Source organism: Trinickia dinghuensis (assembly GCF_003367175.1).
GTDB lineage: Bacteria > Pseudomonadota > Gammaproteobacteria > Burkholderiales > Burkholderiaceae > Trinickia > Trinickia dinghuensis.
Window position 1 is genome coordinate 56938 of sequence record NZ_QRGA01000010.1, and the last position, 115343, is coordinate 172280.

At 61.9% G+C, this 115343-nt stretch carries 96 protein-coding genes and 7 pseudogenes (2 of these 103 only partly in view); 44 read left to right on the plus strand and 59 right to left on the minus strand.

The annotated features are described in order from the left end of the window. Positions 1-1179, minus strand: the 5' portion of a protein-coding gene (locus tag DWV00_RS18400) for an MFS transporter (protein ID WP_220274715.1). Its footprint begins 213 nt before the window's first position; only the first 1179 of its 1392 coding nucleotides appear in the window; its start codon is at positions 1177-1179; its stop codon lies off the left edge, out of view. A gap of 304 nt (positions 1180-1483) precedes the next feature. Between DWV00_RS18400 and DWV00_RS18405 the strand changes: the two genes are divergently transcribed. Beyond that, on the plus strand, positions 1484-2449 hold the full coding sequence (locus DWV00_RS18405; RefSeq protein WP_115535268.1) for a LysR substrate-binding domain-containing protein: 966 nt from the start codon (positions 1484-1486) through the stop codon (positions 2447-2449). A gap of 62 nt (positions 2450-2511) precedes the next feature. On the opposite strand, the pseudogene DWV00_RS18410 reads toward DWV00_RS18405, so the two are convergent. Continuing rightward, positions 2512-3148, minus strand: a pseudogene (locus tag DWV00_RS18410) (electron transfer flavoprotein subunit alpha/FixB family protein); the annotation flags it as partial. A 112-nt stretch (positions 3149-3260) separates the two neighbouring features. On the opposite strand from DWV00_RS18410, the gene DWV00_RS18415 reads away from it, so the two are divergent. Continuing rightward, a complete protein-coding gene (locus tag DWV00_RS18415) occupies positions 3261-3446 on the plus strand; it encodes a LuxR C-terminal-related transcriptional regulator (RefSeq protein ID WP_245964928.1) in 186 nt (61 codons plus the stop codon). Positions 3447-3768: 322 nt separating this feature from the next. Here DWV00_RS18415 and DWV00_RS18420 read toward each other — a convergent pair whose 3' ends face one another. Both DWV00_RS18420 and DWV00_RS18425 read right to left on the minus strand, forming a co-directional pair. Beyond that, positions 3769-5022, minus strand: coding sequence for an MFS transporter (locus tag DWV00_RS18420; RefSeq protein ID WP_220274716.1), 1254 nt, complete (start codon positions 5020-5022; stop codon positions 3769-3771). Positions 5023-5227: 205 nt separating this feature from the next. Next, positions 5228-5757 (minus strand): annotated as a pseudogene (locus tag DWV00_RS18425) (GntR family transcriptional regulator). A gap of 306 nt (positions 5758-6063) precedes the next feature. Between DWV00_RS18425 and glcD the strand changes: the two are divergent. From glcD to DWV00_RS18465, 8 genes and pseudogenes are all read left to right on the plus strand, one after another. Then, positions 6064-7560: a glycolate oxidase subunit GlcD gene (gene glcD, locus DWV00_RS18430; RefSeq protein ID WP_115535044.1), complete on the plus strand. Its 1497-nt coding sequence runs from the start codon at positions 6064-6066 to the stop codon at positions 7558-7560. Then, positions 7560-8651 (plus strand): glycolate oxidase subunit GlcE, encoded by a 1092-nt coding sequence (gene glcE / locus DWV00_RS18435; protein WP_115535045.1) that lies wholly within the window; start codon positions 7560-7562, stop codon positions 8649-8651. The genes glcD and glcE overlap by 1 nt, the downstream gene beginning before the upstream one ends. Before the next feature lie 12 nt (positions 8652-8663). Next, positions 8664-9880, plus strand: a pseudogene (gene glcF, locus DWV00_RS18440) (glycolate oxidase subunit GlcF). 14 nt (positions 9881-9894) lie between these two features. Further along, positions 9895-10296, plus strand: a complete 402-nt coding sequence (locus DWV00_RS18445) for a heme-binding protein (protein WP_115535046.1) — start codon at positions 9895-9897, stop codon at positions 10294-10296. An 87-nt stretch (positions 10297-10383) separates the two neighbouring features. Then, positions 10384-12564 carry a malate synthase G gene (locus DWV00_RS18450; protein ID WP_115535047.1) on the plus strand — a complete coding sequence of 727 codons (2181 nt, stop codon included), beginning with the start codon at positions 10384-10386 and terminating at the stop codon, positions 12562-12564. A 325-nt stretch (positions 12565-12889) separates the two neighbouring features. Then, positions 12890-14125, plus strand: a complete 1236-nt coding sequence (locus tag DWV00_RS18455) for an aconitase X (RefSeq protein WP_115535048.1) — start codon at positions 12890-12892, stop codon at positions 14123-14125. Further along, positions 14122-14613, plus strand: a complete 492-nt coding sequence (locus DWV00_RS18460) for an aconitase X swivel domain-containing protein (protein WP_115535049.1) — start codon at positions 14122-14124, stop codon at positions 14611-14613. Before DWV00_RS18455 ends, DWV00_RS18460 begins: the two co-directional genes overlap by 4 nt. A gap of 153 nt (positions 14614-14766) precedes the next feature. Further along, positions 14767-16500 (plus strand): ClcB-like voltage-gated chloride channel protein, encoded by a 1734-nt coding sequence (locus tag DWV00_RS18465; protein ID WP_115535050.1) that lies wholly within the window; start codon positions 14767-14769, stop codon positions 16498-16500. A 43-nt stretch (positions 16501-16543) separates the two neighbouring features. Here the strand turns inward: DWV00_RS18465 and DWV00_RS18470 are convergent, their stop codons facing one another. Beyond that, entirely contained in the window at positions 16544-17416 is an 873-nt protein-coding gene (locus DWV00_RS18470; protein WP_245964929.1) for an IclR family transcriptional regulator, read from the minus strand. Positions 17417-17705: 289 nt separating this feature from the next. Between DWV00_RS18470 and DWV00_RS18475 the strand changes: the two genes are divergently transcribed. After that, a complete protein-coding gene (locus tag DWV00_RS18475; protein ID WP_115535052.1) occupies positions 17706-18278 on the plus strand; it encodes a thiamine pyrophosphate-binding protein in 573 nt (190 codons plus the stop codon). Positions 18279-18289: 11 nt separating this feature from the next. Then, a complete protein-coding gene (locus tag DWV00_RS18480) occupies positions 18290-18883 on the plus strand; it encodes a thiamine pyrophosphate-dependent enzyme (RefSeq protein WP_115535270.1) in 594 nt (197 codons plus the stop codon). A 56-nt stretch (positions 18884-18939) separates the two neighbouring features. Here the strand turns inward: DWV00_RS18480 and DWV00_RS18485 are convergent, their stop codons facing one another. Next, positions 18940-19842, minus strand: a complete 903-nt coding sequence (locus DWV00_RS18485; protein WP_115535053.1) for a GntR family transcriptional regulator — start codon at positions 19840-19842, stop codon at positions 18940-18942. 199 nt (positions 19843-20041) lie between these two features. Here DWV00_RS18485 and DWV00_RS18490 point away from each other — a divergent pair, with 199 nt between their 5' ends. The 3 genes from DWV00_RS18490 to DWV00_RS18500 all read left to right on the plus strand — a co-directional run bounded on the left by DWV00_RS18490 (position 20042) and on the right by DWV00_RS18500 (position 24741). Further along, on the plus strand, positions 20042-21721 hold the full coding sequence (locus tag DWV00_RS18490) for a GMC family oxidoreductase (protein WP_115535054.1): 1680 nt from the start codon (positions 20042-20044) through the stop codon (positions 21719-21721). Positions 21722-21820: 99 nt separating this feature from the next. Next, on the plus strand, positions 21821-23158 hold the full coding sequence (locus DWV00_RS18495) for an MFS transporter (RefSeq protein ID WP_181885529.1): 1338 nt from the start codon (positions 21821-21823) through the stop codon (positions 23156-23158). 152 nt (positions 23159-23310) lie between these two features. Continuing rightward, positions 23311-24741: an NAD-dependent succinate-semialdehyde dehydrogenase gene (locus DWV00_RS18500; RefSeq protein WP_115535056.1), complete on the plus strand. Its 1431-nt coding sequence runs from the start codon at positions 23311-23313 to the stop codon at positions 24739-24741. 452 nt (positions 24742-25193) lie between these two features. On the opposite strand, the pseudogene DWV00_RS18510 reads toward DWV00_RS18500, so the two are convergent. After that, positions 25194-25535, minus strand: a pseudogene (locus DWV00_RS18510) (helix-turn-helix domain-containing protein); the annotation flags it as partial. A gap of 155 nt (positions 25536-25690) precedes the next feature. Then, positions 25691-26299, minus strand: a pseudogene (locus DWV00_RS18515) (alpha/beta fold hydrolase); the annotation flags it as partial. Between the two features lie 419 nt (positions 26300-26718). On the opposite strand from DWV00_RS18515, the gene DWV00_RS18520 reads away from it, so the two are divergent. Beyond that, entirely contained in the window at positions 26719-27288 is a 570-nt protein-coding gene (locus DWV00_RS18520; protein WP_115535058.1) for an NADPH-dependent FMN reductase, read from the plus strand. A 166-nt stretch (positions 27289-27454) separates the two neighbouring features. Next, positions 27455-27880 carry a hypothetical protein gene (locus DWV00_RS18525; protein ID WP_115535059.1) on the plus strand — a complete coding sequence of 142 codons (426 nt, stop codon included), beginning with the start codon at positions 27455-27457 and terminating at the stop codon, positions 27878-27880. Positions 27881-28006: 126 nt separating this feature from the next. Here DWV00_RS18525 and DWV00_RS18530 read toward each other — a convergent pair whose 3' ends face one another. Then, positions 28007-28489: a thioesterase family protein gene (locus DWV00_RS18530; RefSeq protein WP_115535060.1), complete on the minus strand. Its 483-nt coding sequence runs from the start codon at positions 28487-28489 to the stop codon at positions 28007-28009. Positions 28490-28528: 39 nt separating this feature from the next. After that, entirely contained in the window at positions 28529-29473 is a 945-nt protein-coding gene (locus DWV00_RS18535; protein WP_115535061.1) for a LysR family transcriptional regulator, read from the minus strand. Positions 29474-29588: 115 nt separating this feature from the next. Here DWV00_RS18535 and DWV00_RS18540 point away from each other — a divergent pair, with 115 nt between their 5' ends. After that, entirely contained in the window at positions 29589-31100 is a 1512-nt protein-coding gene (locus DWV00_RS18540; RefSeq protein ID WP_115535062.1) for a CoA-acylating methylmalonate-semialdehyde dehydrogenase, read from the plus strand. 146 nt (positions 31101-31246) lie between these two features. Here DWV00_RS18540 and DWV00_RS18545 read toward each other — a convergent pair whose 3' ends face one another. The 5 genes from DWV00_RS18545 to DWV00_RS18565 form a co-directional block, all read right to left on the minus strand. Continuing rightward, a complete protein-coding gene (locus tag DWV00_RS18545) occupies positions 31247-32149 on the minus strand; it encodes a sterol desaturase family protein (RefSeq protein ID WP_115535063.1) in 903 nt (300 codons plus the stop codon). A 167-nt stretch (positions 32150-32316) separates the two neighbouring features. Beyond that, the gene (locus DWV00_RS18550; protein WP_181885512.1) at positions 32317-33066 is read right to left on the minus strand and encodes a DUF4410 domain-containing protein; all 750 of its coding nucleotides are present in this window, start codon (positions 33064-33066) and stop codon (positions 32317-32319) included. Between the two features lie 236 nt (positions 33067-33302). Further along, positions 33303-34634, minus strand: a complete 1332-nt coding sequence (locus DWV00_RS18555) for an ATP-binding protein (RefSeq protein ID WP_115535065.1) — start codon at positions 34632-34634, stop codon at positions 33303-33305. Further along, positions 34631-35344, minus strand: a complete 714-nt coding sequence (locus DWV00_RS18560) for a response regulator (RefSeq protein WP_115535066.1) — start codon at positions 35342-35344, stop codon at positions 34631-34633. The genes DWV00_RS18555 and DWV00_RS18560 overlap by 4 nt, the downstream gene beginning before the upstream one ends. A gap of 111 nt (positions 35345-35455) precedes the next feature. Continuing rightward, the gene (locus tag DWV00_RS18565; RefSeq protein ID WP_115535067.1) at positions 35456-35758 is read right to left on the minus strand and encodes an EF-hand domain-containing protein; all 303 of its coding nucleotides are present in this window, start codon (positions 35756-35758) and stop codon (positions 35456-35458) included. Positions 35759-36027: 269 nt separating this feature from the next. Between DWV00_RS18565 and DWV00_RS18570 the strand changes: the two genes are divergently transcribed. Continuing rightward, the gene (locus DWV00_RS18570; protein ID WP_115535068.1) at positions 36028-36537 is read left to right on the plus strand and encodes a DUF1269 domain-containing protein; all 510 of its coding nucleotides are present in this window, start codon (positions 36028-36030) and stop codon (positions 36535-36537) included. Positions 36538-36605: 68 nt separating this feature from the next. Here DWV00_RS18570 and DWV00_RS18575 read toward each other — a convergent pair whose 3' ends face one another. From DWV00_RS18575 to DWV00_RS18595, 5 genes are all read right to left on the minus strand, one after another. Next, positions 36606-37406: an amino acid ABC transporter ATP-binding protein gene (locus DWV00_RS18575; RefSeq protein WP_115535069.1), complete on the minus strand. Its 801-nt coding sequence runs from the start codon at positions 37404-37406 to the stop codon at positions 36606-36608. 43 nt (positions 37407-37449) lie between these two features. After that, positions 37450-38238: an amino acid ABC transporter permease gene (locus tag DWV00_RS18580; protein WP_115535070.1), complete on the minus strand. Its 789-nt coding sequence runs from the start codon at positions 38236-38238 to the stop codon at positions 37450-37452. Then, a complete protein-coding gene (locus tag DWV00_RS18585) occupies positions 38235-38975 on the minus strand; it encodes an amino acid ABC transporter permease (protein ID WP_115535071.1) in 741 nt (246 codons plus the stop codon). The genes DWV00_RS18580 and DWV00_RS18585 overlap by 4 nt, the downstream gene beginning before the upstream one ends. Before the next feature lie 94 nt (positions 38976-39069). Further along, a complete protein-coding gene (locus tag DWV00_RS18590) occupies positions 39070-40476 on the minus strand; it encodes an aspartate ammonia-lyase (RefSeq protein ID WP_115535072.1) in 1407 nt (468 codons plus the stop codon). Further along, the gene (locus tag DWV00_RS18595) at positions 40466-41428 is read right to left on the minus strand and encodes a LysR family transcriptional regulator (protein WP_115535073.1); all 963 of its coding nucleotides are present in this window, start codon (positions 41426-41428) and stop codon (positions 40466-40468) included. The genes DWV00_RS18590 and DWV00_RS18595 overlap by 11 nt, the downstream gene beginning before the upstream one ends. A gap of 254 nt (positions 41429-41682) precedes the next feature. Here DWV00_RS18595 and DWV00_RS18600 point away from each other — a divergent pair, with 254 nt between their 5' ends. Continuing rightward, positions 41683-42492 (plus strand): transporter substrate-binding domain-containing protein, encoded by an 810-nt coding sequence (locus DWV00_RS18600; RefSeq protein WP_147297924.1) that lies wholly within the window; start codon positions 41683-41685, stop codon positions 42490-42492. Positions 42493-42608: 116 nt separating this feature from the next. Here DWV00_RS18600 and DWV00_RS18605 read toward each other — a convergent pair whose 3' ends face one another. Next, positions 42609-43034, minus strand: a complete 426-nt coding sequence (locus DWV00_RS18605) for a DUF3830 family protein (RefSeq protein ID WP_115535272.1) — start codon at positions 43032-43034, stop codon at positions 42609-42611. Positions 43035-43565: 531 nt separating this feature from the next. Between DWV00_RS18605 and DWV00_RS34910 the strand changes: the two genes are divergently transcribed. Beyond that, positions 43566-43691: a hypothetical protein gene (locus DWV00_RS34910; protein ID WP_281272655.1), complete on the plus strand. Its 126-nt coding sequence runs from the start codon at positions 43566-43568 to the stop codon at positions 43689-43691. A gap of 40 nt (positions 43692-43731) precedes the next feature. On the opposite strand, the gene rhaS is transcribed toward DWV00_RS34910, so the two are convergent. The 6 genes from rhaS to DWV00_RS18635 form a co-directional block, all read right to left on the minus strand. Continuing rightward, positions 43732-44739, minus strand: a complete 1008-nt coding sequence (gene rhaS / locus DWV00_RS18610) for a rhamnose ABC transporter substrate-binding protein (protein ID WP_115535273.1) — start codon at positions 44737-44739, stop codon at positions 43732-43734. 83 nt (positions 44740-44822) lie between these two features. After that, on the minus strand, positions 44823-45842 hold the full coding sequence (locus tag DWV00_RS18615; RefSeq protein WP_115535075.1) for an ABC transporter permease: 1020 nt from the start codon (positions 45840-45842) through the stop codon (positions 44823-44825). Further along, entirely contained in the window at positions 45835-46857 is a 1023-nt protein-coding gene (locus tag DWV00_RS18620) for an ABC transporter permease (protein WP_245964952.1), read from the minus strand. The genes DWV00_RS18615 and DWV00_RS18620 overlap by 8 nt, the downstream gene beginning before the upstream one ends. Positions 46858-46874: 17 nt before the next feature. After that, complete coding sequence (locus DWV00_RS18625) at positions 46875-48422, minus strand: sugar ABC transporter ATP-binding protein (protein WP_115535077.1); 1548 nt, start codon at positions 48420-48422, stop codon at positions 46875-46877. A 72-nt stretch (positions 48423-48494) separates the two neighbouring features. Beyond that, positions 48495-49394, minus strand: a complete 900-nt coding sequence (locus DWV00_RS18630; protein ID WP_115535274.1) for an amidohydrolase family protein — start codon at positions 49392-49394, stop codon at positions 48495-48497. Positions 49395-49412: 18 nt separating this feature from the next. Further along, positions 49413-49727 carry an L-rhamnose mutarotase gene (locus DWV00_RS18635; RefSeq protein WP_115535078.1) on the minus strand — a complete coding sequence of 105 codons (315 nt, stop codon included), beginning with the start codon at positions 49725-49727 and terminating at the stop codon, positions 49413-49415. Positions 49728-49858: 131 nt separating this feature from the next. On the opposite strand from DWV00_RS18635, the gene DWV00_RS18640 reads away from it, so the two are divergent. Further along, a complete protein-coding gene (locus DWV00_RS18640; protein ID WP_115535079.1) occupies positions 49859-50839 on the plus strand; it encodes a LysR family transcriptional regulator in 981 nt (326 codons plus the stop codon). Here DWV00_RS18640 and lra1 read toward each other — a convergent pair. The 4 genes from lra1 to DWV00_RS18660 all read right to left on the minus strand — a co-directional run bounded on the left by lra1 (position 50819) and on the right by DWV00_RS18660 (position 54496). Next, complete coding sequence (gene lra1, locus DWV00_RS18645; protein WP_115535080.1) at positions 50819-51601, minus strand: L-rhamnose 1-dehydrogenase Lra1; 783 nt, start codon at positions 51599-51601, stop codon at positions 50819-50821. The genes DWV00_RS18640 and lra1 overlap by 21 nt on opposite strands. Before the next feature lie 80 nt (positions 51602-51681). Next, positions 51682-52860 carry an L-rhamnonate dehydratase gene (rhmD, locus tag DWV00_RS18650; protein ID WP_115535081.1) on the minus strand — a complete coding sequence of 393 codons (1179 nt, stop codon included), beginning with the start codon at positions 52858-52860 and terminating at the stop codon, positions 51682-51684. 20 nt (positions 52861-52880) lie between these two features. After that, on the minus strand, positions 52881-53633 hold the full coding sequence (locus DWV00_RS18655; RefSeq protein ID WP_115535082.1) for an SDR family NAD(P)-dependent oxidoreductase: 753 nt from the start codon (positions 53631-53633) through the stop codon (positions 52881-52883). After that, positions 53630-54496 carry a fumarylacetoacetate hydrolase family protein gene (locus DWV00_RS18660; protein WP_115535083.1) on the minus strand — a complete coding sequence of 289 codons (867 nt, stop codon included), beginning with the start codon at positions 54494-54496 and terminating at the stop codon, positions 53630-53632. The genes DWV00_RS18655 and DWV00_RS18660 overlap by 4 nt, the downstream gene beginning before the upstream one ends. 271 nt (positions 54497-54767) lie before the next feature. Between DWV00_RS18660 and DWV00_RS18665 the strand changes: the two genes are divergently transcribed. The 3 genes from DWV00_RS18665 to DWV00_RS18675 all read left to right on the plus strand — a co-directional run bounded on the left by DWV00_RS18665 (position 54768) and on the right by DWV00_RS18675 (position 57299). Beyond that, complete coding sequence (locus DWV00_RS18665) at positions 54768-55472, plus strand: hypothetical protein (RefSeq protein ID WP_115535084.1); 705 nt, start codon at positions 54768-54770, stop codon at positions 55470-55472. Positions 55473-55596: 124 nt separating this feature from the next. Further along, entirely contained in the window at positions 55597-56790 is a 1194-nt protein-coding gene (locus DWV00_RS18670; RefSeq protein ID WP_115535085.1) for an AAA family ATPase, read from the plus strand. Next, positions 56790-57299: an RloB domain-containing protein gene (locus DWV00_RS18675; protein ID WP_115535086.1), complete on the plus strand. Its 510-nt coding sequence runs from the start codon at positions 56790-56792 to the stop codon at positions 57297-57299. The genes DWV00_RS18670 and DWV00_RS18675 overlap by 1 nt, the downstream gene beginning before the upstream one ends. Before the next feature lie 86 nt (positions 57300-57385). Here DWV00_RS18675 and DWV00_RS18680 read toward each other — a convergent pair. The 3 genes and pseudogenes from DWV00_RS18680 to DWV00_RS18690 form a co-directional block, all read right to left on the minus strand. After that, positions 57386-58567, minus strand: a pseudogene (locus DWV00_RS18680) (MFS transporter); the annotation flags it as partial. Positions 58568-58993: 426 nt separating this feature from the next. Further along, on the minus strand, positions 58994-59293 hold the full coding sequence (locus DWV00_RS18685) for a hypothetical protein (RefSeq protein WP_115535275.1): 300 nt from the start codon (positions 59291-59293) through the stop codon (positions 58994-58996). A gap of 309 nt (positions 59294-59602) precedes the next feature. Then, complete coding sequence (locus tag DWV00_RS18690; protein WP_115535276.1) at positions 59603-60271, minus strand: FadR/GntR family transcriptional regulator; 669 nt, start codon at positions 60269-60271, stop codon at positions 59603-59605. Positions 60272-60449: 178 nt separating this feature from the next. Between DWV00_RS18690 and DWV00_RS18695 the strand changes: the two genes are divergently transcribed. Genes DWV00_RS18695 through DWV00_RS18705 form a run of 3 tightly spaced genes read left to right on the plus strand, consistent with a single transcriptional unit; the run spans position 60450 to position 63429 of the window. Continuing rightward, positions 60450-61247, plus strand: a complete 798-nt coding sequence (locus DWV00_RS18695) for a (Fe-S)-binding protein (RefSeq protein ID WP_115535087.1) — start codon at positions 60450-60452, stop codon at positions 61245-61247. Further along, positions 61247-61987 carry a LutC/YkgG family protein gene (locus DWV00_RS18700; RefSeq protein ID WP_115535088.1) on the plus strand — a complete coding sequence of 247 codons (741 nt, stop codon included), beginning with the start codon at positions 61247-61249 and terminating at the stop codon, positions 61985-61987. The genes DWV00_RS18695 and DWV00_RS18700 overlap by 1 nt, the downstream gene beginning before the upstream one ends. Beyond that, positions 61984-63429: a LutB/LldF family L-lactate oxidation iron-sulfur protein gene (locus DWV00_RS18705; protein WP_115535089.1), complete on the plus strand. Its 1446-nt coding sequence runs from the start codon at positions 61984-61986 to the stop codon at positions 63427-63429. The genes DWV00_RS18700 and DWV00_RS18705 overlap by 4 nt, the downstream gene beginning before the upstream one ends. Positions 63430-63469: 40 nt before the next feature. Here the strand turns inward: DWV00_RS18705 and DWV00_RS18710 are convergent, their stop codons facing one another. Together DWV00_RS18710 and DWV00_RS18715 are read right to left on the minus strand one after the other, a co-directional pair. Beyond that, on the minus strand, positions 63470-65035 hold the full coding sequence (locus DWV00_RS18710; RefSeq protein WP_115535090.1) for a sulfatase-like hydrolase/transferase: 1566 nt from the start codon (positions 65033-65035) through the stop codon (positions 63470-63472). 104 nt (positions 65036-65139) lie between these two features. Further along, positions 65140-66459 (minus strand): MFS transporter, encoded by a 1320-nt coding sequence (locus DWV00_RS18715; protein WP_115535091.1) that lies wholly within the window; start codon positions 66457-66459, stop codon positions 65140-65142. A 251-nt stretch (positions 66460-66710) separates the two neighbouring features. Here DWV00_RS18715 and DWV00_RS18720 point away from each other — a divergent pair, with 251 nt between their 5' ends. From DWV00_RS18720 to DWV00_RS18730, 3 genes are all read left to right on the plus strand, one after another. After that, a complete protein-coding gene (locus DWV00_RS18720; RefSeq protein ID WP_115535092.1) occupies positions 66711-67691 on the plus strand; it encodes a LysR substrate-binding domain-containing protein in 981 nt (326 codons plus the stop codon). 96 nt (positions 67692-67787) lie between these two features. After that, positions 67788-69320 carry a MocR-like pyridoxine biosynthesis transcription factor PdxR gene (pdxR, locus tag DWV00_RS18725; protein ID WP_115535093.1) on the plus strand — a complete coding sequence of 511 codons (1533 nt, stop codon included), beginning with the start codon at positions 67788-67790 and terminating at the stop codon, positions 69318-69320. 144 nt (positions 69321-69464) lie between these two features. After that, positions 69465-70217 (plus strand): IclR family transcriptional regulator, encoded by a 753-nt coding sequence (locus tag DWV00_RS18730; RefSeq protein ID WP_115535277.1) that lies wholly within the window; start codon positions 69465-69467, stop codon positions 70215-70217. Between the two features lie 58 nt (positions 70218-70275). Here DWV00_RS18730 and DWV00_RS18735 read toward each other — a convergent pair whose 3' ends face one another. The 4 genes from DWV00_RS18735 to DWV00_RS18750 all read right to left on the minus strand — a co-directional run bounded on the left by DWV00_RS18735 (position 70276) and on the right by DWV00_RS18750 (position 76611). Next, positions 70276-71223 carry a dimethyl sulfoxide reductase anchor subunit family protein gene (locus DWV00_RS18735; protein WP_115535094.1) on the minus strand — a complete coding sequence of 316 codons (948 nt, stop codon included), beginning with the start codon at positions 71221-71223 and terminating at the stop codon, positions 70276-70278. A gap of 85 nt (positions 71224-71308) precedes the next feature. Further along, on the minus strand, positions 71309-72049 hold the full coding sequence (locus tag DWV00_RS18740; RefSeq protein WP_115535095.1) for a 4Fe-4S dicluster domain-containing protein: 741 nt from the start codon (positions 72047-72049) through the stop codon (positions 71309-71311). After that, positions 72046-75006 (minus strand): molybdopterin oxidoreductase family protein, encoded by a 2961-nt coding sequence (locus tag DWV00_RS18745; protein ID WP_115535096.1) that lies wholly within the window; start codon positions 75004-75006, stop codon positions 72046-72048. Before DWV00_RS18745 ends, DWV00_RS18740 begins: the two co-directional genes overlap by 4 nt. 189 nt (positions 75007-75195) lie before the next feature. Beyond that, positions 75196-76611, minus strand: coding sequence for an NAD(P)/FAD-dependent oxidoreductase (locus DWV00_RS18750; RefSeq protein ID WP_115535097.1), 1416 nt, complete (start codon positions 76609-76611; stop codon positions 75196-75198). Between the two features lie 380 nt (positions 76612-76991). On the opposite strand from DWV00_RS18750, the gene DWV00_RS18755 reads away from it, so the two are divergent. Then, positions 76992-77810, plus strand: coding sequence for an IclR family transcriptional regulator (locus DWV00_RS18755; RefSeq protein WP_115535098.1), 819 nt, complete (start codon positions 76992-76994; stop codon positions 77808-77810). 79 nt (positions 77811-77889) lie between these two features. Here the strand turns inward: DWV00_RS18755 and DWV00_RS18760 are convergent, their stop codons facing one another. The 3 genes from DWV00_RS18760 to DWV00_RS18770 are packed head-to-tail and all read right to left on the minus strand — an operon-like array spanning position 77890 to position 80580. Beyond that, positions 77890-78627 carry an ABC transporter ATP-binding protein gene (locus tag DWV00_RS18760; RefSeq protein WP_115535099.1) on the minus strand — a complete coding sequence of 246 codons (738 nt, stop codon included), beginning with the start codon at positions 78625-78627 and terminating at the stop codon, positions 77890-77892. Positions 78628-78671: 44 nt separating this feature from the next. Next, positions 78672-79697 carry a taurine ABC transporter substrate-binding protein gene (locus DWV00_RS18765; protein WP_245964931.1) on the minus strand — a complete coding sequence of 342 codons (1026 nt, stop codon included), beginning with the start codon at positions 79695-79697 and terminating at the stop codon, positions 78672-78674. 25 nt (positions 79698-79722) lie between these two features. Beyond that, a complete protein-coding gene (locus DWV00_RS18770; protein ID WP_245964932.1) occupies positions 79723-80580 on the minus strand; it encodes an ABC transporter permease in 858 nt (285 codons plus the stop codon). A 348-nt stretch (positions 80581-80928) separates the two neighbouring features. On the opposite strand from DWV00_RS18770, the gene DWV00_RS18775 reads away from it, so the two are divergent. The 3 genes from DWV00_RS18775 (at position 80929) to pta (ending at position 84368) form a co-directional block, all read left to right on the plus strand. After that, positions 80929-81336, plus strand: coding sequence for a nuclear transport factor 2 family protein (locus DWV00_RS18775; RefSeq protein ID WP_115535101.1), 408 nt, complete (start codon positions 80929-80931; stop codon positions 81334-81336). Positions 81337-81494: 158 nt separating this feature from the next. Next, a complete protein-coding gene (gene xsc, locus DWV00_RS18780; protein ID WP_181885513.1) occupies positions 81495-83312 on the plus strand; it encodes a sulfoacetaldehyde acetyltransferase in 1818 nt (605 codons plus the stop codon). A gap of 12 nt (positions 83313-83324) precedes the next feature. Then, complete coding sequence (gene pta, locus DWV00_RS18785; protein WP_115535102.1) at positions 83325-84368, plus strand: phosphate acetyltransferase; 1044 nt, start codon at positions 83325-83327, stop codon at positions 84366-84368. Positions 84369-84463: 95 nt separating this feature from the next. On the opposite strand, the gene DWV00_RS18790 is transcribed toward pta, so the two are convergent. Then, positions 84464-86215 carry a cobaltochelatase CobT-related protein gene (locus tag DWV00_RS18790; protein WP_115535103.1) on the minus strand — a complete coding sequence of 584 codons (1752 nt, stop codon included), beginning with the start codon at positions 86213-86215 and terminating at the stop codon, positions 84464-84466. Continuing rightward, positions 86212-87216 carry an AAA family ATPase gene (locus DWV00_RS18795; RefSeq protein WP_115535104.1) on the minus strand — a complete coding sequence of 335 codons (1005 nt, stop codon included), beginning with the start codon at positions 87214-87216 and terminating at the stop codon, positions 86212-86214. Before DWV00_RS18795 ends, DWV00_RS18790 begins: the two co-directional genes overlap by 4 nt. Positions 87217-87532: 316 nt before the next feature. Between DWV00_RS18795 and DWV00_RS18800 the strand changes: the two genes are divergently transcribed. Continuing rightward, entirely contained in the window at positions 87533-89170 is a 1638-nt protein-coding gene (locus DWV00_RS18800) for a GMC family oxidoreductase (RefSeq protein ID WP_115535280.1), read from the plus strand. 121 nt (positions 89171-89291) lie between these two features. Here the strand turns inward: DWV00_RS18800 and DWV00_RS18805 are convergent, their stop codons facing one another. The 3 genes from DWV00_RS18805 to sauS form a co-directional block, all read right to left on the minus strand. Then, positions 89292-90683 carry an MFS transporter gene (locus DWV00_RS18805; RefSeq protein ID WP_115535105.1) on the minus strand — a complete coding sequence of 464 codons (1392 nt, stop codon included), beginning with the start codon at positions 90681-90683 and terminating at the stop codon, positions 89292-89294. Positions 90684-90764: 81 nt separating this feature from the next. Further along, complete coding sequence (locus DWV00_RS18810; protein ID WP_115535106.1) at positions 90765-92393, minus strand: AMP-binding protein; 1629 nt, start codon at positions 92391-92393, stop codon at positions 90765-90767. After that, entirely contained in the window at positions 92390-93832 is a 1443-nt protein-coding gene (sauS, locus tag DWV00_RS18815) for an acylating sulfoacetaldehyde dehydrogenase (RefSeq protein WP_115535107.1), read from the minus strand. The genes DWV00_RS18810 and sauS overlap by 4 nt, the downstream gene beginning before the upstream one ends. Positions 93833-94044: 212 nt before the next feature. Between sauS and DWV00_RS18820 the strand changes: the two genes are divergently transcribed. Then, positions 94045-94809, plus strand: a complete 765-nt coding sequence (locus tag DWV00_RS18820) for an IclR family transcriptional regulator (RefSeq protein WP_115535108.1) — start codon at positions 94045-94047, stop codon at positions 94807-94809. A 113-nt stretch (positions 94810-94922) separates the two neighbouring features. Here the strand turns inward: DWV00_RS18820 and DWV00_RS18825 are convergent, their stop codons facing one another. The 6 genes from DWV00_RS18825 to DWV00_RS18850 all read right to left on the minus strand — a co-directional run bounded on the left by DWV00_RS18825 (position 94923) and on the right by DWV00_RS18850 (position 103283). Then, positions 94923-96254 carry an MFS transporter gene (locus tag DWV00_RS18825; RefSeq protein WP_115535281.1) on the minus strand — a complete coding sequence of 444 codons (1332 nt, stop codon included), beginning with the start codon at positions 96252-96254 and terminating at the stop codon, positions 94923-94925. Positions 96255-96623: 369 nt separating this feature from the next. Then, positions 96624-98564, minus strand: a complete 1941-nt coding sequence (locus tag DWV00_RS18830) for a PD40 domain-containing protein (protein WP_115535109.1) — start codon at positions 98562-98564, stop codon at positions 96624-96626. Between the two features lie 111 nt (positions 98565-98675). Continuing rightward, on the minus strand, positions 98676-99662 hold the full coding sequence (locus DWV00_RS18835; RefSeq protein ID WP_115535110.1) for a DODA-type extradiol aromatic ring-opening family dioxygenase: 987 nt from the start codon (positions 99660-99662) through the stop codon (positions 98676-98678). Positions 99663-99750: 88 nt separating this feature from the next. Continuing rightward, on the minus strand, positions 99751-101046 hold the full coding sequence (locus tag DWV00_RS18840; protein ID WP_115535111.1) for an MFS transporter: 1296 nt from the start codon (positions 101044-101046) through the stop codon (positions 99751-99753). 9 nt (positions 101047-101055) lie between these two features. Continuing rightward, positions 101056-102198, minus strand: coding sequence for a lactonase family protein (locus tag DWV00_RS18845; protein WP_245964933.1), 1143 nt, complete (start codon positions 102196-102198; stop codon positions 101056-101058). A 188-nt stretch (positions 102199-102386) separates the two neighbouring features. Beyond that, complete coding sequence (locus DWV00_RS18850) at positions 102387-103283, minus strand: helix-turn-helix domain-containing protein (RefSeq protein ID WP_115535113.1); 897 nt, start codon at positions 103281-103283, stop codon at positions 102387-102389. Between the two features lie 249 nt (positions 103284-103532). On the opposite strand from DWV00_RS18850, the gene DWV00_RS18855 reads away from it, so the two are divergent. Together DWV00_RS18855 and DWV00_RS18860 are read left to right on the plus strand one after the other, a co-directional pair. Beyond that, positions 103533-104627 carry a hypothetical protein gene (locus DWV00_RS18855; protein WP_245964934.1) on the plus strand — a complete coding sequence of 365 codons (1095 nt, stop codon included), beginning with the start codon at positions 103533-103535 and terminating at the stop codon, positions 104625-104627. Between the two features lie 126 nt (positions 104628-104753). Further along, the gene (locus tag DWV00_RS18860) at positions 104754-105731 is read left to right on the plus strand and encodes a porin (protein WP_245964935.1); all 978 of its coding nucleotides are present in this window, start codon (positions 104754-104756) and stop codon (positions 105729-105731) included. 192 nt (positions 105732-105923) lie between these two features. On the opposite strand, the gene DWV00_RS18865 is transcribed toward DWV00_RS18860, so the two are convergent. Continuing rightward, positions 105924-107309 (minus strand): NCS2 family permease, encoded by a 1386-nt coding sequence (locus tag DWV00_RS18865; protein ID WP_115535115.1) that lies wholly within the window; start codon positions 107307-107309, stop codon positions 105924-105926. Positions 107310-107761: 452 nt separating this feature from the next. On the opposite strand from DWV00_RS18865, the gene DWV00_RS18870 reads away from it, so the two are divergent. Next, complete coding sequence (locus DWV00_RS18870) at positions 107762-108457, plus strand: cytochrome b/b6 domain-containing protein (RefSeq protein ID WP_115535116.1); 696 nt, start codon at positions 107762-107764, stop codon at positions 108455-108457. Between the two features lie 117 nt (positions 108458-108574). On the opposite strand, the pseudogene DWV00_RS18875 reads toward DWV00_RS18870, so the two are convergent. Further along, positions 108575-108844 (minus strand): annotated as a pseudogene (locus tag DWV00_RS18875) (aldo/keto reductase); the annotation flags it as partial. A 62-nt stretch (positions 108845-108906) separates the two neighbouring features. After that, a complete protein-coding gene (locus DWV00_RS18880) occupies positions 108907-109800 on the minus strand; it encodes a flagellar brake protein (protein ID WP_115535117.1) in 894 nt (297 codons plus the stop codon). 457 nt (positions 109801-110257) lie between these two features. Between DWV00_RS18880 and DWV00_RS18885 the strand changes: the two genes are divergently transcribed. Both DWV00_RS18885 and DWV00_RS18890 read left to right on the plus strand, forming a co-directional pair. Then, complete coding sequence (locus tag DWV00_RS18885; RefSeq protein ID WP_245964936.1) at positions 110258-111583, plus strand: trypsin-like peptidase domain-containing protein; 1326 nt, start codon at positions 110258-110260, stop codon at positions 111581-111583. Positions 111584-111796: 213 nt separating this feature from the next. Beyond that, complete coding sequence (locus DWV00_RS18890) at positions 111797-112006, plus strand: hypothetical protein (RefSeq protein ID WP_115535118.1); 210 nt, start codon at positions 111797-111799, stop codon at positions 112004-112006. Between the two features lie 72 nt (positions 112007-112078). On the opposite strand, the gene DWV00_RS18895 is transcribed toward DWV00_RS18890, so the two are convergent. Then, positions 112079-113665, minus strand: a complete 1587-nt coding sequence (locus tag DWV00_RS18895; protein WP_115535119.1) for a methyl-accepting chemotaxis protein — start codon at positions 113663-113665, stop codon at positions 112079-112081. 35 nt (positions 113666-113700) lie between these two features. Here DWV00_RS18895 and DWV00_RS18900 point away from each other — a divergent pair, with 35 nt between their 5' ends. Beyond that, positions 113701-114576: an ABC transporter substrate-binding protein gene (locus DWV00_RS18900; protein ID WP_425452804.1), complete on the plus strand. Its 876-nt coding sequence runs from the start codon at positions 113701-113703 to the stop codon at positions 114574-114576. 164 nt (positions 114577-114740) lie between these two features. Beyond that, positions 114741-115052 (plus strand): hypothetical protein, encoded by a 312-nt coding sequence (locus DWV00_RS18905; RefSeq protein ID WP_115535121.1) that lies wholly within the window; start codon positions 114741-114743, stop codon positions 115050-115052. Positions 115053-115117: 65 nt separating this feature from the next. On the opposite strand, the gene DWV00_RS18910 is transcribed toward DWV00_RS18905, so the two are convergent. Then, positions 115118-115343, minus strand: the end of a protein-coding gene (locus tag DWV00_RS18910; RefSeq protein ID WP_245964938.1) for a YncE family protein. Its footprint extends 851 nt past the window's final position; only the last 226 of its 1077 coding nucleotides appear in the window; its start codon lies beyond the right edge, outside the window; the stop codon is at positions 115118-115120.

Genomic DNA, 115343 nt, shown 5'->3' on the forward strand with positions numbered 1-115343 from the left:
CGGCAAGAGAAAGGTTGCAATCGCTGATCCGAGCCGGCTGCAAGCGATGACGAAGCCGGTTCCAGTGGCGCGGAGCTCGGTTGGGAAAAGTTCAGCGGTGTAGAGCGGTTCCGCATTGGTTGAACCCGAGAGCACGCATGCAAACAGGCCAAACAAAACGATCGTCACCATGGGGCTAATGCTTGTGCTTGCAAGCAAGGCAAGCAGGACAGCGCCGCCGTAGAAGGTCCAGATAAGAAATGAACGCCGCGGAACCCGGTCGATGAGCGCCAAGCCCATGAAGAGGCCGAGAATCAGAAGTGCGTTGTAGACCATCGCCCCGACTAAACTGTTCTCGACGTGCAGGGCTTGGAGAACCCTCGGAGAGAATGTGCCAAGTGCGAAGTAAGGGATGACCTGGCAGGTGAAAAATACACACCCGACCAGCGTGTTGCGCCGCATTTTCCTGGTGAACAGCGCCGACCAGTTAGCACTTCTCTTCCCGGTTCCGTCCGAACGCCGCATATCGAGCGTCACATGTGATCCGAACGTTCGCTGCACGATACGCAAGGCGTCGCTGACGCGGTCCTTTTTAATCAGCCAAAGCGGAGACTCCGGGATGCTCAGACGAGCCGGAATGATCAAGAGAGCAGGCACGCCACTGATTGCCAGCATCATTCGCCACGAGTGGGGATCAATTTCCTTGATGGCGTAACCTACGAAATAGGCGGCGACATACCCGATGCCCCACGCCACGGCGAGAAAGCTGACAAGGCGGCCTCGAGACCGTCTCGGAAGGTACTCGATCACGAGCGACTTTGCGACGGCGTAGTCTGCACCCAATACGAGACCGAGCAATACGCGGAAGATCAACAGTTGCAGCGGTGAAGTGACGAAATACTGACCCGCCGACAGGAGGGCGAATATGATCATGTCGTAGGCGAAGATGCTCCTTCGGCCGAATCGATCGGCCAAAGGTCCCACGAAAAAACTGCCCAGAAACAGACCAGCAAGCGACGCCGCTCCGATCAAGCCAATCCAGGTCGCGTCCAGATGCAGAGGAGTCGCCGCAACGCTCAAAGCGATGCCGACGATCCCTAGAATAAAGCCATCATTGAACTGCCCACCCGAACCCGCGAGCACCACACGCAGGTGAAATCTCTGAAGTGGTAGGTCTTCCATCAGCGTTGCACTTGACATCTCGTTCTCTCTCCTTGAGTTACCGCGTGCTCGAATAACTCCCCTGACTGATCAGCGTGGGCCCGTTTCGCGATGTCTCAACGACGACCTCTTTCGTTCGAATCGGATCGACGCATGCCCGACTAATCGAGTCGAGAGGCGCAACAACACGACCGGGCGCTGCATCGTTAACCTAGGGTTGATCCTTACTTCATGTTAACCTTGGAAATCCCGCTGCGAAGACTTACCATGCCTGTAAACGTAGGCATTCCAATTTCCCGGGTCAATTTACATCTGCAACCCGGACCCATACATGGTGTTTGGTATGAGCGTTCGGCTCCCATCGCTTCAGGCACTTTTCGTCTTCGAAACCTGTGCTCGCGCATTGAATTTCACTCGAGCGGCGGGTGAGCTGAACGTCACGCCGGTCGCCGTGAGCAGAATGGTGTCGAGGCTTGAGGACTCGCTCGAGATCAAGCTGTTCGCACGAGGAAAGGCCGGTCTCGCTCTGACGGATCAGGGCGCATTCCTTCTTCGTGCTGTGAGCTCGGGATTCGGACAGATCACTGCCGCAATTGAAGAGTTGAAAAGGCAACAGGCCGGGAAGGAAGTGATCACCCTGTCGCTCTACAGCGGTTTCGCCTCTCTGTGGCTGATACCACGGTTCTCCGAGTTCCTGGAAGCTTTTCCTACAGTCAACCTTCGCCTCGAAGTGACGTCTGCACGCCAATATGGCCCGTTGGAGGGGGCTGACTTGGGTGTTCGGCTAAGGGATAGGGCGTCGGACAGATTCCTGAAATGTCTTTGCCCTGAGATCATCCTGCCTGTGTGCAGCCCCGCGTACCTCGCGGAGTTCGGGCCAATCGATTCCCCGTCCAAAACGAACCATCACACCCTCCTCCATGTTGACCCTACGACGTACACCTGGGCCGATTTCTACGAAGGAATCGGGCGCACCTATCCAGCCCATTACCGAGCGGTCCAACATACGGATCCAGGCCTCGCGGTTCAAGCTGCGATGCTTGGGCAAGGCGTGGCGTTGGGGAAACTGCTCGCGATCACGTCGGTGTTGAATACCGAACAGATCGTTCCGGCGAGCAGTCATTATGTCGCGACGGGACTCGACTTCGTCATCGAATTCAGGACGCAGAACCCGTCCAGACGAGCACAGGAAGTTTCAGATTGGCTTATCGATGCTATGCATGTCGAACTAAATAAAGCTAGTCCAATCTTCGATTCGTTGACTCGCGTTGAGCATGTCGAGGCTCGGGCACGCCATGCCGTGCCCTAAGGTTGTTGCCTTTTCGACGCCCAGCGGGGCTCGTTTGTCGTTGACAGACTCGCAAGCCGGCGCTAACCAAGCGATACGCACAGCTCCGGAATGACCTTGAACAGATCGGCCTCGATTCCGTAATCAGCGACGCTGAAGATCGGCGCTTCAGGGTCGGTATTGATCGCGACGATGACCTTCGAGTCTTGCATCCCGGCGAGATGCTGGATCGCAGCGGATATGCCCGCCGCGATTTACAGCTGCGATGCGACCGACCTTGCCAGTCTGCCCCACTTGCAGATCGTTCGACTGGCGCCAGTGGCGGCGCGCAGCTTATCCGTAAGCGGCGTGACGATGTGGCGGAACTGTTCGGCCGAGCCGAGTGCGCGTCCGCCGGACACAACAATTTTCGCATCCGCGAGTTCCGGGCAGTCTTGCATTGCTATCTGGTTGCGTTCGAACCTGCCTTTCCCGCTATCGCTCACGGCATCGATCGTTTCGACCGGCGCCGTTCCGCCCGTAGTGGGTGCAGGATCGAACCCTGTTGTTCTCACCGTGATGACCCTCTTCTGATCGAGACTCCGCACGATGGCAATCGCGTTGCCTGCATAGATGTGCCGCTCGAAGGTATCCGCCGATCGGCCCCGGACCATCGCTGATCTGCCCCACGTTGAGCCGCGCTGCCACGCGAGGCGCGATATTCTTACCGCTCGACGTGGCCAGGCGCTTGAAGTTGATCGAACTAGCCACCGTTCGTCAGCCGACCGACGATCGATAACGACCGCTGTAAGGGGCGGAGGAGACGTTCGAGCGTAGCGCAACGCAGACGGATGTGGCCAGCACGTTGACGGATCGCGAGCGCGATATCGCGGCGCTTCTCGTGCATGGACTAACGAGCAAGGAGATCGGCAAGGAGTTGAACATCAGCCCGAGGACGGTCGATATTCATCGCGCGAGCCTGCTGAGGAAGTATGAAGTGCGGGCGACATCCGATCTCATTGTACGGCTGCTTGCTTGAATCGCGATTTGGAAGGACGCCGGCGGATTTCTGAACATCCCATGCTCGGGAACGATACTGGGTCCGACGCCGAGATTCGCCTCGTCGCGGAATGCGCACCCGCATATACGTTACAGGTAGATGGGTCGATAGTCACAACTAGCTCGTGCCGACGGCTGATGCCCACTCCACAGCCTGCGTTCATCCGACTGCCTGAACGTGAACGTTGCCGTAAGTGAGGCATTTCAATCACCTCACTGCGACACTCAACCTACTCTTCGAAAACTCAACTGGCGCGGAAAAATGACCTCCTGCCAGAGCCCAGCCGATAGGGTGCGTAGAACTACGCAATCGTCGTTGCCGGCTTCAATTCTTGCTCGTCATCGGACGGTAGCGGCTTTTCAGGGTGCATCCAGAAGGAGAACAGGATGCCGACGATTAACATGGCAATCGAGAGAAGGAAAGGCAGTGCCCAATTTCCGGTCCTGTCGATGATAAATCCAAAGGTAAGTGGTGATAGGACCCCAGCGACGCCGAAGCCGATGTTCATAAAGCTGCTCGCAGTACCGGCGAATCGTGGCGCGATGTCCATTGGCACCGACCAGAGAGGGGCAATGACCAACTCCATGCAAAAGAACGCGCAGCACAAACTTCCAGCGACGATCGTGAGGTCCTTGACGAGAAGAACGGGAATGAGGAAAACCAGCGCTCCAGCCATACCACAGATAATTACGTTTCGCCGGGCCTTTTTCAAATCTCCGCGGCTCTTAAATACACGGTCACTGAACACCCCTCCTAGCGTGTCCCCCAAAATGCCAGCAACGAAGACGCCAGAAGTGAAGAAAGCCGAACTCTTCAGGTTCAGGTTGTAGCTATGCAAGAAAAAAGACGGCAACCAGGTTAAAAATACCCAGAGTGTCCAGGCATAGCAGAAATCGACCACAGTTACAGGCAGCATACGAACAAGGAGCCTTCGGACAGGCACCTTCACCTTTTCTGTCTTGTCTCTTGCTACCGACAAGGTTGCGAGCTCCGCCTTCGTCACCCCCTTGTGCGCAGCGGGCTCATCGCGAAAATACCAGAACCAACAGGCGACCCACAACATTCCTGCGACGCCGGCGAGCACAAAGGCAACTCGCCAATCCCAAAGCGTCATCAAAAGCGCGATGATAGGTGGCGTCATCGCGCTACCGACACGAGAGCATGCGTGAGTGATTCCCTGAGCAAAGCCACGACGCTCGACCGGCAGCCATCGTGACATTGCAGACGTAGCAGTCGAAAGAGAAGGCGCCTCGCCTACACCGAGCAAGAATCGACACGCTGCCAACGACCAAAGCCCCCCTGAAAATGCTGTAAGGACCGACGCCAGCGCTACGGTCAATCCGAACCAGGTGAGGATGCGACGTGGACCCACCTTGTCACCAAGCCAGCCGCCGAAAAGTTGCACAACCGCATATGGATAGGCGAACGCGGAGAAGGCGAACCCCAGTTCGACATTCGATAGATGTAAATCGTGACTGATTGCGCTGGCAGCAGTCGCGATATTAACGCGGTCCGAATATTGAATCAGATAAAGCAGACAGATAAGCAGCAACACTAGGTCCGCCGCAGCGGGTCTCCACCGACGAGATGCCATGCTCTGAGTCTCCGAAGTAGCCCATATTGTATCTACTTGTATCAAGACATTCGAAGTCATGCTATAGTTTTGTCTTATGTTGTGTCAATCGGGTTTACGAGCACTTTCCCACCATTCCGGAATGGCGGAGTTCGTATGTCTCGATACTCGTGTGACGGAGAAGCCCTTAATTCCAGCCTTCAAGGCGCAGGGTTGCTCGAACCAGGCGCTGCTCTTCCTGTTCGATTTCGCGCAGTGCCGCGCACACGCCGTTGATGTGGTCTGAGGCCGCTTTGCGGGCCTGGTCTGGAAGTCGACCGATGACCGCGTTGTAGAGCCGGGCATGTTGCCGGTCGATGCCGCGTTTATGCGCTTCGCGATGGTAAAGATTATTCACCGATGCGAACACGGAACTGAGAAGGAGGTCGTTCAGCGAACTGAGCGTGTGGACTAGCACTGGGTTACGAGATGCCTCGCATATAGGGTGCGGGGTTGTGAGCCAAGCAGATACATGAGGGGGGAGGTTTCGGTGCGCCCCGTCAGACTCGCGACATAAGAGCCCCGACCATGCGATGTCTCAATGATGCCCCGAGCTCGCAAATGCTTCAGCCCCTCTCGCAAAGCGGTCCGCGATACCCCGAGCTTTTCCACCAGACGTCGCTCCGACGGCAGTGGTTGGCCTGGTTTGAGCACGCCATCGACTATCAATTGCTCGATTCACTCAGCAACTACGTCCGCTAGCTGGCGGTGAGGCGTGCTCTCTGCTCCTGAGTTCATATTCATCCGACGGCGCAATCAACTGGTAATACCACTGTTATTATTAAAAAAGAGGCAGCGGAAAAAAATACTCAATGATGGGCATATCAAATGGATTCTTGCAAGGCCGTTCGAGTATAGACGTGAATAAACTGGTATTACCACTGGTCCAGCCTGTCGACAAGACGCACGATGAGCAGCAACAATGCATCACGCAACGCCATCGGATGGGTCAAGTTGGCTCTCTGACCAAGGCGAGGAGACTTCATGAGTTACGAATACAACGAAGCGATCGATGGCCCGCTCGTCACCCATGACAGGGCCACGGTTGTGGCTCAGCTCAAAGCCCGCGCACCCGACTTGACCATTCTTCACGAACCTGAAGATTTGCGGCCGTTCGAGTGTGACGGGCTGTCAGCTTACAGAACCACACCGCTCCTCGTCGCGCTCCCCGAGACCGAGGAACAAGTGGAATCGGTGCTTCGTTATGCAAATGAAAAACTGGTTCCGGTAGTCGCTCGCGGTGCGGGCACTGGCCTCTCGGGCGGTGCACTTCCCCTTGAAAAGGGAATCCTGCTTGTCATGGCTCGGTTCAATCGAATCATCGAGATTGACCCGATTGCCAGCATCGCACGCGTGCAGCCAGGGGTTCGCAATCTCGCCATTTCGCAGGCAGCAGCCCCTCACGGCCTTTATTACGCGCCCGACCCTTCGTCACAAATCGCATGCTCTATCGGCGGTAATGTCGCGGAGAACGCTGGTGGCGTGCATTGTCTGAAGTACGGCCTCACCGTGCATAACGTTCTCAAGCTCGAAATCCTGACTATCGAAGGTGAGCGCGTTACGCTGGGTTCGGAAGCGCTTGACGCGCCTGGCTTTGACCTGCTGGCGCTTTTCACCGGCTCGGAGGGTATGCTCGGCATCGTGACTGAGGTCACGGTGAAGTTGCTCACGAAACCCCAGAGTGCCCGAGTCCTGTTAGCAAGCTTCGATGATGTCGAACGCGCGGGTGCGGCCGTTGCCGAAATCATTGGCGCGGGAATTATTCCAGGCGGGCTCGAGATGATGGACAACCTCGCGATTCGGGCCGCTGAAGATTTCATTCATGCCGGATATCCGGTCGATGCGGCGGCCATCCTTCTGTGCGAAGTCGATGGTGCCGAAAGCGATGTGCGAGAGGACTGCGAAAAGGTCGAAGCGGTGCTGCGTGCTGCTGGTGCGACGGATGTACGACTTGCCCGAGACGAAGCCGAACGCCAGAAGTTCTGGGCCGGACGCAAGAACGCATTCCCTGCGGTTGGTCGAATCTCTCCCGACTATTACTGCATGGACGGCACCATACCGCGTCGCGAATTGCCTGGTGTTCTTGCGGGCATCGAGCGTCTCTCGGTTGAATATGGTTTGCGAGTGGCGAACGTGTTTCATGCCGGAGACGGCAATCTTCATCCTCTGATTCTCTTCGATGCAAACGCAGGCGACACTGAACGCGCGGAAGCACTCGGCGGCGCCATCCTCGAATTGTGCGTGAAAGTCGGGGGGAGCATCACTGGCGAACACGGAGTTGGGCGCGAAAAAATCAATCAGATGTGTGCTCAATTCAACTCTGACGAGTTGACTCTGTTCCATGCCCTGAAAGCAGCGTTCGACCCGAAGGGTCTGTTGAACCCTGGAAAGAATATTCCGACGCTGCATCGCTGCGCGGAGTTCGGTTCGATGCACGTCCACCACGGCGCTCTGCCGTTCCCGGAACTGGAGCGCTTTTGATGTCGAACAACATGATTCCCATGGACGACAGCAGCCGCCTCGTCGACGAAGTCGCGCGCGCAATATCGACGCACATCCCGTTGCGTATCCGCGGCGGGAACACCAAATCGTTTCTCGGGCGGCAGACGTCAGCCGAGGCTGTCGAACTAGATGTTAGAAGCCACAGCGGCATCGTCCAGTACGAACCAACAGAATTGATCATTACGGCGCGAGCTGGAACACCCGTCGCCGAACTGACGTCGGCATTGGATGCAGCCGGACAAATGCTTCCATGCGAGCCACCCGAATTCGATGGCAAGGCAACGCTCGGAGGCGCCGTGGCAGCGGGACTGTCCGGACCGCGTCGGCCGTGGGCTGGGTCGGTACGCGATTTCGTTCTGGGCGTGCGCCTTATCACGGGTGAGGCCAAGCATCTCCGTTTCGGCGGAGAGGTCATGAAGAACGTCGCGGGCTACGACATGTCGCGTCTTGCTGCAGGCAGTTTCGGCAGTCTCGGTGTCATCACCGAGGTGTCCATGAAGGTGCTCCCCAAATCGCGAGCCCGACGAAGTCTGGTGCTCGAAATCGAAGCGACGGAAGCAATGACGGAGTTGTCCGCGTGGCGACGAGGAGCGTTGCCCGTCACTGGAGCGTGCTATGCAGACGGGCAACTGCATGTTCGGCTCGAAGGCGGGGAAGGCTCAGTTGCCTCGGCCGTGGACCGAATCGGCGGTGAAGAACTCGACATGCAGTTCTGGACGCGCCTTCGCGAGCAGAAATTGCCATTCTTCGACAACCTCCGACCGCTCTGGCGCGTTTCGTTGCCCTCCGCCGCGCCGCTTATGTCCCTGCCCGGGGATGTCTTGCTGGACTGGGGTGGCGCGCAGCGATGGCTCAAGACTGCTGCAGCCTCCACTGAAGTTCGCGCCGTTGCTCAGGCGGCGGGGGGGCATGCGACCCGATTCTCACGGCGCGCCACGCCAGACCTGCCAGATGCCGAAAGCCCATTCGCGCCGCTTGCCGCGCCATTGGCGCGCTTGCATCGCGAACTCAAGTGCAGATTGGACCCGCATGGCATTTTCAACCCCGGCCGTCTCTACGCCGAAATCTAACGGGAGCGACGCATGCAAACCAATCTTAGCGAGCACGCGAAAGGCCTCGCACGGGCTGACGAAGCAGAGTCGATATTGCGCAGTTGTGTACATTGTGGTTTTTGCAATGCAACGTGCCCCACCTATCAGGTACTTGGAAATGAGCTCGACGGTCCGCGCGGCCGGATTTACCTCATCAAGCAATTGCTGGAAGGTCAAGATGTCACCGAAAAAACACAACTGCATCTCGACCGGTGCCTGACTTGCCGGAACTGCGAGACGACGTGTCCTTCGGGCGTGACTTATCACGCGCTGCTCGACATCGGCCGAGCGGAGTTGGAACGGCGTGTGTCGCGACCCGCCGGCGAACGGATTCTGCGTGAAGGACTGCGTCAGGTCATTCCGCGACCTGCGGTCTTCGACGCGCTGCTGAAAACCGGCCGGCTCGCGCGTCCGTTTTTGCCCCGAGCGTTGAAGCAGAAAATTCCGTCTCCAGCTGTACCCGCAAAAGCGCGTCCGCCGGTGCGTCATTTGCGTCGCATGCTGATGCTCGAGGGTTGCGTGCAACCGTCGCTATCGCCGAATACCAATGCGGCCACTGCAAGAGTGCTTGACCGGCTAGGTATCAGCATTGTCAATGCACCGCAGGCAGGTTGTTGCGGGGCAACAGACTATCACCTGAATGCGCAGGAGGCCGGCCTCATGCGTGCCCGCAGAAATATCGACGCATGGTGGCCCGCAATTGAAGCGGGCGCAGAGGCCATCATTCAGACCGCGAGCGGATGCGGCGCCTTTGTAAAGGAATACGGACACCTGTTGAGCCGCGACCCCAAATACGCGGAGAAGGCGTCGCGAGTGAGCAAGATGACGCTCGACCTGGTCGAAGTTCTCGGAGCTGAATCCCTGGAGAACCTTAACCTGGGCGAGCGAAAGCGCGTGGCTTTCCATTGCCCTTGCACGCTGCAACACGCTCAGAAATTGGGAGGAGCCGTTGAGGCAATCCTCAAGAGGCTTGGTTACGACTTGACTGATGTTCCTGACGCTCATCTGTGTTGTGGTTCCGCAGGAACGTATTCGATTACTCAGCCCGAGTTATCGACCAAGCTGCGCGATCGCAAGCTCGACGCGTTGGAAAGCGGCAATCCCGAGCTTATCGTGACAGCCAACATCGGTTGCCAGACCCATCTCGGGGCGCGAATCGCACCGGCGTAAGGCATTGGATTGAACTTGTCGAAGATGCACTTCAATAATCTCCAGGAAGACTATGCAGACGAAGCCTGTACTTACCATCAACGAAATTACGCAAATCCTCGATGCTGCGCGTAGCGAGGCGGAAAAAAACAAGTGGCCGGTGGCCATTGCAGTAGTGGATGACGGCGGCCATCTTCTTGGTTTGCTTCGGCTGGACGGGAGCGCACCAATCAGTTCCGATATGGCAATTGGGAAAGCAAAAACATCCGCTCTCGGTCGTCGTGAATCGCGGCTGTACGAAGAGATGGTTAACAACGGTCGGACCGCCTTTGTCAGTGCTCCGCTCGTCGCAGCCCTGGAAGGCGGCATTCCCGTGGTTGTCGATGGTCATGTCGTCGGTGCCGTGGGCGTATCCGGCGTCAAGCCGGGTGAAGACGCGCAGGTCGCGCGCGTTGGCGCGCAGGCGCTGGCTTGAAGCGCACTCGGCGCGAGTCTCGATTTCCCCTCTCTAGTCACTCACAGGCTGAACACCCCATCAGCCCGTTCCTCGTTGGAGTAGCAAATGGTTGAAATGTCCGAGCGTCACGGCCTCAAAGTGGCGCAGTCGCTTGAACGCTTTGTCGAAACCGAGGCTCTGCCCGGCACCGGTATCGACAAGGAAGCATTCTGGTCGGGATTCTCCGCAATCGTTCACGACCTCGCACCGCTCAACCGAGCGCTGCTTGAGGAGCGTGAACGCATGCAAGCGGAACTCAACCGCTGGCATCGCGAACACCCTGGCCCGGTGACTGATTTGAAAGCATATCGGTTGTTTCTTGAGGGCATCGGCTACATCGTGGCGTCACCCGCGCGCGTTCAGGCAACAACCGAGAATGTCGACTCTGAAATCGCGGACCAGGCCGGACCTCAACTTGTCGTTCCGCTTTCCAATCCGCGATACGTGCTGAACGCAGCGAACGCTCGATGGGGCAGCCTGTATGACGCGCTCTACGGGACCGATGCCATCTCCGAAACTAATGGCGCTGAGCGTGGTTCAAGTTTTAACCCGAAGCGCGGCGAACTCGTCATCGCCTTTGCACGCCGTCTCCTGGACGAAGCTGTACCGCTGGCATTGGCTTCTCACGCCGATGTGACGCACTATGCGGTCGAAGGCGACGCACTAGTTGCGACGTTAAAAGATGGACACGCTCGACTGAAGCACCCGGCGCAGTTCGTCGGCTATCGTGGAACTGCGCTATCCCCGTCGGCGATTCTGCTCAAACACAACGGTCTGCATCTCGAAATCCAGATCGATGCGGACGACCACATCGGTAGGACGGATAGAGCTCACGTCAGCGACGTCGTCCTGGAGGCAGCAGTATCGACAATTATCGACTGCGAGGATTCAGTTGCAGCAGTCGACGCGGCAGATAAGGTTCAGCTGTATCGGAACTGGCTCGGGTTAATGAGGGGCGTTCTTGCCGAAGAGGTGACGAAGGGCGGCAAGACGTTCACGCGTAAGCTGAATTCCGACCGTGAATTCACCGGCACGAACGGAGAGCCGGTCAAGCTGCACGGCCGTTCATTGCTGGTCATTCGCAACGTTGGGCACCTCATGACGAACCCTGCGGTCACGGACCGGGAGGGAAAAGAAATTCCGGAGGGGATTCTCGACGCAGTAGTGACAACCTTGTGCGCACTGCATGACCGGAAAGTGAAGCTCAATTCCCGTCGAGACTCGATCTATATCGTGAAACCCAAAATGCACGGTCCGGCGGAAGTAGCCTTTGCAAGCCAGCTGTTTGGCCGAGTTGAAGATTTGCTTGAGCTTCCGCGCAACACGATCAAGATGGGCATCATGGACGAGGAGCGCCGCACGAGCGTGAACCTTGGTGCATGTATCGCGGCAGCCGCGCCACGCGTCGCATTCATCAATACCGGCTTCCTCGATAGGACCGGCGATGAAATGCACACGGCCATGGTAGCGGGCCCCATGATGCGCAAGGGCGATATGAAGTCGAGTTCATGGATTTCTTCGTATGAGCGTAATAACGTCCTTGTCGGACTCTCGGCCAATCTGCGCGGTCGTGCGCAGATTGGCAAAGGCATGTGGGCCATGCCGGACCTGATGCAGGCGATGCTCGAACAGAAGATTGGCCACCCAAAGTCAGGAGCAAATACGGCATGGGTGCCGTCGCCAACAGCCGCCACTCTGCACGCACTGCACTACCACCAGGTAGACGTCAAAGCCGTGCAGCAGGACCTCGAGAAGGTTGACACCAACTCACTTCGTAATGAATTGCTAGAAGGGCTTCTGACTATCCCCGTGGTCGAGAGCGCTCGCTGGACCCCGGACGAAATTAAAGCGGAAGTTGAAAACAACGCCCAAGGCATTCTTGGGTATGTAGTCCGCTGGGTAGACCAGGGAGTCGGATGTTCCAAGGTCCCTGATATTCACGACGTCGGATTGATGGAGGACCGCGCCACCCTGCGTATTTCCAGTCAGCACATCGCCAACTGGCTCAGGCATGGCGTTGTGACGCGAGAGTTCGTTGAGGAAACGCTACAGCGAATGGCTAAAGTCGTGGACCAGCAGAACGCTGGCGACCTGGGCTACAAACCGATGGCGGGCAACTTCGAGGCTTCACTTGCGTTTCAAGCCGCTCGCGCGCTCATCTATCAGGGATGCGAGCAGCCGAGTGGCTACACCGAACCACTACTCCACAAGTTCCGGCTGCATTTGAAAGCACAGACCGCACACTAGCTCTTTCTGGTTTACCAGAATATTGGAGGCGCACGGGCAGTTCGGCCGTGCGCCATTTTTTTGCCCTGGGGATGGCGAACCCGAGTCCGGTTGGGTTCCGAGGTTCCGCGTCGGGCATTTGTCTATGTCGTGACTGCTGCGCATCCATTCAAATCGATGTTGACAGTACTGGGATGTCTGGCTACTATCCTTCTATGTTGTCTTAATACAGGCTAAGACAAGCAAATGTTTCCAGATAGACATTGCCTTACATTTCGCAGGCTAACGTCATCTGATTGGCTCAACACGTTGCCCCCACTTTACGAGTTTAAACAGGAGACGGCGAATGCTTCTCAACGATGAAGAAACCGCAATGCTCAATGGTGAGCGCGGAAAGGTCCTGCAGATGGCCATGCGCCATCAGGTTCAAGTCGGCGACTTCTTCGGAGCACGCGATTTCGTCCCGGTGACCCAAGCACACGTTATGGCCGATACGGAAAGCCTGGGCCAAGCCGGCGTAATGTGGCTCGAAAGCCTTTCCGAGGCGAATGACGGCCGTCACACTGTTTGCATCCCGACCATTACCGACCCGCGCGGTACGGATTTCAGCAAAGCGAACGACCTTGGTCAGCGCGACTGGATGGTCGAGTTGGAACGTCGAGCCATTCACGCGTTCGAGCGCCTAGGTGTCAGCATGACTGACACCTGTATCAACTACCAGACGGTTCTGGCCGCAACGCGTGGTGAACACGTCGCGTTCGGAGATACCGGCGTTGTCATCTACTCGAATTCGGTGAATGGTGCGCGTTCGAACTTTGAAGGCGGTCCGTCGGCATTGTCCGCGGGGCTGACCGGGCGCACGCCGCGTTATGGGTATCACCTCGACGAACAGCGTCAGGCCACGATGCGTTTCCGAGTTGACTTCACGCCGCGTACGCTCAACGAATGGGGAGCGCTCGGCGGCGTCATCGGCCGTCTGGCGGGCAACTACTGGCAGGTGCCCGTCATTGAGGGCATCGAAGGTGCACCGACGTCCGACGACCTGAAGCACTTCGGCGCCGCCATGGCGAGCTTCGGTTCCATCGCCCTCTTCCATCTCGTCGGCATCACACCGGAAGCTCAGCGTATTGAAGACGTGGGCGGCGACAAGCTGCCAGTTCATCACCGTATCGACCGCGCACAAATCGAAGCGCTCGCGGCTAGCTACGCAGTCACGAAAGCAATCGATGTCGTCGTCTTCTCCGCACCGCAACTGAGTCTCTATGAGCTGCGCTCGCTTGCCGAGCTCTGTGACGGTCGCAAGTTCAAGGTCCCGCTCCTTGCGGTGACTAGCCCGCAGGTGTCGCCGGATTCCGAGCGTTTTGGCTATACGCGTCGTATCGAAAGCGCGGGAGGCACCGTGTTGTCCGGCATGTGCTTCTACCAGTCGTACGCACGCGAAATGTCTGAAGCGAAGGGCTGGAAGAAGCTTGCGACAAACAGCGCAAAGCTTGTGAATATTCTGGGCGGCTATGGCTACACGCCCATGCTGGCATCGATGGAAGAATGCGTCGCTGCCGCGGAAAAGGGAGAACTGGCATGAGCGAACTCGTGTTGACCGCGCGTCACGCGCTTGGAAAGAAGGTGTCGGCAGAGGCACTGGTTGCGAAGGATGGATTCTCCGCGCGCTACGACCTGAATCGTCTGGAAGGCGTTTTTTCGCGTCCGGCGCACAAGCTGGTCGGACAGTCGTACGTCGGCCGCATTCTCGTGCTGGATACGGCAAAAGGTGGCGTCGCGAGCGCGTGGATGCTCCACGAAATGCAATCGCGCAACATGGCTCCGGTGGCCATCATCTTCAATACGGTGAATACGATTTTGGCGCAAGGCGCAGCGCTGGGCGGCATTTCGATGTTGGCTGGGTTTGACCAGGACGTGACCGAGGTTATTCCGCACGGCTCGCTAGTTGAAGTCGACCCGGAAACGAAGACGCTTCGTCTGTTGCGTGCCGGCTCCGGCAACACTGCGTCCGCGACTTTCTCCCACGGGCAATCGGCAACGTCGCCGGTCCACATCAAACCGCGACACTGAGCTCCGGCGGTAACTCGCTAGACCGCAACGCCGCCTTCAAGGGCGGCGTTGTTCTCTGTATCTCATCGTGAAGGCAATTTCCTCGCCTCAGAAGCTTCGAAGCGTCTGACGCGTAAGGTTGTCAGCAGCGGTGACCGTACTGTTGCAGCCACCATGAAAACGAATCCTCGCCTGCTCCGAGCCTTCCTGTGGAAGGCAGTGCGCCAACCCGATACCCATACCATGCTTCTTTGGGCCGTTGTTGTCGGTGTGGCCGGCGCCTACGCGACCGCCGCATTTCGTGAAGGTATCGATGTCTTGCAGCGAGCGATTGGTGGGAAGCCGGGGAATTTCGTAGAGTTGGCAAAAGCGCTGCCTTGGCCTGCGCGGATTGCCGTGCCAACCGTAGGTGGCCTGATAGCAGGCGTATGTCTGCTTCTTGCCCGCCGCGGTTCTTCGAAATCAGGTGCTGACTACATGGATGCCGTCACCGTCGGCAGTGGTGTCGTACCTGTCCGGCAAAGTCTCTGGCGAACCATTTCGTCGCTGTTCTCCATCGCCAGCGGTGGTTCAATCGGTCGAGAAGGCTCGATGGTTCAACTCGCGGCTCTTTGCTCTTCGATTCTTGGCCGTGTCTTTCGATTCGACCCGGCACGGTTACGAATGCTCGTCGCCTGCGGCGCCGCGGCCGGCATCACCTCGGCATACAACGCACCCATCGCCGGCGCATTCTTCGTTACCGAGTTGGTCCTTGGTTCAATGGCTATGGAGTGGTTCGGGCCCATCCTCGTTTCGTCTGTGGTAGCGAATATCACGATGCGTGAGTTCGCAGGTTACCGACCTCCGTACGAAATGCCGGCATTCCCAACAGTCACCGGTGTCCAGGTGCTTCCGTTTGTGGTCCTCGGTTTGTTGTGCGGCATACTCGCCCCTCGATTCCTTCAGCTTCTCGCAATCTCCAAAAAGGGATTTGGGAAGCTGCCGGTTCCTCTTCCGGTGAAGCTCGCCTTGGGGGGCACAATCGTCGGCACCGTGTCGGTCTGGGCGCCCGAAGTATGGGGGAATGGCTACGAGGTTGTGAATTCTCTTTTACATCAGCCATGGACGTGGACTGCGCTGCTCGTTGTCCTCGTGCTCAAGATTGTCGCCACGCTGGCCACTGCTGGAACGGGCGCCGTCGGAGGCGTTTTCACGCCGACGCTTTTCGTCGGAGCCGTACTCGGATGTATCTTCGGAATTGGCGTACACGGCATTTGGCCACAAACGAGCGCTGAACCATTCGCCTACGCAATCGTCGGCATGGGCGCCTTCCTGACGGCCGCCACCAACGCGCCGCTGATGGCCATCCTCATGATTTTTGAGATGACCTTATCCTATCAAGTGGTGTTGCCACTGATGCTTTCCTGCGTCATTGCGTATTTCGTAGCTCGCAACGCAGAGCACAGTTCGATGTATGAAGTCACGGTGCGTCGAAATCGTGAATTGAAGGACCGTTCGCGCCTTGCCGCGTTGAAAATGAGCGAGTTGCTGAAGCCTGCCGACACCATCGTTCCGCTCGACGCATCGGTCAATGAACTGACTCGCATGTTCGCCGAGCATCCGGTCAAGTATCTCTACGTTGTCGACGACAGCCAGCATTTTTGTGGTGTCGTGGCGCTAGAAGATGTCGCATCGGACCTTGCGTATCCGCGCACTCCGCCACGCAGGGCGGCTCGAGACTATCTCCTACCTGAATTTCATGTCCTGACACCTGATATGAACCTGGGCCAAGCGCTCAAGTTATTTCTAACATTTCGCGGCGAGCGCCTGCCTGTCATAGACTCGGCTTCCAGAAACGCGTCGATTCTCGGCGTGGTGTACAAAACGTCGCTGTTGGACGCATATGGCCGCATGAACCCCTCTCGTTGATGACGGGCGCAGATAGGACGCTGTTCCCCCCCGCGCTCGTATATCAATTTGTCGACTGTGAGTCGAACAACACTTCAAACTGCTCGGCTGCGTCTCGCAGAACGGGAAGCTTCAACAGTAACGCCTCCAAGCTGCTTCTGGGCGACGCCGCGTGGCAAACAAGCGCAATTGCGTTTCGGGAGCTACCCGTCGGCACGGGCACCGCAACTCCAACCATTCCTGTGACGAACTCCTCACGATCAGTGGAAATCCCTTTTTCCGCGAGACGCGCGAGCTCTTCCTCCAGCTTCGCCCGGTTGGTGATGGTGTGTGGAGTGCGTGCTGTGAGTGTGAGCTTGTCGAGCAGCGCCGTGCGTTCCAACGGCGGTAGCTGGGACAAGAACAATTTCCCGCCAGCCGTGCAATGAAGAGGATGCCTGGAGCCGAGTTCCAGATGCATCCTCAGCGGCTCCGCCGTTTCGACACGCTCGAGATAAAGCACACAGTCGCCGTCGAAAGCTGACAGGTTGCAAGTCTCGCCAAGGCGAGACACAAGTCCGCGAAGAACCGCGCGGCATTCTCGTCGAAACGAGCTGTTGCTGAGTGTGGCCGCGGAAAGTTGCGCGGTACGGGGGCCGGGAATCAGCCCGCGCGCGTCGGGCATACGGCCCAAGTACCGACTCGAAATGAGCAAATCCACCAGTCGGGCCGCACTTGCTTTAGGGATGTCAAGACGCATCGCTATCTGGGCAATCGTTACGGGCTCGTTCGAGGCCGAGACGCGCTCGAGAAGACTCAGGAGTCGAAGCATTTTGTGCTCTTGGAGCGAATCGGAAGTACTCATTCTTCTCCCTTGGGAACGGTCTGCTTTCTTGTTCAAAGAAGCATTTTTAGTCTCAATTTCCGACGAACCGCAGCATTTTGCTTGCAGCCACATGTCTCATGTTGTATCAACATAGTAAGACATTTAAATACAAGACGCAACCCGATTTTCTTTGGCTCGGGTACCGACTGACGAACGGAGACACTGTCATGCATGCCTTCTTGCCCATCAACGAGATGGGGCGCTCTCGTAGCTTGGCTACCCATTCAGCGGTGCTTTCTGACGCTGCAACGGTAGCCCCTAGGGGCCGCTTCAAGTCGTTCCCAGCCCCCTCCCGCAAACCGGATTCGCTCGCCCTTCTGCAAGGGCCCATGTAACGCGCGTCAGCGCAATGAGGTCAGTGATGGACAACGATTTCACTCAACACTCCGTAGGCGCAGCCGAAGTGATTACCGAATTCCAGAAATGCGGAATTGACTTCGTCACGACAGTACCAGACATGCTGCAGATTGCTCTGCATCAGGCGCTCGAAAACGAGGGCAACGGCATTCGCGTCGTGCCCACTACTACCGAAGACCAAGCGGTCGAAGTAGCCGCCGGCCTGTATGCAGGCGGTCGCAACGTCGCAATTTTGGTACAGAACCAAGGCTTCTATGCCGCGATAAACAGCGTCCGCGCGCTGGGCCTCGACTCGAAGATTCCCATGCTCTTCGTGGTCGGCCAGTTCGGACGTGAGTTTTCGAATCTAGGCAAGGATCCTCGTGAATCACGTCGCCTGATGGTTCGCATGCTCGAACCGCTGCTCGAAACGCTCGATATCCCCTACTGGCGACTGGAGGCTCCTGGGGACGAAAAGCACGTTACCGCTGCTTGGGAAGCGTCTCGTGAGCGCAAAGGTCCGGCCGTACTTATCGCGGGTCACTTCATGGGTTTCTCGCAAACGAACGACGCAATTAAAACGCAGCAATCTGCGTGAAGGAGCCAATCATGACCATGTCAGCTGCAGAAGCTTGTGAAATCATTCAGAACTCGCGAGGCGATGCCATCGTCGTGAGTACGATGGGTGCGATGAACGCCCTGGACAAGATTTCGTCCGACCCTCTCAATGTTGCTTGTGTGCCCCTGATGGGTGGTGCCGCATCGTTGGGACTGGGTCTGGCCCTGGCACAACCCGGGCGACCTGTGTTCGTGCTCGATGGAGATGCAAGCTTGCTGATGGAATTGGGCGGCCTGGTCACTGTTGCACAGGCGGCGCCAGGCAAGTACGTGCACTTCCTGCTCAACAACAGCACCCAGTTTTCCGGGCTCGGCAATCTCGATACACCTGGTGCACAGACGGTGGATTTCGTAGGCCTTGCGCGTTCAGCCGGCTACCGGGCTTCGCATCGCATCAACAGCCGAGACGATTTCGAAAGTCGAATCGGTTCCATCTTGAGTGGCCCATCGCCGGTATTTGTTGAACTCATCGTAGCCAAAGAGGCGCCCACCTTGGGTCCAGCGAAACCTTCTGTGGAAATGACGGACGCGCGCTTCACGCGCATGGGGGACGAGTTACGGCGAATTCGCAGTTGCCTCGTTTGATGGCCATCAAAGCCGGTTGTCACTGTCGAGTGGCAACCGGAGGTAGTCAACAACGTCTATTTGGTCGCTGTGCGCGCAATGCTGCCATTCACGTTCTTGATGGAAGAGCCCACCGGCAACGGCCCCTGAACACTTAGCGAGAATTCATAGTTCTCTGGCCGGATAAAGAACGATGTGCGTTCACGTAGCGCGCCATCGTTTCCGAAGGACTCACGCTCCATCACAAGGACCGCGGCCTTCGCTGAGAGCCCCAGAAGCTGTCCAACAGAAGCACCAGCCGAGCGGGCGCGTATCCGGACTTCTGCCTTCGTCACAGGCAACTTCAGAACATTCTCGAGCAGCCCGTAGATAGGGTTATGGCTTACTTGCTCCCAAGTTAGTCCGCTCGCCTCAGGCGGCAGCGTCGACACGACGAGAGCGATCGGCTCTTCGTCGACCAAGTACAACCGTTTCAGTTGGAAGCAGTCGCCATCGGTCGCCCCGAAAGCCTGCCGAACGCTTTCCGATGCCGATGCCGGACTAAATTCGAGCAGCTTGGTCTTGGGTTCGACGCCTTGTGCAATCAGTGCGTCGTAAAAACCCCGCATCGGCTTCAGGTCGTGGAGAAACTTCTGACGTGATACGAAAGTGCCTTTGCCCTGCTTACTCACAACGTAGCCCTCGGCCAGTAACTGGGCGAGGGCTTGACGCACGGTTACCCGACTCACCCCAAAGCGATGCGTGAGCTCGTTTTCCGCGGGCAATTTGCTGTCTGTCGCAAATCCTCCGGAATCGATGTCCGCACGCAGCAGGTCGGCAATCTGCATGTAGAGCGCCGTCGGGCTTTCTCGATTAAGGAGTGGCTCGCTCGCGGCGAGGGGCAACTCATTTTCAGCAACTGCTGTGTTGCCATTCCCCTGCATGGGCGGCGGAGTCGAGCGACGGCGAGAGGCGCCGCGTTTTTCAGAATTTCCTTGCATCAAGGTCAGTCCCGAGAAGGTAAAACGGTGCGCTTTTTCAGTTCAAAAATGCATCTTCAGGCTCAGATTCCAGCATAAAGCGCAGTTCTGCTTGCACCGTCATAAGTGCCATTGTATCAATATGGTAATACATCTGCATACAAGTTGCAAATGCACAGCGCCCCCCCCAAGCGCGGAAGAACTCCGGAGACATGGCAGCATGCAAACATTCGATTACGTCATCGTCGGCGCCGGCTCGGCCGGTTCAGTCCTCGCAAATCGACTGAGCGAGAACGGGAAGTTCACGGTCTGTCTCCTCGAAGCGGGCCCAAAGGACCGGTATCCGTGGATTCACATTCCCATCGGATATGCGAAGACGATGCAGCACCCCAAATACAACTGGCGGTTCTACACCGAACCCGAGCCGGAACTGGCTGGCCGGAAGATTTATCAACCTCGCGGCCGGACCCTTGGTGGGAGTAGCTCCATCAACGGCCTCATCTATATCCGTGGCCAGAAGCGCGATTACGACGAATGGCGAGACCTCGGCAACGCTGGCTGGGGGTGGGACGATGTGCTGCCGTACTTTCGCAAGCTCGAGACCAACGACCTGGGCGCGTCAGCCACGCGCGGCGACAGTGGCCCAATGCATGCGACAAGCGTCCCACCAGAACACGAGTTGGTGGACGCCTTCATCGGAGCGTCTGAGCGCCTGGGAGTGCCTCGCACGAATGATTTCAACGATGGTCGTCAGGAGGGAGTGGGCTACTTCCAGGTCAGCACCAAGAACGGTTTCCGGTGCTCAACCGCAGTGGGTTATCTGAAGCCGGCGAAGAATCGAGCCAATCTGCATATCGAGACTCTCGCGCAGGCAACCAAAGTGTTGTTCGAGGGAAAACGAGCCACCGGCGTTCAGTACGTACGAGATGGTCGGACTCTCGAGGTCAAGGCGACGCGCGAAGTCCTGCTCTGTGCAGGCGCCATCCAGTCTCCGCAACTGCTGCAACTATCGGGCGTCGGCCCCGCGTCATTGCTCTCTGAATTCGGCATTCAACCCGTCCATGTCTCCCCGGGAGTAGGCGAAAATCTCCAGGACCACCTCCAGGTTCGATTGATGTACGAAGTAACCAAACCGATTACCACCAATGACGCGGTTCGTAGCTTGACTGGTCGCGCCAAGATGGGGCTGCAATGGCTGCTTCGCCGCAGCGGCCCTCTGGCGGTCGGCATCAATCATGGTGGGATGTTTTGCCGTGCGCTGCCAGAAGAGAACGCTACTCCAGATATTCAGTTTCACTTCGCAGCCTTGTCTGCGGATAGCACAGCCGGTGACGTTCATGACTTCCCTGGTTGCACGTACTCGATTTGCCAGCTCCGCCCAGAATCACGCGGTTTCGTGCGGATTCGCTCCCTTGAAGCGTTGGAAGCGCCGCGCATACAGTGCAACTACCTCTCGACTGAAACCGACCGACGCACGACAGTCGCTGGCGTCAAGTTCGCGCGCAAGGTCGCGACGACAGAACCGATGGCAGCTTACATGAAGCGTGAATATCGACCTGGCCCGACCGTACGCACGGACGACGAAATTTTGCAATTCTGCCGAGAATACGCAACGACGATTTTCCATCCATCCGGCACGGCCAAAATGGGCACCCCACAAGACCCAATGGCTGTGGTCGACGACGAATTGCGGGTCAGAGGTGTCGAAGGCTTGCGTGTCGTCGACTGCTCCATCATGCCGACTCTCATTTCAGGGAACACAAACATCCCCACGGTGATGATTGCTGAAAAGGCCGCCGACATGATTCTGAAGAGCGACCTTCGAAGAGCTGAGCCTTCGCACGTGATTGAAACTAAAAAAATCGTTGGACTCAATAAACAGGCGGCGCACCACGGCTGAGGACCGTTGCGAACTTGTAGATAAGGCATTGCATAGACGACGCATCACCGAGAAAAACGCGTACAACGATACGCGACAACATTTTCATGAAGTGGAGACATCATGAGCACGGACAAGAAAGCCCTGCGGCGCGTTGCAGCTGCAAGCGTTATTGGCGCAATCATCGAGTGGTACGACTTTTTCCTTTATGGAGTCGTTGCAAGCCTAGTCATCAACAAACTGTACTTCCCTCCAGGTGATGCGGCGACATCAACACTGCTCGCTTATGCAACGTTCGCAATCGGATTCGTTGCTCGGCCGTTCGGTGGGATTGTCTTCGGTCACTTCGGCGACAAGGTCGGGCGGAAGAGCATGCTTGTCATCACTTTGATGATTATGGGACTCTCGACCGTTGCAATCGGACTTGTGCCTACCTACAACATGATTGGTTATTGGGCACCTGGGCTTCTGCTTCTTTTACGGGTCATTCAAGGTATTGGGCTCGGCGGTGAATGGGGTGGCGCCGTTCTAATGGCTTACGAATACGCTCCCCGTGAGAGCAAAGGCTTCTATGCAAGCCTGCCGCAGATTGGGCTTTCCGTGGGAGTGCTTCTGTCCGCGGCCATCATTGCGTCACTGTCAGCGGCTTTGACCGATGCTCAATTTATGGCGTGGGGTTGGCGACTCGCGTTCGGACTGTCATTTATCTTCGTGATGTTCGGTCTTTGGGTTCGGCTTAACGTGATGGAAACGCCCGAATTCGCGAAGGTCAAGAGCAGTCACAGCGAAACGAAGGTCCCTTTCTTGGATATGTGCAAGCGTTTCCCGGGCAACATGCTACTTGGTCTGGGTGCGCGGCACATTGACGGCGTATTCTTCAATATCTTCAGCGTTTTCATCATTAGCTATCTGACGAGCCATATTGGTATCAGCCGGAATGAAGCGCTGATTGGCGTGATGATTGGAGGTGTTGTTCTGACCATCTTCATTCCAATTTTCGGACGTATTTCGGACTTCGTTGGCCGTCCCCGTCTCTACGCTATCGCTGCGCTCATCACTGCGGCATCGGTGTATCCAGCCTTCTGGGTGTTCACGCATGCAGCGGGCAACACGATGTTGCTGTGGGCCGCAATCGCGATTCCCTACGGCATCTTCTACGCTGCTGTATATGGCACTGTCGCCGTCTTCCTGTGCGAGTTGTTCGACGCCAGGGTTCGGTACACAGGCATTTCGTTTGTCTATCAGTTTTCGAGTGTCACGGCGGGTGGTCTTACTCCAATCATTGCAACGGTTCTCGTGACGCTCGCGGGCGGCGGCCCTTGGCTCGTTTGCGCCTACGTTGCAGGTTCCGGCGTGGTGTCTTCACTTTGCGCCTTCCTCATTGGCCGCCGAGCGGCGTTATCAAATCAAACGCGTCAAACGGAGGATGGGGTGAACCGGCGTAGCCAGCTTTCATAAGCGTCGCTGGGTCTTAGAGTCCGCTCCTCCGCATATCCCGACGAGCCACGTAAACGAGGACACGGCCGTTCTGCCGTCGCCCTCGTCGCTCGATTGAGCGACCGCATCGGCAGGCTCATTTGAAAAAATGGCATCAATCTCCAGGAGCATGTGTGTATCCCGAGCTATTCTTGTATATCAACGGTGAATTTATAGGTGTCGGTGGAGAACGTAAGTCGGAAGACGTTACCAATCCGGCTACACAAGAAGTGTTAGGTCGCTTGCCTCACGCTACCGCTGCAGAACTCGAGCACGCGGTGGCTACATCTCAAACGGCTTTCCTGAAATGGCGGAAAAGCTCGCCACTCCAACGTTCGGAAATACTACGCCGGGCAGCAGCGCTCGCTCGCGAGCGAGTTGACGACATTGCGCAAGCCATTACCTTCGATCAAGGCAAACCTATCGCGGAAGCGCGCGCCGAAGTGGTGACGTGCGCTGACCACGCAGATTGGCATGCGGAAGAATGCCGTCGGATATACGGTCGGGTCATACCTCCAAGAGACCCTGCGGTCCGCCAAATAGTCGTGCGCGAACCCGTGGGCGTTTGTGCTGCCTTCACGCCCTGGAATTTCCCATTCAATCAGGCAATAAGAAAAATCAGCGCTGCTATCGGTGCAGGCTGCACCATCGTGCTCAAAGGGCCGGAAGATTCTCCCAGCGCAATTGTGGCGTTGGCGAAGCTATTTCACGATGCCGGATTGCCGCCGGGTGTCCTGAATATCGTTTGGGGCGTACCTCACGAGGTGTCAGACTTTCTGATTCGACACCCGCTGGTTAAGAAAGTCTCGTTTACAGGCTCGGTAGATGTGGGTAAAAAACTCGCCGCGCTTGCCGGACTTCACATGAAGCGCGTGACCATGGAGCTGGGCGGTCACGCCCCCGTGATTGTCTGTGACGATGCAGACGTGGATTCGGCCGTACAAGTGACGATGCGGATGAAACTCCGCAATGCGGGTCAGGTGTGTGTTGCGCCTACGCGGCTCTTCGTGCAGTCGGACATCTACACTAAATTCCGAGACCAGATGATTTCGGCCTTCGAAACTGCCAAGTTGGGGCCTGGTATCGACACCTCGACCACGATGGGGCCGCTTGCTCATGCTCGGCGAGTTGTGGAAATGGAGCGGTTCGTTGCCGATGCGAAATCGCGGGGTGGCAATGTGCTAACGGGTGGTTTCGCCCCGGACCTCGGCGGTAGCTTTTTCGCACCAACCTTGGTTGACAACCTCGACGACACAGCGGACCTCATGCAAAAGGAGCCATTCGGACCTATTGCGCCGCTTGCGAGGTTCAACACATTGGATGAGGCAATTGCCCGGGCTAACAGTTTGCCTTTTGGACTGGCGGCATTTGCATTCACAGAACATGCCAAGTCGGCACATCGACTCGCGACTGAACTCGAAGTGGGGATGGTGAATATCAATCACGCCGGCATGGCGTTGCCCGAAACCCCATTTGGCGGAATCAAAGATAGTGGAATGGGTAGCGAAGGGGGCACGGAAACGTTCGATGGGTATCTCACCACGAAATTCGTCACCCACGTCTGATTGATGTGATGAACATGGTTGCGCGAACGTTGCCATGTTCATGGAGAGCAGATATGACACGTCACTTTTTTGTGAAGGTGTGGCTGAGAGTCGTGACGAATCAGAATCAGAATCCGGCAACCTTCACGTCTCGCCGGTTGGAATGATGCGTGGAGGATAAACTCCACCTCGAACTGGTTCAGACGTGCTTATCGTCGAAGCCGGCGACGAAATTCGGCATCACCGTACACGTATCCACATCAGCGAGAGCTGAAGTGGTGATGTCAAGCGCATGGTGAATATGACCAGCGTGCAAGTACGCGCGAGCAATAGCGAACTTTAGCGATGCGGCTGTCGGCGCGGTACTTGCTCGTTCGGCGCTTTGCAGCGCTCGGGCTGGTTCTCCCAATTGGAGCCAGGTTCGAGCCGTCACATCGCCGATTAGTTGCACGCCCCGGTAATCAACCATGCCGGTTCGCCTGGCTTGCCCGATAGCCCTGGCTGCCTCCGTTGCGCTGCAACTCGCGACTTATAGTGGAAGGAGCGCGCCCCAGCCTGGCTGCTATCGATCGAATCGATAAGCCGAATACCAGAGAACGGGAAATCTCCTCGCGCTCCGCGAGCGTCAATGCCTGTGGCGCGCGGTGCCTTTGCGGCGGCTGGATGCCACCGTTCTCCGATAGTATCCGCTGGATCGAAGAATGGCCTCGATCAAACAGTTTGCCAATCTGATGAATCGTATCGCCCTTGCGCCATCGGTCCCACATCAGCGCTTTCTGGGTCTCGGAGTAGTAAATCCTCGGTCGCTGCTTCATTTGCAACACCTCCGCTGATCACGCAGATTCCAGGTGTTGCATCGACCGGTTGAATCCGCCCCCCACAAGGGACATACAACTTTCCCGAAATCGGTCATTCGCATGCGGCCGGCGTCCAACCTTGCGATATCAAGCGCAGTCGCAGGCGCCGCGCCGCGCCGCGATAAGTGAGCGTCAACAAGGGAAGCAAGGTGCGACGCGTGCTCATGTGCGAGATCGTGGTTGCCACCTGAGACGACGTGCAACCGCGCGTCATGAAGCAGTTCAAGCAACCGCTGGCCAACCGCGACTGGACTGATTGGATCGGCATCTCCCCAAAGCAAAATGACAGGCTGCGCGATTCGGCTCAGTTCGTCCGTCAGGTCGGCCTTGAACGATGTGAACCAATCTGGGAAAGACGGATTTGCATTGATAAATCCGTTTTGCCAATCCGCGGCACCCAGTGCTCGTGTGTCGATCCCGCCAGAGGTCACCGTCAGAACCAGATGGGTCACCAGGTCAGGCATTTCTAGCGCAGCGCGAATCGCAATCACACCACCCATGGATTGGGCGATCAAGGCCGTGGGGCGGTCGATGTGAGATACGACCATTCGAACAAGGTCGTCGATGTTGTTGACATCGGGCGCGGCGGGCTCTTGACCGAACCCTGGATATGCAAGGATGACCTTCTTGGCAGGGTTCGTTAGCTGATTTGCGAGCGGCTGCCAGAACGCTGTGTTACCAGATGCCCCTGGCAGGAAGAGCAATCTCGACGGAGTACGCAAGCTCTGGTTCTTCATTTCGTCTTGGAGGAGTGCATCAAGCGCTTCGAAGTTTTGAATTGTTGCGAATCCAAGGACAATTGTCCAATGACGCCTCTTGGCCGAACCCGGTCGGCGCGGTTGTCATGGGCGACTGGGCACAACTCCTCGGAATCTTGCACTTTCGTTGGCACAGACCGCACGCCTTTTCACTTTTTACGTCACAACGACGTCTTCGTCGTGACTGCGCCGTTGAAAAAACCAATAAAATCAAACGGCCAATTTTCATTAGTTCTGGCACTGGACAGCAGTACTTGGAGCGCCCCATGCCTGAGCCCTGTCGCTACGGGACTGCGGTGCAATCGGCTAATCACCCCACTTGCGGAAATCACGGGCGGGTCGCCCACCAGATCGCGACCGCTCGACATGGGATCCATTCGACGATGAAGCTTTTGGCCATTTCCGGTAGCGCGCGCCGAGCGTCCACCAACACCGCCTTGCTAATGGCGATGAGCCATCTTGTTCCCGAAGATGTCGAACTATCGGTTTTCCATCGTCTCGACGCGTTGTCTGTTTTCTCCCCTGACTCGGAGGGCGACAACACACCGGCAGAGGTAGCGCAATTCTTGGAACGCGTAGCTGCCGCCGACGGCCTCATCATCTCGAGCCCCGAGTATGTTCATGCCATCCCCGGCGGCCTCAAGAACGCGATCGATTGGATGGTCTCCCGATTCGAAGTCATCGGAAAACCCATCGCGCTAGCGCACGCATCTCACCGCGGCGACGATATGCTGGCTTCACTGAGGCTTGTGCTTTCGACCGTAAGCGACAACTTCCTTGGGGACGTGTTCCTCCGAATTCCTCTCGTCGGAAAGTCGCGTGAGGAGATCTCAACGTTGCTCGGTCTCCCCGAGCACGAATTGCAGATCAGGCGGTTCTTATCCGATTTCACGGCGTCGATTCGCAGCAGCGACACCCGCGACGACACCGCCCCGCGCGTTTGGCACATCTAGTGCTTAACGAGCCTTGTCAGACGATACCTACAGCCCCACCGCGCTTCCTACATCCGTCTCCGCATCCGCTGATTTCGCTTGCCCATGGCATCGGCCATAGTGAAGTCAACGAACGACGGCCGCCCCCACGCACTAACCAACCAGCGGCCGTTGCGGGAGACAGATCATGAAGAACATCCGCTTTCTGACGCATCAAGAAATCTTCGACCGAGTCGTGGCGCACCTAACCGAGCAACGCGGTGCGGCACTGCTTCCGCGAGGCGGTGGCGCCTACCGCGGCGCGTGCGGCGGCTGCCCGATCGGGCACTTTATTCGCCCGACGGACTATTCGACCGCCATGGAAGGCGTGCCCGTGCGTTATCTGATCGGCACGACGCTCAGCCACCCGTCGTACATGGACGCGGGTATCGCCGCGCTGCGTAAGGCGCTGCTCAAGGCGAAGATCAACGTCTACGAGGAGCGCACCGTCGCACTTCTGAGCTGCCTGCAGAACGTCCACGACGCGTTCGGCGTCTGGGAATGGCAAGAGCGTCTGCTTTCGATCGCCAGGGAATTCGGTCTTGTTGCCGATCAACTCAAGGCAGCGGCGTAAATTTCACTGAATTCGGTATTTTCAGCAGATGCTGAAAATGAGCAATCTGGTGAAAAACGGCCTCAAAGGAAGAAGACGCCACGTCCAGCCGAAGCCGGCTCCGCACCAACCGTGCACCGCTCGAACTCACCTGCTCCGCAACCCGATCACCCGCCCCGCATATCTCGGCGGCGGCAACACTGCGTGAGCCCTCACCAGTTCCCCCACACGCTCGAGCACGTCAGGATCGAACGGGGCCGCCCTCGGTCCATCCGTATCGACATGCAGCAGCATCTGCTCGCACGCCGCCACCGGCTCTGCGCGTCCATCGACAAGCATATCTAAATAGATGTGCAATCGCTTCGCATCGTTGTCGAGCACGCGCACATTCACCAGCACGCGCGCCCCCTCCTTGATTTCGTGCAGATAGTTGACGTGGGCTTCGAGCGTATAAACCGAGCGATGCCGCGCCCTGCGCTGCGCATCGTCGAGACCGATCGCGTCGAGCAGCACATCCCCCGCCAAGCTGAACAGGAGCAAATAAAACGCATCCCGCAAGTGTCCGTTGTAGTCGACCCATTCGAGACGCACGACATCGCGGTATGTCAATAACGCTGCTTCGCTCGGCATCGTCGCTCCACGCAGTTTTTTGCTCAAAGTTTAGCCCCGCTACAATGCAAAACCGTCCGCAAAACTCTCCCTGAGATAGCTGACGAACTGGCTGACCGCCCGCGGGACATGGGAGGCGTACGGGCGCAGGACATAAAGCTGCTCGGCGAACGCCCCCGTCACACGCCACTCCGGCAACAAGACCACGAGCTTGCCGTCCTTCACGGCCGCCTGCGCCGTGAAGTCAGGCAACAACGCGATCCCCAAGTCGCCTAACGCCGCGTCGCGCAGCGTTTCGCTGTTGTTGGCCGAGAATTGCGCGTTGACCGGCAGCGTAATCGCTTTTTCCGCCGCCGCTTTACGCGTAGTCCTTCGCGTAAACGACCACATCGCCGGCCCCGTCGTACGCGGGTAGTACAGACAGTCGTGCGACGCGAGATCTTGTGGCGTCTTGGGCGTCCCGCGCTTGCGCAGATAGGCCGGGGTCGCCGCGATCACGGAATGGGTCTCGCAGAGCTGCCAGGCCACATGCGTGTCGGGCGCGCCCGCGCTATGGCGGATCGCCAGATCGAACCCTTCCGCCGCAAGCGGAACGAGCCGGTCCGACACCTCCAACTGAATCTTGATCTCGGGATTCGCCCGCAAAAACGCGGGCAGCCGCGGCACCAATTGCTGCCGTGCAAAAGCCACCGGCGCGGTAACCCTAACGAGCCCCCGCGCCACGCCCGCCAGTTCCTTGACACTGGCGAAGCTCGCCGCGATCTGCGCATATTGCGCCCGCGTATCGTCGACGAGCCGCTGCCCGGCCTCCGTTAGCCGCACGCTGCGCGTGGTGCGCTGCACCAACGAAATTCCCGCCGCACGCTCCAGCTCCGAAATCCGCTGGCTCATCGCCGCCTTGCTCACGCCCAAGCGCGCAGCGGCCGCCGTATAGCTGCCTTGCTCCGCAAGCATCGTGAGCCAATGGAGGTGCGTCCAAAGACCTTCAATGTTTTGACTTTCCATACACTCATTGTTTGCTATCGAAAACAATGAATTCAATGATAGCGCCTTTCGGATCCGCTCCGCGCTCCCTACACTGCATTCATCGCCAATCGACACTTCATGCAAAGGAGACGAAATGCAAGCTTATGACGATAGCGCCGACGTCGGACACTTCATTCACGGTAAGCGCGTAACCGGCAACGGACAGCGCAACCAAGCGGTCTTCAATCCCGCAACCGGCGCACGCGCCCGCAAACTGCTGCTCGGCGAAGTTGCGGACGTGGAAGCTGCGGTTGCGAGCGCCAAATCCGCGTTCGCGGCATGGAGCAACACGCCGCCGATCCGGCGCGCGCGCGTTCTGCTGCGCTTCCTCGAACTGATGAACAAGCACACCGACGAACTCGCCGCCATGATCACGGCCGAGCACGGCAAGGTGTTCTCCGACGCGCAAGGCGAAGTCGCGCGCGGCATCGACGTCATCGAATTCGCCTGCGGCATTCCGCAATTGCTCAAAGGCGACTACACCGAACAAGTGTCGACGGGCATCGACAACTGGACAATGCGCCAGCCGCTCGGCGTCGTCGCCGGCATCACGCCGTTCAATTTCCCCTGCATGGTGCCGTGCTGGATGTTCCCAGTCGCCATTGCGGCCGGCAACTGCTTCATCCTCAAGCCGAGCGAGCGCGATCCGTCGGCGTCGCTGTTCATGGCCGATCTGCTGAAGCAAGCGGGGCTGCCCGACGGCGTGTTCAACGTGGTCCAAGGCGACAAGGTCGTCGTCGATGCACTGCTCGAGCATCCCGACGTCAAGGCCGTGAGCTTCGTCGGCTCGACGCCGATCGCGAACTACATCTACGAGACCGGTGCGAAGCACGGCAAGCGCGTCCAGGCGCTCGGCGGCGCGAAGAACCATATGGTCGTGATGCCCGACGCCGATCTCGACAAGGCGATCGATGCGTTGATCGGCGCAGCCTACGGGTCCGCGGGCGAACGTTGCATGGCAATTTCGGTCGCGTTGCTCGTCGGCGATGTCGCGGACAAGATCATTCCGCGTCTGGCCGAGCGCGCTCGCACGCTCGTCGTCAAGAACGGGATGGAGCCTGACGCGGAGATGGGCCCGGTCGTCACGCGCCAGTCGCTCGAGCGCATCGAAGGCTACATCGCCGAGGGTCTGAAGGAAGGTGCCAAGCTCGTCGTCGACGGCCGAGGCCTGAAGGTCCCGGGTCACGAAGACGGCTTCTTCACGGGCGGTACGCTGTTCGACAACGTCACCCCCGACATGCGCATCTATAAGGAAGAGATTTTCGGCCCCGTGCTCGCCTGCGTGCGCGTCAAGGATTTCTCCGAGGCGATCGATCTGATCAACGCCCATGAGTTCGGCAACGGCGTGGCCTGCTTCACGCGCGACGGACACGTCGCACGCGAGTTCGGACGCCGGATCGAAGTGGGCATGGTCGGCATCAACGTGCCGATTCCCGTGCCGATGGCATGGCACGGCTTCGGCGGCTGGAAGCGCAGCCTGTTCGGCGATACGCATGCCTACGGCGAAGAAGGCGTGCGCTTCTATACGAAGCAGAAGTCGATCATGCAGCGCTGGCCCGAGAGCATCGAGAAGGGTGCGGAATTCGCGATGCCAACGGCGAAGTAAGAACGAAGTCAGCGTTGTACAAGCGAGACGTGAGCCGGTCGAAGTGGGATCGGTCATGTCTCGCTGTTTGCCTTGCGGCGGAGCGGCGCTTTATGCGCCGCGTTTTGTTTTAGGGGCTTGATGGCGGATCCTGAGATCGGTTGCCCTCAAACCACCGCCTCCCCCGCCTTCGCCCGCTGGCGAAGTGCCTCCGTCGTATCGCCGGAACCGTCGGGGCGCCAGCCCGGCGGCAGCAGCAGATAGCCCAGCGCCGTCCGCAGACTGCGAGCCGATTTGAGGTCTCGCGCGATGTATACCCACTGCGAGAGTTCGACGACGAGCGGATTGGCCGAGGTCATCGGCGTGGTCAGCCCGTAGCGGCACGGCTCCTCCTTGCGCTCCTCGACGTAGGTGCCGAACAGCCGGTCGAACACGATCAGCACCCCGCCGAAATTCGCGTCGAGGTAAGCCGTGTTCGATGCGTGGTGCACGCGATGCGACGACGGCGTATTGATCACATACTCGAGCCAGCCCAGCTTGGGTACCCACGTGGTGTGAAGCCAGAACTGATAGAGCAGGTTCAGCGAGAGCACGGCAAGCACCACTTCAGGCCGCACACCCAGCCAGACGAGCGGCGTGAAAAACACGGCGCTGCCGGTTAATTTCGCGGTCCAGCCGAGCCGGTATGCCGACGACAACGTCAACTGATTGGGTGAGTGATGGACCGCATGCGTCGCCCAGAAAAAGCGAATGCGGTGCGATGCGCGGTGGTACCAGTAATAGCAAAACTCCTGGCCGACGAAGAGCAGCAGCAACGTGAGTACGCTATCGAGCGTTACCGTATGAATCCGGTGCGCCCACGCAAACGCGAAAACCGGCGCCGCCAGCGACAGCGGGAGAAACGCAAGCAGCTTGCGGCCGATCATGTCCACGAGCGACAGCCAGACTTCGTACCATTGGAACGGCGTATCGGTGCGCCGGTTCTTCCAGGTGAGCCAGCACGCTTCGATCAGCGACACGCCGACGACGAACGACGTCGCGACGAGAGAGATTTGAGTTGAGGTGTTCATGTCGATTGCAACCAAGACAAGGAGGATGACGACGCTGCGCGCTACGTTTCTCAAGTACTTCCGAGGGTACTCACGCCGCCAGCTCGCGCCGTCGCCGAAGGCGCTCGGGCCTAACCGTTCGCTCGATGACCTTCGCTTAGGCCCGGGCCATCGCTATCAAGGGTGGATTACCCGCCGACGACTCGAGACTGGCCATGAGGACCCCAGTTGTTCGCGACGCCCACTGCATCCACTTGCTTGACGATCGACGTCGCCAGCTTTTTCGCATCGGTATCGACCGACGAATGTTTGGCTTCCGAGACGACATGCAGCGCCGCGCCCGCGACAAGCGCAACCGGCAGCCGATGCGTCAGCGCGCCGACCGCACCGCTTTCCGCCATCCCGGGCGCCTTCCCGCTTTGTTCCTTCGCGGCGAAGTTCTGAACCGGCACGTTCGCACCGGCCACCGGCCGATACGTCAGCGTCACCGACGCCTCGAGTTCGCGCTTTCCGGCTCCGAGCCCGACCAGCACGCGGCGGCGCGCATTGCCGGCGTCGACCTTTCCGAAGCTCCCCTCGACGAGCAGCGCGTTTTTGCTGGGCGGCTCATCGAACTCGGCTCGCATCGCCACCCAGCCCTTCGCCTGCAACTGACGCACGATCTCGTTCGCGACGTCCTCGCGCAGCCGCGTCGCACAGTTCGGCACGGCGGCCCCCGGCATCGGCATCGCGCCGGGCACCTGTTGCTGCACATAGCGGTCGTTTCGCTCGCATTGATCGGGCGAGACGTCGAATGCGCGAACGTAGACGATCTCGGGGGTCGCTCGCGCAACGGCGGGGTTTTGCGTTGCGCTCGTCATCGGCGACGCACATCCGGTCATCACGACAACGCCTAGCGCCAGCGCGACGTTCGCGCCGACCATTCCGATTTTCTTCAAGTGTTTCGATACTTTCTGCGCATTCATCACGGCCTAGGTGCCTCCATGTAGGATTCGTTCGACCGGTCGACTCTTCGTCTTCCGCGTCTTTCGAACATGGCTGCCAGTATCGCGAGTGAGTCTCGCGAAGGCCATCGATGATTTATGTCGAGAAATGTCGGAGCGGATCGCCGGCGTATGCCGCCCCTTCGACGGCCTAACGGATAACGGATCAACGGTCCGACGCGGCCCGAGAGTCAGGCAATCGGAGACTGCAGCGGCAGCGCGACACACGCCTCGAGGCCCCCGCCTTCCCGTGCTTGAAAACTGATCGAGCCCCCGTGCGAGCGTGCGATCCGCTCGACGATGGCGAGGCCGAGGCCGGTGCCCGCCGCCTGCCGGCTCGCGTTCGTACCGCGCGCGAACGGTGCTTTCAGGCGCTCCAGTTCATCGGCCGTGATGCCGTCGCCACGATCGCAGATGGCGACATAGGCGCGCCCGTCGGCAGACCACGTACGAACCGCCAATCCGCTGCGCCCATATGCGACGGCGTTCTGCATGAGGTTCATCAGCAAACGCATGACACTCGTCGGACGATAGCGAAACGGCGGCACTTCACCGAGTGCCAGTTCGAACTCGTGCCCCAGCCCTGCGAAATCCGCCGCGATCTGACTGAGCAGCCCATTCAAATCGCCGATTTGCGCCGGCTCGCGTTCGCCGCTGCCGGCGTAATCCATGAATTGCTGAACGATCGCATCGATCCGCTCGAGATAGCTTTCGGCGGAGGCGGCCAAAGCGCGATCCTTGTCGGGTGGAATCGCAAGCGCGAGGGCGAGGCGCAGCTTCGTCAGCGGCGTGCGGATGTCATGGGACACGCCGGCGAGCATCAGCGAGCGCGTGGCCTCCGCATGACGTAAAGCCTCGGTCATTTCGTTGAATGCGCGGCTCACGTCGGCCACTTCCGTGGGGCCGGAAAGCGATAGCGCGGGAGGCGCCGCCCCCGCGCTGACCGCACGCGCCGCCTGCGCCAGATGCCGCAGCGGCCGATTGATATGCAACTGAATCAGATAGCCCGTCAGCGCGGCGATGACGGCGAGCCCCATCGACAATGCAATGGCGGCGATGATCGGATCGTCGCGCACGTCGGTGGAGATGGCCGGCGAAATCCAGTATGGCGAGCCCGCGACATGGATACGGATCCATAGCCGCTGCCTGTGAGCGGGCTGCCAGAGCACGAGCGTTTCCGCCGGCACGTTTTGCCGCAACGTCTGGGCGAAGACGTCGCGTTGATAAGTACGAAAAAAGTGGACGAAGCTCGGTTGCATCGCGGCCACCGCGTCGGCGGGCGGCTGCGTCTTCGCGTCGAGCCGGGCAACCACCGCCCTGCCTTCGCCGGGAGGCAGCGTGGCGAGCGCTCGATCGAGCGTCAGCACGTATTGCGCGAATACGACCGCCGCACGCTGCACACGCGGGCGCTGCACGTAATAAATGAGTACCGTCAGCGAGCAGACCTGAGTCAGCAACACGAGCGCAACGAGCAATGCGATGTTGCGTGCAAGCAGCGAGCGCGGCACGAGGGCGCGGCTCATCGCTCCACGTCCGCCACCAGCATGTACCCCATTCCCCAGACCGTCTTGATGAACCGCGGCTTCGACGGGTCCTCCTCGAGCACTTGCCTGAGCCGTAGGACCTGCACGTCGATACTGCGATCGAGCGCCTCGTGTTCCCTTCCGCGCGCGCGGGCCAGCAGATTCTCCCGGCTCACCGGACGATTCGGCGACGAGCCGAGCGCGTGGAGCAGCCGCATCTGCGCCGAGTTCAATTCCACGGGTTCGGCACCGCGCGTCAACGATTGTTTCGGCACGTCGAAGCGGAAGTCGCCGAATCGTAGAAGCTCGGACGTCAACGACGTGACGCCCGAGGCAATCTTCTGACGTCTGAGCAGCGCGCGAATCCGCGCCACGAGTTCATTCGGCAGGAACGGCTTCGGCAAATAATCGTCGGCCCCCGCCTCCAGCCCAACGACGCGGTCGACCGGATCGCCCTTCGCCGTCAGCATGAGTATCGGCAGCGTCTGTCCTTCCGCGCGCAATCGATGGCAGACCGACAGTCCGTCCTCGGGCTCCATCATCAAATCGAGCACGAGCAAGTCGAAAGGTTCGCGCTGCAGGTAGCGGTCGAGCCGCTTGCTGTCGGCGACACAGCGCACTTGGAAACCCTGGCTCGTCAGAAAGCGCTGCTGCATGTTGCGCAGATCGGCGTCGTCGTCGAGCAGGATGATTTTTTCGGGACGATCCATGGGGCATCTCCGGCAATGACGCGGAAGTCGACGCAGCGCGTGTGTTGACACCATCATAGGCGGTGCCGTCTTCACTCGGGGCCGCATCGGCATACCGGCGCATCACGCGCATCAATGCGACATCGCCCGTTTCCCGAAATACGCCTCGATCTGCGCGAGGGTCACGAAGCCCGCGTGGCGCGTGTCGATTTCATTGAAGTGACGCGCGACCATCGGCATGCCGGCTGAGGCTTGCTGCCGCGTCAGTTTTCCGTCGTGCGTAATGTTGGCGCGCGCAAAGCGCTCATGGAGCGTTTGCAAGCCGCGTTCGAGGCGTGCCGCGCTGCTCGCGGACGGCGTCGCGGGGATGACGACTTGCGCCATGGCGCCCGTCGAGAAGGCAAAAATGGCGACGGTAATAAGCATGCGTTTCATTCACTAATCTCCAAGGATGAGTCCCTGCCCGCCGGTGCACTGTGCGCCGGTTCGAAGCAGCGTCAGCCGAGATCTTAGGGATGCATGCCTTGATTAGCGATCTGAAAATCATGTCGCGGTATGTCGCCGGCGAGCGCGAAAGCGCGCTTGCCCGTTTCATGCTACCGGCCATTCGTACGCCTACACACCTTCCCCCAAACCGGTAAGGCGTATGATGAACACTATCGTCCCACCGTGGGCGACGACCTCTTGATCGAAGGAGTCACATCATGAGGCGCCTCTATTTTCTCGTGCCGGATCCTACAACCGCCAAGGCAGTCGTCGACGACCTCCTGCGCGCGCGAATCACCTGGCAACACATCCACGTACTCGCGAATCACAACGTCACGCTCGAAGAGCTGCCCGAAGCGTCGCTGCTGCAGCGCAGCGACGTGATTCACGCACTTGAGCGCGGGGTGGCGCTCGGTGGAGCGACCGGCGCGTTTCTCGGCCTCGTTGCGCTCGTGTTTCCTCCCGCGGGGCTCACCATCGCGAGCGGTGCGGTCGTTGCCATGACGCTGGCCGGCGCCGGATTCGGGGCATGGACGGCGGCCATGATCGGCGTGGACGAACCGAACGCACGGCTCACTCGTTTCCGCGAAGCCATACGAGACGGCCAACTCCTGTTGATGGCCGACGTGCCGGCGGCGCGCGAGCAAGAGATCGAGCAGTTGGTGGAGCAGCACTTTCCACAAGCTGATCCGCGCGGCGCGGAGCCCACTACGCCGATCTTTCCTTGATGATTTTTCCGGCTTGCCGCCGCACTTGCGACGGCAGCGGAAGCGGAATCTGCCGGTTTGGCGTGCCACTACAGCACGTGGCTCAGAAACTCCCGCGTGCGCGGATCTCGCGGATCATCGAAGAATTCCTTCGGCGATCCGGATTCCACGATCAGTCCTTTGTCGGTGAAGAACACCTGGTGCGCGACCTCGCGCGCAAAGCGCATTTCGTGCGTCACCAGGATGCTGGTCATCCCCTCCGCCACAAGATCTCGGATCGTGTTCAACACTTCCTTTACGGTCTCCGGGTCAAGCGCTGCCGTCACCTCGTCGAACAGCATGACGCCGGGACGCATCGCCAAGGAACGCGCGATCGCGACTCGCTGCTGCTGACCTCCCGATAACTGTCCGGGAAAGGATTTTTCCTTACCGGACAAACGAACCTTGGCAAGCAACTCAACCGCACGCGCCTCGACTTCGTCTTTCGACTGACGCAACACGTTGATCGGTGCGAGCATCACGTTTTCCAGCACCGTCATATGCGGGAACAGGTTGTACTGCTGAAAGACCATCGAGACGTCCTTGCGCAGCGCGATGCGGTCCTTATCGCTGTGCAGCGTGTGAACGGCATGCCCCGCCGCATGGACCTCCCCTTCGTCGATATCGACGAGGCCGTTGATACAGCGCAAGATCGTCGATTTTCCGGAGCCGGATGGACCGATCAAAGCGGCCGCCGTCCCCTTCTCTACCTCGAGAGACACCCCGCGCAACACCTGATGAGCGCCGAATGCCTTCTTGACGTCGCGCACCGACACGATCGCGTGCGCCTCCGGCGATAAAGCCGGACGCGCCGCCGATGGCGCGAATTCGGTTGGCTGAGTGGCCGTCATATGTCTCTCCACGTTTTTCCCGTATCGGTTGACGCGCGCCCGCTTATCGGTAGCGGCGCTCGAGCTGCTTCGTGAGCATCGCGATCGGTGCGCAGTAAGCAAAGAAAAGGATGAGGATGAGGCCGTACACCGGCATCATCAGCGCGGGGTTCGCGAGCGCGGACAGCACCGAGCTCGCGATGCTGACGCTGTCGTCGACGCCCACGATCGACACCAGCGGTGTCGACATCATCAAGATTGCGTAGGTATTCATCCAAGGCGCGGCCATCCGCTTGACGGCCTGCGGCAAGATGCAAAGCTTGAGCGTTTGCCTGCGCGTCAGACCGAGCGCGGCTGCCGCCTCCCATTGCGCGGTGGGCAACGACTGAATGCCGCCGCGAACCACTTCGGACACGTTTCCCATCACGGGGAAGGAAAGCCCCACGATGCCCTTGACCCACGCGGGAAACGGAATGGACAGACCCAGCACGTCGATCTGATAGGGCATCAGATAAATGCAGAAGAACAATATGACGAGCCACGGCGCGTTGCGAAGGAATTGGGTGATCCACCGGCTCGTCACGCGCACGCCTTTATGCGGCGATATCTGCCCGATGCCGGCCGCCATGCCCAGAACCGTTCCGATCGCCATTGCGATAAAGCTGATCAGGACGTCGAACGCAAAACCTTTGAGAAGGACGGGGAGCCAAGGTATCAATACCGTCCAGCGGGTGCCGTCCGCAACGCCGGCCGATGTCTGCGCGCTCGCACCTACCGGATGGGCCAGCGCCAGCGCGGCCGCAGCGCGAAGCAAGAACCGCGGCAGCAACGAAATGAAATGACGTGTATTCATTGCTTTCCCCAGCCCGGCACGGCGATCGACTTTTCAAACCGGCTCATCAGCATCACGAAGGCACCGATGACGCCCAGATAGAAGACGAGCAAGACGATCATCATCTCGAGCGTATTCAGGTCCTGTGCCCATATCTGCGACGACACGTACAGCAGCTCAGGTACGGCGATCGCATAGGCGTTGGTGGTCGTCTTGATCAAGTTGATCAGGTTGTTGCTGAGCGCCGGCAGACTGATTCGCAGCGCGAGCGGCATCACGATTTTCCGAAACGTTTGCAGATGGCTCATTCCGAGCGAGGACGCGGCCTCCAACATCGAATGCGGCACCGCCTCGATCCCGGAGCGGAAGATTTCGACGTTGAATGCGCCGGCGAATAAGATCAGCGAGACGACGGCCCATCCGATATTCCCGAGCAGCGGCGTGGGAGAGCCGGCCAGATGCGTCAGAAACGGGCTCAATGCAAAGTAGAAGAAGTAAAGCTGCACGAGCGGCGGCGTATTCCGAAACAGCCATACATAGGCGTCGGCGCACAGGCGCAGCCCTCGCGATGGAGAGCGCTGAAAGAAGGCACCGGCCGCTCCCAGCACCACGCTGCCCGCGATCGACGCGGCGGACAGCACGAACGTCATCGCAATGCCGCGCACGAACGTGTGCCATTCGAACGCGTCGTAGAACACCGAAAAGTTGACGCCGTAATGCGCGTTCAACCACTGAAAAAATCCCGCGACATGAATCATGCCATTGCTCCTCGCAGAGGCGGGCGCCCGATGGTTTTCATCATCGCCATCGGGACGTCGCCTCCGGTCTCCACCTTTATGTATTCACCACACATCAAAACGCGGGCTGCGTCGATTCCTCGATATGACGACGCGCCTCGTCCGCGCCGAGTACGCCGGTCTCCTCGAGGATTTCGATCAGCGGCTTCCCATCGTGCACGGACTGCCGCGCCAATTCGCTGATCTTCGCGTACCCGAGCGTCGGCACGAGCGCAGTGGCCACAGCCATCGACTCGAACACGTGCCGCTCGTTGACATCTACGTTCGCCCGAATCCCTTGCACGCATTTCTCGCGGAACAAGCGAACACCGTTCGTCAATAATCCCAACGATTCGAATACCCGGTCGGCAACCACCGGTTCGAAGTGATTGATCTCCAATTGGCCGCACTGGACCGCCTGCGCGACACAGGTGTCGTTGCCGACGAGCGCAAAACCGAGTTGCACGATCGACATCGGTACCACGGGGTTCACCTTCCCCGGCATGATCGACGAACCTGCTTGAACCGCCGGCAAGGTAAGCTCCGCGAGCCCGCCGACGGGCCCCGACGAAAGCAGAATCAAGTCCGAAGCGATTTTGCCGAGCGAGGTGCCGCATACGCGCAGTTCGGAGGAAATGCGCGAAAACACATCGAGGTTTTGCATCGCGTCGAACGCGTCGTCCGGCGCGCAAAAGGCAACGCCCGTGAGCGAAACGAGGTGAGCGAATACCGCGCTCCGATAACCGGCCGGCGAGCCGAACCCTGTACCAATGGCGGTGCCGCCGAGCGGCAAGGCAAGCAGCTTTTCGCGGGCGGTCTGCAACTCATCGGCAAGCCGCTTCGTCAGCGCGGCATAGCCGCCGAAAAGTTGACCCAGTCGCATCGGCTGCGCATCTTGCAGACACGTCCTGCCCAGATGCAGCACGTCGCGGAATTCAATGGCTTTGGCTTCGAACGCCTGCGCGAGTTGCGACAACTCGGCGACGAGCGGCGCGATCAATTCGTGAACGGCCATTTTCATCGCGGCCGGATAGACGTCGTTCGTCGATTGCGAGCGGTTGACGTGATTGTTCGGATGCACGAAGTCGTAGCGGCCCGGCACGCCGCCGAGCAGCTGCTGCGCGCGATTCGCGATCACTTCGTTGAAATTCATGTTGGTCGAGGTGCCGCCGGAGCCTTCGAGCAAATCCACGACGAACGAGTTCGCATGCTGCCCATCGACGATCTCGCGGCACGCACCCACGATCGCGCCGCTCTGCTCTTGCGTCAGCACGCCTAGATCGCGATTCGCCAGCGCGGCAGCCCACTTGCATCGTGCAAACGCTTCGACGAATTCCGGTACGTCGGCGATCGTCCTCTTCGACACGCGCAGATTTTCCACGCCGCGCACGGAATTCACGCCATACAGCTGATGGTTAGGGATGCGTACTTCGCCCCAATAATCGCTTTCCGTTCGTGTCAAAGCCTCGGTGCTACCGCTCATGTTCAGTCTCCGTTTCGATGTCGATGAGTTTGGGAAGGTCGGCATGGATTTGTGCAAGCCGTTGCAAGAGCGACGTCGACACGATCGAATGCGCGATCGAGTAGACGCCGTCGAATAGATGGCTGTACTCGTCGCGGCGCGCGATGAGATAGAGCGAGCGGCCCGAGTTCGATGCGCTCAGGACATGCAATTTCACTTTTTTGGCGTATTCGCCGGCTTGCAGCAGGCACATCGGCGTCGTGATCGCCCACCCGATTTCGCCCGCGACCATCGAGGTCAGCGTGTCGGCTGTGTCGACTTCCAGGCGCCGGGCGATCCGAACGTCGATACGACGCAGGTAGCGCTCGATTTGCGCGCCGATGTGCGACTGGCGATTGAAGCGGACGATCGGCAAAGCCTCGCCGAGTTCGCGCAGATCGGCGGGAGTACGAACGGCGCCCGCTTTCTGCTTCGGTGTAATGACGACGAACTGCTCCGACAGCAGCCGCCGGCGCTCGATACCGTCGAGGTCGGCCAGCGGATCGGTCGAGACGACGAGATCGAGGTCGCGCCCGACGAGCGCCTCGCTGTGATAAGGCGAGAGACCGGTACGGATCGAAAGCGTGGTGGATTCATTCAACATCGCCTTGATGAAAGCAGGCCCGCATGTGCCGGCGAACGAATCGACGAGGCCGACGCGCACATCGGGTTTGATCCCTTTGCTGGCGTCGATGACATGTGCCTTGAGGCGATTCAAATCCTCGAGCAGCGTCATTCCGCGATTGCGCAGCGCCAGGCCGGCGGCCGTGAGCGTTAGCGGGCGGCGCTCGCGATTGAACAGCACGACCCCGAACTGATCCTCGAGCTGCCGAATGCTTTGCGACACCGCGGACTGCGTCAGGCCGAGCCGCCTCGCGGCGTTCGACATGTTTCGCTCCTCAGCGGTGGTCACGAAGATCTGAAGGGTTTGCATATCCAAATTCTTGAAGGCGGGCACGGTGATCCCTCTCTTGGGTGAACTTTAGGCGCGACTCAGTAGACGATCAAATGGTAGGCCGTCACTATCAGAAACGCTAATACCCTCTTCCAGTTTTACTAATAGCGCACCCCAATCATTTGAAAACCGACATTTGGCTGCATAGGCTGGGATCGCTCGGACGCCGCTTCGGTAGTCCGATTGCAAGGTCATACAAAACCGGCGTCAGGCCGAATCTGGAGGAGTCCATCGTGAAATCGCTGTTTGGAATTGCCCTGTCGCTCTGCGTAGCGGCTTTCAGCATGCAGGCGCATGCGAGCGCGGACGCGCTGAGTCAGATCAAGAGCGCGGGTGTCATCAAGATCGGGGTGAACACCGACTACAAGCCGTTCGGCATGCGCGATCAAAGCGGCCAAATCGTCGGAATCGAACCCGACTTGGCGCGCGATATCGGCAAGCGGCTAGGGGTAAAGGTCGAAATGGTCCCGGTGCAGCCGGCCAACCGGATTCAGTTCCTGCAGCAGGGATGCATCGACGTCATTCTGGCCAGCCTGACCTACAACCAGGAACGCGCCAACGTCGTCGACTTCATCCAGCCGTTCTACTATGCCGGGGGCACCGGCTTCATCGCACGTAAAGGGTCGAGCTTCAAGAATTGGACCGATCTGCATGGAAAGACGGTGTGCGGCGTGCAAGGCACCTACTACAACCGGGCCGTCAGCGAAAAGTACGGCGTGAACATCGCCGCGTTCGCGGACCTCACGCAAGCGATCAATGCGCTGATGAACAACTCGTGCGTCGGATTCGTCGAGGACAGCACGGTGACCGCGCAGTTGCTGAACGACAGCAAGCTGAAGGGCTTCGATGCGCCGCTGCCACCGGACGACGTGCAGCCGTGGGGCTTGGCCGTGGCGAAAGATAACGCGAACACGCCGCTCGCCAAATTCTTGTCGGGCACGGTGGCCTCATGGCACAAGAGCGGCGAGTTGCTCGATCTGGAAAAGAAATGGGGATTGCCGCGCTCGGATTGGCTGCAGGCTGAGCATCAGAAGGCGATGTAAGCGTATCGCCCTCCGATTGGAGCGAGTTCGAAGGCCGGCGCACGCCGGCCTTTTCGCATTTACGTCGCCGAAATACGAGTCATTGAAGCATCGTCATGAACACAGAGGCGCCCGCTTCAAATCTTCTCGAACGTGATGTCCTGCGCCCCCTCCCACAGCACCTTGACGCCGAGTTCACGAAGCTTATCCTTGCCTTCGACGATCGTGAGGAAGTGGTTGCCCGCAAGCTGCCCCATCTTGCTCGCGAACAGGCACGAACCGTAAGCCATGATGATTTCGGTTTCGCTATAGCCGCCCGGATAGAACAGGATGTCGCCTACCGAAGGGTGACTCGTGTGATTCTCGAAACCGACCGCGACACCGTCGTTTTCGAGCTTGAATTCCCCTAGCGGCACCCAGCAGCCCTCGCCGCTCCAGCGCACGTGAATGATCTTTTGCGTGTACGGCAACAGCTTCAAAAAGGCAGCGACGGTCTGCGGCGCATCCGGGTTGGTTTCGGCGATGAAGGTCAGGCCGCAGGAGGTGATACGAAGTTGGGTCAATGCAGTGCTCCGTCGATCGAGGATGTCAGAAAACAGGCCGGCGCGATCGCGCGCAAAGATGCCGCGAAGCATAGCGCATATCAATCGGCTGAACTGTAGGACTTGGTCGGTCGTCCGGCATTATGCCGACGGATACACCGCAACGACAGGGACAATTCATGCGTATCCGGTCAGGCCAGTTTTCGAAATCGACGTTTCATTCCTGCGACGCTTTTACGTGCCGCTCATCGACGGTAATCGAACGTAATCAACGCAGCGGCATGGCACAACCGATTGAAAAGCCACGCGCTAGCTTGACGAAGGTGAGTTCCCCGAGAGAATTCAGCTCGCCTAGCAACGTCGCGCGCCGTCCTCAAACTCGCGATCCCCATCGACGTTTCGTGCTCGAAACGTCCTAAGTGCGAATCCGCTCATCGCATGCGCTCGCCAAGCGCAGCGACGCGCCGCATATGGGCGGCGCGTCGATGGCATGGGACCTGCTCAGTGTCAGTGCAGCAACCTCACGACACCCCCATCCGTGAGGAGGAAAAAATGAAATACATCGCGATTGCATTCTTGAGCGGTCCGTTGCTGCTCGCCTATAAACTCAAGCCAACGGAAATGCAGGAATTACTGGCGCAGGCTCTGCACTTCGTGCTGCGCCAAATCACGAGCTGAAGGCGAGGGAGCATTTCTTGGCGCGCGGAAAATCCGCCGATCAGAAATTGAACTGGTCGATGTTGCTTGCGTCGAACGTCGTCGGCGGTCCGAGAATCACCTCGCCGTCTTTGCCGATCGTGCGCTTGCCGAGCTTGCCCGCGTCAAATGTCTCGCCGGGCTTGCCGGCGATCGCGCCGGATGCCAAGTTCGCCGCGGCATAAGCGGCGAGATACCCGAGTTGACCCGGATCCCAGAGCTGGAACGCCTTGACCGTGCCATTCTTGACGAACTCGCGCATCTGATTCGGCGTGCCCAGGCCCGTTACATCCACCTTGCCCTTGCTCGGCGACGACGAGATATAACGCGCGGCCGCGGCCAGCCCCACCGAGGTCGGCGCGACGATCGCCTTCAGATTCGGATAAGCCTGAAGCAGCCCCTGCGTTTCGACGAACGACTGCTGATCGTCATCGTTGCCGTACGCGATCTTCACGAGCTTCATCTTCGCGTATTCCGGCTTCTTCAACTCCTCTTTCATCCACTTGATCCAAGTGTTCTGGTTCGTCGCATTGGGCGTGGCGGACAAAATCGCGAACTCGCCCTCGTTGCCCATCAGCTTTGCAACCAATTGAATCTGGCCACGGCCGATACTCTCGGCATTTGCCTGATTGACGAAGATCTCGCGGCCGGCCGGCGCGGTATCCGAATCGAACGTCACCACCTTGATCCCGTTCGACATCGCGCGCTTCAGGTATGGCACGAGCGCATTCGGATCGTTCGCGGCCACGACGATCGCGTTCACGCGCTGTGTCGTCAGCGTATTGATGTACTGGACTTGCGACGACGCACCCGCATCGGACGGCCCGACGACTTTGCCGTCGCCCTTGAACTCCTTGATCGCGGCCATCCCGCCGTTGTCGGCCGTCACTTCATACGGATTGTTGATCTGCTTCGGCACGAAGGCGATCTTCAAACCGTCCTTGATGCTCGCCGCACCCGCCACTTGCGCGAGTCCGAGCAGAGCGCCGACGAGGGTAGCCGCCGCGGCGGCACGCAAAGGTCGTTGCATCATATGTCTCCTCCTACTCCTTCACTTGAATGGCCGGACGTGATGTCCGGTCTCTTTGATATCGCTCTTGCCGATTTCGCCGGTCACCCGCCCGCCGAGCGAGACGCCGCCACGCGCAGCTTGTCCTTGCGCGCTCGCCAGCCGGCGACGAGATTCGGAATCAGAACGGACGAAAGCAAGAGCAATCCGGTGACGATCGTGAGCGTCTCGCTCGATACGTCGACGAGCGTCAACGCATTGCGCAGCACACCCACGATCAATAGCGACAACAGCACGCCATACAGCGATCCCCTTCCGCCGAAGATACTGACGCCGCCGAACAGCACCGCCGCGATCACGGCAAGCTCGAAGCCCTCGCCGTTGTCGCCCCGCGCGCTCGTGAAGCGCAGCGTGAAGACGAGGCCCGCGATCGCGCTCATGACGCCCGACAAGACGAACAGCCGCAGCTTGATCTTTTGCACGTCGATGCCGGAGAACCGCGCGGCCGATTGATTGGCGCCGATCGCATAGAGGGAGCGCCCGAACGGCGTGGCGGACAGGACGACCCCGAACAGCGCCGCGGCCACGATGACGATCGTGAACGGCAGCGGAACGAACGTCGAGCCGAGCGTATTCATGCCGAAGGCCGTGTAGGAGGCCGGGAAATCGGCTACCGCCTGATCGCCGAGCAGCACATAGGCCAGGCCGCGAAACAGCGCGAGCGTACCGATCGTCACCGCGAGCGACGGCAGCTCGAGCCGAACGATGATCCAGCCGTTCAGCAACCCGGCCAGCGCGCCGCCTGCGATCACGAGCGGGATCACAACGGGCATCGGCAGCCCCGCGTGCCAGAGCACGCCCATGAGCGCGCTCGATGCGCCGAGCACCGACGCCACCGAAAGATCGATCTCGCCCGTCACGATGATGAAGGTCATCGGCAAGGCCATCAGCGAAATCTCGGTGATGTCGAGCAAGATGTTGCTGAGATTGTCGGCGTTCAGAAAAACCGGCGACAGCAGGCGCCCGAGTATGAGCGAGCCACCCAGAATGACCGCAAGCAGCACCTCCCACGTCAGGTGCCAGGCACGCTTGCGCGTCTCGCGGGGAGCAGCGATGTTAGCCATGGTCGCGTTTCCTCATCATACGTTTTGCCAGGGATCGGGCGATCAGCGTGTCGATCGCCACGGCCGCCACGATCAATGCACCCTGTATCGCCTGCTCCCAGAACGGCGAGATCCGCAGCACGACCAGCGCGATATTGATGACGCCCAGGACGAGCGCACCGAGCGTCGCGCCGAGGATCGTGCCGGAGCCGCCGTTGATCGCCACGCTACCGACCACGGCGGCGGCCACGACCTGCAACTCGATACCCTTCGCCGTACTGGCGTCGACGGTGCCGAACCGGGCCAGCCACAGCGCGCCGGCCAGACCGGCGATCGCCCCCGAGATCAGAAAGCCCGACATCACGCGGCGTTCGACTTGGATGCCGGCGAGACGCGCGGCTTCCGGATTCGAGCCGATCGCATAGTGCTCGCGCCCGCCTCGGAACTGCTGCAGATAGATGCCGAGGCCGATCAGCACGACGGCCGCGACGATCACGAGCGTCGGGATGCCGAGCAGCGTGCCGGTCGCGAGCCGCGAGAACGCGTCGGGCAGGCTGCTCGCATTGATCTGGCCGCCGCTCACCCAGGCGTAGTCCGCCCCGCGGAAGATGTACAGCGTCGACAGCGTCGCGACGAGCGACGGCACCCGCCCGAGTGCGACGAGCACTGCGTTGACCGAGCCCGCGAGCAGCCCGATGCCGATCCCGGCCGCCAGCGCGACAGCCACGGGCATGTGCGGAAACGCCACGTAGAGGCAGCCCACGCCGTAGGCGCTGATCCCCACGACCGACCCGACCGACAGATCGATGTGCCGCATCAACATCACGACCGTCATGCCCGCCGTCAGCAAACTGACGATGGCCACGTTGAGCAAGACGTCGCGCAAGTTCTGCATGTTCAAGAACTGCGGACGCGCGAGGCCCGTACACACAATCAGCGCGACCAGGACGACGAACAGCGCGGTTTCCCGGCTCTTCGCCAAATGCGTGAACCACCCCAGGCGCGGGGCGACGACGGCGAGATCGTCTCGATGCATCGTATCGGCTCGAAGCGTCATGCTGCCCGTCCCAGATGAATATCGTCCTGACCGAGCGCCGCACGCATGATCCGCTCTTCGTTCGCGTGCGCTCGCTCGATTTCGGCGCTGATCCGCCCCTCGTGCATGACGAGCACGCGATCGGCCATGCCGAGCACTTCAGGCAGTTCGCTCGAGATCATGAGGACCGCCATGCCGTCCCGCACGAGATCGGAGAGCGCGGCGTAGACCTCGGCTTTCGCGCCGACATCGATGCCGCGCGTCGGTTCGTCGATGATCAGCACCTTGGGCCCGGTGGCGAGCCATTTGCCGAGCACGACCTTCTGCTGATTGCCGCCCGACAGCGTGCCGGCCGGCGCGAGCAGATCGCTCGCCTTCAGGCGCAGACGCGCGCCCCAGTCGCGGGCGAGCGACTCCTCGCGCCCACTCGAAATGAGACCGAAGCGCGTGAGGCGGCCAAGCACCGTCATCGACGCATTGCGCGCGATGCTCAGTTCGAGCGCGAGGCCCTGTTGCCTGCGGTCCTCGGGCACCATCGCAAGCCCGGCCTTGACCGCCAACTCGGGCCGCCCTGGTGCGAGGCGGCGGCCGGCCACGTGGACCTCGCCGCCGTCGAGCGGATCGATGCCGAAAATCGCGCGGGCCACTTCGCTGCGCCCGGCTCCGACGAGACCGGCCAATGCGACGATCTCGCCGGCGCGCACGTCGAACGACACGTCCTTGAAGACGCCGGTGCGCGTAAGCCCTCGCACCGATAGCCTGACCTCGCCGGGCATCACCTCGGCCTTCGGGTAGAACGTCGCCAAATCGCGTCCCACCATCTTGGCCACGATGCCGGCCGTCGTCATCTCCGCGGTCGGCGCGTCGAACACCTTCGCACCGTCGCGCATGATCGTCACGTGCTGCGTCAGCGCGAAGACTTCCTCGAGCCGGTGCGTGATGAAGAGAATCGCCGCGCCTCGCTCGCGCAGCGTTCTCACGATCGTGAACAGCCGCTCCACCTCGGGCAGGGACAACGCGGCGGTCGGTTCGTCCATGATGAGCACGTTGGCATTCAACGACAGCGCTTTCGCGATCTCGATCACCTGCTGATCGGCGATCGACAGCCCGCGCACGAGTTGCTTGGGTTTCAGATCGACGCCGAGCGAAGCCAACAGGCCGGCCACCTCCCGATGCATGGCGTCGAAATCGATGCGTCCGAGCCGATCGATGGGCTGGCGGCCCATGTAGATGTTCTCGGCGATCGACAGATCGAAGAACAGCGTGGGTTCCTGATAGATCACGGCGATGCCGGCATCGCGCGCATCGGCGGGCGATGCAAAATGCCGCGCGCTGCCGTCGATCTCCATCTCGCCCGTGTCGGGTGCATGCACGCCGGCGAGAATCTTGACGAGCGTCGATTTGCCCGCGCCGTTTTCGCCGAGCAGCGCGTGCACTTCACCCGGCATGAGCACGAGGTTGCCGTCGATCAACGCGCGCACCTGCCCGAACGATTTGCTCGCCCCCTTCAGCGCCAGGCGCGGCGGCAATGGCGATGTGTTGCCCGTTTCCAAATTCGTCTCCATCGTTTTGTGTCGTGTTGCGTCTTGCTTGTTTCGGATACAGCCTCGGATGCCGCCTCGGATGCCGCGTCGAAGCTAGATGCGGTAGATGCGCTCGGCGTTATGCCGGAAGAGCGCACTCTGCTCACTGCTGCTCGCCCCCGCGACGATGCGCGCGTACGCGCGCCATAGCGCCTCGTAGGTCCCGAACAAGCGATCGACCGGGAAGTTCGACGCGAACATCGTGCGCTCGGTGCCGAATGCGTCGATCGTCTCCAGGACATACGGTCTCAAGCTCTCCACCGTCCATAGATGGTCGAACATCGCGAGACCGCTGATCTTCACCGTGACGTTCGGGCACGCGGATAACAGCCGTAAGCCGTCGCGCCAGGCGCGGTATCCGTCGAGTCGGTCGCGATCGACGAACATGCCGGCGTGATTCAGAATGAACTGGGTGTCCGGATGCAGCCGCGCGAGTTCCGCGGCCTCCCGCATTTGCGAGGGATAGAGCTGCAAGTCGAACGACAATCCGTAGCGCGCGAGCAGTCCGAAGTTCGTGCGCCACACGGGATCGCGCATGAAATGCCGCTCGACATAGCCGTACAACGGGTCCGCATGCACGTTGAGGATCTGCCGAATACCGCGCGTGTTGGCGAATTCCGCGTGCGCAGCAAGCGTCGCCTCCACGTCCGGCGCGCTCAAATCCGCGCCGGCGACGATGCCGTTCGGAAACGCGCCGCGCGAACCGTCCCCGCCGTCGGCGAGCGACTGTAGCCAGCGGGTCTCTTCGACGATATTCTCGGGATCGTGGTTAGCTTCGACGTGGACGACCTTCAGAACCTGAACCGCCCCCGCGTCGCTCGACAGATTCTCGGGCAGATAGTCATGGCGCAGCGCGGCCGCGTCACCGACGAACGACGTGCCGGGGTTCTCGAGCCACGGATAGCGATGCGTGCGCAAGTCCCAGAAATGCACGTGGGGATCGACGACTTGCATGAGCATGCTCCTCTGTCGTCAGGGAAGATGGAACAGCGGAACGAGCGGCTTCTGCGCGGGTGCGCCGTCCGATCCCGTCAACATGATGTCGGACATGAACGCCCACCACTTGCGCATCAGATCGTCGCGCACCAGTTGATCCATTTTGTGGCCGCTGTCGCGTTTGAGCACCGCGAACAGGTGATCGGTGACATCGTCGAGAAAAATCCAGTAGTCGCGGATGCCCGCGTCGCGCAATGTATCGACGAGCTCCGGCCAGATATCGCGATGACGCCGCTTGTACTCCTCGCGCTGCCCTGGATTGAGGACCATCCGGAACGCTATCGTCTCCATCTTTCGCCTCTCCCTCTTTCTAAAGCCGATTTCTTTACGCTGCATCGGCGTGTTGCAGGGACTATAATTCGCCGAGCGATAACAAACCAATCCGTTCTCATGATTGGGCGATCCAGAAAGCGAATCACCTCATGCCCACGCCATCCGCCACCCTGTCGCTCGTCAATCGGCTCAAGTTCAAGCACCTCGCACTGCTCGTCGCGCTCGACGACGTGCGCAACGTGCATCAAGCCGCCGACCAAATCAACGTCGCACAGCCCAGCGCCAGCCGCATGCTGGGCGACATCGAAGAGGCGTTCGGCTTTCAGCTGTTCGAACGCAACGCCCGCGGCATGACGCCCACCGCACTAGGCGCCGTCGTGCTTGCCTACGCGCGCCGCGCACTGTCCGAGCTGACCCGCTTCGCCGAAGACCTCGACGTGAAGCGCAAAGGCGGCCACGGCCAGTTGACGGTCGGCGCGATCATGGGCGCCGCGCCCGACGTGCTCGCACTCGCCGTGGCGGCGCTGAAAACCGAACGCCCGCTCTTGAACCTGCGCATCCTCGGCGAGACGAGCGACCAGATCGTCGGCCTGCTGTACCGGCGCGAGGTCGATCTCGCACTGGCCCGGCTCACCACCTCGCTGCAGCACAACGACTTCAACTTCGAACCGCTGGCGCGGGAAACGCTCACGCTCGTCGTGCGAGGCCGCCATCCGCTCGCCCGCCGCGAGTCGGTCACGCTCGCGGAGCTGGTCGAATGGCCCTGGATCGCACAGCCCGTCACGAGCCCCGCTCGCGTGCTGTTCGAAGAAGAGCTCGCGCACGCCGGCCTCAATACGCCGTCGAATCTGACCGAATGCGGCTCGATCTTCGCCACGCTGCAACTGGTCGGCACCTACGACTCGATCGCGATGCTGCCCGAATCCGTCGTGCGCGATCACGTGCGCGGCAAAATGCTCGTCCGGCTGCCGATCGAAATCGGAAAGAGCCTCCCGGGCTACGGCATCCTCACGCGCAAACAGGAAGCGCTTCCGGAAGCCGCCCATCACTTCGTCAGCCTGCTGCGACGCTTCTCTCAGCCGATCACCGACACGCCGCTTGCTCCGCCTTCATTGAAGATTGACGAATAAGCCGCCGTCCACCAGGAGCGCCGCGCCGGTCACATAGCGGGCGCGATCCGAAGCGAGGAATACCACGCAATCGGCCACGTCTTCCGGCGCGCCGAGCCGGCCGAGCGGAATGCGCCGCTCGAAGTAGGCGCGCTTGTCCTCGTCCGCCAGATCTTCAGCGTTGAGATCGGTCGCGATCGTGCCCGGCATGACCGAATTGCAGCGGATTCCGAACGGTCCGAGCGCGATCGCGCACGACTGCATGAGCGAATGCACGCCGGCCTTCGTCGGCGTGTAGTGCGTCTGCATGCCGCCTCCGACAAGCGCGCTGATCGAACTCGTCGCCACGATCGCGCCGCCCGTCCCCTGCTCTTTCATCTGCCTGGCCACCGCCTGCGTCACATAGAACGCGCCGTTCAAGTTGACCCCGACCGTCCGCTCCAACACTGAAGGCGGCATGTCGAGAAACGCGTGGAACGGACAGATGCCGGCGTTGCTCGCAAGCACGTCGACCTTCCCGAACGCTTCGACCGCGTGGCTGACGAGATCGATGCCCGTCTGCGGGAGCGCGACGTTTCCTTCGACGGCGATCGCGCGGCGGCCGTGCGCTTCGATCTCGCGGACCACTTCGTCGATCGCGGAGCGCCGTCCGTACGAGGCGTCGTTGTCGCCCCAGTAGTTGATGACGACATCCGCGCCTTCTCGCGCGCAGGCGACGGCAATGGCGTGGCCGATCCCGCGCGAACCGCCGGTCACGATCGCCACTTTGTTTTCGAGCAGCACTTAGGACTCCTTAGGTCGTTTCTTCGATCGACGGCCCGGCTCGGCTGAACGCGGCGCTCCGTGCATCGCCACACCACGACTCAATGGGTATAGGGACGCACGAGCGCACACTCGGGATTGAGCCGTACGCCGAAGCCGGGCGTCTCCGGCACCTTCATTCGTCCATTGACCGGGACGGGCTCGTCGAGCAACAGCGGGGTAAACATCGGCACCACGCGATCCGCCTCGGGCGCCATCATCAAGAATTCCGCGAACGGCGAATTGTGCCGCGTCACGACGAAATGGTAGCTGTAGACCGACGAACCGTGCGGCACCACCATGACGTTGTGCGCATCGGCGAGCGCCGAAATCTTGATGAGCTCGGTCAAACCGCCGCACCAGCCGACGTCCGGCTGAATCAGATCGCAGCAGCCCATTTCGAGCAGCATGCGGAATCCCCAGCGCGTGGCCTCATGTTCGCCCGTCGACACCATCATGCCGCGCGGCACGTTGCGCCGAAGCTCCGCATAGCCCCAGTAATCGTCGGGCGGCAGGCATTCCTCGATCCACTTCAAGCCGTATTCGTGCGCGGCGTGAGCAAAGCGCGTCGCGTAAGGCACGTCTAGGCTCATCCAGCAGTCGTACATCAGCCAGAAGTCGTCACCGACGCGTTCCCTCATGGTGGCGAGCGTGTTCAGATTCTTGCGCAGGCCCTCTTCGCCTTCGGCCGGGCAATGCTGGAGCGGCAGCTTGCCGCCGATGAAGCCCATCTGCTTGGCCAGATCGGGGCGAGCGCCCGTCGCATAGAACACGAGTTCGTCACGCACCGGCCCGCCCAGCAACTGAAAGACCGGTTCCTGGCGAACCTTGCCGAGCAGATCCCACAGCGCGAGATCGACGCCCGAGATCGTGTTGAGCACGACGCCCTTGCGCCCGTAATAGAGCGTCGCGTAGTACATCTGGTCCCACATCGTCTCGATGTCCGTGACGCGGCGCCCCTCCAGAAACCGGGCAAGATGCTTTTCGACGATGAACGCGCCGATCTCGCCCCCGGTCGTGACGGCGAACCCGACGCTGCCGTCGCTCGCCTCGATCTCGACGACGAGCGTGCCCAGCACGTTGATGCCGAACGAGCGCCGGGATTGACGATATTCGGGGTAGCGAGCCATCGGCGTCGCAATGTGATCGTCGATCCAGTGCCCGTCCGACTGATCGTGGTAGTCCGCGCCGCCGCCGCGAACCGTGAAGGCGCGCACGTGCTTGATGGTTGGCATGCTCATGCAAAGACTCCCTATGCAGTTCAATAGGTGGCGCGTCCGCCGGACAGATCGAACACCGCCCCCGTGCTGAACGCGCAATCCTCGGACGAGAGCCAAAGGATCAGGGAGGCAGCCTCCTCGGGCAGCAAAAAGCGATTCATCGGAATCTTCGCCAGCATGTAGTCGATATGTTCCTGCGACATCGAATCGAAGATCTCCGTCTTCGCCGCGGCCGGGGTCACGGCGTTGACCAAGATGTTTCGCTTGGCCAATTCCTTGCCGAGCGACTTCGTGAGCCCGATCAAGCCGGCCTTCGATGCGCTGTAGTGCGAGGCGTTCGGGTTGCCTTCCTTGCCGGCCACCGAGGCGATGTTGACGATACGGCCGTAGCCTCCCTCGAGCATGCGCGGCACGACCGCGCGGCAGGTCAGATACGAGCCGATCAGGTTCACTTCGATCACGCGTCGCCAGACGGCCGGATCCAACTCCCAGGTCGAGCCGTTGCCGCCGGTGATCCCCGCGCTGTTGATCAGGACGTCGATCGAACCGTGCTCGGCGAAGGTCGATGCGGCAGCGGCTTCGACGGCCGCTTCGTCGACGAGATCGACGGTCACGGCCGATACCTTGCCCAGCTCGGATAGTTCGCTGCGGCTGCGTTCGAGACGCGTCGCATCGACGTCCCAAAGGGCGACTGACGCGCCCGATCGCAGTGCGCGCTGTGCGACCGCATAGCCGATGCCACGCGCGCCGCCCGTGATGACGACGGTCCGGCCTTTCAGATCGATCTCGTTCATCGTGCCTCCCCTTCGATACGTGCATCGACAGTGCGCTGACGTTGTTCGCCGAGGCCCGCGATGCCCAGACGCATCGTCTGCCCCGCGCGCAGATAGACAGGCTCGGGTTTTTGCCCCATGCCGACGCCCGGCGGCGTCCCGGTCGAGATGACGTCGCCCGGTTGGAGGCTCATGAATCGGCTGATGTAGGAGACGAGCGTGGCGACGTCGAACACCATCGTCTTCGTGTTGCCGTTCTGGTAGCGCTTGCCGTCGACTTCGAGCCACATGTCGAGCGACTGCGGATCGGGCACCTCGTCGCGCGTGACGAGCCAGGGCCCGAGCGGGCCGAACGTATCGCAGCCTTTGCCTTTGTCCCATTGGCCGCCGCGTTCCAGCTGGTAGGCGCGTTCGGAAACGTCATTGACGACGCAGTAGCCGGCGACGTAGTCGAGCGCTTGCTCGCGCGTCACGTAGCGCGCTGCCCGGCCGATGACCACCCCGAGTTCGACTTCCCAGTCGACCTTTTGCGCACCGGGCGGGATTTCGACGTCGTCGTTCGAGCCGATGATCGCACTGGTCGCCTTCATGAACAGGACGGGCTCGGTGGGCACCGGCATGTTCGATTCCGCGGCGTGATCGGAATAGTTGAGGCCGACGCAGATCATCTTGCCGACACGGCCGACGCAGGGGCCGAGGCGCACGTCGGCCGGGGCGAGCGGCAACGATTCAAGCTCGAGCGCCGCTAGGCGCTGCAAGCCGGCGGGCGACAGCGTTTCCGACGCGATGTCGGATACCTGGCCGGACAAATCGCGGATGCGGCCTTGCCGGTCGATTACACCGGGGCGCTCCTCGCCCGGGCTGCCGAAACGCACTAGTTTCATACGACGTCTCCTCGTCTGGATTGGAATACCGTTGACGAAGGACTATAGAAGGGCCGCAATAGCCGAACAATCCGAAACGCGCATCCGCCGATAACGAATTCGAATCGCGGCGCGGCGGGGCGGGAATCGCCTTTCGTCGCGCGTCGATGCGATACACCGCTGATTGAGCGGGTGGTCGGGCTGATCGGGCTGATCGGGCTGATCGGGCTGATCGGGCTAAATCGTTACAATCCCCGGGTGCATTCATTTTCGACCGCGTCGAGTTCAAGACATGTTGACTTCCCATTTCTGGAGCGGCGACGCCATCCGCAGTCGAAGCGTCAGTGACGTCGTCTTATCGAGCATGCTCGATGTGCCGGTGCCCACGGCGCGCCTGCTTGCGGATTGGCAAAGAGAGATATCGGCGCGACTCGTGCTGGAACCCGGGGATGTCGAGGCCATGCCGTTGGCGCGAACACAAGCGCGCTGGCCGGAGTACAAGCGCTGTGTGCAGGCAATGGCAGACTGGACGCGCGCGCTCGGTTTGTCCACCGTGCTTGCCGAGAGCGACATCGCACTGATGGCCTGCCGTGGCGCGAGGTACCACCATGACGGTGCGCAATATGGTGGTGCGGCTTTTTGCAATCTCTTCCTCAGCGACGACAAAGGCCTGGACGTGCATTTTCCCGCCACGGGCCATCGCATTCCACTCACGCGGGGAACAGCGGTGATATTCGATACCGGTCAACCGCACGGCGTGATTCAGCGCCGCGGCAACGGCTTTAGCGCGGCCGACTTCCCGCCGGGCCAGGATTTCAACCAGGTATTCCTGACCTGGGAACTGCCCATCGAAGACGCCCATGTTCGGCAAGCGCTCGGCGTGGTCTTCGACATCGCCGATTCGACCTCGCCGCAACTCGACGAAGAGCAGGTCTTGTTGGACGGCGCGCCCGCCGCTGTGTGTCCGGAATCCGGTCGCTGGTACCGGACTGAATGATCCCCGCATCGCATTCACTGCGCTGAGGGCCAAAGGATTGCGCCGCCCCACCCCCAAAAAAACGAGTACAATTAGCCATTTCGCACGGAAATCCGTTCGAAACAATGGTTACTAGGGGCGTTACATGCTGCATAGCTACGCAGCCACGAACTTCCAGTCGTTCCGGGAACGAGTCGATGTCGATCTGCTCGTCAACCAGCGGGCGCCGGACACTGACTGGATCGCAAGCTGTGCCACGGGCCAGCGCGTATCGAAAGTAGCGGGCGCTATCGGCGCGAACGGTTCCGGCAAGACGGCTTTGCTCAAGCCCATGGCGTTCCTCAGCTGGTTTTTCACGTCGTCGTTCCAACAAGCGCAGGTCGGCTCGGCCATTCCGGTTCAGCCGCACTTTGCCAATGTGAGCGAGCCCGTAGAGATCGAGTGCACGGCCGACTTCGATGGCCAGCTGTGGCGGTACGTCCTGCGCTGCACACCGCAGCGCGTCTTGCATGAAGCGCTGTACCGCAAGCACGACCGCTTTCGCTATGTGTTCGCGCGAGACTGGAGCGAGGCCAAAGGCTCCTACGTCGTCCGGCAGCAGGATTTCGGCCTCGACCCGGGCAAAGCCGTCGAAGCCCGCCCCAATGTGTCTCTGATTTCCTGGGCAGCGCAATACGGCGTGCCGTTGGCGCTCAAGATCGCTGCTCCGAACATTTACAGTAACGTCGGCGTGTCGGGCCGTGTGAACACTGGCGATTTGGGCGTGCTGGAAGCAGCAAAGGGATTCCAGGCTAACGCAGTGCAACGCGCCGAAATGGAGCGCTTGCTGTGCGGCTGGGATTTGGGGCTCTCGGGTGTAGAGATCCGGGAAGCCGAGGTCACACCGAATCCCCTTGCTCCGGACCAGAAGGAGAAGGTTTGGGTGCCTTTTGGCCGCCACAAGAGTCGTGGCCAAGAGTACACACTGCAGCTGTTTCTAGAGTCGAACGGTACGAAGAGCGCATTCTCGCTGCTTTCCGCCCTGTTACCGGCTTTGAGCGTCGGCGGTCTAGCCGTGATCGATGAATTCGAGAGCGATCTGCATCCGCACATGCTGGATGCCATCTTGGGTTTGTTCGCAAGCCAGAGGACCAACCCGCGCAATGCCCAGCTCCTCTTTACTAGCCATGCGATGGAGGTGCTGAACGTGCTGGACAAGCACCAGGTGATCTTGGTCGAAAAGGATGCGGATTGCGAAAGCAGCGCCATTCGCCTAGACGAGGTTGCTGGCGTACGCTCGGACGTGAGTCTCTATGCCAAGTACATGGCCGGTGCGTTTGGCGCGGTCCCCGATCTGTAATGGCGAAAAAACGCGGGTTCCGGGAAGAGTATGAAACCTTGCTGCTGGTTGGTGAAGGAGAGACTGAGGTTGCATTCCTGAGCCATATCAAAGCGCTGTATGTCGAGCGTGGCTGCGGACTCGCGGTGAAAGTCATCTGCGCCAGGGGTAAGGGAGCGGCGCACGTCGTTGACGTGGCAATACGGCAACGGCTCAACGCTGCGTATGACACCGTGGCGGTGCTGCTCGACACCGATACGGACTGGGGGCCGGCGGTCGCCAAACGCGCAAACGAGCATCGAATCCAGGTTCTTCGTTCCGAGCCCATGTTTGAAGCCATGATGCTGCGCGTGCATCGGCAGTCGGCAGAGGGGCGCGCCGACGAGTTGAAGCGCCGATTCGCACCCCTCGTCAACGGAGATGGCCTCGATCCGAGGAACTACAGCACGAATTTTGGCGACGATATTTTGCAGATGGCACGGCAAAGAGAGTTGACGCTCGATCATCTACTCCGACTACTGCGTCGGTAGCGTTGGCGCAGGAAGTGAAATTCGCTGAAGTTTGGTCATCGACGGCTAGTCGGATATTGGGGGCGCCTCCTGCGACGCCAAGCAGATCACTTGCGGCGCCGGATGGTCGCCATCGCGAGACCCGCTCCTGCGAATGCACACGCGGCGGACACCAGCGCGACGGCGCGCAGTCCATCGGCGATGGCGTCGGCTTCCGCCTGCGCCACGGGTGTCCGCGGCAATGTGCGTCTATCGCCGCCCGCCGCCCCGGAGTACGCGTCAGGTTCCAGCAACTGCCCGGTCCGGCGAGCACCCGGAGGAACTTGCAGTGCGTCGAGCCGCGCCGCAAGTGCCGCGTCATGCGACCACACGAACACGATGCCGAGCACCGCAATCGCCAACAGGCCCGCAATCCGTGCGACTGCATTGTTGATGCCCGATGCGACACCCGTGCGGTCGCTCTGCACCGAGCCCATCACGGTGGTCGTGAGCGGTGCGACCGTGATGGTCATCCCGAGCCCGAGGACGGTCAGCGCAGGGAAGAATCCGGCCCAGTAGCTGCCGCGCACGAACGGCAGCCCAAGCATCACGAACCCGATTCCGGCAACGGCCGGCCCTGCGCTCAATAGCGCCTGCGAACCGAAGCGGCTCGTCAGGCCGCCAGTGAAGCGCGACAACAAACCGATGATGACAGGCACGGGCAGCAACGCTGCGCCGGCTTCGGTCGCGGTGTAGCCATGCGCGCGGATCAGCGTGAACGGCAGGAAGAACAGTGCCCCGCTCAGGCCGAAATAAAGCAGCAGCGTAACGAGGTTGGCGCCGGTGAAATCGCGCGAGCGGAACACGTCGAGCGGCATCATGGGGTAACGGCTTCTTGCTTCGATCATCACGAATGCGGCCAGCACGAGCACGCCCGCGCCGATCGAGGACAGTACGAGCGGATGCACGAAGCCGCGCGCCGACGCCTCGGTCAAACCATACGTGAGGCCGGCGAGCCCCGCGGCCGCGCTCAGCGCGCCGGGCCAATCCAATTGCTGCTGCGCGTCGGGCTTGTGGCTGTTGGGCACCGACGACATCGCGAGCGCGATCGTGACTACCGCAAGCGGCACATTAAGGAAGAAGATCGCGCGCCACGACAACGCGTCGACGAGCCAACCGCCCGCCACCGGCCCCACCGCCGACGTGATAGCGCCGACGCCCGCCCAGGTGCCGATCGCACGTGCGCGCGCTTCGCCCTCGAATATGGCACCGATGATCGCGAGCGAGCTAGGGACGAACAGCGCGGCGCCATCTATCTCTTCTTCGACAAGCTGGCGTGATTAAGCCGACATCCCCCCGACTCGAGCGCTGCCCGCCAAAGAAGGAGCCCACCATGTCCCTGTCCCTCTACGAAGTCACGATCCCGGCGTTGATCCGCGGCCTCAAAGTGCGGTCCAACTACGTCGACGCCGCAGCGAAGTTCGCCGCCGACCACAGCATCAATCCCTGATCCTTGATCGCCGCGCGGACCTCCCCGGCTCCTCCTTAAGCTTTTCACTTCTTCGCTGTCCGACATCAGGTCTGTAGAAAGCTCTGCGCTCAGAAAAAAAGACCGTTGTCCTTGCGGGCAACGGTCTTTTTTATGCAGCACCGGTCAAAGGGCCTACGTAATCGAAGCGCTCAATCGCTTTCGCTCATTTGCATCCGATTGCCAGTCCTAATTGTTCCGATCGTTCTTACTGAGCAACCGGCGATTTCACGGACGGTGTCGCCAGCGTGTTATTGGCCCCATTTGCGGGCAGCGTCGGCATCGTGCTCATGTTCATGCCATTCGCCTGATCTGAAGTCTGCATCGCCGTGCCGCTCTCCGAGTTCGTCATACCAGGCATGCCATAGCCGCTCGTCGTAGCAGCCGGCGTGGCAGCGGCCGGCGACGTGACCGTCGGGGTCGCCAGCGTGTTGTTTTGCGCGAATGCTCCGTTCGACAGCGTGAGTGCAGCCGCGGCTGCGATCAATGTGATGGTTACCTTGCTCATGATTCGCTCCTCCTTAATCAGGTTTATCAGCCCGGGATTGCGCAAAATCCACGCCATGCCATGAACCGCCAGCACGGAGTCGAGTCTGCGCCCGATAATGCGAATCTTAGGAAAATGGTCCCAGATGATTAAGCGCGCTATTCGCAATGGTGAATTTCGATTTTTGGGATAACCGGCGAAAGTGACGCGTCCTCCTCCCCAATCTGGGGCCGAGGCGGTTTTTCACGGCGCAGTTCGGACTACGCGTCTTCGTAACGAATTCAACCTGCGAAGCACTGGCAGCGCACCCAATACGCACACTCTCTTCTACTACCCCTCGCCCGCCGTGTGGTCGCGGACGAAGTCGATATGTGCCTGCATGGCAGTACGCGCTTGTTCAGGACGCCGCGCCAAGATTGCCTCGCACAACGCCCGATGCTGCATCAGCAAATGTTCGGAGGCATCTTCGTATCGTTCCCTCAAGCCGGTGCCGCTGATCGCGATGTGTTCTCGCAGCATGCCGACCACGCTCGCATGCAGGTGCAAGAACATCGTGTTGTGCGAAGCACGCGCGATCACGTCATGCAGCTTGGCATCGGCGTCGGCCTCCGCCGCTTTGTCATCCGCCTCGCGTGCGCGCGCAAGCTCGCTCATCAGCGCACGAATGCGCTCGAGGTCGGCGGCATCCGCACGCAACGCGGCAAAGTACGCGGTGGCGCCTTCCAAAACATGGCGAAACTCGAGGATGTCCTCCCGTAGCGCCGGATGTTCCGCTACGAGTTGCCCCCAAGGAGACACGATGCCGCTGCGCAATCGATCGGTGACGTACACGCCCGCTCCGCGCCTGCTTCGCAAAAGATCGCGGGCCACCAACCGTTGAAGCGCCTCGCGCACCGTGTTGCGCGACACGCCGTAGCGCTCGGCCAGTTGGCGCTCCGATGGCAAACGCGTACCCGGCGTCCAGGTGCCGTCGAGCAGTGCCGTTTCGAGGCGGCGCATCACCGCTTCGACGCGCCCGCTGTTCGAAACGCCCGCCGCCTTCGCTCGCCCTTCCCCGTCCGTTCTCTTTGCCATTTCGAATTGGTCCAACCAATTTGCACTCATTCTCAGCGACGGGAATGATCGCGTCAATGTCAACGCGCGGCACGGCATGCGCCCCCATCCCAATGGAACGAGAATGACGGCACGACACTATCCCTCGCCCCCGACCGACGTCTATCTATTCGCCACCTGCTTGATCGATTTGTTCGTGCCGCAGGCGGGCCTCGACGCGGTCCGGCTGCTGGAACGCGAAGGCTTGACCGTGCACTTTCCGCGCAAGCAAAGCTGCTGCGGGCAACCGGCCTACACGAGCGGGCACCCCCGCGAGGCGCGCGAGGTGGCGCGCGCTCAGCTCGATTTATTCGCCGAGCCCTGGCCGGTGATCGTGCCGTCGGGCTCTTGCGCCGGCATGCTGCGCCACCATTGGCCGAAGCTGTTCGAGGACGAAGACGAGCACGATGACAATGCGGCCCCTCGCGCCCGTGCACTCGCAGAGCGCGTGTATGAATTCGGCGAATTCCTGCTGCACGTGCTGAAACTCGACTTCCGCGATGCTATCGCCGACGCGGCAAAAACCGAGCGCGTGGCATTGCATACATCGTGCTCCGCTCGCCGCGAAATGGGCACGCGCGAGCACGGCGTGAAAATTGTCGACGCCCTTCCCGGCGTAACGCGCGTGGAGCACGTGCGCGAATCCGAGTGCTGCGGCTTCGGCGGCACTTTTTCGCTCAAGCATCCCGACATCTCGGGTGCGATGGTGAAAGACAAAGTCGCCTCGGCCTGCGCGACCCAGTGCGATCGCCTTGTTTCGGCCGACTGCGGCTGTCTGCTGAACATCGGCCATGCGGCACAGCAATCGGGTGCGCCGCTCGCGGTCGAGCATCTCGCCAGCTTCCTGTGGCGCCGTACGACCCCCGCCAACGGAGACGTCTAATGAGCGCCAGCACGTACTCGAACTCGCGGGAGCGGATGCTCGCACGCTTGCGCGCCGCGAGCGCGACGTCGACTGCGATCGACGATGCCGAGACCTTGAGCCGGCGTATCGACGCGCATTACGCATCGCGACTCGAGCGCCAGGCCACTGCAGGCCAAGATCCGACGACGACGTTCCAAACGATATTGGAAGCAGCTCACGCTCAGGTATGGCGAACCGACGCGATTTCCTGGCCTGCGTTACTGGCTCAGCAGTTGCGCGACGCGGGCATCCGCCGCCTGCTGCTCGATCCGGCCCGCGCGGAAGGCGCAGCCTTGTCTCGTGTCCTGCCGGCCTCGGTGGAAGCGCTCTCCTACGCGCGCCCATTGGAACGATGGAAGACCGAACTGTTCGACACCGTCGACGCCGGCTTCACGGTCGCTCGCTCGGGCATCGCCGCCACCGGCACCTTGATCCTGGCGCCCGATGAAGGGACTCCGCGCACCGTTTCGCTCGTCCCGCCACTGCACATTGCGCTCGTGCACGCCCATACCCTGCACGTCGATTTGCATGCCGCGATGCGGACCAAACGGTGGGCAGCCGGCATGCCGACGAATCTGGTCCTCGTGTCGGGTCCCTCGAAAACCTCCGATATCCAACAAACGCTGGCTTATGGCGCACATGGCCCGAGCCGGTTGTGGGTCTTCATCGTCGAACAAGACGAGCCGTCACAAAAAAGCACGCAAGGAGGTACGTCTTGAGCGAGCACAGCATCCAGTTCGTCCCGCCCATCGAATTCAAGGCCCGCGCGCGAACCGCGCTCGCCGACGACGCCTTGCGCGGCAGCTTCCGCGGCGCGATGGATTTCCTTCAAGGCAAGCGCGCGGCACAGTTCCCCGATGGGGAGGAACTCGAACGGTTGCGCGATCTCGGCGAGGCCATCCGCCGGCATGCGTTGGCGCATCTGCCGGCGCTGCTCGTTCAATTGGAGGCGAAGCTCACCGCGGCCGGTGTCCACGTGCATTGGGCCGGCACCGCCGAAGAGGCCAATGCGATCGTCTTCGACATCGCTCAGTCACGCGGCGCTCGGCGCGTCATCAAAGGCAAATCGATGGCCAGCGAGGAAATGGAGTTGAACCATTACCTCGCCGAACGCGGCGTGAATTGCATCGAATCCGACATGGGCGAATACATCGTCCAGCTCGCCGAGGAAAAACCCTCGCATATCGTGATGCCCGCCATCCACAAGACGCGCGGCGACATCGGCAAGCTATTCGAGCAACACATTCCCGGCACGGCCTATACCGAGGATGTGGATGCATTGATCCAGACCGGCCGCCGCGCGCTGCGCCATGCCTTCGCCGAAGCCGACATCGGATTGTCGGGCGTGAACTTCGCCGCCGCCGATACGGGTACGCTTTGGCTCGTCGAGAACGAAGGCAACGGGCGCCTATCCACCACCGTGCCCGACGTGCACATCGCGATCATGGGGATGGAAAAGGTCGTCGCGAAGCTCGAACACATCGTGCCGCTGTCGAGCCTGCTCACGCGGTCGGCCACGGGCCAGGCCATCACCACCTACTTCAATCTGATCTCGGGCCCGCGACGCCCGGGCGAACTCGACGGCCCGCGCGAGATGCATCTCGTGCTGCTCGACAACGGCCGCAGTCAGGCCTACGCCGATGAACAGCTACGCGCCACGCTGCAATGCATCCGTTGCGGCGCCTGCATGAATCACTGTCCGGTCTATACCCGCATCGGCGGCCATGCCTACGGCACCACCTACCCCGGCCCGATCGGCAAGATCATCTCGCCTCACTTGCTGGGCTTGGAGGCGACGGCAGACCTGCCGACGGCGTCGAGTCTTTGCGGCGCATGCGGCGAGGTCTGCCCCGTTCGGATCCCGATTCCGCAATTGCTGATCCGTCTGCGAACCGAGGCCAACCGCGCGCCCGAACAGCACGTGGCGCACGCGCTGCGCGGCCAGGGCGCGAAGTACAGCCGCGGCGAACGATTGATTTGGCGCTTCTGGAGCGGCGCATTCGCGCATCCCGCTCGCTATCGCGCGTTCCGCTGGCTGGCTACCCGGCTGAACGCACTGACGCCATCGCGGCAGGCGGGATGGACGCAGCATCGCACGCCGCTCAAGCCGGCCGCGCGCAGCCTCGCCGATCTGCTGCGAGAACGAGGACAGCCCGAGTAGTGCTCGACGCTTTACGCCCCGCTCGCGCTCAGCTTCCCGCTCACCACACGCCGTAAAACACGCCGGCTTTCTTGTATTGATGCGTGCCGCGCTCGACGTCGTCGAGCGTCACGGTCGTGCGGTTGCGCAAGCCGAGGGTCCAAGCCAGCAAACGCTCGCGCATCGCTTGCCGGACGTTGTCGAAGGCCGGGTCCGTGCCGAGGTCGACGAATTCGTCGGGGTCGTTGCACAGGTCGAAGAGTTGGGGCGCGTAGCCGTCCCAGTGAATGTATTTCCATGCCTCGGTGCGCACCATCCAGCCGCGGCACGCGTCGGGTCCGCGGCCGAGGATTTGGCGCGCCTGCCGATAGGAATAGTCGAGTTCCGAGAAGACGGCATCGCGCCAAGGCGTGCCCGGCTCGGCATTGCGCGTGAGCGCGAGCAGCGAGCGCCCTTCGATGCGATGCTCGGGTATCGGCATGCCGAGCGCGTCGAGAATCGTCGGAACGGTATCGATCGCCTCGACGAATCGCGCATCGCCATGACCACGCGTGGCATCGGCTTGCGGCGAAGGATCGTAGACGATGTACGGCACGCGCTGAACGGTGTCGTAGAACAACTCCTTCTCGCCGAGCCAGTGATCGCCGAGAAAATCGCCGTGGTCGGCCGTAAAGACGATCAGCGTGTCCTGCCAGCGCCCCAGCCTATCCAGCGTTTCCCACAGCCTGCCGAGATGATCGTCGAGCTGACCGATCAAACCTTGATAAGCGGGCCGCACCTTCGCGATGACGTCGTCGCGCATGAAATTCGCGCACTCTTCCTGCTGGAAGTAGGCGCCCGTCACCGGATGCGGCGCCTCGCGCTCCCGTTGCGCGCGACGCACCGGCAAGCATTGGTCGAGCGTGTACTTGTCGTGATACGGCGCCGGTGCCATATACGGCCAGTGCGGCTTCACATACGACAAGTGCATCGCCCACGGCTCGTCGCCTTGGCGCTCGATGAAACGGATCGCCTGATCGGTCGTGTACGCCGTCTCCGAGTCGCCTTCTCGCACGCGTGCCGGCAAGTGCACGTTGCGCATGTGCCAACCGCTGACGATGCGGCCTTGCTCGTCTTCCGCCGAGATCACATAGTCGGTCCACGGATCGTCGCTCGCGTAGCCTCGATCGCGCAGATACTGCGCATACCCTCCCGCGGGCTCCGCATGGTGGCCGTCGTAGCGATCGACGAGCGCGAAATGCCCCTCGCGCAGCAACGCGCCCAACGCATTGCCGCCGTCCAGATCGAGCCGTTTCAGGCCTCGGTTGTCCGGCATCACGTGGGTCTTGCCGACCAGCGCGAGCTTCATGTCGCGCTCGGCAAGATATTCGCCGAGCGTGATCTCGTCGATCGAGAGCGGCACGCGATTCCATGTCGCGCCGTGGCTGGCGACGTAGCGCCCAGTGTAGAACGACATGCGCGACGGGCCGCACACGCCCGACTGCACGAACGCGCGCTCGAATTTCACGCCGCGCCGCGCCAAATAGTCGACGTTGGGCGTGGCGAGATACGGATGGCCATAGCAGGACAGATGGTCCGCCCGCAGTTGGTCGCACATCACGAAGAGCACATTGCGAATCGACGACATCGTAGGTATCGGGTATCAGGATCGGTATCGGTATCGGTATCGGTACCGGGGATTAGGCGCTCGGTATTGGGCGTTCGGCGTTCGAATCGAAATTTGACGAACGGTCAGCGCTCGAAGGCGCCCTCATCGAGCCGCGAGCGGGCCGTTCGGCGCGCCGCGTCGCGCATCGGCAACAGCGCGATCAGGCCGACGATCATGGCCGCCGTGACGAAGTAGGCCGGCATCATCTTGTTGCCCGTCTCCGTGATCAGCCAGGTGACGAGGAACGGCGAGAAGCCGCCGAACAGCGTGGTGGCCACGTTGTACGAAATCGACAAGCCCGTCGCGCGCACCTGCGTCGGGAACAGTTCCGCGAGCGCGGTCGATGCCGGCCCGAGCGCGGCGGCCATCAGCACCGCGAATACCACCTCGGTGGCCAGCAAGTGGGACAAGCTCGGCGCCGCAACGAGCCAAACGAACAGCGGGTAGATGGTCACGACGTACAGGGCCATCGATACGCCCATCACCGGCTTGCGCCCGATGCGATCGGACAGCGAACCGAAGAACGGCGTCAGAATCATCCGCAGCGTACCCGTCGCGACGAGCACGGTGAACGGCGCCGAGACCGGCAGCCCCAGTTGCCGCACCGCGTACACCGGCAGGTAGACGTTGAGCACGTATTGCGCGACGGAGCTCGCGACAACGAGCCCGAAGGCGATCCACAGCGCCGCCTGATGCTCGCGCCAAACCGTGCCGAGCATCGACGCGGCTTTGCCCGCCACGGCACCGGCCGCGTCCTCATAGGCGGGCGGCTCGTGCAGACGCGTGCGGATATAGAAGCCGACGGGACCGATCACCAAGCCGAACATGAACGGGATGCGCCACCCCCAGGCATCGAGCGCGCTCGCGCTGAGCCCGCGCGTGACGAGCGCACCCATCAGCGCGGCCGTCACCGCGGCGACGAACTGCCCGAAGTTCTGCCAGCTGCCGTAGAAGCCGCGCCGATGCGCCGGCGCATATTCGATCAACATCGCCGTCGCGCTGCCGAACTCGCCGCCGGCCGACAGCCCCTGCTGCAGCCGCGCCAAGACGACGACGATCGGCGCGGCAATGCCGATCGTGGCGTACCCGGGTGTGAACGCCATCATCGCCGAGGACACCGTCATCAGGAGAATGACCAACGACAGCGCGGCCTTGCGCCCGGCGCGGTCGGCATAGATCCCCAGCAAGATGCCGCCGATCGGCCGCATCAGGAATGCGCTGCCGAAAGTCGCCGTGGTCATCAGCATCGACACCGTCGGATTCGACGAGGGAAAAAACTGTCTTGCAATGATGACCGACAGGAAGCCGAAGACGATGAAGTCGTACCACTCGAATGCGTTGCCGATGGTACTGGCGACGATGGCGCGGCGATTCGCGCTAGGCAGCGCGGGGGAAGTCGGCATGACGGGGTTCTCCTGGGGGCGCCGCGCTCGAGCGGTGAGCGCCGAACGGTGCGGCATTGTCTCGTGTCTGTTTTAGTGTCGGTGTTGCAACGTCTGTCTCGCCGCCATTCACGGTCACGCTCGACCGTGCTGCCGGCGGGCTCGTTGCTGTCGTGGCTTCACCGCCTGTATGCGTTATCGATTCTCCCGATTTACGTCGCGACGGTCCAATGAGATATTGACGTCGATTCATGAGACAACGGTAATGATTCGTGGCTGCCGCCTCTCCCGCCCCGCCCCAGGCACCGCTCGATCGCACCGCGATCGAAAGCTACTTCTCCCGCCAGCTGAAGCTGCGGCATCTGCAATTGCTCGTGGCGCTTGCCGATCGCCAGACGGTGGCCAAGGTGGCGAGCGCGTTGAGCGTCACCCAGCCGGCCGTTTCGAAGATGCTCGGAGAAATGGAAAAAGGCATCGGCATACCGCTGTTCGAGCGCGACGGCCGCCGCATCCGCCCCACGGCTCACGGCGAATGCTTGATCCGGCACGCGCGCGAACTGCTCCTGCTCGCGCAGCGCGCCAGCGAAGAACTGCATGCGATGTCGGCGGGCACGGGCGGCCGCGTCGAGGTGGGCGTGCTGTCGGTGGCCGCGCCGATCCTGATCCCGGCCGCCGTGGCGCTGTTCAAGCAGCGCTCGCCCACCGCGACGGTCTGCCTGCATGAAGGCACGCTCGACCAGCTCGTGCCGGCCCTGCGCGCGGGCCAGCTCGACATGATCGTCGGGCGCCTGGCTCGCGGGCTCGCGGCGCCCGAATTCACGAGCGAGGCGCTGTTCGACGATCCGACCGTCATCGTGGTCGCGCGCACGCATCCGCTCGCGCGCCGCAAGCGCATCAAATGGGCGGACTTGACCGGCTTGGCGTGGATCGTACCGAGCGCCGGCGCGCCGATGCATCGGCATCTGCTGTCGGTGCTCGAGACGCATGGCGTCGGCACGCCGATCAATACCGTCGAGTCGGTCGTGATCGACGCCAACGTGAGCATGCTGCAGGCGTACCCGATGCTCGGGCTGCTGCCGCGCTCGCACGCGCGGCATCAAGAGGAGGTGGGCACCTTGAAGATCCTGCCGCTAAGCCTGGGCGCCCCGCTCGGTCCGGTCAGCACGACGTGGCGCATCGATGCCGAGGACACGCCGGCCGCCGCCCTGTTTCGCGCCTGCCTCAGCGATGCGGCCAAGGCCGCGCATCGGTGAAGCGATCGCACCCCGCACCGCGTATTCCTATTTATCATGCTCGTACGCAGCGCCTTCGCCAGTCCGATCAACGCTTGAACACTGAAAGGAGCCGGTATGCCGAGCCGTACGCCGACCGCCCTATGGGCCCAGCAATTCACGCGGTCGTCGCCGTCGAAGACGAGCCTGCAGGACCAGATCCGGCAAATGCTCGTCGCCGCGATCCTCGACGGGCAACTGCCGCCCGACGTCGCTCTGCCGTCGAGCCGGGAGTTGGCCGACCAGCTCGGCGTCGCGCGCAACACGGTCGTGCTCGCCTACCAAATGCTCGTCGAAGAAGGCTATCTGATCTCGCGCGAGCGCAGCGGACACTTCGTCAATCCGGAGATGCTCCGCGGCCTGCCCGGTCTCGGCGCGCCGCCGCCCACGGCACCGCTTGCCGCCGAAGACGATACGGCTGGCCGCCCGATCTGGCGGCAGCGCATCGCGCACCTGCCGTCGAACCAGCGCAACATCGTCAAGCCCGCGAATTGGCAGCACTGCGAGTTTCCCTTCATCTACGGCCAATTCGACCAGTCGCTCTTTCCGACCAACGACTGGCGCGAGTGCTGCATGAAAGCGCTGTCGATCATGGAGATCCGCAACTGGGCGCCCGATCTGATCGAACGCGACGACGAATCGCTGATCCAGCAGATCCGCACGCGCGTGCTGCCGCGGCGCGGCGTGTTCGCCATGCCCGACGAAATCGTCATCACGATCGGCTGCCAGCAGGCGCTGTACTTGATCGCCGATTTGCTGTGCGGCCAAGACACGACGGTCGGGTTCGAGAACCCGGGCTACCCCGATGCGCGCAATATCTTCGAGAACCGCAACGCGCGGTTGCTGCCGCTGCGTGTCGACAGCAACGGCATCGCGCCGGAGACGGCCGAGGATACGCTCGCGCGCTGCGACTACGTGTACGTGACACCGAGCCACCAGTGTCCGACCACGGCGACGATGCCGATCGAACGCCGACGCGCGCTGCTCGAAAGCGCTCAGCGCAACGACTTCGTCATCATCGAGGACGACTACGAAAGCGAGAACACGTTCTCCGGTACGCCGCATCCCGCGCTGAAAAGCCTCGACGCGGCCGACCGCGTCATTTACGTCGGCAGCTTGACGAAGACGTTCGCCCCCGGCTTGCGGCTCGGCTATGTGGTCGGCCCGCGCGAACTCATCCGCGAATTGCGCGCGCTGCGGCGCTTGATGATTCGGCATCCCGTAGGCTACGTCCAACGCGCGTTCGCGACGTTTCTTGCGCTCGGGCACCACGACGCGCTGCTGCGGCGGCTCGCGCACGCCTACCGCGAACGTGCGCAGGCGCTGATGGCCGCGCTCGACGCGCATCTGCCGCAAGCGCGCTACGTGCCGATCACAGGCGGCGCCTCGTCATGGGTGGAAGGCCCGGCGTGGCTCGACGCGGAGCGCCTGGCCACCGATGCGCTGGCGGTCGGCGTGGTGATCGAGCCCGGCGACGTGTTCTTCGCGAACGACGACGACGAAGCGCGGCGCCATTTCCGGATGGGCTTCTCGGCCATCGCGCCGGATCGAATCGAAGCCGGCGTGCGCGCGCTCGCGCAATGCGTGCGTGCGCAGCAGCGCACCGGCTGAGACGGGCTTGAATTCTTCAGTTTTTTGGAACGATTCGTTCCGTAGTCGAGCCGATAGGCGGATGGGCGAACTTGTTACGCGCGGGCCTGTGGACGAAAGCCATTCGGTACAATGGCCGCAGTCCACTTTTTCGACACGGCCGTCATGCTCCCCGCGGATACGCCCACCCTGCGCGCCTTCGCGCTGATCGAACACCTCGTCAACGCGGGCGATGCGATCTCGCTCGCCGATCTCGCGCGCGACGTCGATATGCCGAAGGCGTCGCTGCATCGGATGCTGGCTTCGCTCGAAGCCGGTGGGCTCGTCATCCGCGCGCCCGGCCAGAAGAACGCCTATGCGGTCGGGCCGCGGCTCGCCCGGCTCGGCGTCTCCGTGATGATGCATGCCGGCACGCGCCGGCAACGCCACGCAATCCTCGAGCGTCTCGTTTCCGATCTCGGGGAAACCTGCAATCTGACGATGCTGCACGATACCGAGGTGGTCTATCTCGATCGGGTCGAGGCAGCGTGGCCGCTCCGGCTCGACCTTAAGCCGGGCTCACGCGTGCCCGCGTACTGCAGCGCGAGCGGCAAGCTGCTGCTCGCGCAACTGCCGCGCGAGGAGCGCACTGCCCTCGTCCGCACGATGGCGCTCACGCGCCACACGCCGAATACGATCTCGGATCCCGAACTGCTCGAAGCCGAACTCGATCGGACGGCGCACAAGGGCGTTGCGATCGATAACGAGGAATACGTGGCCGGCATCGTCTGCATCGCCGCGCCGATCGCAGCCGCGGGCGGAACCTGCGTGGCGGCGGTCGCGGTGCATGCGCCCGTCTCCAGAATGCCGCTCTCGAAGCTGCTCGACAGCGTGCCGCGCCTGCAAGAGGCCGCGCGCAAGCTGTCGAAGACGTTTTGAGCGAGCGTCTTCAGGTCACGTCACGCCACGCCTTATTACGTACGATGCCCACGCTGATTCACGAGGCCCGCTGATAGTAGATATTCTGCGGATGCCGGGCATCGGCGAAGAAGAACCAGCGCTCGGCAATCAGCCCCGCATACTGAATCACGAACGCCGCGCCGAGCGCGACCGCCGCCGCAGCCGATCTAGGCGCAAGGGCGCCGGCCCCCGTCAACACGAACGGCACCGCGAACGCGCCGATCACGAAGCCGACTTTGACGACCTGCAGCGTCGCGCCGCTCTTGCCGTGAAAGAACTCGCGCGTGTTGAATGCGCTCGCCGTGAAGCCGCGCGATTTCTGCTCGATCTTCGCGTTGCGAATCCCGGTCGCGCTCTGCACGGTCGACTTCGGCTTGAGGCGCGCGTTCCGCGCCAGCGATGCGAGACGCGTCGCGCAACCCGCCAGCGTCAACACGCAAGCGCACGCGGCGAGCCAGCCGACGAGCGCGGGCGCGAGCCAGGCGGCACAGGCCGTCGCGAGCGTACAGCCGGACGCGCAGCCGAGCAGCACGAAGTTCACGAGCGTGAACGGGCTGGCCCATTCCTGCAGGAACCGCATGCACGCATAGATCATGGCGGTGCACACGAACAACGCCACGCTCGCGGCTGCGGCAAGCACGCCAATCTCGAGCGTGCTGCCGACGCCGGCCCAATGCGCGGCGCCGTATGCCGTCGTGAGCGCCAGAAACACCGGCAACGCGATGCACTCGCGCGAGAGCCACGACGTGCGCCACATCGCAACCGCGCGCCACGCGCGCTCAGGATGCCCGAGATGGAAAAACGACGCGGCCAGGCCGAGCGTGCCGAGAACGACGGCCAGCGCCGCCCCGACCACATAGAATGCGGACGGCACGTCTACGCTCACCGCGCGCGAAGCGGCTTCGGACACGACGAGGGTCAGCAACAACCCCTGCGCCGCGCCGCATAGCGTCGTGAGAAAAATGACTGAGAAAGCAGGCCGCATGGGGACTCCGTAACGCCGATAGGGACTGATGCCGTACTAGTTCTGTTTTAGCTTCGCGCTTCTTCAACCGCGCTTCAACCGCGCTTCAGCGATGCACGGCCAATGCCGCGAGATTCACCTCGCCGCGCTCGAACTGCGATTCGAGCGTCGCGTCATCCGATGCCGCCGCGCTCCCGCACCCGCCGCTTTTACCGCAGCCGCAAGACGGTTCGGTCTTCACGCGCGGCAGATAATGGTTCGAAGGCTTCGTGTCCCATTCGGGCATGAGCTGATAGCCGCCGCGTTCGCGGATCGCGCGCGACACATCCGACTGCGGATCGTGAATATCGCCGAAGATCCGCGCGGACGTCGGGCACGCGAGCACGCACGCGGGCTTGCGATCGCGTTCGGGCAGCGCTTCGTTATAGATCCGGTCGGAGCAGAGCGTGCACTTCGTCATCTCCTTGCGGCCTTCGTCAAGTTCGCGCGCGCCGTACGGGCAGGCCCACGCGCAATACTTGCAGCCGATGCACTTGTCGTAGTCGACGAGCACGAGGCCGTCCGACTTGCGCTTGTAGCTCGCGCCGGTCGGACACACGGGCACGCACGGCGGATCCTCGCAATGCAGGCACGATTTCGGAAAATGAATCGTGTCGGTCATCGGGAAAACGCCCGCTTCGTAAGTCTGCACGCGATTGAAGAACGTGCCCGACGGATCGTCGTCGTAGGGGCGAATGTCGGTCAGGCTGCCCGCCTCTCCCGACGTATTCCATTCCTTGCAGCTCGTCACGCACGCATGGCAACCCACACAGACGTTTAGGTCGATGACCAGGGCCATCTGAGTCATTGTTCATCTCCTGCTTGGCTTACGGAATCGCCCTGCCCGCCAGCGAATGCGCTCGCCTTGCGCAGCCGCGCCGCGAACTCGCCCTTGCCGGCGAAATAGGCCTGCACGCGCTGCAACACGCTCGTCGAACCGGGCATCGGCTGCATCGGCGCGAATTGCGGCAGCGTCGTCGACGCATCGGCCTCGGCTCGATAAATCCGCACGCGAACGTCGTACCAGCCGGCCTGGCCCGTGATCGGATCGGAATTGGACATCCGCTCGCCCGCTCGCGTGTCGCTCGGCAGTTCGTCCGCGATAACATGGTTCAGCAGAAAGCCGCGTTGAGACTCGCCCGCATTCGGCCCGAGATTCCATGCGCCGGCCGCCTTGCCGATCGCATTCCAGGTCCAGACCGTGCCGGGCTCCACCGCCTCGCTATAACGCGCGCGGCAGCGCACCTTGCCCCAAGGCGACTCGACATAGATCCACCCGCCGTCCTCGATACCCTCTTTCGCGGCCATCGCGGGATTCACGAACAGATGGTTCTCGCCGTGAATTTGGCGCAGCCACGCGTTTTGCGAATCCCACGAGTGGTACATCGCCATCGGCCGCTGCGTGATTGCCGCGAGCGGATAGTGGTTCAGATCGGTCACGTCCTGTTCGAGCGGCGGATACCAGAACGGCAGCGGATCGAAATACCGCTCGATCCGCGCGCGCAAATGGTCCGGCGGCTGCCGCCCTTGCGTCTTGCCTTGCGCGGCGAGACGGAACGTCTGCATCGCCTCCGAATAGAGCTGGATGACGATCGGCACGCCGTACTTGCGCAGCCCGTTCCCGGTGGCCCATTCCATGTACGGGCCGTTGCAGTTGCGCATGTACTGCAGCGGCTCCGGCAAGTGATGGTGGTACACGCAGTTGTTCTTCGCGTACTGCTCCCACTGATTCGGATTCGGCTCGCCGACGACGGCCTTGGTGCCGTCCTTGCCGCGCCAGCCGATCAGAAAGCCCGTACCCGAATCGGGCGCGGTCTGGAAGTTGACGATGAAGTCCGGATAATCGCGATACTTGCGTTTGCCGTCGGCCGTCGTGAAAGCCGGAAACTTAAGACGGCTCGCGAGTTCGATCAGCACTTCCTGGAACGGCTTGCACTCGCCCGTCGGCGGCACCACGGGCACCCGCACCGAATCGACGGGGCCGTCGAATTCGGAGATCGGGCGATCGAGCATCGACATCACGTCGTGGCGCTCGAGATAGGTCGTATCCGGCAGGATCAAATCGGCGAAGGCGGTCATCTCCGATTCGAACGCATCGCAAACGACCAGGAACGGAATCTTGTATTCGCCGTCCTCGCGCTTGTCGACGAGCATCTTGCGCACTTGCACCGGATTCATCGACGAATTCCACGCCATGTTCGCCATGAAGATCATGAGCGTGTCGATCGGATAGGGATCGCCGCGCCAGGCGTTCGTGATGACCGAATGCATGAGGCCATGCACCGCGAGCGGATATTCCCACGAGAACGCTTTATCGATGCGCGCGGGAGAGCCGTCCTCGTGGATGAAGAGATCCGAGGGCGCGGCGGGCCAGCCGAGCGGACCCGTCGCGAGCGGCGTGTTCGGCTTGACGACGGCGGGATCGTTCGGCGGTTTAGCCGACGGCGGGGCCGCGCGGGGGTACGGCGCCTTATGGCGGAAGCCGCCCGGCCGGTCGATCGTGCCGAGCAGCGACATGAGCACGGCCATCGCACGGATGGTCTGAAAGCCGTTCGAATGGGCCGCGAGCCCGCGCATCGCATGGAACGCGATCGGCGCGCCTTCGACCGTATCGTGCGTCTTGCCCCAGGAATCGGTCCACTGAATCGGCAGCACGATCCGCTGCTCGCGCACGGCCGTCGCCATTTCGCGCGCGATGCGCTCGATGACGTCGGCCGCGATACCGGTGATCTCGGCCGCCCATTGCGGCGTGCAATGCGCGACTTGTTCGCGCAGCAAGGCGAACGACGGTGCGACGGGCGTGCCGTCTTCGAGCACGTAGCGCCCGTCGAGCGCGGGCTCAGCGTCTTGCGCGTGATTGACCACCGCGCGATTCGTGCGCGTATCCCACCAGAGATGATTCTGCGGAAACAGCGCGTTCACTTCGGGCGCATCGGGATCGCGGACGAACAGGCCGAACGTGTCGCTTCTCTCCCGCAAATCCACAAGTTCGCCCGCGTTCGTGAAGCGTTCGACGAAGTCACGATCGTAGGCGTCATGCTCGATCAACTCCCGGATCAGCGCCATGAATAGGGCACCGTCGGTGCCGGGGCGAATCGGGATCCATTCGTCGGCGATGGCCGCGTAGCCCGTGCGTACCGGATTGATGGCGATGAAGCGCCCCCCGGCCCGCTTGAATTTCGACAAGGCGATCTTCAGCGGATTCGAGTGATGATCCTCGGCCGTGCCGATCATGAAAAACAGCCGCGCGTTGTCGAGGTCCGGGCCGCCGAATTCCCAAAACGAGCCGCCGATCGTATAGATCATGCCGGCCGCCATGTTCGCCGAGCAAAAGCCGCCGTGCGCCGCGTAGTTCGGCGTGCCGTACTGTTTCGCGAACAGACCGGTCAAGGCTTGCATCTGGTCGCGGCCCGTGAAGAGCGCGAACTTCTTCGGGTCGGTCGCACGCAGATGCCCGAGACGCTTCTCGAGCATGTCGAACGCGACGTCCCAGGACACCGGTTCGAACTGAGCCTCCCCGCGTTCGGCCCCCTGCTTGCGCAGCAGCGGGCGCGTGAGCCGCGCCGGCGAGTACTGCTTCATGATCCCCGACGAACCCTTCGCGCAAATCACGCCTTGGTTCAGCGGATGCTCGGGATTGCCGTCGATGTAGCGTACTTCGCCATCGCGCAAATGCACTCGAATCCCGCAACGGCATGCGCACATGTAGCAAGTCGTCGTCTTGATCTCGAGTTTTTCGTTTTGTGTGCGCGCCTGATGTTCCATCGTCCTTCCTCGCTCGCGGATGACGTCGCCCGAACCTCGGTAAGACGCGGGCCGCAAATCCGCAGTTCATTCGGTACGGCTATGCTACGTGCGACTCGATCCGGTAAAAAGTCGCATTCCATGATCGAAACTATCGGCCGCCGCGATAGTTGGCCGCACCGGTTCAGCGCCTCGATTCGAAGGTTCGGTTCAGGGACGTTCGTCGCGCCTGAAGTACTCCAGGTAAAGCATGCGCTGCCCGATGCGCCGGAACGGCGCGAACGGATGGCCCGGCAGCGGGCTTGTGAAGATCGGCAGCGTCAGGTGAGCCGTCTTGCCCGCGATGTGTTCGGCCAGCCTCCTTCCCGCCTGCTGGGAATACGACACGCCGTTGCCGCCGTATCCCAGTGCGTAATACACCGACTGCTTCGGATCGGGCTGGCAGATGCGCGGCATCATGTCGTGGCTGACATCGACCCAGCCCCACCACGAGTAATCGATGTCCACGCCGCGCAGAGCCGGAAACTTGCGCGCCATCCCTTCCTTGAGCAAATCCAGATGGCGCGGATTCGGCGCGTCGCGGCCGGTAATCGCGCTGCGGCTGCCGATCTGCAGCCGACGGTCGGGCAACAGGCGGTAATAGAAGCGCAACGTGCGCGTATCGGTCAGCACCTGCGTCGTGCGGAAGTTGCAGGCATCGATCTCCGCGTCGGTCAGGACGCGCGTGACCATCGAGTTCGACAGAATCGGCATCACCTTGCTGCGCAGCGCGGGATGCAGCGTCTGCGCCGTATAGGCTCCCGTCGCGATCCCGACCGCCCGGGCACGCACGATGCCGCCCGGCGTATGCAGATGATGGACGCCGTTGATCGTCTCCCACCCGGTCACGGGGCTGCTCGTGTGCACGCGCGCTCCTGCGGCACGGGCAAGGCGCAGATAGCCGAACGCAAGCTTCGCCGCGTGGATGCCGATGCCTTCGGGCTCGTGCAGCGCACCGGCCGATTCGTGGTCGTTCAGGAACTCGCGCCGGAAAGTCTCCGCGCTCAGCAGTTCGGATGGATAGCCGAACACGTCCTTCCACACCTTCGCTTCGGCGGCGAGCTTGGCCATGATGCGGGGACGGTGAGCGATCAAAAAGTGGCCGCCCGGCTGCGGATCGCAATCGATCTCGGTCAGAAACGATTTGAAATGATTGAAGCCTTCGAGGATTTCCTCGTGCATCTTCAATGCCACGCCTTTGCCCCAGCGTTCGATCCATTGCGAGCGCGACAGCCGCCCCGATGCGTTCTGCGCCTGCCCGCCGTTGCGGCTGCTGCAGCCCCAGCTCGTGCGATTGGCCTCGAGCACCACGGCCTTGATGCCGTGCTCGCGCGCGAGACACAGCGCGGTGGCCAGGCCCGTATAGCCGGAGCCGATGATCGCCACGTCGACGTCCATGTCCTTCGTGACCGGACCGTCGTCGGCGGGCGGCGTGCCCGCGGTCGCCACCCAGTACGTCGGCGCGTAGTCCCTGCCCTGCCCGGGGCCCGGCGAGACGAGCGGATCGTAGGTCGGATCGTAACGCTTGTCGGCCGGCGTGCCCCCGGCGAAGCCGCTCGCCGCACGCTCGACTGAACTGTATTCCATGATGAGGACTCCTAATAATGGAGGTGTTCTCGTTGGTCGATCTTGCTCGAATGCCTAGATGCTTGAACGCATCGATCTGTTGAGGAAAGTGTAGATAGGCGAATTTCGCGCAGGTAGAACCAGTGGCATGGATTCGCTTGGACCAGCGCGTGGACCTGCGCTGGGCCGCATCGGCGCTGCCCGCGGGGAAGCGCCACGGCCGAGGCGGTGGACTCGACTCGAGCCGACCCGAGCCGACTTGAGCCGATCCGACAAAATCCTAGACGTTACGTCTACTTTTATCCGCACAAACGAGGATATTCAGGTCGGATTTATTGGATCACGCTAATAAGTGGTACAGAATGGTTCACTTTGATCGACCACCTTCCGCAGGATGACCCATGCGCGCCACCGCTTCAGCGCCCGCCGACCCGGCGCCCACCGACGACGCGCGCGTGCTGCGCGCACTTGCCGTGCTCGAGGCGCTGGCGCAAGCGGGGCAACCGTACACGCTGTCGCAACTGTCCGCGCGCTTGCACATTCCCAAAGCCACGCTGCTGCGGATGATCGAATCGCTGGAAACGCGCGGCTACGTGATGCACATGCCCGACTCGCGCGGCCACGATCGAGCCATCACGCTCGGCCCGCGGGCCGCGCAGTTCGCACTGTCGGCGCTGTCGAACAATACGTTCACGCGCGCATGCCGGTCGGTGTTGCGCGCGCTCGTCGACGTACTCGGTGAAACGTGCAACCTGACCGCGCTCGACAACGATGCGGTGCTTTATATCGAGCGGGTGGAAACGACCGAGCCGTTGCGGCTCGAGATGCGCCCCGGCATGCGTGTGCCGCTGCATTGCACCGCGAGCGGCAAGCTCTTCCTGTCGCAGATGACGGCGCTCGAGCGCAACGCGATGCTGACGCGGCTCACGCTGAAGAAGATGACGTACCGGACGCTGACCGAACCGCAGCTGCTCGCCGCCGAACTCGATCGGCTCGGGACGCGCGGCGTGGGCATCGACAACGAGGAATTCGTACGGGGGATGGTGGCCGTGGCCGTGCCCGTCAGGGCCTCCGCCGACGGACACGCGCTCGCCGCGCTGGCCGTGCATGCGCCGACCGCACGGGCGACGCTCGACGATTTGCTGAAGGCCGTCCCGCAGATGCGCGAAGCCGCGAGCCGCCTAGCGCCGCTTTTGCATCTGCATCTGAACGACGCCTAGGGCGGAAAGCATCAGCGGCGAAGCGCGCCGCGCGCGGCGCATCGCACCCCGCTCCGAACGCGCCCCGCCGCCCGTTTTCTCAATGAGCGAGAATCCCCATCGATTGCTTCTTCAGATCCAAGAAGTGCGGATCGAACGCGACTTCCGGCGTGCGCGGCCGTTCGAGTTCGATCGGTACGTCGAGCGCGACCCGTCCCGGCCGCGACGACAGCACGACGAGCCGCGTACCGAGAAAGATCGCTTCGTCGATGTCATGCGTGATGAACACGATGGTGCACCGCAACTGATCCCATAGCGCCGTCAAGAACGTCTGCATCGCGCTGCGCGTTTGCGCGTCCAACGCACCGAACGGCTCGTCCATCAGCAAGACTTTCGGCTTCATGACGAGCGCCCGCGCAATCGCCACGCGCTGCTGCATGCCGCCCGACAGCTCGTACGTCTTGTGATGCGCGAAGTTCTCGAGGCCGATCGTATGCAGGATCTCAGCCGAGGCCCGCCGGCGTTCGGCCTTGGGTACCGAATGCAGGGACAGCCCGAACTCGATGTTCTCCTCGACGCTGAGCCAGGGGAACAATCCCGCCTGCTGGAAGACGACGACGCGGTCCTCCCCGGGATGGTCCTTGGTCTCGCCGTCGACGAAGATGTTGCCCTTGGAAGGCGACGTCAAACCGGCCAGCAAATGCAGCAAGGTGGTCTTGCCGCAGCCGGAAGCCCCGAGCACGGTGACGAACTCGCCGCCCTGGAACGTCAGATTGATGTTCTCGAGCGCGGAGACCGCGCCGAAGGTCTTGTAGAGGGAATCGATAACGATGTTCAAGTCCGTCTCCTGCTGAGCGAATGGGCACTCAGTGTTTCATCGGCTCAATGAGCCAGCGGTTGCGAATATTGCGGCACGACGTTGTTGTCGAAATTCGCCGGCACCGTTTGAATGCGCCCGATCTGGTTGAGCACTTTGGCGGTGTTCGACAACGTCTCGTAAGTGGCGGACGTTTTCACGCCGGCCCCGGAACCCATGACCTTCGGCGTCGTCTGGTCGGCACCCGAGAACAGTTCGTAGCCGGCCAACTCGCCTTTCGCGACGGGCACCGTGACGCCCGTTTGGCGAGCCATCTCGGCGATTGCCTTATCCGGGTCCTTCTTCGTGATTTGATAGCCTTCGTCGAGTGCGGCGACGAAGCCCTTCGCGAGTTCCGCATGCGTCTTCGCCCAGTCGGCGTTGACGATGCAGACGTTGTAGCTCGACGCCCCGCGCGGCAGGTCGCCGTCGGTCTTGATCGCCTTGCCGCCGGCCGCGCGCAGCGCACTGAACACCGGATCCCAGACGATCGCCGCATCGATCGCGCCCGTCACCCACGAAGTCCGCATTTGCGGCGGCGCCATATTGATCTGCGTCACCGACGAATACGGCACGTGCGCTTGGGCGAGGAACGTCGCCAGCTCGAACGAGGCCTGCGAGCCGGCCACGATTGCGATCTTCTTGCCTTGCAGGCCCGAGACATCGTGGATGCCGCTTTCGGGCTTGACCACGATTCCCGCCGCCTCCGTGTAGCGCTCCTGGTTGTAGATGATCGCCATCGGCAAGCCCTGCGCGATCGCGGTCACGAGCGGCGGGACGCCCAGGCCGCACATGAACGCCAGACTGTTCGACGCCAGCGCGCTCATGGCGGCCGGGCCCGAACTGAAAAGCTTGTACTCGACGTCCGCATTCATGTGATGTTCGAACAGGTGCTCGGCCATCGACACCATGTACGGATCGGCACCGTTGTCCTCGTAGCCGATGATGACTTGAGGCTTGCTTTGGGCAAACGCCTGCCCCGCCATCAAGCAGCCGCCGGCCAGCAGCGCCGCGCAAGCGATTTGGATTCCGTGTTTCATATTCGTATTCATGTCTTGTCTCCTCCGATGGTTTAACTCAATCATGTCCACGCCAGGGCACGATCCAATTCTCTAGCTTGCGAATAACCAACTCCATGGCATAGCCGATCACCCCGATGATGACGATGCCCACGATGACGACCGCAACCTGCAAAGCTTGTCCGGCGAACTGAACCAGCCAGCCCAATCCGCTGCTGGCGGCGATCAGTTCCGCCGCCACCAAGCATGTCCAGGCCACGCCGATCCCTACCCGCATCGACGTGAAGATCTCCGGCATGGCCGAAGGCAGCACGATCTTGCGGAAAATTTGAGCGTTGGTGGCGCCCAGGGTGCGCGCCACCGCGATACGCAGGGGCGGCGTACTCTTCACGCCCGACATGGTCCCGATGATGATGACCGGGATCGTGCCGACGAGAATCAGGATTGCCTTGGGCAGCTCGCCGATGCCGAACCACACGACGAGCAGCGGGATATAGGCGAGCGGAGGCACGGGGCGGATGAATTGCAGCAACGGATCGATGATGTCGAAGATGATTTTGTTGCGCGACATCAAAAGGCCGACCGGCACGCCGATCGCGACCGCGCCGACGAAACCGATGACGATGCGGAAGCAACTGATCAGGATGTCGCTGAACAACGACTGCCCGCCGTATCCGCTGCGCAGAATCTCGATGAACGACTGCCAAACCGCCACGGGCGAAGGCAGTGCGAACGCAGGAAAGACGCCGGCCATCGATACGGCTTGCCATAGCAAGACGCAGACGACCAGCACGGCGGCCGTCAGCCAGTATGAATTCATGCCGGCGCGAATGCGGCGCTGTTTGACCTTGGATTCGCTCGGCGCGGTGGATCGCTCGATCGGCTTTCCGTGTTCGGGTAGGGCTCTTACTCTCACTGCCGTCTCCTAAAGTTTCACAAAAAGTATAGTCAGCGCCGACAAGCACCGGCTTCAGTGTTTGGCCCAACACTCGATTGCAAGCCCGCCGTTTAAACAAGCATCGTCAATCAATAAGCGACCCGGTAGTGCCAGGCAAAAGCATCCTATGGGTCCAGCCCGGCAAGCCCGCCGGCACTGGCTTTGCGCGTCCTCTGGCCCAAGCGAAACCGGCCATCTGGCGCTACCCCCGTATACGAACTGCCATTAACTTCTCCCTATCGGTGCCGCATTGCGCAACTCGCGATTCGCGGCTTCCGCCAAGCACCCGAACAGGATCAGGACTAGGAACAGGAACAGGAGACATCGATGACCACAGCCACGCCCCTCGCCGCTTCCCCCGTGACGGCCGACACGCTCGCCGCGTTTTCCGATGCGTTCAATCGCCACGACGCGAACGCGCTGATGGGATTCATGACCGAGGACTGCGTGTTCGACGCGGCCGCGGGGCCCGAGGTGTACGGCACGCGCTTCGTCGGCCGCGCGGCCGTGCGCGCGGCGTTCGAAGCGGTGTTTAAGAGTTTTCCCGATGCGCACTGGGGCCATGGGCGCCATTACGTCGCCGGCGAGCGCGGCGTCTCCGAGTGGGTCTTCACGGGCACGCACACGGAGGGCTGGCGCATGCAAGCCGAAGGCTGCGACCTGTTCGAGTTCCGCGACGGACTGATCGCGGTCAAGCGCGCCTTCCGCAAGGAACGGCCCAAGCTGCCCGCTTGAGGATGCGCCATGTCCCGAAAGCAACGTGTGCGTTTTGAAACGAATCATTTCATTTCATTCCAAATTCGTCGTCGGCAGGTGGAATGACTTGACCCGAGTTCGGCATTGCCTAGTATCTGGAACAACATATTCCGTTAAATGAAGATCGGAGACAACCCATGAGCGACCAAACCACTTCCCAGCGCACCACGGCCAGCGGTCCGCAAGACATGACACCGTCCGAAGCTTTCGTCGAGACGCTCGCCGCCAATGGCGTGACCGACATGTTCGGCATCATGGGCTCGGCGTTCATGGACGCGATGGACATCTTCGCGCCGGCGGGAATCCGCCTGATTCCGGTCGTCCACGAACAGGGCGCCGGCCACATGGCCGACGGCTATGCCCGCGTATCGGGGCGTCACGGTGTCGTGATCGGCCAGAACGGCCCCGGCATCAGCAACTGCGTGACCGCGATCGCGGCCGCCTATTGGGCTCACAGCCCCGTCGTGATCGTCACGCCCGAGGCCGGCACGATGGGCATCGGGCTCGGCGGCTTCCAGGAAGCGAACCAGCTGCCGATGTTCCAGGAGTTCACGAAATACCAGGGGCACGTCACGCATCCGGCCCGGATGGCCGAATTCACGGCGCGCTGTTTCGACCGCGCGCAGGCCGAGATGGGCCCGACCCAGCTCAACATCCCGCGCGACTACTTCTACGGCAAGGTCAAAGTCGAGATTCCGCAGCCGCGCAAACTCGATCGCGGCCCCGGCGGCGACCAAAGCCTGAACGAGGCCGCCGATCTGATCGCGCAGGCGAAATTCCCCGTGATCATCTCGGGCGGTGGTGTCGTCATGGCCGACGCCGTCGAGGAGTGCAAGGCGCTGGCCGAACGCTTGGGCGCCCCGGTCGTCAACAGCTACCTGCACAACGATTCGTTCCCGGCAAACCATCCCCTGTGGTGCGGCCCGCTCGGCTATCAGGGCTCGAAAGCCGGGATGAAACTGCTCTCGCGCGCGGACGTCGTGATCGCGCTCGGCTCGCGTCTCGGGCCGTTCGGCACGCTGCCCCAGCACGGCATGGATTACTGGCCGAAGGAAGCGAAGATCATCCAGATCGACGCCGATCACAAGATGCTCGGCCTCGTGAAGAAGATTTCGGTCGGCATCTGCGGCGACGCCAAGGCCTCGGCCGTGGCGCTGACGCAGCGTCTGGCCAATCGCGAACTCGGCTGCGACGCCACGCGCAGCGAGCGGGCCGATCAGATCGCCAGCGAAAAGGCGGCCTGGGAGAAAGAGCTCGACGGCTGGACGCACGAACTCGACGGCTACAGCCTCGACATGATCGAAGAGCAGAAAAAGGAGCGCACGTTCAACGGCGGCCAGTATCTGCATCCGCGCCAGGTATTGCGCGAACTCGAGAAAGCGATGCCGGACGACGTGATGGTGTCGACCGACATCGGCAACATCAACTCGGTGGCGAACAGCTACCTGCGCTTCAACAAGCCGCGCAGCTTTTTCGCCGCGATGAGCTGGGGCAATTGCGGCTACGCGTTCCCGACGATCATCGGCGCGAAGGTGGCGGCGCCGCATCGTCCCGCCGTGTCGTACGCGGGCGACGGCGCATGGGGGATGAGCCTCATGGAAACGATGACGTGCGTGCGTCATGGGATCCCCGTCACGGCCGTCGTGTTCCATAACCGGCAATGGGGCGCGGAGAAGAAGAATCAGGTCGACTTCTACAACCGCCGCTTCGTCGCGGGGGAACTCGACAACCAGAGCTTCGCGGCCATCGGGCGCGCGATGGGCGCGGAAGGCATCGTCGTCGATCGGTTGGAAGACGTCGGCCCGGCCCTGAAGCGAGCCATCGACATGCAGATGAACGAAGGCAAGACGACGATCGTAGAAATCATGTGCACGCGCGAACTCGGCGATCCGTTCCGCCGCGATGCGTTGTCCAAGCCCGTGCGCATGCTCGACAAGTATCGCGATTACGTCTGAGGATTCGATCCGATGAAAGCCCTGAACCGCATCGTCGAAGCCGCGCGCATGTCGCCGATGCGCGTCGTACTCTGCGAGGGCGAAGATCCTCGCGTGCTGGCCGCCGCCGTGCGCGCCAGCCGCGAGGGCGTCGCGCGCATCGCGCTCGTCGGCAATCCGGACGCCATCCGCGCCCTAGCGCAGAGAGAGACGATCGCGCTCGACGAGAGCGTCGTACTGATCGATCCGGCTGCGTCCGATTTGCGGACGATATTCGTCGACGAACTCGTCGCGCTGCGCGGCAGCAAAGGCATGACGCGCGAGATCGCGCAAAACGAGGTGCTCAAGCCGCTCGTGTTCGCGGATTTGATGGTGCGGTGCGGCTATGCCGACGGATCGGTGGCGGGCGCCGTCCACACGACGGCCGACGTCGTGCGCACGGCGATTCAGCTGATCGGGTTGCAGCCTTCGTTCAAGCTGGTCTCGAGCTTCTTTTTGATGATGCTGTGCGAGCCGTTCCACCGCTACAAGGGCGGGCTCATCTTCTCCGACTGCGCGCTCGTGGTCGATCCCGATGCGGCGCAGCTCGCAGAGATCGCGATGGCCGCCGCCGACAGCGCGCGCAGCCTGCTGATGGAGGAGCCGCGCGTGGCCATGCTGTCGTTTTCGACGAGCGGCAGCGCGCATCATGCGCACGTCGACAAGGTGATCGAAGCGACGCAGCGCGTGAAGGCGTCGCGCCCCAACCTGGCCATCGACGGCGACGTCCAACTCGATGCGGCGATCGTCGCGGAAATCGCCGAACGAAAGATCGAGCACTCGCAGGTGGGTGGCCACGCGAACGTGCTGGTTTTCCCGAACCTCGATGCCGGCAACATCAGCTACAAACTCGCTGAACGGATCGGCGGCGCCAAGGCGATCGGCCCACTGCTGCAAGGGCTGCACTACCCGGCCAACGATTTGTCGCGCGGCTGCTGCGCCGAGGACATCTATTACGTAATCGCCGTGACCGCCGTGCAAGCGCAAGCGGCACACGATCGCGCCGGACATCATTCGAGCGCGCCGCATGCGGCGTGAGGTCATGCGGAGCCACTAAAGTGAGTGACTCCGCAACTCGGTGACTTCAGCGACCGCAGCGACTTCAGCAATGTGATGGCACACCACGCGGCGCGCTAACGGCGCGCCGCAATCCATTTCGCGAGACCTACGACTCGCGCCATATCGAGTTGCGCCGCCGGATCGAGCGCCGCGCAATGCCGGTAGAACAGCGTCGGATCACGCCCAATCCCGAGGCCGATCACTTCCACATCCTTCAGCGCCTCATGCCGCGCGAGCACATCCTTCAGATGAGTGTCCAGGTAGGACTCGTCGTTCGCCTGCACGGTCGCCGCATCCATCGGGCTGCCGTCCGAGATCACGACGAGGATACGTCGTGCGTGCTCATGCAGACGCCCACTCGCCCGCTCCGCAAGCCGCGTACACGCCCACTCGACGGCCTCGCCATCCACGCCTTCCCGGAACAAATCCGCCTTGAAGAAGGCGGCGATATCGGTACGGGACCGCCGCCAGCTATCGGCCGCGCTCTTGAACACCATATGGCAAACCTCGTTCAGCCGCCCCGGACGGGACGGCCTTCCGCGCGCAAGCCAATCGAGCCGCGCGCGGCCGCCGTTCCAGGCCCCGGTCGTAAAGCCGAGCACCTCGGTCGCCACCCCGGCCTGTTCGCACGCGCGAACGAGGACATCGATGAGCATCGCCACCGGTGCGATATGCGCTTTCATCGACGCCGAGCAGTCGGTCAAGAAACCGACCACGCAATCGCCGCGCGGCCGCACGCGCTCTTGCGTGAAAACGCGCCGCTCGGCGGGCGAACTGATGATTTGCGCGAGGCGTCGGCCGTCGATGCGCCCCTCCTCCTCGCCGAAGGACCAGCCGTCCCGTTGCGGAACGGCCAGGGCCGCTTGCAGCACGCGCGCGATTCGAGCGACGTTGATGCCGCTCGCCGCGATGCGCTCGTCCAGCTGCTCGCGGTATTCGCGCAGCAACGCCGAGCGCACGAGCGCGCCGGCTCGAACCTCGCGGTCGTATTGCGTCGTGTAGACACGGTATTCCCGCGATGCACCCGTTAGCCGGTTCTCGTTCGCCGTCGCACCGGCCGTCGGCGCGTCGCCCGATTCGTCGACATCGACATCGAAATCGACCCAAAGCGAGAACGACGTCAACGCGTCGTGAGGCTTGCGTGCTTTTTCGCCGTCACCATCGGAGGCAAAGGCGGCGGATGCGTCATCAAGCATCGACGCCACGTCCCGCGCCAGCTCGCACGCGTCATGCGCATAGGCGCGCTGGTCGAACCGATGCTTGCGCATGCCGGCTAGATGCCCGCCGATTGCCGGCACGATGCCGGCGCGCGTAGCCTCGATCAGATCTTCGGTCTCGTCCAGCACGGGCCAGCCGGTCACGCGCGACCAAACGACTTGCACGACCGTATAGATGAGAATGCCGAGGTGATCGTCGGCCAAGCCCGCGCGGCTATATGCCCGCAGCCATGCTTCGAAGCGATGGCGCAGGTTCCGCGCAAGACCGTGCATACCCGGCAACGCCAACGCTTCGCACCGCACCTGCTCGAACATCTCGAACAAAAGACGCTCGACAGGTTGGCCGGGCGCCATCGACCGATGCAACGCCGCGTCGGAATGCAACAGGCGTACCGCGGCGCCATCGGCCGCCCCGCGCAACGAAGCGAGTTCGTCTTGGTACGGATCGCCCTGCAGATGCGGCGCGTAGAGCGGCAACGGCCGCGATTGCCGGCACAAGCGGCCGCCGCGATAGTGCAGTGCGGCATCGCCCGTCAACGCGCGCACGGCCGCCGCGCATAGCGTCTCCTTGAGCAGCGCGGTGGATACCGCTTCCCTCGGCGCGGTCATGGGCGCGACGGCGGCGCATCCCCGCCCAGTTCGCCATCCGGCGGCGAGCCGCACAATTCGACGCCGAAGCAGCGCTGGTAATACTCGGCAACAATCGGCCGCTCGGACTCGTCGCACTTGTTCAGAAACGTCAGGCGAAACGCGAGTTCGGGATCGCGGAAGATCTGGCAGTTCTCGGCCCAATTGATGACGGTCCGCGGCGACATCAGCGTGGACAGATCGCCCGCGGCGAAACCCTTGCGCGTCAGTGCGGCCATGCCGACCATCGATTCGACCAGCGCGCGGCCCGCGTCGTCGGCCATTTCCGGCACGCGCGCGAGCACGATGCCGGCCTCTTCCTCGGGCGGCAGATAATTGAGCGTGGCCACGACGTTCCAGCGGTCCATCTGCGCGTGGTTGAGCATCTGCGTGCCGTGATAGAGCCCGTTGAGATTGCCGAGCCCGACGGTATTCGTCGTCGCGAACAGCCGGAAGAAGCGATGCGGGCGAATCACGCGGTTCTGATCGAGCAACGTAAAACTCCCGTCACGCTCGAGAATGCGCTGTATGACGAACATCACGTCAGGGCGGCCCGCGTCGTATTCGTCGAAGATCAGCGCGACCGGCCGCTGCAGCGCCCAAGGCACGATGCCTTCCTGGAATTCGGTGACTTGGCGATCATCGCGCAAAACGATCGCATCCTTGCCGACGAGATCGAGCCGGCTGATGTGGCCGTCGAGATTGACGCGCACGCACGGCCAGTTCAATCGGGCCGCAACCTGTTCGATATGGGTCGACTTGCCGGTGCCGTGCAGGCCCTGGATCATCACGCGCCGGTTTCGCGTGAACCCGGCCAGAATCGCGAGCGTCACCTCCGCATTGAAGCGGTAGGCAGGATCGACGTCGGGCACGTGATCGTCGCGCTCGCTGAAGGCCGGCACCGTCAGCGCCGAGTCGATGCCGAAGCGCTCTCGCACCGACACCATGCGATCGGGCGTTTCCTTCACGAAATCCGTCGTCACAGCGTCCTCCTCGTAACCGCGTCCATCGCATGAACATTGACTGAGCTACACAACGACACAAACCACAAAATACGGTACAAATCGTATCGCTTTCTTTTTACCTCAAATAGAACCAGCGAGTCAGCTTCGACTGGTACAGCGCCGCCTATTTCGATCGTTTTGAGCCTGAATCGACACTTTCCGTTTCAGTTTGGCCCGATGCGCAGGCGTTGCGCTTGCGAACCGCCCCGCCATCCGCGACATTGACGCGAAAGCCATGCACTACCGCGCTGCGGTGTCTCGCATGGATCGTCAGGAGAGTCAGGAGACGCTGCTCATGGAACTCGAAGTCGACTATCTGATCGTCGGCGCGGGATCGGCCGGATGCGTGTTGGCCAATCGCTTGAGCGCCGATCCGCGCAATCGGGTCTTGCTGCTCGAGGCGGGCGGTCCCGATACCAATCCCTGGATTCACGTGCCGGTGGGCTATTTCAAGACCATGCACGATCCCGAACTCGATTGGTGCTATCGGACCGAGCCCGACGAAAACGTCGCCGGACGTCAAATCGATTGGCCACGCGGCAAAGTACTGGGCGGGTCCAGTTCGCTCAACGGCCTGCTCTACGTGCGTGGGCAGCGGGAGGACTACGACCGGTGGTCGGCGCTCGGCAACCGAGGCTGGCGTTACGCCGACGTCCTGCCCTACTTCAAGAAGTCCGAGGATCAGGAGCGCGGCGCCGATGCCTATCATGGCGTAGGCGGCCCGCTGAAAGTGTCCGATCTTCGCTTGCGCCGCCCCATCGCCGATCGCTTCATCGCGGCCGCCCAGGAAATCGGCATCCCGCTCAATCCCGATTACAACGGCGCGAATCAAGAAGGTGTCGGCTACTTCCAGCAAACCGCTCACAAGGGCTTTCGCTGGAGCACGGCAAAGGGATTTTTGAAGCCGGCGCGTGCGCGCGGCAACTTGCGTGTCGAAACGCACGCGCAAGCCTGCCGGGTTCTCTTCGAAGGCAACACGGCCGTTGGCGTCGAATACCTGCAGCACGGCGAGCGCAAGACGGCTCGCGCACGGGCCGAAGTCATCCTCGCATCGGGCGCGATCGGCTCGCCGCAAATCCTTCAGCTCTCGGGCATCGGCCCCGAGAAACTGCTGCAGCGTGTGGGCGTCCCCGTGCATCTCGACCTGCCCGGCGTGGGACAAAACCTGCAAGATCATCTGCAAGTGAGGCTCGTGTTCCGTACCCGCGAACGCACGCTCAACGACGAGGTCAATCATCCGCTGCGTAAAGCGTGGATCGGCATGCAATACGCGCTGTGGCGCACGGGCCCGCTCACACTGGCCGCGAGCCAGGTGGCCATCTTTACGCGCTCGAGCCCGGACGTCGATCGCCCCGACATTCAGTTCCATATGCAACCGCTCAGCGCCGACAAACCCGGCAAGGGTGCGCACCGGTTTTCCGCGTTCACGTCGTCCATCTGCCAACTGCGGCCGTTCAGCCGTGGCCACATCGAAATCGGTTCGCCCGATCCGCTGGCGTATCCGCTCATTCATGCCAACTATCTGTCCGACGAACGCGACCACCCGATCGTGATCGGCGGCATCAAGGTCGCGCGCCGCATCGCCGCCGCGCCTTCGCTCTCGCCGCAAATCGTTTCCGAGTTCGTCCCCGGCTCGCAGTATCGGAGCGATGCCGAACTGCTCGACGCCGCGCGACAGTTCAGCCAGTCGATCTACCACCCTGCCGGCACCTGCAAGATGGGCAGCGACCCGCTCGCGGTCGTCGACGACCGGCTGCGCGTGCATGGCATTGCACGGCTGCGCGTGGTGGATGCGTCGATCATGCCGGAGCTGGTTTCGGGCAATACCAACGCGCCGGTCATCATGATCGCGGAGAAAGCGGCAGACATGATTCTCGAAGACCATGCATCGCAAGCCGCATCGAAGCAGGAAGCCGCGGAAGCCGGCGTCTAAATCCTTGCCGGGCAAGCGAGCTAGAGCTAGCGATCGCTCGCCCATAACGCCTCAAGTACAAAACCAAGCGGCTCGTCCCACATGAGACGAGCCGCATTTCGAGCTGTGCGCCGCCGCGCGTTCAGCGCCACCAGCGAAGCGGCCGGCGCAGCGTATGCCGCTCCATCCGCACCGTCGGCACGGTATCGAGAAACGCAAACGCGCCGCCTTTCACGCTGCCCTCGCGCCGCTCGCGCCGCTCGCGCTCCTCGTCGGCTTCGACGGTGCGGTCGGTGTTGATGAACAGCGCCGCGACGATGCCGAGTGCGAGCAAGCCCGCCGACACCGTGAACGGCACGTTGTAGTTGCCCGTATGTTCGATCAGATAGCCGAAGGCAACCGGCGAGATCATCCCCGCGATGCCGAAGCCCGTGTTCATCATCCCGCCCGCCGTCCCGGCGTATTTGCCCGCGATATCGAGCGGCAGCGTCCACAAGACCGGATTCGTGATCTCGAGGAAGAAGAACGAGCCGGCCAGCAGCCACACCGCCGTCAACGGATTCGACACGGAAATCATCGGCAGCAAGAACGCTAGCGAGCCGCCCATGCCGACCACGAGCACCGCGCAGCGTGCGAAGCGCAGCCTTCCGGTGACTTTGAAGATCCGGTCCGACACCACGCCGCCGAGCGTGTCGCCCACGACGCCCGCAAGCAAAGGCAACGCCGTGAAGAGCGCGAGATGTTTGAGATCGAATCCGCGCGACTCCTTCAGATAGGACGGCAGCCACGTCAGATAAACCCACAGCAGCCAGCCGTAGCAGAAGTCGACGAACGTGACGAGCCACATGCCGTGAATCAGCTTGCGCCAGGGGGTCGCCATTTGCTTGGCGCGCTCGCAGTCTCCGGCGCGATAGCCGATCTCGGCCGTTTCCTCGGACGTAATGCGGCGATTCTGCTCGGGCGAGTTCGTGAATACGAAGAGATAGAGGACGGTCCACGCCAGGCTCGCGATACCAAGCAGGATGAACGCATCGCGCCAGCCGCCCGCGAGCACGACGGCGAGCACCAGCGGCGGCGTCACCGCGCCGCCGAGGCGCGCGAAGCTATGCGTGATGCCCTGCGCGAAGCCGCGCTCGCAAACGGGCATCCAATAAGTGAAGGCCCGCGTGGCGGTAGGAAACGCGCCGCCCTCGCCGATGCCGAGCGTGAAGCGCAGCGCCACGAGCATCGCGACGCTGCCGGCGAATCCCGTCGCGAACGTCGCCGCGCCCCAAATCAGCGAGAGGACCGTCAACACGAGCTTCGGACCGAACTTGTCCGATAGCCAGCCGCCGACGATCTGCATGACCGCATAGGGGTACGCGAACGCCGAAAACACGAGGCCCAGCTGCACGGTCGTCAGCCCCATCTCGTGGCGAATCAGCGGTCCGGCGACCGCGATGTTCACGCGGTCGATGTAAGAGATGAAATACATGAGGCACATCACCGCCAGAATGATGTGGCGCGTCTTCACGCGCTGCGCACGCTGTTTCATGGGTTGTCTCCTACTGTCTCTTTTGTGATGACTGGATGTCGACGACGGACCGCGCGATAGCACGATGGGGCGCCCGGCTCGTCAGCCGGGCGCCGGCGCAATCAACTTCAGCCGCTGAACCTTTCCCGACGGACCTCTGGGCAGTTCGCTGACGAAGCGGATTTCCTTCGGTGTCTTGTATCGACCGAGTTCGCGCAGGCAGTGAGCGCGCAGCTCGTCGGGACCGGGCGCGCCGGCGCCGTTCGCTTCGCGCAGCACGACGAAGGCGACGATCTCCTGCCCATAAGCGGGATCGGGCACGCCCACCGCCGCGGCATCGAGTACGCCCGGATGGCGCAGCAGCGCCTCGTCGATCTCTCTCGGCGCGATGTTTTCGCCGCCCTTGATGATCAGTTCCTTCGAACGGCCGTTGATGTAGAAATAGCCGTCGTCGTCGCGATAGCCGAGATCGCCCGTGCGCAGCCAGCCATCGGCCGTGAAAGCCTTTGCGGTTTCCTCCGGGCGCTTGTAGTAGCTCCGCATGACCTGATCGCCGCGCAGCACGATTTCGCCGGGTTCGTTGGCCACGCACTCGCGGCCTTCGCGATCGATCACCTTCGCCTCGCCGCCCGAAGGCAGTCCAACGCTGCCGATACGCCGCCGGGCCGGTTCGTAAGGATTGCTGAAGACCGGCGCGGCCGTTTCCGTCATCCCCATCGTCTCGACGATGCCGATACCGAAGCGCGCTTCGAACGCGCGATGGTGATCGCCCGGCAGCGCCGCGGAGGCGCTGCGGCAAAACTTGAGCGCCGAGAGATCGAAGCCGCGCGGCGCGTCGCCGTTGAGCAGGTAGGCGACGATGGTGGGCACGACGTTGATCCAGGTGCAGCCGAAGCCGGCTACGTCGCGCCAGAAGGTGCGTGCCGAGAAGCGCGGCGTCATGACCACCGAGCCGCCGTGATAAAGCGGTGCGAGCAGCGTCACGACGAGCCCGTTGATGTGATAAAGCGGCAGCGATGCGAGCACACGATCGTCGGGGCCGAGCCGGTGTTCGACGCTGATGTTCCGTGCGTTCGCCAACAGATTGCGGTGGCTCAGCAGGACGCCCTTCGGAGCGCCCGTCGTGCCGGAGGTGTACATCAGCAAGGCGATGTCGGTTGCCTCGCAGGGGGCGTTCGAGACCGATGCGGTATCGGCTTCGTCGCCCGCGCCGGCGCGTATCGCCGCGGGTGCTTCTCGGAACGCAAGTTCGAGTTCCGGCAACGCGGGCATCTCGATCGCATCGGGTGCGGTACGCACCAGCGCGACCGCTCGCGTCGCCCCCTGATCCTGAAGTTCCGCGCAGATGGGCGCGATCGCGTCGAACGTTTCGTCGCACAGAAAGACCATGCGTGTGTCCGAGTGCTCGACGATATAGCGCAGTTGCGACGACTGACACAGCAAGTTCAGCGGATGAACGATGAGCCCGCTATACATCGCGCCGAGCAGCAGCGTGGCGGTTTGCATGCCGTTGCCCATGAACACGGAAACCACGTCGCCCGGCTGCAATCCCGCGCGACGAAAGCTCACCTCGAGCGCGCGGCAGCGCTCGCGCAACATGCCGAACGTGACGGCGGAGCCGGCTTCGGTCCCGCCGTCGCCGTCTTCCGAGGCGCTCAGCAAAAACGGCTTGTCTGAATATTCGGTGGCGCGCGCGTCGATCAGCGCCCGCACCGTCGTGGGCGTGCTCATCGACCGACCCTCCTGAAGTAATCGCCCAGCAGCGCGTCGACCTCCGGCACGTGCTCGGCCACCGGATAGGCGATGCGCGTGATATTCAGGTAATGATGGAAATCGAGGTTGCCCGAAAAGTTGTTGCGGCCCCAAGTCCCGCATCCCATGGAGAGCGAGAACGGCAGACCGTTGTCGAAGTTGCCGCCCGTCGCGAGACAGTGCGCCTGATTGACAATGACGCGCGCAACCGGCAGCCGCTCGCCCAGATCGAGAGCAAGATCGGTCTGGGCCGTATGCAGCCCGACGGAATGGCCCGCTCCCATGTATGCATAGATGTCGCGCACGATGTTCGCGGCATGCGCGAAGTCGCGGGCGCGATAGACCGTGAGCACGGGTGCGAGCTTTTCTCCGGAGAACGGGTGATCCGCACCGAAGCCGCGCTCTTCCACCATCAGGAATTTCGGCTCGCGCGAGGCGAGTGCATCTAGGCCCGCTGCTTGTGCGATCCGCGTTGCGGATTTTGCGGTGCAGCGTTCGGAGAGCTTGCCGTCTTGCCACATCACCGCTTGCAGTTTCGCTTTCTGCGCGGCATCGAGCAGCACGCCACCGCTGCGTCGCAGTTCGTCGAGCATGGCGTCGTACACCGCCTCCTCGATGACGACGCTGTTTTCCGACGAACAGCTCGTCGCATTGTCGAAGGTCTTGGACAGCGCGATTTTGTGCGCCGCATCGCGCAGATCGGCTGAGCGCTCGACGATCGACGCGACATTGCCCGCGCCCACGCCGAAGGCCGGCGTCCCGCTCGCATAGGCCATGCGCACGTTCGCCTGCGAGCCGGTGGCGACGACGAGATCCGCTTCGCGCATCAGCGCGGCGGTCGCGGCCTTGCTGACGGGCTCCGGGAGCACCTGCACAAGCGCCGGATCGAGACCGGCCTTTTCGAACTCGGCGTGAATGAAATCGATCAACAACGCGCATGACGAATAGCCCTTCGGCGAAGGCGCAACAATGACCGCATTGCCGCACTTGAGCGCGTTCACGATCTTGTTTGCGGGCGTGGCGCCCGGGTTCGTGGACGGTGTGACCGCCGCCACCACGCCCACGGCGCGGGCAATCTCGACGATCCCCTTGACCGGATCGCGCGCGATCACGCCGCAGGTCTTCCGGCCTTGCAGATCGCGCAACAGCCCGAGGGTCTTGCGAAAGTTCTTGCGGAATTTGTCGTCTGCGTTGCCGAGACCCGTGTCGCGCACCGACAGCTCGGCGAGCCGACGATTGCGGGCGGGCTCCATGATCGCCCACGCGGCGGCGGCGGCGGCCGTATCGAGCACCTCTTGTCCAGCGAACTCGAAAGCGCGCTGCGCGTCGCGTGCGCGGGCAACGAGTTCGACGATACGCCTTGCCGCCTCGTCCGCCGGCGCCCCGGCGGTTTCGGCTGCAGTAGCCCTGACGTTCATACGCTGCACTCCCGATCGAATGAATTAGCGGTACTGCCAATCTATTCGCCGGAAATACGGTGCGAGTCCCGTTTCCCGACCATTCGTCGACTGCTTTGAAACGCGCAGCGAAAACCTCGAATTTCGGGACTTTCCCGAGTCCCGAAAACCGCATGTTCGGATACACAATGCAGTCATCGGCAGCGGCTCGACCGCGAAGACGAGGAGACACGATGTCGACGTCGAATCAATCGAATGCGGCGGCGGTGCGCGCGTTTCGCGTGCTCGAAACGCTGGCGGAAGCGGGCGGCCCGCTCTCCATGATGGAGCTCGTGAATACGCTCGGCTTGCCGAAGCAGACTGTGCATCGCATCCTCGTCCAACTGACCGACGCATGGCTCATCACGCGCGGCGCCGGCGACAAACGCTACGAATGCTCGCCGCGCGTGCGCATGCTGGCCGTCAACGTACTCATGCACGCGGGCCCGGCCGCGGCGCGTCACGTGCTGTTGGAGCAATTGGTGGCGAAGATCGGCGAGACCTGCAACTTGACGATGCTGTCTGGCAACGACGTCGTCTACGTCGACCGCGTCGAAACGGAATGGCCGCTGCGGATGCATCTGCAGCCGGGATCGCACGTGCCGCTGCATTGTTCGGCGAGCGGCAAGCTCTTGATCAGCTTCCTGCCGAAGGATCGACGCGAACGGATGATCGAGACGCTGCCGCTGCGCGCCTATTCGGAGCAGACGATCACCGACCGCGACGCCCTGCGCAAGGAGTTGGCGACCACGCGCCGGCGCCGGCTCGCGATCAACAATCAGGAGCATCTGCAAGGCCTGATCGCGATCGCGGTGCCGGTGATGCTCGACCGGAACCGTGCCTGCGCGGCGATCGCCGTGCAGGCGCCCGTGGGGCGCGTGACGCTTGGCGATCTGCTTGCGTTCGAGCCGGATCTTCGGCACGCGGCCGAAGAAACGGCGAAGACTTTCCTAACCTGAGCGCGGCGCTAGGGGCGTACCGCGCGGCGCGCGTCCCGACACACCGACGTGCCGCCGTGCCGCTAGGGCGAACCGCACTGCACGTACACCGCCATACGCCGCTTAGTCGTTTTTCACGAAATGCTCACCGCGGGTTTTTCGCCCGACGGCAAGCGCCCGCCTCGACCTCGTTCGATCGCGCGCGCCGAGCATGCCGATACGATCGCCGAAAACAACACGTAGGCGCAGACGGTCCACCATTTTCCGCCGCTGAACTTCCACAGCGCGGTGGCGATGATCGGCGTGAGGCCGCTCGCGAAAATGCCCGAGAATTGATAGACGAAAGAGATGCCGGTATAGCGCACGTTGGGCTCGAACAACTCGGAGAACAGCGCGGCCTCGGGCCCGTAGACCATCGCGTAGCAGATGCCGAACGGAATCACGATCGCCAGCCAGATCAGCATGGTGTTGCCCGGTTGACTTTCCATCAGCCAGAACGCCGGATAGGCCGACGCGCCGCAGATGAGCGAACCCCACATGTAGACGCGTGCGCGGCCGATCCGATCGGAGAGACTGCCGAACAGCGGAATGAAGAAGCACATGACGAGCGCGGCGATCATCACGCCGAGCAGCGCGTCGGTGCGATCCATCTTGATGTGCTGGGTCAGATAGCCGATCGAGAACACGGCGAAGACGTTGAAGAACACGCCGTCGATGTAGCGTGCGCCCATGCCGACGAGCAGTTCGCGGCGGTAGTTGGCGAACATCTCGGCGAACGGCAGCTTCGCTTCGCGGCGCGTGCGCTTGAGTGCGGTAAATTCGGGCGTTTCCATGACCTTGAGCCGGATGTAAAGGCCGATCATGACGAGCACGAGCGATGCGCCGAACGCGACGCGCCAGCCCCAGGCGAAGAATGCTTTCTCGGACAGCAGATGCGAAACTGCCGCGACCATGCCTGAAGCGAGACACAGCCCGATCGACAGGCCGATCTGCGGCAGGCTGGCATAGAGGCCGCGCTTGTTCGGCGGCGCGAACTCATAGGCCATCAATACGGCGCCGCCCCACTCGCCGCCCAGCCCGATTCCTTGCAGCACACGCAGCGACAGCAGCAGGATCGGCGCCCAGATGCCGATTTGCGCGTACGTCGGCACGAATGCGACGCCCGCGGTGGAGATGCCCATGATGAAGAGCGTGAGGATGAGGGCCGATTTACGTCCGACGCGATCGCCGAAGTGCCCGAAGAGCACGCCGCCTATGGGCCGCGTGACGAATCCGACGGCGAAGGTCGTATACGCGAGCATCGTCGAAACGAGCGGATCGCCAGTCGGGAAGTAGAGCTTGTTGAAGATGATGCCGGCCACTACGCCGTAAAGGAAGAAGTCGTACCACTCGACAGTCGCGCCAATCACACTAGCCAGTGCGACGCGGCGAATCATGCGGGAATCGATGCGTGGATCAGAACTCATGAAACGGCTCCTCCAATAGATGACCGTGCCGCGCATTCGCGCGTGCAGGATGGGGCCCCTCGATCGTCTCCTCCGGGGGCGTTTGTCGTACCGCGTGGTTAAGCGCGATGCGGTCGGTCGTTTCTATTTACTGAGCCGAAAACGGCAGTTCAAGGGAATTCCGGCACCCCTGGCCGTTCTGGGACGAAAGCGGGAAAAACGTTTCAGTTTGGGGGCGGTATTGCAGGGTTTTGTACATGAATGAAGCGCGGGCCGTGAGTGCGTCAACACTCACGGCCCGCGGACATTGGACTTAGCTTACTGCGCAGCAGCGATCTTGCGGATCATGTTGTTCAGCGTATCAGTCACCTATACAGTTCCGCGAGCGGACTACCGCCGCTTCGGAATATAAAGCGGCATCGAATCTTCCCAAAGCGTATCGGTAATCGCGTGCCGATCGCTGCCGTCCGCATTCATCACCCAGTTTTGCCCATCGGGTTGGAACGTCTCGTCGTAAAGCGAAAGCTCGTCGCGGAAGCCGTACTCGCCCGAACTGTAGGCAATCCGGCCATCCCAGGTCCAGGTCGCGTGGGCCTGGTTCGCGCCCGGCACAGTCAAGCGCTTCACGCCCGAGCCATCCGGATTGATCGTGTACACGTCGAAGTGGAACTTGTTAGGGTCCGTCGGATTGACCTCCTTGCGCGTGAAGACGATCTTCTTGCCGTCCGGCGACCAGCTCGGCAGGTTATCCGGCTCCGTGGTCAGAACAGTGGTTTTCCGTGTATCGAGGTCAAGGATGCGCAGCCCCTTGTCCTTCTCGCTCCACACGCGATACACGATCTGCTTGCCGTTCGGCGAATAACTCGGGAACCCCGCATTCTCCTTGCCGTCGGTCAGAATCTCGGGTTTGCCGTCCATGCTGCCGTCCGCCTTGATGCGCATGATGCGGCCGGGCATGTACGCCCGCGTGAAGAACCAGCTGCCTACGCCAAAGGCCACCCACTTCTTGTCCGGCGACCAGGTCGGATAGAACGCACCCGCCAAGCCCATGGCGATCATCTTTGGATCGAGGCCGCTCGTAGCAGGATCGTAAATATGGCGGGCATCGGAGAAATCGATATTGGCCACCACGATCGACGAGCCGACCGCCTTCTCCGTGTACACGAGCGACTTGCCGTCGCGCGAGAGCTGCGGGAACACGTCGACGAAACGGTAGTGCCATTGCGGATCGAAGCTATAGAGCGACGTGCCGTTCGGGTGGAACGGCTTGTCGTACACCACCTTCTCGTAGACGACCTTCTTGCCGTCCGCCGAATAATGCGGCGAGCGGATACCACTCCCCGCCGTGGCGCGCGACTGCCCGCCCGTTGTATAGAGGCCTTCCTGGGCGCCGTTCTTGATGTGGTACGCGACGTCGGTCGTACCCACGTATTGCGGGAAGACCTTGAACCCCGGCGTGTTTGTCAGGTCCTTGCGCTCGCCGGTTGCCACGTCGACTTGCACGATTTGCGAGCTGATCTTGCCGATCGCCTCGGGACGGTGCGCGCCCCAAGTCGACTCGACCGGGGTTTCATAGAACGCGACATCCTTGCCGTCCGTCGACCACGACGGCGAGCCCTCGGCATAGCCCGAGCGCGCGGTGATCCGCCTGAAGCCCGTTCCGTCCGGATGGATCTCGTAGATGCCGCTTTCCTGGGTACGCTCCCAGCCCACCGGCAAATTGTGGCCACGCCAATCCGTGCCAATGTCCGACGACAGCGCAATCCATTTTCCGTCGGGCGACCATGATGGCCGGAAGAAACTGTGCGGCTTGCTGGGATCGAACTTGATATCGCCGGTCACGTTATGCAGCGCACCCGTTTTGATGTTGAGCGTCCAGATGTTCGTGGTGCCCCACGTCTTCTTTCCGCGGCGCGTCGATACGAATGCGATCAAATTCGGATCGGCCGGGTCGTAGACTGCGGCATCGCTGATTCCGATCCAGTCGGTCAGACGCTGCAGACCCGTGCCGTCCACGCGCACGCGGTAGAGGCTCGCGTGACCTAGGCCGTCACGCTCCGACGTGAACACGATCCATTTTCCATCGGGAGAAAAGGAGCCGTGGTAGTCGTAGCCGTCCGACGGAATCAGACGGTGTTCATCGCTTCCGTCGGCATTGGCGATAAAAAGTTCTGAAGTCGTCGGGCCGATGCGATACAGCAGCAGATCGCCCTTGGTTGCGGCAGCAGTGGCGGCGCCCGCCGCCGGCACGAACGCGGCTGCCGCGGCAATGACGAGGCCCCGCAGGATTTTCTTGTTCAACTGAATCGAATACACGTTGCTAGTCTCCATCTATTTATCGATATTTGCGCCAACTCGAAACCGCCGGCCGAATGTTCCGGCCGGCGAACAAAGCATTCGGACGAGGCAGCAGGCGGCATCGCCGAACCCGCCTCATGCGCCTCACTCGTCCGCGCGCCAGTACATGAAACCCATGCCCTCGCCGGTGCCGGCGGGCGTGCGCCAGCACGGGACGTAGTCCACCAGCGTCATCCGCGCGCCGGTTTCCTCCATCGTCTTCATCACGCTGGCGTAGAGCTTGATTTCCGAGGTGCCCGATTGGTACGACCGGTTGTCCACCGCGGCAAGGCCGTCGTAATCGTAGTCGGCCAGCATCGTCATGATGCGGTGGTCGAACTCCTCGTCATTGACGAAATGGGACAAGCCACCCGACGCGAAGACGCCTACCCGCACATCCTCGGGCCACGCCTTGAGCGCTTCGCGCAGCACGTCGCCGAACTCGATGCAGCGCGACATCGGCGGCTGCGTCGGCGGATAGAAGCAGTTCATCAGCACGGGTACATGCGGCGGCGGGTTGTCACCCATGATCTGGTGATAGACGAAGCTGAAGGCATGCGGCACCACCGGGTAGTCCGGCAACGGCTTCATCCAGACGTTGTCGGGCCATGCGAACAGATCCGTCAGATCGAAACCTTCGCGCTGGAAAGCGTCGATCAAGTAAGTCGCGAGTGTCGGGTGGCACGCGTGCGTCACATGCTCGTCGGGCGCATAGACCGCGCGCTGCGGCGGGCCGTTGTGCACCTCCTCGCCGCTATAGATGGCAATCGATGGCGAATGATCCGTGAAAATTTCCTTCTGATCCTTGCCGAGGACGATGGCGACGTCGATGCGCGCATCGCGGTACGCTGCCGCCATCTTGTCGAGTGCGGCGCGGCACCGCGCTGCGCGCGCGGTACGTTCCTCGAGCGTCAGATACGGCTCGAACGCCGCGCCGCGATGCGCTTCCAGTTCGCTATAGGTCCAGGTCCGGTTGCGGAACCACAACTGTGGATTGGCACGGTCCCGCTCGCCGTTCTTGAGCCAGTCCTCGGGTGCCTGTCCAAGCATGCCGCTGTGCGGGACCGCCATGCCGAATACGATTTTCGCCATTGATGAAATGTCCAAGCCCGTACCACCGGAGCACCGGGGTACATTGATTCGAAGAAATATCGGGAAGCGCTTTGCGCCGTTTCGATTGCTAAGCCTGTTGCAGCGGGCTTTGCGCGCCGGCCGTCTTGGGCGCCCACTCTGGCCGGAACAGAATGGCCGTCGCAGCCGCGCCGATCAGCAGAAAGACGAGAATCACCATCATCGGCAAGTCATAACTCTTGCCGACATGCAGCAGCCATCCGGAGAGACTGGCCGCCACACCACCGGCAAGACTCGTCGCGAGCTGCTGCACGCCCGTCACGAGCCCGATCGCCTCGCGCGGGATCAACGTAAGGCGCGACAGCACCAAGTTGTTCGCGGTAGTGAGCCCCAACAACGATAGGGACAGCACATTCCAGAACAGCGCCACATCGAGAGAATGGGCATAGGCACCTAGCAACACCGTGCTGCCGCCGAAAAAACCCGCGATCGTAAACCCCTTGCGCACCCGAATCGGGTGGCCTCCGCGTGCGACCATCAAGTCCGCCGCCCACCCCGCGAGTGCTGCGACGAGCGCTATGCCGAGAAAGCTGAAAAACGTGTAGAGCCCCGACTGTGCGAGCGACAAACCCCGCTGCTCGACCAGATAGGCCGGCATCCACGTCATCGAATAGAACGTGAAATACCCGTAGCAGAAGTTGGTGATCATTCCGCCCCACACCACCGGGCTGACCAGCACGCTGCCGAGCGACACGCTCCGCGCGGCACGGTCGGCCCGCTTCAACGCCTCCCGGGACGGGAAGTCGTTGCGCACCAGCAGCAACCACGGCAGGAGCCACAGCAGTCCAAGCAGCCCCGTTGCGATGAACATCGCTTTCCACGACCATGCGACGATCACCCACGCCGCGACCGGGGCGCCGAGCGCCGGCCCGAGCTTGTTGCCCATCGCGAGCAGGCCCACGGCGAGGCCGTTGTGGCGCTCGTCGAAGTTGTTGCGGATCCAGCGGTAGCTTGCCGGTATCACGATCGCCTCGGCTACGCCGATCAGCAGCCGCATCACGACCAGTCCCTCCAGCGTCGACACCGTCCCCATCAACGCGGTGGCCACGCACCATAGCGCGAAACACACCGCGTACGGCCACTTCACGCCGTAACGGTCCGCCACCCAGCCCATCGGGACTTGAAATACACCGTAGGACCAGAAGAATGCCGCGTTGACCCAACCGCGATCGACGTTGCTGAGCGAGAACTGCTTCACGAGACTGGCATCCGCCAGCGCGCTCGAAATGCTGCTGCGATCGACGAAGGAAATCAGCACGCCGATGGCGAGCAGCCCGAGGATGGTCCAATGATTCAACCCGCCCCGGCGCTCGTGTTCACCTGTCTCCATCTGTTTCGTCTTCATGCCGTGCGCTCACTTCACGAAGGCGACGCTGACCGCCGTCGGCACGTCAGCCGTGGCCGCTGTGGCAGCCAGCTTTCCCGACACCGGGTCGACGCTGAACACGGCGACATTTCCGCTGCGCTGGTTCGCCACGAACAGCCACTTCCCCGAAGGATCGAGTTCCATGCCCCACGGTTTTGTGCCGCCGGAAGCCATCCGCTGCAGCTCGGACAACTTGCCCGACTCCGGATCGACGCGGTAGACGACTAGCATGTCCTCGCCACGATCTTGCGCATACACGAACCGGCCATCGGCGCTCATGAGGATTTCCGCCCCGCTCCTGACGCCCTTGAATTCCGGTGTGCTCAGCGACACGGTCTGCACTGGTGCGAGACGCCCTTGCGCTGCATTCCATCGCAGCACGAAAATCTCGCCGCTCAATTCGGTGATCACGTAGACGAAGCGGCCATCCGCACCGAACACCATATGCCGTGGCCCGCTACCCGCGGGTGCCGCGAAAGCGCGGCGCGGGTTGCCGTTGTCCGGCAACAGCGCGTGTGTCGCGCCGTCGAACCCGTAGACGAACACACGATCGGCCCCGAGATCGGAGACGAGCACATAGCGGCCGGAAGGATCGACCACCGCGTTATGGGCATGCGCACTCCGCTGGCGACGCTGGTTGGGACCCGAGCCCGTCTCCTTCATCGTCGAAGCGCGCGTGCCGAGGCTTCCGTCCGGCTCGAGCGCGATGCTCGACACCGTTCCGCTGTTGTAACTCGCCGCCAGCAAGGTTTTCGACCGCGCGTCGAGCGACAGATTCGTCGTGCCGCGTCCGTCGGAATCGACCCTGTTCAGCTCGGTGAGCGCGCCCGTTGCGCGGTCCGCGGCGTAGGCCGTCACGCTGCCCTCGCGCACCTTGTCGTCATCGACCGCATAGATGACCGGCCGCCGCGGATTGCTCGCCAGCCAGGTGGCATTGAGCCCTTTTGCCACCGTCCCGACCGTGGTCAGCTTGCCCGTCGACGGATCGAAGCGCAGCGCCTCGATCCGCGCCTGCTGCGTTCCCACATAGACGAGTTGCGACACGCCGTGTGCCGATACGGCGTGCGCCTGCTCATACATCCCTATCATTCCCACGGACAAGCCCAATACGGCAACGGCCGCTCGTTTCACGTAAGTGTCCAAAAAAGGCCCCTGAATCATCTCGATCACGCTCCTTGGCCCGGCCGTCGGGTCACGCCGATTCGGCCTCACTGCCAGAACGGTTCGAGATTATTCGCCGGAGAGGCGTCTGTCCCTGTACAAAGCGCGGATTCGCTTGGACTTTACGCCGGACACTTGGAGCCCGAGGAGCAACGGGCTTACGGCGATGGCGCACCTTGCTCCGCCTGATGGCGGGCGGTGACTCGGAATTGACTGGGCGTCTGCCCGACTTCTCTTCGAAAGAAGCGTGTGAAGTACGCCGCATCGGCAAAGCCGAGATCGAACGCAATCTGCTCCACGGACATATCCCCAAAAATCAGGTTCCGTTTCGCTTCCGTGACGATGCGCGCGTGAATCATCTTGGTCGGACTCTGCGCCGCCGCGGACGCGCATGCCGCGCGCAGCTGAACCGGCGATATGGCCATCATCGACGCATACCCCTGCAGCGACAGATTCTCTTGATAGTGCTGGTCGATGAGCTTGCGGAAACGGTCGACGAGCCGGAAATCGTTGCGTGTTTCGCCGTCCACGCCCTGCCGATCCAGGCTTGCCTCGCGCACGAGCAACAACAGCAGCGTCGTCAACAAGGCCCGGGTTCCCGCGATATGTCCGATCGCATGGGATTCAGCTTCCCGCTTGAGATCGCCGATCAAACGATAGAGTTCGATTCCGGTTCGCGTCGAGCCCTCGAGCGGAATCAGGCGAGGCGCCGACCACAGCGCGCTGAACTCGCGCAGCTCGGTATTGATCTGCCGGAGATACACCTCGTCGATCGTCACGACCCAGCGGTCCGCATCGATTTCGTAGTCGAGGCCATGCACGCAGTCGGTCGGCAGCAGTAGCGCGCAGGGGCCCTCGAAGGGCACGCTGCTTCCTTCGAGATTCATGACGCCCCGCCCGCGCAGAACGAAAATCACCTGGCCATAGGCGGGATGCGCATGCGGTTCGGTACGCCAGCGGCCCCGTTCGGTCACATGCCCCACGTGCACAAACCAATTCTCGTCCCGAGGACGTTCGACATAGAGCCGCACCTTCGGCACGGTTGTCAGCTTCACGGCACCGCTCCCCCCAAAAAACGACCAATCCTTCCATACAAACGCATCCGTCGCGACCTGCTGCTTACCCGAACAACTGACCCCGCTTATTGAAAAGTGCCAGCGAATCTAATTTTTGTGTAAAGGCTTCCGCGCGGGGTTCGCATACATTCCACTCCACCGCGACACGTCACGCCATGTTGATTTGCGCGGCCAAATCGAGAGTCGTGAAACGACCGCGAACCGAATACCAACAAAGTGGAAGGAGACATGAAAAGAACCAACGCTATTCGCGTACCGTTGCTGGGTATCGCGCTGTTAGGCTGCCTCAACGGCCGCGCGTATGCGGCGGACGCACCGGCCGCGGATGCCAATGCTCCGGCGGCGCAGCGTCCGCAGACGCAAAAGGGCACTGTCCAGGGGGGCTCGGCCACCGCGCCCGTATCGCTCGCACAGGACGGCACAGCAACGGCGCCGCCGGTCACGCTCTCGCAAGCCAGCACCGTAACAGCATCGCTTGCGCCGCAGCCGCCATTCGCGCAACCCGCTTCATGGAACGACACGTACATTGGCTATCGCGTCGGGAGCAATTTCCGCTACCCCGGCGTGCGCACTCAGTCGGGCGCAGCGGCAAAGATCACGCAGAACATCGGTTTTCTGACCACCACCGGAGGCTTCCGCTACGGTAGTTATGCGTTCAACGTCGACTACCTCGTCTCCAGCATGGCGAACCCGGAAGCGGGTCCGACCAACGCATATGGCTATCCCACGCCGGGATCGGGCGGTGCGCAGGAAATCTACAGCGTCGGCCGCGTCACGCTCAGCGCGAGCAAGATCTTCGGCAAACCGATGTCATATGGTTTCATTCGCGATTTCGGCCTGACCGCGGGTTACGAATTCGGCACCAAGAACGATGCCTATGCCGAACGCGCCCGCATGCTCGTTCTCGGTCCCACCGTCGAATTTGCGATTCCGCGCGGCTTCTGGAACGTCACGCTCGGCGTTCGCACGGAAAGCAACCACGACGGCATCACGAACGTCGACGTGCACTTCAACCCTGCCGTTCATCTCGAGAGCTCCTGGCTCTATCCGTTCCGAATCGGCCCCGTTCCGCTGGTGTTCAAGGGCTTCGCCAGCCTCACGGGACCGAAGGGCAAGGATGGCTTCGGTGTGTCCACCACCACGGAGTTCCTGGGCCGAGCGTATCTCTTGGCGGACGTCGGGTCGTTCGCCGGCCATCCGCGCGCCGCGTATGCGGGTATCGGCTACGAGTACTGGCACAACATGTACGGGACCCCTTACTCGGAGCAGCCCGGGACGACCAACACCTCGGTCCCGATGCTCGTGGCCGAATTCCACTTTTAAGTCGAATACCTTCCTGACGCGCCCAGTCCGGCGCACGCCCGATAGCCTGGTCGGGCGTATAAAAAATTCGGAGACGCAATGCGCAAGCCACTGCTTTTTTCAGTCGGCGTGATATCGGCTACTTTCTTGCAACCTGTTCACGCCCAATCTTCGGTCACGCTTTATGGCGTCGTGGATAGCGCGATCGAATACCAGAATGGCGGCGCCGGCGCCGTAACCCGCATGACGTCCGGCGGCTTTTACGCAAGCCGCTACGGTCTGAAAGGCAGCGAAGATCTGGGTGGTGGCCTGAAAGCCAATTTCCAGCTGGAACAGGGCTTTTCGAATGTCACCGGCGCTGCCTCCAACCCGGCCGACGCGTTCAATCGTCAAGCATGGGTCGGATTGTCCGGCGCATTCGGTGAAGTCCGCTTCGGTCTGCAAAACACCCCTCAATACATCTTCATCAATCCCGAACTCGATCCGGTCGCGGTCATGAGCATGGGTTCTCCCATGCTCAACTTCAACAGCCTGACGATCCGAGAGAGCAATGCGATCTCGTATTTCACGCCGGAGCTTTATGGATTCACGGCGCAATTCATGGTTGCGATGCGTGACTCGACAACGAAGCCGACGAACGGGTTTCAGTTCTACAACGCCGCCGTGCGTTATGAAAACGGCCCGTTCCGGGCGGCGGCCGGCTACGAGCAGGCACAGAATGCGTCGGGATCGTCGGTTCTCAAGGTGTTCAATGCGGGGGCATCCTACGGTATCGGCAAAGCCCGCTTCTTTCTCGCCTACCACACCGAGAAGCAAACCGATAACAGCATCAAGCGCGACACGTACGAGGCGTCCGGCTCATATCGCTTCACACCGGCCGATCAGCTCGTCCTGATGTACGGATACGCCCATGACCGGACAGGCAACGGCAACAATGCCCAGCAGATCGGCATGACCTACGAGCACTTTCTGTCGAAACGGACCACGCTGTATGCGTCGGCCGGCTTCATCAACAATCGCAACAAGGCGGCGTTCACGTTGAACGGCACCGCCTATGCCGGCGTGACCGTCGCGCCCGGCTCCAATACACGGGGCATCATTCTGGGCATCGTCCATAAGTTCTGACGCGCCGATATCGGGCGGCCGGAGCACAGCTATAAAAAAAGCCCGGAAACGAACGTTTCCAGGCTTGAATCCACCAACGACAGATGGCGGAGGAGACTACCTCGTCTCGCCGCGACGCCGCCGCACTCGCAGCGGCGTCACGCGAAAATCGTCCTCGGACGGCTAAGCGGTCATTTCCGACCGCTCATCGAATCAGATTGCCCAGCCGCCAACGTAGAACACGACCAGCACGACGGCGATCGACACCGTGCCGACGTTGAGCTTGCGGAATTCGCCGCTCACGACGCGGCCGATCACGAGCGTCGCGAAACCGAGCATGATCCCCGTCACGATGTTCGCCGTCAGCACGATGAACACGGAGGTCACGAGGCCGGACATCGAATCGACCATGTCGTCCATGTGCAGCTTGCTCACGTTCGAGAGCATCAGCAGACCGACATACATCAGCGCCGGAGCAGTTGCATACGAAGGCACGAGACCGGCGAGCGGCGAGAGGAACATGACGGCCAGGAACAGCACGCCAACGACCGCGGCAGCCAGGCCCGTCTTCGCGCCGGCTGCGACGCCCACGCTCGATTCGATATAGGCCGCCGCCGGAGCGCCGCCCAGGAAACCCGAGAAAATCGAGCTCAGCGAATCCGCTGTCAGTGCGCGGCCGCCGTTGATGATGCGTCCGTTCTCGTCGAGCTGGCCGGCCTGCCCTGCCACTGCGCGGATCGTACCGGTCGCGTCGAACACGGCCGTCATCACGAGGGCGAACACGCTCGGCAGCACGGCAGCCGACAGCGCGCCCTTGATGTCCATCGAGCCGATCAGCGACGAATGCCCCGGTGCGCTAAGCGAAGGCAGCGCAAAAATACCGTGGTACGTTACGCTCGGATCGAACGCGAGGCCGATCAGCGAAATCGCCACCACGACGAGCAGGATCCCGCCCGGCACGCGGCGCTTCTCCAACCCGAAGATCGCAGCCAAGCCGATCACCGACATGATCACCGGAAACGCGCTGATATGGCCAAGCGCGAGCGGCAAGCCGCCGCCCGGGTTCTTGATGACGAGACCGACGTCGTTCGACGCGATCAGCAGCAGGAACAAGCCGATACCGATGCCGGTGCCGTGCGCCACGCCCGAAGGCAGATTGCGCAGGATCCACGACCGCACGCCGGTGACGGAGATGCCCGTGAAGACGATGCCCATCAGGAACACGGCGCCGAGCGCCACGGACGGCGAAATGCCCTTGCCGAGCACGAGGCCGAACGCGGTGAACGCCGTGAGCGAGATCGCACAGCCGATCGCGATCGGCAGCTTCGCCCACAGGCCCATCAACAGCGAACCAAAAGCCGTCGTCAGACAGACGGCGACGAACACGGCACTCGTATCGAAGCCGGCCTTGCCGAGCATGCCGGGCACGACGAACACCGAATACACCATCGCCAGGAAGGTCGTGACACCCGCGACGATTTCCTTGCGCTGCGTACTGCCCTGCGTGGAAATCCCGAAGTATCGATCGATGACACCCGATGTGCCGAAGGCGTTGGTTGAGCCGACGCCGACAGTCGGCTGCGCGGGGGTATCACTCATGAGCTTGCTCCTTTATCAGCATGCTGAAACGGCCTCGGCAGCCGTCATCAGGTTTGTCTCGGATCTAGTAGGGTTATTTTGCGAAGGAAGGTCGACACTCGAAAGAGAGCATCTCGCTGCTTCGAAACCGTGGTCTGATTGTTTGGGCGCTATGCGACGCGCTATTCGGCAGCGACGTCATTCGCACTTCGACGTAGCGAAGGTTAGATGAACACGGATTGACGGCCCATCAGGAGAGGAACATGCAGCACATGTCAAAGCGCTTATATCCGCGTGAAACAAGGGTTTCATCGTCGCGCACCACGCGTTTACGCCTAGTGTGAAACTGTGATGACGATTATTTGGCCGGTGCGATCTGTATGAGAAAACCGGGGCACAATGGCGCTATCGCACTGCAGAAGCGCGGCGCCGCCCGGCCGCCACCCCGATGACACAGCGAGAAGAGACGAGGCGTGAATACTAACGACCCAGAGGCTCCGCCGGCAAATCCACTCGCCCATTCGGTGCGCGTGTGGGATCTCCCGACGCGGCTCTTTCACTGGCTCACGGTAGGGCTCGTCGTGGCGGCCTACGTGACGATTCGCTTGAACCTGCTCGATTGGCACGTGCTGATCGGTAAGACGCTGCTCGCGCTCGTATTGTTCCGATTGTTTTGGGGCTGCATCGGCAGCGAAACGGCGCGCTTTCGCGGCTTCGTCGCCTCTCCCGCCGCGGCCCTGCGCCATCTGCAGCATTTATTCAGGCGCGAGCCCGACCTGCAAATGGGTCACAATCCCGTCGGCGGATGGATGGTCCTGCTGTTGTTGGGCCTGCTGCTCGGCGAGACGATCACCGGGATTTACGACTACAACGATGTCTCGGATGTGGGGCCGCTGACCGCCGTGGTACCGGCGCCGATTGCCTACGCGATCTCGCGGCTCCACGATTCGCTGCTCTGGGACGCGATCGTCGTGGCCGTCGCGCTGCATTTGCTCGCCATCGCGCTCTATGCCGCCGTCAAGGGCCACAATTTGCTGCGGCCGATGCTGACGGGCCGCAAAACCGTGCCGGCGCGCATCCGCGAGCCGCGGCGCGCGCCGCTTACGGTTGCGCTGGTGTTGCTGATCGTCGCGGCGGCGGTGGTGACGGCGCTCGCAAAATATATGTGAGCGCAACGACTTCGCGCGGTTGGGCGCGATTCGGCGCGGCTCGATGCATTCGTCAACGCGACGCCCCGCACCGGCTCATACGGGCGACGGATTACGTTCCGCGAAACCTTCCTGATGCTAATACGGATACACGGGACGCACTCGGCTCGCTTCGTCGAGTCTCGCGACCTGCTCGGCCGTCAGATTCCAGCCGACCGCACCGAGGTTCTGCCGCAGTTGCTCCTCGTTGCGCGCGCCGATCAGCACGGTCGACACCGTCGGCCGCTGCAGCAGCCAATTCAGCGCGATCTGCGGCACGGTCTTGCCCGTTTCCTCGGCGATCGCATCGAGCGCGTCCACCACGCGGTAAAGGTATTCGTCCGGCACGGGCGGCCCGACGTCGGCGGTGTCGAACATCGTCAAGCCGGCATGCCGGCAATGACGCTCGCCGAGCATTGGAGCCCGCAAAATCAAAGCGAAGCGGCACTCAGGCAATCGAACAAAAACGAGCGCAGTGCGAACTGTTGCTCGCCATTCATCGATTCGAATTCAAGGCCGTGCGCGACTAGGCCATCCACACCGCTGCCGGTGCTCACGTTGCGCACCACGGCCGCGGCTTCGAACTCGGTATCGACCTGGGGCGTGCTGATCGGAAACGAAACGTGCACGCGCGAGCCGACCTCGCCGAGCACGCGCGCGCTGACGAGCGACATCCCTTGCACGCTCAAATCGCGGCCGAGACCGAGCCCCTGCGCTTCACCGTCGGCGCTTGCGGCACGATAGCTGACGGCAAGCCGCGTCTGCACCCTCGCTGCCTTTCGTCCGCGCAACGTTCGGATGGCGCCGGGCGGCGAGAGCACCAGATAGTGAAACGGCTGACTACAGGTGGCCATCACGGTGCAAGAGAACGAGTAGACGGCATGTGCGCCGATTGCGACCGCTTGTACGTTCTCCCCCTCCGACAACACAAGGGGCGACGCGCCGCCCCTCGGCACAACGACGAACAACGCATGATCCGGGCTGAACCCGATCACCCTGCTTCGCCGCATGGGACTGCTCGCCGCGAAAGCGCTGCGAACGCCGATAGGCGAGCCGATCGATAGCCGCATGTCCGCCAGCGTCAGCCGCTCGGCTCGACCCGCCTCCGAACCGGCCCCTTGCGGCGCCTCGTGTTTAAGCGTGCCCGGGTACAAGGCGAAGTGCTCGAGCAGGAAGCGACGTTCCGCGTCGCTCGCGATCACCGTTCCCGCTCGAAGCAACAGCCGGCCTTCCTGATCGAGCAGCGGCCACGCAAGTGGGGTGCCCACGGGAATGTGGACTTCGGCCATCGGCTCACGCTGCTTGGATTCGGGCAACTCGCTCATCGGTCGGTTCCGCCGTCGCGGCTCAAGAAAATGTTCGTAGGATGCTACTCCAGTTGCAACCCGCAAGTGGCGCAAGAATGCATGGCGTGGCGAGGGGCGGCTCGTTACACGCGTACCGTGCGCTGGCTCACAGCCGAGCGATGCCGAGCGCCTGACAATGGTTGCGCTGGCGGCCGACGTCCATAGAACCACTCAATAACCAGTCAACGCGGCCACCCGCATCAACAACCATTGCAGGGGGTGAGCCGTGCGTAGCCAGAGGCCGGGGGCCTATGCTCCGACTGCGCGCCGCACCGCAGCGACGATCGTATTGCTCGGCGGCGTGGCATCTATTTCGTTTCTTTCGACAGCGGCATCGGTCGCGCAAGCGGCGGCACCGCCATCCCGGGCTGTCCATGCGCCGCCCGCGGCCGCACCAGCACCCACTCCCGCCCCGATGCAGATCGACTTCTCCGCAATGGTCGACCGGTGCGGGCCCGCCGTCGTCAATATCAGCACCGCGACGTCCGCCGCTCCCGGCGACCAGGCCGACCAGCCTGCCGTTGCCCCCGGGCTCGACAGTCTGGACCCCGACGATCCTGTCTTCGCGCTCGTCAGGGCGACGGCGGGGCAGCCGCCTTCGCAGCCGTCCGTGCCCGATGCGCCGCGCGTCATGTGGGGTAGCGGGTCGGGCTTCATCATCAGCGCCGACGGGATCGTCGTCACGACGGCCCACGTCGTGAACCGGGCCGAGCAAGTCACGGTGACATTGACCGACAAACGCCAATTCAAAGCCGACGTGCTCGCGGTCGATCCGCAAAGCGACATCGCCTTGCTCCAGCTCGAGCACGCGTCGAAGCTGCCGGTCGTGCGGCTCGGCGATTCGACTCGCGTGCGCGTTGGCGAGCGGGTGCTTTCGATCGGCTCGCCCGACGGCCCGCAAAACGCCGTCACGTCCGGGCTCGTCAGCGTCACGCCGCACGCCTTGCCGAACGGCGGCGAGTTTTCGTTCCTCGAGACCGACATCGCGACCGAACCCGACAATTCCGGCGGCCCGCTGCTCGATCGCAACGGTAACGCCATCGGCGTCGGCGTTCAGGTCTATGCCGACGACGGACGATACCGAAGCTTGACGCTGGCGATCCCGATCGAGGCAGTTCTCAGGCTGCGCGCGCAACTGCAGCAGCAAGGCAAGCTGGCCAGCGGCAGCCTGGGCGTGCAACTGCAAGACGTCAATCCGGGGCTCGCCGTCGCGTTCGGCCTGCCGCACGCGATGGGCGCACTCGTGACCGACGTGACGCCGGCGGCGCATGGAGGGGTGGCGACCGCGCTTAAGCCGGGCGATATTGTCACGCATATCAACGGCAAACCGATCGCGCATGAAGCTGAACTGACGGACTATGTATCCGCGCTGCAACCCGGCTCGAAGGTGGCGCTCACGGTCATGCGCAACAAAAGACCGATGCAGCTGACCACGACCGTGGTCGCATCGGGCGGCGATCGCGCAGGCGCCGCGACACCGACCGAACACAACGCGCTCCAGCACCTCGGATTGACCGTCCATGCACTGAGCGACTCGGAGCGGAGCACGATCGGCGTGACCTATGGCGTCGTGGTCGATGTGGCGACGGGTATCGCGGCGAACGCCGGCATTCAGGCCGGCGACATCATCTTGTCCGTCAACAGCGAAGCGATCTCGACGCCCGAGGCGCTGGACCGGTCGATCGCGCGCGGCGGCAGGGAGATCGCGCTGCTGATCCAGCGCGACGACGCGCGCAGCTTTATCTCCCTCGCGGTGCATTAGGATCGGCGAGCGCAGCGGTAACGGGCAAGCACCGAGGTCTTGCCCGTTCGCCCCGTCGAATTCAATGATGTGCTAAGAAAAACTTAAGGTTGCGGCGCAATAATCGACTCCACAACGCTTCGCATTCGTCTGCCGGAAGCGTAGTTGCCACGGGCTTTTTGCCATGCGCGCGCACCTGCGTGCAACGCACAACGCACCCAACAGGAGTTCGCCATGAAATCGTCATCGATCGTTTCGAAGTCGCGCCGGATTGCATCGGGCGCATTCGCCTTCCTCGCCCTCGCACTGTTTGCAGGCTGCACGTCGACGATGAGGGTGCCGCCCGATGCTTCCGCATCTGGACATGCCGTCTACGGATCCGATAGCCACTATGGCGGCTGGGGCACCGGCTTCGGCAGCGATGGATCGCGCGGCCGCGGCTAGCGTAAGCGCGAGTCATGCCACGAGCACGAACAGGAACAGGCGCACGCCAGGCACCCCGTGAGCGGGCCGCCATCATGCCGCCTCTGCCGCGCGATCTCCGTGAAGGCCACCCTCATCCAGCCTGAACGACGACACGGCCTTTCGAAGGCCGGCCGCTTGCTCCTTCAACGACTGCGCGGCGGCCGAAGCCTGCTCGACGAGTGCCGCGTTGTGTTGAGTCACTTCGTCCATCTGCACGACCGCTTGACTCACCTGCTCGATGCCGCGGCTTTGTTCGTCGGACGCGGCAGCGATGCCGCCGATCGTTTCCGCCACGCGCTTGATCGCGTCCTTGACCTCCTCCATCGTCGCGCCGACGTCGGCCGCCTGGCGCGACCCGTCTTCGATCATCCCAACCGACGTGCCGATCAACTCCTTGATCTCCTTCGCCGCGGCGGCCGAACGTTGCGCCAGCGAGCGGACCTCAGCCGCCACCACGGCGAAACCGCGGCCCTGCTCGCCGGCCCGAGCCGCCTCCACGGCCGCGTTCAAAGCCAGGATGTTCGTTTGGAACGCGATCCCTTCGATCACGCTCGTGATGTCCGAAATTTTCGTCGAGCTTTCGCTGATCCGCGCGATCGTACCGACCATGTTCTGCACGACCTGATTGCCGGCATCGGCCATCATCGTCGCGTTCGTCGCGAGCGCATTCGCGTCACGCGAATTGTCGGCGTTGTGCTTCACGGTTTCCGTCAACTGCGTCATGCTCGACGCCGTCTCCTCCAGGGATGCCGCTTGCGTTTCCGTACGCGCCGAAAGGTCCGCGTTTCCGCTCGCGATTTCGTCCGCCGCCAAGCCAACCGTCTCGGAGGTCATCACGATTTCGCGCACGGTCTTGCTCAGATGCGCATCCATCCTGCGCAAGGCGTCGAGTAATTGGCCGAATTCGTCGCGGCTCGCCGCGGCGATCCGGTTGTCGAGCTTGCCCTCGGCGATTTTCCCCGCGACGTCGACCGCTTTCCCGAGCGGCTTGGTAATCGCGCCGATCAGAACAATCGACACCCCGCCACCGATCAACACGCCGATCGCGATGCAGGCGACGCTCGTCCACAATACGGTGCCGAACGTCGAGCGGCTATCGATCGCGAACTGCCGAGCCTTGTCGGCGTTCACGGCCGCATCCTGTCCGAGTAAGGTGCCAAGCGTATCGGAAAGCTTTTCAGCCGATGCAATCGCATCATCCGCGGCGTCGAAGTTGTCTGTCTTCAGCACCACGACAACGCCCTCGACTTTCGACTTGAAGCCGGGCAGATCCTGCGAAATTCGATCGACCACTGCCCGCTCCTTCTCGTCGCGGAAGCGCCTGCCGTGCGTATACGCAGCCCATCCCCGATCAAGCGCTTGAAGATCTGCCTCCAACCCGGGCAAGGTTTGCTGAACCCCAGTATCCGTGCGCAGCGCCTGCATGCGCCGCAGCGCAACGCGCACCTTCAACTGCAACGCCCGCACATCGGAGAGCTTGACGACCGGCATCGTCACCATTGAATAGGAATCCTCACTATTTTTTGCGATTCTCCAAGCGCCAGCCAGCCCCGAGAGACCGATCGCGACCATCAGCGCAATACAAGCGAAGAACGACGCGCAAATCTTGAATTTAATTGTTTTAAAAAAGTCGCTCATGGGTCCCCATCCGGCTCATCTATCTGCCGGCGATCCTGACGAAACGCCTCGGCTATTTCGAGCAGCAGGGATTGGACGTCGACGTCGTCACCGAACCGGCCGGCGTCAACGCCGAGGACGAACTGATCGCGGGTGCGGTGCAAGGCGTCGTGGGCTTCTACGATCACACGATAGACCTGCAAAGCAAAGGCACCGACGTGGAATCGCTCGTGCAGTTCGCGTCGGCGCCCGGCGAAGTGGAACTCGTTTCCTCGGCCCGCGCCGCCGACATCAAGTCGCCTGCCGATTTCAAGGGGCAATCGATCGGCGTCACAGGGTTGGGATCGTCGACGGATTTTTTGACGCGGTACCTGACGCAGAAGTTCGGACTCCAAAGGGACGACTATCGCCTCTTGCCCGTCGACGCGGGCAAGACCTTCATCGATGCCATGAGGCATCGCCGCATCGTCGCCGGGATGACGACCGATCCCACCGCGTCGGAATTGCTCTCGAGCGACCAAGCCAAGGTGTTGATCGATCTGAGAACCGAAGCGAGTACGCGAGAAGCACTGGGCGGCATCTATCCGGCGGGATGTCTCTACATGCGTGCGGCTTGGGTGGACGCGCATCCCGACGAAGCGCGCAAGCTCACGCATGCGTTCGTCAAGACGTTGCGATATATCCATACGCATAGCGCCGAGCAGATCGTCGACCAACTGCCGCGCAGCTACTACGAGAAAAGAAAGGCGCTCTACGTCGCGGCGTTCAAGGCATTTCAGCCGACGTTCTCGGTAGACGGGCGCATGCCGGACAGCGGCCCGCGAACGGTACTGGCGATCCTTTCAGCGATCGACCCGAGCGTGCAGGCGACCGATGTCGATTTATCGAAAACCTACACGACTGCATTCTTGGATACGCCCGGCGGCAAATAAAATCGGTGTAAACGATTAAATCATGCGGCAATTAAACGTCGGCAATTTTGCTTATGGGAAGCTTAAGAAATCCCGGCGTTACAAAAAATATACTCCTCAAGCCATACATCGGCGCGCCGATAAACTAGAAGCCACAAACTGGCACAACTTTTTTGGAGGGAATAATGACGATAAATGCAATAACCGGCCAAACAGCCGGACAAGCCGCAGCCGCAGTCGGTGTACCGTCACAGCAAGCACAAGGCGCCACACAAGCGAACACGACCGCGGTCACGCAATCGAACGGCACGTCGTCCACGCAATCGGCTAAACCGGCTGCATCGTATTCGGTTTCGATCAGCAGCGCGGCGCGCGCCGCGCTCGCCGAAGCGACGGAATCCTCCGTGCAAACGGCTCAGGAAGCCCGGCGCGGGGACTTGCAAGCGCAACACTTGCTGGCGAGGGAAAATACAAAAAAGGCGGCCCTGAACTCATAAGGTAGCCGCCAGTTTGATTCTCCGCGCGGAAGGCGACTCGCCTTTCGCGCGGATGCACCCCGGTTTCAATGCGCGAAGACTTCGACGCAGCCGTTAGGGCATGCTTTGTCCCCCGCTGCAACGGGCACGAAGATCGTGCCGTTGTCGCTCGCGACGGAATGCGCTGCCTTGCCGCTCGGCAGATTGCCGAGCCAGCGCTTGTGCTGGGCATCGATGACGCCGACCACCGGGCCGCCCAGATTCGCGACCGCCGCCAACGCGTAGTGCCGGGTGCTCGGGTCATACCAGATC

Excerpts from the sequence above, each read along its gene's own strand:
- DWV00_RS18715 (WP_115535091.1), bottom strand. The coding sequence starts at position 66,459 with ATGCCGACTTCCCCCGCGCTGCCTAGCGCGAATCGCCGCGCCATCGTC.
- DWV00_RS18575 (WP_115535069.1), bottom strand. The coding sequence starts at position 37,406 with ATGACGGCCACTCAGCCAACCGAATTCGCGCCATCGGCGGCGCGTCCG.
- DWV00_RS18695 (WP_115535087.1), top strand. The coding sequence starts at position 60,450 with ATGACGGCACGACACTATCCCTCGCCCCCGACCGACGTCTATCTATTC.
- DWV00_RS18445 (WP_115535046.1), top strand. The coding sequence starts at position 9,895 with ATGCAGACGAAGCCTGTACTTACCATCAACGAAATTACGCAAATCCTC.
- DWV00_RS18730 (WP_115535277.1), top strand. The coding sequence starts at position 69,465 with ATGCTCCCCGCGGATACGCCCACCCTGCGCGCCTTCGCGCTGATCGAA.
- rhaS (WP_115535273.1), bottom strand. The coding sequence starts at position 44,739 with ATGCAACGACCTTTGCGTGCCGCCGCGGCGGCTACCCTCGTCGGCGCT.
- DWV00_RS18525 (WP_115535059.1), top strand. The coding sequence starts at position 27,455 with ATGAAGAACATCCGCTTTCTGACGCATCAAGAAATCTTCGACCGAGTC.
- DWV00_RS18665 (WP_115535084.1), top strand. The coding sequence starts at position 54,768 with ATGTTGACTTCCCATTTCTGGAGCGGCGACGCCATCCGCAGTCGAAGC.
- DWV00_RS18560 (WP_115535066.1), bottom strand. The coding sequence starts at position 35,344 with ATGGATCGTCCCGAAAAAATCATCCTGCTCGACGACGACGCCGATCTG.
- DWV00_RS18840 (WP_115535111.1), bottom strand. The coding sequence starts at position 101,046 with ATGAAGACGAAACAGATGGAGACAGGTGAACACGAGCGCCGGGGCGGG.
- DWV00_RS18800 (WP_115535280.1), top strand. The coding sequence starts at position 87,533 with ATGGAACTCGAAGTCGACTATCTGATCGTCGGCGCGGGATCGGCCGGA.
- DWV00_RS18520 (WP_115535058.1), top strand. The coding sequence starts at position 26,719 with ATGAAGCTTTTGGCCATTTCCGGTAGCGCGCGCCGAGCGTCCACCAAC.
- pta (WP_115535102.1), top strand. The coding sequence starts at position 83,325 with ATGAAAGCCCTGAACCGCATCGTCGAAGCCGCGCGCATGTCGCCGATG.
- DWV00_RS18545 (WP_115535063.1), bottom strand. The coding sequence starts at position 32,149 with ATGAACACCTCAACTCAAATCTCTCTCGTCGCGACGTCGTTCGTCGTC.
- DWV00_RS18620 (WP_245964952.1), bottom strand. The coding sequence starts at position 46,857 with ATGCATCGAGACGATCTCGCCGTCGTCGCCCCGCGCCTGGGGTGGTTC.
- DWV00_RS18810 (WP_115535106.1), bottom strand. The coding sequence starts at position 92,393 with ATGAGCACGCCCACGACGGTGCGGGCGCTGATCGACGCGCGCGCCACC.
- DWV00_RS18775 (WP_115535101.1), top strand. The coding sequence starts at position 80,929 with ATGACCACAGCCACGCCCCTCGCCGCTTCCCCCGTGACGGCCGACACG.
- DWV00_RS18450 (WP_115535047.1), top strand. The coding sequence starts at position 10,384 with ATGGTTGAAATGTCCGAGCGTCACGGCCTCAAAGTGGCGCAGTCGCTT.
- DWV00_RS18625 (WP_115535077.1), bottom strand. The coding sequence starts at position 48,422 with ATGGAGACGAATTTGGAAACGGGCAACACATCGCCATTGCCGCCGCGC.
- DWV00_RS18405 (WP_115535268.1), top strand. The coding sequence starts at position 1,484 with ATGAGCGTTCGGCTCCCATCGCTTCAGGCACTTTTCGTCTTCGAAACC.
- rhmD (WP_115535081.1), bottom strand. The coding sequence starts at position 52,860 with ATGAGCATGCCAACCATCAAGCACGTGCGCGCCTTCACGGTTCGCGGC.
- DWV00_RS18890 (WP_115535118.1), top strand. The coding sequence starts at position 111,797 with ATGAAATCGTCATCGATCGTTTCGAAGTCGCGCCGGATTGCATCGGGC.
- DWV00_RS18555 (WP_115535065.1), bottom strand. The coding sequence starts at position 34,634 with ATGAGCCGCGCCCTCGTGCCGCGCTCGCTGCTTGCACGCAACATCGCA.
- DWV00_RS18820 (WP_115535108.1), top strand. The coding sequence starts at position 94,045 with ATGTCGACGTCGAATCAATCGAATGCGGCGGCGGTGCGCGCGTTTCGC.
- pdxR (WP_115535093.1), top strand. The coding sequence starts at position 67,788 with ATGCCGAGCCGTACGCCGACCGCCCTATGGGCCCAGCAATTCACGCGG.
- DWV00_RS18700 (WP_115535088.1), top strand. The coding sequence starts at position 61,247 with ATGAGCGCCAGCACGTACTCGAACTCGCGGGAGCGGATGCTCGCACGC.
- DWV00_RS18585 (WP_115535071.1), bottom strand. The coding sequence starts at position 38,975 with ATGATTCATGTCGCGGGATTTTTTCAGTGGTTGAACGCGCATTACGGC.
- DWV00_RS18765 (WP_245964931.1), bottom strand. The coding sequence starts at position 79,697 with ATGAATACGAATATGAAACACGGAATCCAAATCGCTTGCGCGGCGCTG.
- DWV00_RS18565 (WP_115535067.1), bottom strand. The coding sequence starts at position 35,758 with ATGAAACGCATGCTTATTACCGTCGCCATTTTTGCCTTCTCGACGGGC.
- DWV00_RS18655 (WP_115535082.1), bottom strand. The coding sequence starts at position 53,633 with ATGAACGAGATCGATCTGAAAGGCCGGACCGTCGTCATCACGGGCGGC.
- DWV00_RS18635 (WP_115535078.1), bottom strand. The coding sequence starts at position 49,727 with ATGGAGACGATAGCGTTCCGGATGGTCCTCAATCCAGGGCAGCGCGAG.
- DWV00_RS18735 (WP_115535094.1), bottom strand. The coding sequence starts at position 71,223 with ATGCGGCCTGCTTTCTCAGTCATTTTTCTCACGACGCTATGCGGCGCG.
- DWV00_RS18670 (WP_115535085.1), top strand. The coding sequence starts at position 55,597 with ATGCTGCATAGCTACGCAGCCACGAACTTCCAGTCGTTCCGGGAACGA.
- DWV00_RS18460 (WP_115535049.1), top strand. The coding sequence starts at position 14,122 with ATGAGCGAACTCGTGTTGACCGCGCGTCACGCGCTTGGAAAGAAGGTG.
- DWV00_RS18675 (WP_115535086.1), top strand. The coding sequence starts at position 56,790 with ATGGCGAAAAAACGCGGGTTCCGGGAAGAGTATGAAACCTTGCTGCTG.
- DWV00_RS18710 (WP_115535090.1), bottom strand. The coding sequence starts at position 65,035 with ATGTCGTCGATTCGCAATGTGCTCTTCGTGATGTGCGACCAACTGCGG.
- DWV00_RS18865 (WP_115535115.1), bottom strand. The coding sequence starts at position 107,309 with ATGAGTGATACCCCCGCGCAGCCGACTGTCGGCGTCGGCTCAACCAAC.
- DWV00_RS18455 (WP_115535048.1), top strand. The coding sequence starts at position 12,890 with ATGCTTCTCAACGATGAAGAAACCGCAATGCTCAATGGTGAGCGCGGA.
- glcD (WP_115535044.1), top strand. The coding sequence starts at position 6,064 with ATGAGTTACGAATACAACGAAGCGATCGATGGCCCGCTCGTCACCCAT.
- DWV00_RS18690 (WP_115535276.1), bottom strand. The coding sequence starts at position 60,271 with ATGCGCCGCCTCGAAACGGCACTGCTCGACGGCACCTGGACGCCGGGT.
- DWV00_RS18855 (WP_245964934.1), top strand. The coding sequence starts at position 103,533 with ATGAAAAGAACCAACGCTATTCGCGTACCGTTGCTGGGTATCGCGCTG.
- DWV00_RS18470 (WP_245964929.1), bottom strand. The coding sequence starts at position 17,416 with ATGTGGCTGCAAGCAAAATGCTGCGGTTCGTCGGAAATTGAGACTAAA.
- DWV00_RS18480 (WP_115535270.1), top strand. The coding sequence starts at position 18,290 with ATGACCATGTCAGCTGCAGAAGCTTGTGAAATCATTCAGAACTCGCGA.
- DWV00_RS18630 (WP_115535274.1), bottom strand. The coding sequence starts at position 49,394 with ATGCAAGTCGTCGATCCCCACGTGCATTTCTGGGACTTGCGCACGCAT.
- DWV00_RS18640 (WP_115535079.1), top strand. The coding sequence starts at position 49,859 with ATGCCCACGCCATCCGCCACCCTGTCGCTCGTCAATCGGCTCAAGTTC.
- DWV00_RS18745 (WP_115535096.1), bottom strand. The coding sequence starts at position 75,006 with ATGGAACATCAGGCGCGCACACAAAACGAAAAACTCGAGATCAAGACG.
- DWV00_RS18740 (WP_115535095.1), bottom strand. The coding sequence starts at position 72,049 with ATGACTCAGATGGCCCTGGTCATCGACCTAAACGTCTGTGTGGGTTGC.
- DWV00_RS18885 (WP_245964936.1), top strand. The coding sequence starts at position 110,258 with ATGGTCGACCGGTGCGGGCCCGCCGTCGTCAATATCAGCACCGCGACG.
- glcE (WP_115535045.1), top strand. The coding sequence starts at position 7,560 with ATGTCGAACAACATGATTCCCATGGACGACAGCAGCCGCCTCGTCGAC.
- DWV00_RS18805 (WP_115535105.1), bottom strand. The coding sequence starts at position 90,683 with ATGAAACAGCGTGCGCAGCGCGTGAAGACGCGCCACATCATTCTGGCG.
- DWV00_RS18615 (WP_115535075.1), bottom strand. The coding sequence starts at position 45,842 with ATGGCTAACATCGCTGCTCCCCGCGAGACGCGCAAGCGTGCCTGGCAC.
- DWV00_RS18475 (WP_115535052.1), top strand. The coding sequence starts at position 17,706 with ATGGACAACGATTTCACTCAACACTCCGTAGGCGCAGCCGAAGTGATT.
- DWV00_RS18790 (WP_115535103.1), bottom strand. The coding sequence starts at position 86,215 with ATGACCGCGCCGAGGGAAGCGGTATCCACCGCGCTGCTCAAGGAGACG.
- DWV00_RS18905 (WP_115535121.1), top strand. The coding sequence starts at position 114,741 with ATGACGATAAATGCAATAACCGGCCAAACAGCCGGACAAGCCGCAGCC.
- DWV00_RS18685 (WP_115535275.1), bottom strand. The coding sequence starts at position 59,293 with ATGAGCAAGGTAACCATCACATTGATCGCAGCCGCGGCTGCACTCACG.
- DWV00_RS18880 (WP_115535117.1), bottom strand. The coding sequence starts at position 109,800 with ATGAGCGAGTTGCCCGAATCCAAGCAGCGTGAGCCGATGGCCGAAGTC.
- DWV00_RS18540 (WP_115535062.1), top strand. The coding sequence starts at position 29,589 with ATGCAAGCTTATGACGATAGCGCCGACGTCGGACACTTCATTCACGGT.
- DWV00_RS18570 (WP_115535068.1), top strand. The coding sequence starts at position 36,028 with ATGAGGCGCCTCTATTTTCTCGTGCCGGATCCTACAACCGCCAAGGCA.
- DWV00_RS18825 (WP_115535281.1), bottom strand. The coding sequence starts at position 96,254 with ATGAGTTCTGATCCACGCATCGATTCCCGCATGATTCGCCGCGTCGCA.
- DWV00_RS18895 (WP_115535119.1), bottom strand. The coding sequence starts at position 113,665 with ATGAGCGACTTTTTTAAAACAATTAAATTCAAGATTTGCGCGTCGTTC.
- DWV00_RS18660 (WP_115535083.1), bottom strand. The coding sequence starts at position 54,496 with ATGAAACTAGTGCGTTTCGGCAGCCCGGGCGAGGAGCGCCCCGGTGTA.
- DWV00_RS18535 (WP_115535061.1), bottom strand. The coding sequence starts at position 29,473 with ATGGAAAGTCAAAACATTGAAGGTCTTTGGACGCACCTCCATTGGCTC.
- DWV00_RS18750 (WP_115535097.1), bottom strand. The coding sequence starts at position 76,611 with ATGGAATACAGTTCAGTCGAGCGTGCGGCGAGCGGCTTCGCCGGGGGC.
- DWV00_RS18595 (WP_115535073.1), bottom strand. The coding sequence starts at position 41,428 with ATGCAAACCCTTCAGATCTTCGTGACCACCGCTGAGGAGCGAAACATG.
- DWV00_RS18580 (WP_115535070.1), bottom strand. The coding sequence starts at position 38,238 with ATGAATACACGTCATTTCATTTCGTTGCTGCCGCGGTTCTTGCTTCGC.
- DWV00_RS18530 (WP_115535060.1), bottom strand. The coding sequence starts at position 28,489 with ATGCCGAGCGAAGCAGCGTTATTGACATACCGCGATGTCGTGCGTCTC.
- DWV00_RS18490 (WP_115535054.1), top strand. The coding sequence starts at position 20,042 with ATGCAAACATTCGATTACGTCATCGTCGGCGCCGGCTCGGCCGGTTCA.
- DWV00_RS18485 (WP_115535053.1), bottom strand. The coding sequence starts at position 19,842 with ATGCAAGGAAATTCTGAAAAACGCGGCGCCTCTCGCCGTCGCTCGACT.
- DWV00_RS18835 (WP_115535110.1), bottom strand. The coding sequence starts at position 99,662 with ATGGCGAAAATCGTATTCGGCATGGCGGTCCCGCACAGCGGCATGCTT.
- DWV00_RS18830 (WP_115535109.1), bottom strand. The coding sequence starts at position 98,564 with ATGGAGACTAGCAACGTGTATTCGATTCAGTTGAACAAGAAAATCCTG.
- DWV00_RS18755 (WP_115535098.1), top strand. The coding sequence starts at position 76,992 with ATGCGCGCCACCGCTTCAGCGCCCGCCGACCCGGCGCCCACCGACGAC.
- sauS (WP_115535107.1), bottom strand. The coding sequence starts at position 93,832 with ATGAACGTCAGGGCTACTGCAGCCGAAACCGCCGGGGCGCCGGCGGAC.
- DWV00_RS18465 (WP_115535050.1), top strand. The coding sequence starts at position 14,767 with ATGAAAACGAATCCTCGCCTGCTCCGAGCCTTCCTGTGGAAGGCAGTG.
- DWV00_RS34910 (WP_281272655.1), top strand. The coding sequence starts at position 43,566 with ATGAAATACATCGCGATTGCATTCTTGAGCGGTCCGTTGCTGCTCGCC.
- xsc (WP_181885513.1), top strand. The coding sequence starts at position 81,495 with ATGAGCGACCAAACCACTTCCCAGCGCACCACGGCCAGCGGTCCGCAA.
- DWV00_RS18590 (WP_115535072.1), bottom strand. The coding sequence starts at position 40,476 with ATGAGCGGTAGCACCGAGGCTTTGACACGAACGGAAAGCGATTATTGG.